The sequence below is a fragment of the Kluyvera sp. 142486 genome, assembly GCF_046569695.1.
Classification (GTDB): domain Bacteria; phylum Pseudomonadota; class Gammaproteobacteria; order Enterobacterales; family Enterobacteriaceae; genus Kluyvera.
Genome location: NZ_JBKHUI010000003.1, coordinates 109,192 through 224,534, shown reverse-complemented (window position 1 = coordinate 224,534; position 115,343 = coordinate 109,192). Strand labels below are relative to the sequence as shown.

General features: G+C 56.2%; 101 protein-coding genes and 1 pseudogene (1 of these 102 running past the window's edge). 69 read left to right on the top strand and 33 right to left on the bottom strand.

Annotated features, from left to right (window positions below):
* From dppA to ACLGE8_RS05135, 8 genes are all read left to right on the top strand, one after another.
* Positions 1-164, top strand: partial view of a dipeptide ABC transporter periplasmic-binding protein DppA gene (gene dppA / locus ACLGE8_RS05170; RefSeq protein WP_410996958.1) — the end only. The gene continues 1,444 nt to the left of window position 1, outside the view; only the last 164 of its 1,608 coding nucleotides appear in the window; its start codon lies off the left edge, out of view; the stop codon is at positions 162-164.
* 160 nt (positions 165-324) lie between these two features.
* Positions 325-1,344 carry a dipeptide ABC transporter permease DppB gene (gene dppB / locus ACLGE8_RS05165; protein WP_368299656.1) on the top strand — a complete coding sequence of 340 codons (1,020 nt, stop codon included), beginning with the start codon at positions 325-327 and terminating at the stop codon, positions 1,342-1,344.
* A 9-nt stretch (positions 1,345-1,353) separates the two neighbouring features.
* Entirely contained in the window at positions 1,354-2,247 is an 894-nt protein-coding gene (dppC, locus tag ACLGE8_RS05160) for a dipeptide ABC transporter permease DppC (RefSeq protein WP_185667423.1), read from the top strand.
* 10 nt (positions 2,248-2,257) lie between these two features.
* Positions 2,258-3,241, top strand: coding sequence for a dipeptide ABC transporter ATP-binding protein (gene dppD / locus ACLGE8_RS05155; protein ID WP_185667422.1), 984 nt, complete (start codon positions 2,258-2,260; stop codon positions 3,239-3,241).
* Positions 3,238-4,248 carry a dipeptide ABC transporter ATP-binding subunit DppF gene (gene dppF / locus ACLGE8_RS05150; RefSeq protein WP_410996955.1) on the top strand — a complete coding sequence of 337 codons (1,011 nt, stop codon included), beginning with the start codon at positions 3,238-3,240 and terminating at the stop codon, positions 4,246-4,248. The genes dppD and dppF overlap by 4 nt, the downstream gene beginning before the upstream one ends.
* 409 nt (positions 4,249-4,657) lie before the next feature.
* Positions 4,658-4,765, top strand: a complete 108-nt coding sequence (locus tag ACLGE8_RS05145; RefSeq protein ID WP_410996953.1) for a type I toxin-antitoxin system toxin Ldr family protein — start codon at positions 4,658-4,660, stop codon at positions 4,763-4,765.
* A gap of 417 nt (positions 4,766-5,182) precedes the next feature.
* Positions 5,183-5,290: a type I toxin-antitoxin system toxin Ldr family protein gene (locus ACLGE8_RS05140; protein ID WP_410996953.1), complete on the top strand. Its 108-nt coding sequence runs from the start codon at positions 5,183-5,185 to the stop codon at positions 5,288-5,290.
* Between the two features lie 404 nt (positions 5,291-5,694).
* Entirely contained in the window at positions 5,695-5,802 is a 108-nt protein-coding gene (locus ACLGE8_RS05135; RefSeq protein WP_410996953.1) for a type I toxin-antitoxin system toxin Ldr family protein, read from the top strand.
* An 86-nt stretch (positions 5,803-5,888) separates the two neighbouring features.
* Here ACLGE8_RS05135 and bcsG read toward each other — a convergent pair whose 3' ends face one another.
* The 3 genes from bcsG to bcsE are packed head-to-tail and all read right to left on the bottom strand — an operon-like array spanning position 5,889 to position 9,308.
* Entirely contained in the window at positions 5,889-7,562 is a 1,674-nt protein-coding gene (bcsG, locus tag ACLGE8_RS05130; protein WP_410996951.1) for a cellulose biosynthesis protein BcsG, read from the bottom strand.
* Entirely contained in the window at positions 7,555-7,752 is a 198-nt protein-coding gene (gene bcsF, locus ACLGE8_RS05125) for a cellulose biosynthesis protein BcsF (RefSeq protein ID WP_185667419.1), read from the bottom strand. Before bcsF ends, bcsG begins: the two co-directional genes overlap by 8 nt.
* Positions 7,749-9,308 carry a cellulose biosynthesis protein BcsE gene (gene bcsE / locus ACLGE8_RS05120; RefSeq protein WP_410996949.1) on the bottom strand — a complete coding sequence of 520 codons (1,560 nt, stop codon included), beginning with the start codon at positions 9,306-9,308 and terminating at the stop codon, positions 7,749-7,751. Before bcsE ends, bcsF begins: the two co-directional genes overlap by 4 nt.
* A 300-nt stretch (positions 9,309-9,608) precedes the next feature.
* Here bcsE and bcsR point away from each other — a divergent pair, with 300 nt between their 5' ends.
* The 9 genes from bcsR (at position 9,609) to ACLGE8_RS05075 (ending at position 25,269) form a co-directional block, all read left to right on the top strand.
* Positions 9,609-9,809, top strand: a complete 201-nt coding sequence (gene bcsR / locus ACLGE8_RS05115) for a cellulose biosynthesis protein BcsR (protein ID WP_185667417.1) — start codon at positions 9,609-9,611, stop codon at positions 9,807-9,809.
* 10 nt (positions 9,810-9,819) lie between these two features.
* Positions 9,820-10,572: a cellulose biosynthesis protein BcsQ gene (gene bcsQ / locus ACLGE8_RS05110; protein ID WP_410996947.1), complete on the top strand. Its 753-nt coding sequence runs from the start codon at positions 9,820-9,822 to the stop codon at positions 10,570-10,572.
* Positions 10,569-13,187 (top strand): UDP-forming cellulose synthase catalytic subunit, encoded by a 2,619-nt coding sequence (gene bcsA, locus ACLGE8_RS05105; protein ID WP_410996945.1) that lies wholly within the window; start codon positions 10,569-10,571, stop codon positions 13,185-13,187. Before bcsQ ends, bcsA begins: the two co-directional genes overlap by 4 nt.
* A 13-nt stretch (positions 13,188-13,200) precedes the next feature.
* Entirely contained in the window at positions 13,201-15,516 is a 2,316-nt protein-coding gene (bcsB, locus tag ACLGE8_RS05100; protein ID WP_410996943.1) for a cellulose biosynthesis cyclic di-GMP-binding regulatory protein BcsB, read from the top strand.
* A gap of 6 nt (positions 15,517-15,522) precedes the next feature.
* Positions 15,523-16,620: a cellulose synthase complex periplasmic endoglucanase BcsZ gene (bcsZ, locus tag ACLGE8_RS05095; RefSeq protein ID WP_410996941.1), complete on the top strand. Its 1,098-nt coding sequence runs from the start codon at positions 15,523-15,525 to the stop codon at positions 16,618-16,620.
* Positions 16,602-19,910 (top strand): cellulose synthase complex outer membrane protein BcsC, encoded by a 3,309-nt coding sequence (gene bcsC, locus ACLGE8_RS05090; RefSeq protein ID WP_410996939.1) that lies wholly within the window; start codon positions 16,602-16,604, stop codon positions 19,908-19,910. The genes bcsZ and bcsC overlap by 19 nt, the downstream gene beginning before the upstream one ends.
* A 148-nt stretch (positions 19,911-20,058) precedes the next feature.
* Positions 20,059-22,074: a biofilm formation regulator HmsP gene (hmsP, locus tag ACLGE8_RS05085; RefSeq protein WP_410996937.1), complete on the top strand. Its 2,016-nt coding sequence runs from the start codon at positions 20,059-20,061 to the stop codon at positions 22,072-22,074.
* A 145-nt stretch (positions 22,075-22,219) separates the two neighbouring features.
* Positions 22,220-23,506: a dicarboxylate/amino acid:cation symporter gene (locus ACLGE8_RS05080; protein WP_410996935.1), complete on the top strand. Its 1,287-nt coding sequence runs from the start codon at positions 22,220-22,222 to the stop codon at positions 23,504-23,506.
* Between the two features lie 272 nt (positions 23,507-23,778).
* The gene (locus tag ACLGE8_RS05075; RefSeq protein ID WP_410996933.1) at positions 23,779-25,269 is read left to right on the top strand and encodes a M16 family metallopeptidase; all 1,491 of its coding nucleotides are present in this window, start codon (positions 23,779-23,781) and stop codon (positions 25,267-25,269) included.
* A 176-nt stretch (positions 25,270-25,445) separates the two neighbouring features.
* Here ACLGE8_RS05075 and ACLGE8_RS05070 read toward each other — a convergent pair whose 3' ends face one another.
* Positions 25,446-26,375, bottom strand: coding sequence for a sugar kinase (locus ACLGE8_RS05070; RefSeq protein ID WP_035893927.1), 930 nt, complete (start codon positions 26,373-26,375; stop codon positions 25,446-25,448).
* Between the two features lie 227 nt (positions 26,376-26,602).
* Between ACLGE8_RS05070 and pdeH the strand changes: the two genes are divergently transcribed.
* Positions 26,603-27,373: a cyclic-guanylate-specific phosphodiesterase gene (pdeH, locus tag ACLGE8_RS05065; protein WP_410996931.1), complete on the top strand. Its 771-nt coding sequence runs from the start codon at positions 26,603-26,605 to the stop codon at positions 27,371-27,373.
* 76 nt (positions 27,374-27,449) lie between these two features.
* The gene (locus tag ACLGE8_RS05060; RefSeq protein ID WP_410996929.1) at positions 27,450-29,510 is read left to right on the top strand and encodes an AsmA family protein; all 2,061 of its coding nucleotides are present in this window, start codon (positions 27,450-27,452) and stop codon (positions 29,508-29,510) included.
* A 64-nt stretch (positions 29,511-29,574) separates the two neighbouring features.
* On the opposite strand, the gene ACLGE8_RS05055 is transcribed toward ACLGE8_RS05060, so the two are convergent.
* The 3 genes from ACLGE8_RS05055 to ACLGE8_RS05045 form a co-directional block, all read right to left on the bottom strand.
* On the bottom strand, positions 29,575-30,891 hold the full coding sequence (locus tag ACLGE8_RS05055) for an MFS transporter (protein WP_410996927.1): 1,317 nt from the start codon (positions 30,889-30,891) through the stop codon (positions 29,575-29,577).
* A gap of 263 nt (positions 30,892-31,154) precedes the next feature.
* Complete coding sequence (gene yhjD / locus ACLGE8_RS05050) at positions 31,155-32,117, bottom strand: inner membrane protein YhjD (RefSeq protein ID WP_410996925.1); 963 nt, start codon at positions 32,115-32,117, stop codon at positions 31,155-31,157.
* Positions 32,118-32,291: 174 nt separating this feature from the next.
* Positions 32,292-33,191 carry a LysR family transcriptional regulator gene (locus tag ACLGE8_RS05045; RefSeq protein WP_410996923.1) on the bottom strand — a complete coding sequence of 300 codons (900 nt, stop codon included), beginning with the start codon at positions 33,189-33,191 and terminating at the stop codon, positions 32,292-32,294.
* A gap of 119 nt (positions 33,192-33,310) precedes the next feature.
* Here ACLGE8_RS05045 and ACLGE8_RS05040 point away from each other — a divergent pair, with 119 nt between their 5' ends.
* On the top strand, positions 33,311-34,069 hold the full coding sequence (locus ACLGE8_RS05040; protein WP_410996921.1) for an SDR family NAD(P)-dependent oxidoreductase: 759 nt from the start codon (positions 33,311-33,313) through the stop codon (positions 34,067-34,069).
* A gap of 358 nt (positions 34,070-34,427) precedes the next feature.
* Positions 34,428-35,054: a LuxR C-terminal-related transcriptional regulator gene (locus ACLGE8_RS05035; RefSeq protein ID WP_410996919.1), complete on the top strand. Its 627-nt coding sequence runs from the start codon at positions 34,428-34,430 to the stop codon at positions 35,052-35,054.
* Here the strand turns inward: ACLGE8_RS05035 and ACLGE8_RS05030 are convergent.
* Together ACLGE8_RS05030 and ACLGE8_RS05025 are read right to left on the bottom strand one after the other, a co-directional pair.
* The gene (locus ACLGE8_RS05030; RefSeq protein WP_410996917.1) at positions 35,031-35,471 is read right to left on the bottom strand and encodes a lysozyme; all 441 of its coding nucleotides are present in this window, start codon (positions 35,469-35,471) and stop codon (positions 35,031-35,033) included. The genes ACLGE8_RS05035 and ACLGE8_RS05030 overlap by 24 nt on opposite strands.
* 53 nt (positions 35,472-35,524) lie before the next feature.
* Positions 35,525-36,070, bottom strand: coding sequence for a GNAT family N-acetyltransferase (locus tag ACLGE8_RS05025; RefSeq protein ID WP_410996915.1), 546 nt, complete (start codon positions 36,068-36,070; stop codon positions 35,525-35,527).
* A 136-nt stretch (positions 36,071-36,206) separates the two neighbouring features.
* Between ACLGE8_RS05025 and ACLGE8_RS05020 the strand changes: the two genes are divergently transcribed.
* Positions 36,207-37,799 (top strand): STY4199 family HEPN domain-containing protein, encoded by a 1,593-nt coding sequence (locus tag ACLGE8_RS05020; RefSeq protein WP_410996913.1) that lies wholly within the window; start codon positions 36,207-36,209, stop codon positions 37,797-37,799.
* A 51-nt stretch (positions 37,800-37,850) separates the two neighbouring features.
* On the opposite strand, the gene ACLGE8_RS05015 is transcribed toward ACLGE8_RS05020, so the two are convergent.
* The 5 genes from ACLGE8_RS05015 to ACLGE8_RS04995 form a co-directional block, all read right to left on the bottom strand.
* Entirely contained in the window at positions 37,851-38,738 is an 888-nt protein-coding gene (locus ACLGE8_RS05015; protein WP_410996911.1) for a bestrophin family protein, read from the bottom strand.
* A 3-nt stretch (positions 38,739-38,741) separates the two neighbouring features.
* Positions 38,742-39,161: a hypothetical protein gene (locus tag ACLGE8_RS05010; protein ID WP_410996909.1), complete on the bottom strand. Its 420-nt coding sequence runs from the start codon at positions 39,159-39,161 to the stop codon at positions 38,742-38,744.
* Between the two features lie 56 nt (positions 39,162-39,217).
* Complete coding sequence (locus ACLGE8_RS05005; RefSeq protein ID WP_410996907.1) at positions 39,218-40,105, bottom strand: LysR family transcriptional regulator; 888 nt, start codon at positions 40,103-40,105, stop codon at positions 39,218-39,220.
* 374 nt (positions 40,106-40,479) lie between these two features.
* Positions 40,480-41,568 (bottom strand): YncE family protein, encoded by a 1,089-nt coding sequence (locus tag ACLGE8_RS05000; RefSeq protein ID WP_410996905.1) that lies wholly within the window; start codon positions 41,566-41,568, stop codon positions 40,480-40,482.
* Between the two features lie 170 nt (positions 41,569-41,738).
* Positions 41,739-42,683, bottom strand: coding sequence for a LysR family transcriptional regulator (locus tag ACLGE8_RS04995; RefSeq protein ID WP_410996903.1), 945 nt, complete (start codon positions 42,681-42,683; stop codon positions 41,739-41,741).
* 118 nt (positions 42,684-42,801) lie between these two features.
* Here ACLGE8_RS04995 and ACLGE8_RS04990 point away from each other — a divergent pair, with 118 nt between their 5' ends.
* Positions 42,802-43,542 (top strand): MipA/OmpV family protein, encoded by a 741-nt coding sequence (locus tag ACLGE8_RS04990; protein WP_410996901.1) that lies wholly within the window; start codon positions 42,802-42,804, stop codon positions 43,540-43,542.
* Positions 43,543-43,666: 124 nt separating this feature from the next.
* Here the strand turns inward: ACLGE8_RS04990 and gorA are convergent, their stop codons facing one another.
* Together gorA and ACLGE8_RS04980 are read right to left on the bottom strand one after the other, a co-directional pair.
* Positions 43,667-45,019: a glutathione-disulfide reductase gene (gene gorA / locus ACLGE8_RS04985; RefSeq protein WP_410996899.1), complete on the bottom strand. Its 1,353-nt coding sequence runs from the start codon at positions 45,017-45,019 to the stop codon at positions 43,667-43,669.
* A gap of 104 nt (positions 45,020-45,123) precedes the next feature.
* Positions 45,124-45,966 (bottom strand): 23S rRNA (adenine(2030)-N(6))-methyltransferase RlmJ, encoded by an 843-nt coding sequence (locus ACLGE8_RS04980; protein ID WP_333495517.1) that lies wholly within the window; start codon positions 45,964-45,966, stop codon positions 45,124-45,126.
* A gap of 193 nt (positions 45,967-46,159) precedes the next feature.
* Here ACLGE8_RS04980 and ACLGE8_RS04975 point away from each other — a divergent pair, with 193 nt between their 5' ends.
* The gene (locus ACLGE8_RS04975) at positions 46,160-47,431 is read left to right on the top strand and encodes an acid phosphatase (RefSeq protein ID WP_410996897.1); all 1,272 of its coding nucleotides are present in this window, start codon (positions 46,160-46,162) and stop codon (positions 47,429-47,431) included.
* Here ACLGE8_RS04975 and ACLGE8_RS04970 read toward each other — a convergent pair whose 3' ends face one another.
* Entirely contained in the window at positions 47,432-48,325 is an 894-nt protein-coding gene (locus tag ACLGE8_RS04970) for a LysR family transcriptional regulator (RefSeq protein WP_410996894.1), read from the bottom strand. It abuts the gene before it with no gap.
* A gap of 185 nt (positions 48,326-48,510) precedes the next feature.
* On the opposite strand from ACLGE8_RS04970, the gene ACLGE8_RS04965 reads away from it, so the two are divergent.
* The 3 genes from ACLGE8_RS04965 to rsmJ all read left to right on the top strand — a co-directional run bounded on the left by ACLGE8_RS04965 (position 48,511) and on the right by rsmJ (position 52,014).
* Positions 48,511-49,125: a LysE family translocator gene (locus ACLGE8_RS04965; protein WP_410996892.1), complete on the top strand. Its 615-nt coding sequence runs from the start codon at positions 48,511-48,513 to the stop codon at positions 49,123-49,125.
* Positions 49,126-49,210: 85 nt separating this feature from the next.
* A complete protein-coding gene (gene prlC / locus ACLGE8_RS04960) occupies positions 49,211-51,253 on the top strand; it encodes an oligopeptidase A (protein WP_410996890.1) in 2,043 nt (680 codons plus the stop codon).
* Positions 51,254-51,261: 8 nt separating this feature from the next.
* Positions 51,262-52,014, top strand: a complete 753-nt coding sequence (gene rsmJ, locus ACLGE8_RS04955; RefSeq protein WP_410996888.1) for a 16S rRNA (guanine(1516)-N(2))-methyltransferase RsmJ — start codon at positions 51,262-51,264, stop codon at positions 52,012-52,014.
* A gap of 123 nt (positions 52,015-52,137) precedes the next feature.
* On the opposite strand, the gene ACLGE8_RS04950 is transcribed toward rsmJ, so the two are convergent.
* Positions 52,138-53,337, bottom strand: coding sequence for an NAD(P)/FAD-dependent oxidoreductase (locus ACLGE8_RS04950; RefSeq protein WP_410996886.1), 1,200 nt, complete (start codon positions 53,335-53,337; stop codon positions 52,138-52,140).
* A gap of 233 nt (positions 53,338-53,570) precedes the next feature.
* On the opposite strand from ACLGE8_RS04950, the gene ACLGE8_RS04945 reads away from it, so the two are divergent.
* On the top strand, positions 53,571-54,077 hold the full coding sequence (locus tag ACLGE8_RS04945; RefSeq protein WP_185667386.1) for an RrF2 family transcriptional regulator: 507 nt from the start codon (positions 53,571-53,573) through the stop codon (positions 54,075-54,077).
* A gap of 86 nt (positions 54,078-54,163) precedes the next feature.
* Here ACLGE8_RS04945 and uspA read toward each other — a convergent pair whose 3' ends face one another.
* On the bottom strand, positions 54,164-54,601 hold the full coding sequence (gene uspA / locus ACLGE8_RS04940) for a universal stress protein UspA (protein ID WP_035894835.1): 438 nt from the start codon (positions 54,599-54,601) through the stop codon (positions 54,164-54,166).
* Positions 54,602-54,983: 382 nt separating this feature from the next.
* Between uspA and uspB the strand changes: the two genes are divergently transcribed.
* Positions 54,984-55,319, top strand: a complete 336-nt coding sequence (gene uspB, locus ACLGE8_RS04935) for a universal stress protein UspB (protein WP_185667385.1) — start codon at positions 54,984-54,986, stop codon at positions 55,317-55,319.
* Positions 55,320-55,373: 54 nt separating this feature from the next.
* On the opposite strand, the gene pitA is transcribed toward uspB, so the two are convergent.
* Positions 55,374-56,861 carry an inorganic phosphate transporter PitA gene (gene pitA, locus ACLGE8_RS04930; protein ID WP_185667384.1) on the bottom strand — a complete coding sequence of 496 codons (1,488 nt, stop codon included), beginning with the start codon at positions 56,859-56,861 and terminating at the stop codon, positions 55,374-55,376.
* 230 nt (positions 56,862-57,091) lie between these two features.
* Between pitA and ACLGE8_RS04925 the strand changes: the two genes are divergently transcribed.
* Complete coding sequence (locus ACLGE8_RS04925) at positions 57,092-58,282, top strand: NAD(P)/FAD-dependent oxidoreductase (protein ID WP_410996883.1); 1,191 nt, start codon at positions 57,092-57,094, stop codon at positions 58,280-58,282.
* Positions 58,283-58,286: 4 nt separating this feature from the next.
* Here ACLGE8_RS04925 and ACLGE8_RS04920 read toward each other — a convergent pair whose 3' ends face one another.
* Positions 58,287-59,150 (bottom strand): LysR family transcriptional regulator, encoded by an 864-nt coding sequence (locus ACLGE8_RS04920; RefSeq protein WP_410996881.1) that lies wholly within the window; start codon positions 59,148-59,150, stop codon positions 58,287-58,289.
* 99 nt (positions 59,151-59,249) lie between these two features.
* Between ACLGE8_RS04920 and ACLGE8_RS04915 the strand changes: the two genes are divergently transcribed.
* From ACLGE8_RS04915 to ACLGE8_RS04875, 9 genes are all read left to right on the top strand, one after another.
* Positions 59,250-59,756, top strand: coding sequence for a phenolic acid decarboxylase (locus ACLGE8_RS04915; RefSeq protein ID WP_410996879.1), 507 nt, complete (start codon positions 59,250-59,252; stop codon positions 59,754-59,756).
* A 381-nt stretch (positions 59,757-60,137) separates the two neighbouring features.
* Entirely contained in the window at positions 60,138-61,277 is a 1,140-nt protein-coding gene (arnB, locus tag ACLGE8_RS04910) for a UDP-4-amino-4-deoxy-L-arabinose aminotransferase (RefSeq protein ID WP_410996877.1), read from the top strand.
* A 1-nt stretch (position 61,278) separates the two neighbouring features.
* Positions 61,279-62,259 (top strand): undecaprenyl-phosphate 4-deoxy-4-formamido-L-arabinose transferase, encoded by a 981-nt coding sequence (arnC, locus tag ACLGE8_RS04905; RefSeq protein WP_185667379.1) that lies wholly within the window; start codon positions 61,279-61,281, stop codon positions 62,257-62,259.
* Positions 62,259-64,244 (top strand): bifunctional UDP-4-amino-4-deoxy-L-arabinose formyltransferase/UDP-glucuronic acid oxidase ArnA, encoded by a 1,986-nt coding sequence (gene arnA / locus ACLGE8_RS04900; protein WP_410996874.1) that lies wholly within the window; start codon positions 62,259-62,261, stop codon positions 64,242-64,244. The genes arnC and arnA overlap by 1 nt, the downstream gene beginning before the upstream one ends.
* Positions 64,241-65,143 (top strand): 4-deoxy-4-formamido-L-arabinose-phosphoundecaprenol deformylase, encoded by a 903-nt coding sequence (gene arnD, locus ACLGE8_RS04895; RefSeq protein WP_333495531.1) that lies wholly within the window; start codon positions 64,241-64,243, stop codon positions 65,141-65,143. Before arnA ends, arnD begins: the two co-directional genes overlap by 4 nt.
* Complete coding sequence (gene arnT, locus ACLGE8_RS04890) at positions 65,140-66,795, top strand: lipid IV(A) 4-amino-4-deoxy-L-arabinosyltransferase (RefSeq protein ID WP_410996872.1); 1,656 nt, start codon at positions 65,140-65,142, stop codon at positions 66,793-66,795. The genes arnD and arnT overlap by 4 nt, the downstream gene beginning before the upstream one ends.
* A complete protein-coding gene (gene arnE / locus ACLGE8_RS04885) occupies positions 66,792-67,130 on the top strand; it encodes a 4-amino-4-deoxy-L-arabinose-phosphoundecaprenol flippase subunit ArnE (protein ID WP_410996870.1) in 339 nt (112 codons plus the stop codon). The genes arnT and arnE overlap by 4 nt, the downstream gene beginning before the upstream one ends.
* Positions 67,130-67,519: a 4-amino-4-deoxy-L-arabinose-phosphoundecaprenol flippase subunit ArnF gene (arnF, locus tag ACLGE8_RS04880; RefSeq protein ID WP_410996868.1), complete on the top strand. Its 390-nt coding sequence runs from the start codon at positions 67,130-67,132 to the stop codon at positions 67,517-67,519. The genes arnE and arnF overlap by 1 nt, the downstream gene beginning before the upstream one ends.
* 181 nt (positions 67,520-67,700) lie before the next feature.
* On the top strand, positions 67,701-68,891 hold the full coding sequence (locus ACLGE8_RS04875) for an MFS transporter (protein WP_410996866.1): 1,191 nt from the start codon (positions 67,701-67,703) through the stop codon (positions 68,889-68,891).
* Between the two features lie 33 nt (positions 68,892-68,924).
* Here the strand turns inward: ACLGE8_RS04875 and ACLGE8_RS04870 are convergent, their stop codons facing one another.
* A complete protein-coding gene (locus ACLGE8_RS04870; RefSeq protein WP_185667372.1) occupies positions 68,925-69,482 on the bottom strand; it encodes a DcrB family lipoprotein in 558 nt (185 codons plus the stop codon).
* A 72-nt stretch (positions 69,483-69,554) separates the two neighbouring features.
* On the bottom strand, positions 69,555-70,220 hold the full coding sequence (locus ACLGE8_RS04865; RefSeq protein ID WP_123650899.1) for a 7-cyano-7-deazaguanine/7-aminomethyl-7-deazaguanine transporter: 666 nt from the start codon (positions 70,218-70,220) through the stop codon (positions 69,555-69,557).
* Between the two features lie 182 nt (positions 70,221-70,402).
* On the opposite strand from ACLGE8_RS04865, the gene tusA reads away from it, so the two are divergent.
* The gene (tusA, locus tag ACLGE8_RS04860) at positions 70,403-70,648 is read left to right on the top strand and encodes a sulfurtransferase TusA (RefSeq protein ID WP_333495536.1); all 246 of its coding nucleotides are present in this window, start codon (positions 70,403-70,405) and stop codon (positions 70,646-70,648) included.
* A 236-nt stretch (positions 70,649-70,884) separates the two neighbouring features.
* Here tusA and zntA read toward each other — a convergent pair whose 3' ends face one another.
* Together zntA and ACLGE8_RS04850 are read right to left on the bottom strand one after the other, a co-directional pair.
* On the bottom strand, positions 70,885-73,095 hold the full coding sequence (zntA, locus tag ACLGE8_RS04855; RefSeq protein ID WP_410996863.1) for a Zn(II)/Cd(II)/Pb(II) translocating P-type ATPase ZntA: 2,211 nt from the start codon (positions 73,093-73,095) through the stop codon (positions 70,885-70,887).
* Positions 73,096-73,173: 78 nt separating this feature from the next.
* On the bottom strand, positions 73,174-73,800 hold the full coding sequence (locus ACLGE8_RS04850; RefSeq protein ID WP_410996861.1) for a lysoplasmalogenase: 627 nt from the start codon (positions 73,798-73,800) through the stop codon (positions 73,174-73,176).
* A 140-nt stretch (positions 73,801-73,940) separates the two neighbouring features.
* Here ACLGE8_RS04850 and ACLGE8_RS04845 point away from each other — a divergent pair, with 140 nt between their 5' ends.
* The gene (locus tag ACLGE8_RS04845; protein ID WP_410996859.1) at positions 73,941-74,300 is read left to right on the top strand and encodes a DUF2500 domain-containing protein; all 360 of its coding nucleotides are present in this window, start codon (positions 73,941-73,943) and stop codon (positions 74,298-74,300) included.
* Between the two features lie 35 nt (positions 74,301-74,335).
* Here the strand turns inward: ACLGE8_RS04845 and ACLGE8_RS04840 are convergent, their stop codons facing one another.
* Both ACLGE8_RS04840 and rsmD read right to left on the bottom strand, forming a co-directional pair.
* Positions 74,336-74,614 (bottom strand): DUF1145 family protein, encoded by a 279-nt coding sequence (locus ACLGE8_RS04840; RefSeq protein WP_410996857.1) that lies wholly within the window; start codon positions 74,612-74,614, stop codon positions 74,336-74,338.
* On the bottom strand, positions 74,604-75,200 hold the full coding sequence (rsmD, locus tag ACLGE8_RS04835; RefSeq protein WP_410996855.1) for a 16S rRNA (guanine(966)-N(2))-methyltransferase: 597 nt from the start codon (positions 75,198-75,200) through the stop codon (positions 74,604-74,606). Before rsmD ends, ACLGE8_RS04840 begins: the two co-directional genes overlap by 11 nt.
* A gap of 178 nt (positions 75,201-75,378) precedes the next feature.
* Here rsmD and ftsY point away from each other — a divergent pair, with 178 nt between their 5' ends.
* The 5 genes from ftsY (at position 75,379) to livJ (ending at position 81,298) form a co-directional block, all read left to right on the top strand.
* Positions 75,379-76,959, top strand: coding sequence for a signal recognition particle-docking protein FtsY (gene ftsY, locus ACLGE8_RS04830; protein ID WP_410996853.1), 1,581 nt, complete (start codon positions 75,379-75,381; stop codon positions 76,957-76,959).
* 2 nt (positions 76,960-76,961) lie between these two features.
* Positions 76,962-77,630 (top strand): cell division ATP-binding protein FtsE, encoded by a 669-nt coding sequence (gene ftsE, locus ACLGE8_RS04825; RefSeq protein WP_410996851.1) that lies wholly within the window; start codon positions 76,962-76,964, stop codon positions 77,628-77,630.
* Positions 77,623-78,681, top strand: a complete 1,059-nt coding sequence (ftsX, locus tag ACLGE8_RS04820) for a permease-like cell division protein FtsX (RefSeq protein WP_410996849.1) — start codon at positions 77,623-77,625, stop codon at positions 78,679-78,681. Before ftsE ends, ftsX begins: the two co-directional genes overlap by 8 nt.
* Positions 78,682-78,938: 257 nt before the next feature.
* Positions 78,939-79,793, top strand: a complete 855-nt coding sequence (gene rpoH / locus ACLGE8_RS04815) for an RNA polymerase sigma factor RpoH (RefSeq protein WP_064541362.1) — start codon at positions 78,939-78,941, stop codon at positions 79,791-79,793.
* Between the two features lie 401 nt (positions 79,794-80,194).
* A complete protein-coding gene (gene livJ / locus ACLGE8_RS04810; RefSeq protein WP_185667360.1) occupies positions 80,195-81,298 on the top strand; it encodes a branched chain amino acid ABC transporter substrate-binding protein LivJ in 1,104 nt (367 codons plus the stop codon).
* A 143-nt stretch (positions 81,299-81,441) separates the two neighbouring features.
* Here the strand turns inward: livJ and panM are convergent, their stop codons facing one another.
* The gene (gene panM, locus ACLGE8_RS04805; protein WP_410996847.1) at positions 81,442-81,825 is read right to left on the bottom strand and encodes an aspartate 1-decarboxylase autocleavage activator PanM; all 384 of its coding nucleotides are present in this window, start codon (positions 81,823-81,825) and stop codon (positions 81,442-81,444) included.
* Between the two features lie 444 nt (positions 81,826-82,269).
* On the opposite strand from panM, the gene livK reads away from it, so the two are divergent.
* From livK to ugpQ, 10 genes are all read left to right on the top strand, one after another.
* Complete coding sequence (gene livK / locus ACLGE8_RS04800; protein ID WP_410996845.1) at positions 82,270-83,379, top strand: high-affinity branched-chain amino acid ABC transporter substrate-binding protein LivK; 1,110 nt, start codon at positions 82,270-82,272, stop codon at positions 83,377-83,379.
* 55 nt (positions 83,380-83,434) lie between these two features.
* Complete coding sequence (livH, locus tag ACLGE8_RS04795) at positions 83,435-84,361, top strand: high-affinity branched-chain amino acid ABC transporter permease LivH (RefSeq protein WP_035892178.1); 927 nt, start codon at positions 83,435-83,437, stop codon at positions 84,359-84,361.
* Positions 84,358-85,638 (top strand): branched chain amino acid ABC transporter permease LivM, encoded by a 1,281-nt coding sequence (gene livM, locus ACLGE8_RS04790; RefSeq protein WP_410996843.1) that lies wholly within the window; start codon positions 84,358-84,360, stop codon positions 85,636-85,638. The genes livH and livM overlap by 4 nt, the downstream gene beginning before the upstream one ends.
* Positions 85,635-86,402, top strand: a complete 768-nt coding sequence (livG, locus tag ACLGE8_RS04785) for a high-affinity branched-chain amino acid ABC transporter ATP-binding protein LivG (protein ID WP_220440225.1) — start codon at positions 85,635-85,637, stop codon at positions 86,400-86,402. Before livM ends, livG begins: the two co-directional genes overlap by 4 nt.
* A gap of 1 nt (position 86,403) precedes the next feature.
* Positions 86,404-87,117, top strand: a complete 714-nt coding sequence (gene livF / locus ACLGE8_RS04780; protein WP_410996841.1) for a high-affinity branched-chain amino acid ABC transporter ATP-binding protein LivF — start codon at positions 86,404-86,406, stop codon at positions 87,115-87,117.
* Between the two features lie 286 nt (positions 87,118-87,403).
* Entirely contained in the window at positions 87,404-88,720 is a 1,317-nt protein-coding gene (ugpB, locus tag ACLGE8_RS04775; RefSeq protein ID WP_410996839.1) for a sn-glycerol-3-phosphate ABC transporter substrate-binding protein UgpB, read from the top strand.
* 151 nt (positions 88,721-88,871) lie between these two features.
* A complete protein-coding gene (gene ugpA / locus ACLGE8_RS04770) occupies positions 88,872-89,759 on the top strand; it encodes a sn-glycerol-3-phosphate ABC transporter permease UgpA (RefSeq protein ID WP_035892166.1) in 888 nt (295 codons plus the stop codon).
* Positions 89,756-90,601, top strand: coding sequence for a sn-glycerol-3-phosphate ABC transporter permease UgpE (gene ugpE, locus ACLGE8_RS04765; RefSeq protein ID WP_410996837.1), 846 nt, complete (start codon positions 89,756-89,758; stop codon positions 90,599-90,601). Before ugpA ends, ugpE begins: the two co-directional genes overlap by 4 nt.
* Positions 90,602-90,603: 2 nt before the next feature.
* A complete protein-coding gene (locus tag ACLGE8_RS04760) occupies positions 90,604-91,674 on the top strand; it encodes a sn-glycerol-3-phosphate import ATP-binding protein UgpC (protein ID WP_123650888.1) in 1,071 nt (356 codons plus the stop codon).
* Positions 91,671-92,411, top strand: coding sequence for a glycerophosphodiester phosphodiesterase (gene ugpQ / locus ACLGE8_RS04755; RefSeq protein WP_410996835.1), 741 nt, complete (start codon positions 91,671-91,673; stop codon positions 92,409-92,411). The genes ACLGE8_RS04760 and ugpQ overlap by 4 nt, the downstream gene beginning before the upstream one ends.
* 8 nt (positions 92,412-92,419) lie before the next feature.
* On the opposite strand, the pseudogene ACLGE8_RS04750 reads toward ugpQ, so the two are convergent.
* A pseudogene (locus ACLGE8_RS04750) lies at positions 92,420-92,725 on the bottom strand (DUF2756 family protein); the annotation flags it as partial.
* Positions 92,726-92,847: 122 nt separating this feature from the next.
* Between ACLGE8_RS04750 and ggt the strand changes: the two are divergent.
* A complete protein-coding gene (gene ggt, locus ACLGE8_RS04745) occupies positions 92,848-94,590 on the top strand; it encodes a gamma-glutamyltransferase (RefSeq protein WP_410997123.1) in 1,743 nt (580 codons plus the stop codon).
* A gap of 118 nt (positions 94,591-94,708) precedes the next feature.
* On the opposite strand, the gene yhhY is transcribed toward ggt, so the two are convergent.
* Complete coding sequence (yhhY, locus tag ACLGE8_RS04740) at positions 94,709-95,200, bottom strand: N-acetyltransferase (RefSeq protein WP_410996833.1); 492 nt, start codon at positions 95,198-95,200, stop codon at positions 94,709-94,711.
* 197 nt (positions 95,201-95,397) lie between these two features.
* A complete protein-coding gene (locus tag ACLGE8_RS04735) occupies positions 95,398-96,069 on the bottom strand; it encodes a bactofilin family protein (protein ID WP_410996831.1) in 672 nt (223 codons plus the stop codon).
* Positions 96,070-96,328: 259 nt separating this feature from the next.
* Here ACLGE8_RS04735 and ACLGE8_RS04730 point away from each other — a divergent pair, with 259 nt between their 5' ends.
* From ACLGE8_RS04730 to gntU, 5 genes are all read left to right on the top strand, one after another.
* Positions 96,329-97,366, top strand: a complete 1,038-nt coding sequence (locus ACLGE8_RS04730; RefSeq protein WP_410996829.1) for an oxidoreductase — start codon at positions 96,329-96,331, stop codon at positions 97,364-97,366.
* A 121-nt stretch (positions 97,367-97,487) separates the two neighbouring features.
* A complete protein-coding gene (locus ACLGE8_RS04725) occupies positions 97,488-98,183 on the top strand; it encodes a pirin family protein (RefSeq protein WP_035892157.1) in 696 nt (231 codons plus the stop codon).
* A 102-nt stretch (positions 98,184-98,285) separates the two neighbouring features.
* On the top strand, positions 98,286-99,281 hold the full coding sequence (gntR, locus tag ACLGE8_RS04720) for a gluconate operon transcriptional repressor GntR (protein WP_410996827.1): 996 nt from the start codon (positions 98,286-98,288) through the stop codon (positions 99,279-99,281).
* A 160-nt stretch (positions 99,282-99,441) separates the two neighbouring features.
* A complete protein-coding gene (gene gntK / locus ACLGE8_RS04715; RefSeq protein ID WP_410996825.1) occupies positions 99,442-99,975 on the top strand; it encodes a gluconokinase in 534 nt (177 codons plus the stop codon).
* Positions 99,972-101,312: a gluconate transporter gene (gntU, locus tag ACLGE8_RS04710; RefSeq protein WP_410996823.1), complete on the top strand. Its 1,341-nt coding sequence runs from the start codon at positions 99,972-99,974 to the stop codon at positions 101,310-101,312. Before gntK ends, gntU begins: the two co-directional genes overlap by 4 nt.
* A 124-nt stretch (positions 101,313-101,436) precedes the next feature.
* Here the strand turns inward: gntU and ACLGE8_RS04705 are convergent, their stop codons facing one another.
* Complete coding sequence (locus ACLGE8_RS04705) at positions 101,437-102,030, bottom strand: YhgN family NAAT transporter (protein WP_035892151.1); 594 nt, start codon at positions 102,028-102,030, stop codon at positions 101,437-101,439.
* Between the two features lie 234 nt (positions 102,031-102,264).
* Between ACLGE8_RS04705 and asd the strand changes: the two genes are divergently transcribed.
* The 6 genes from asd to glgP all read left to right on the top strand — a co-directional run bounded on the left by asd (position 102,265) and on the right by glgP (position 113,064).
* Complete coding sequence (asd, locus tag ACLGE8_RS04700; RefSeq protein ID WP_410996821.1) at positions 102,265-103,371, top strand: aspartate-semialdehyde dehydrogenase; 1,107 nt, start codon at positions 102,265-102,267, stop codon at positions 103,369-103,371.
* Positions 103,372-103,623: 252 nt separating this feature from the next.
* A complete protein-coding gene (glgB, locus tag ACLGE8_RS04695) occupies positions 103,624-105,810 on the top strand; it encodes a 1,4-alpha-glucan branching enzyme (RefSeq protein ID WP_410996820.1) in 2,187 nt (728 codons plus the stop codon).
* Positions 105,811-105,812: 2 nt separating this feature from the next.
* Positions 105,813-107,789, top strand: coding sequence for a glycogen debranching protein GlgX (gene glgX / locus ACLGE8_RS04690; protein ID WP_410996819.1), 1,977 nt, complete (start codon positions 105,813-105,815; stop codon positions 107,787-107,789).
* Between the two features lie 81 nt (positions 107,790-107,870).
* Positions 107,871-109,166 carry a glucose-1-phosphate adenylyltransferase gene (gene glgC, locus ACLGE8_RS04685; protein WP_410996818.1) on the top strand — a complete coding sequence of 432 codons (1,296 nt, stop codon included), beginning with the start codon at positions 107,871-107,873 and terminating at the stop codon, positions 109,164-109,166.
* A complete protein-coding gene (glgA, locus tag ACLGE8_RS04680) occupies positions 109,166-110,599 on the top strand; it encodes a glycogen synthase GlgA (RefSeq protein ID WP_410996817.1) in 1,434 nt (477 codons plus the stop codon). The genes glgC and glgA overlap by 1 nt, the downstream gene beginning before the upstream one ends.
* 17 nt (positions 110,600-110,616) lie before the next feature.
* Positions 110,617-113,064, top strand: a complete 2,448-nt coding sequence (gene glgP, locus ACLGE8_RS04675; RefSeq protein ID WP_410996816.1) for a glycogen phosphorylase — start codon at positions 110,617-110,619, stop codon at positions 113,062-113,064.
* A 155-nt stretch (positions 113,065-113,219) separates the two neighbouring features.
* On the opposite strand, the gene glpD is transcribed toward glgP, so the two are convergent.
* The gene (gene glpD, locus ACLGE8_RS04670; RefSeq protein WP_410996815.1) at positions 113,220-114,728 is read right to left on the bottom strand and encodes a glycerol-3-phosphate dehydrogenase; all 1,509 of its coding nucleotides are present in this window, start codon (positions 114,726-114,728) and stop codon (positions 113,220-113,222) included.
* 201 nt (positions 114,729-114,929) lie between these two features.
* On the opposite strand from glpD, the gene glpE reads away from it, so the two are divergent.
* The gene (gene glpE, locus ACLGE8_RS04665; RefSeq protein ID WP_185667338.1) at positions 114,930-115,259 is read left to right on the top strand and encodes a thiosulfate sulfurtransferase GlpE; all 330 of its coding nucleotides are present in this window, start codon (positions 114,930-114,932) and stop codon (positions 115,257-115,259) included.
* The last annotated feature ends 84 nt before the right edge of the window (positions 115,260-115,343 follow it).

Here is a 115,343-nt window from a genome sequence, read left to right as displayed (position 1 = left end):
AACGCGTTGAGCTGTACAAACAGGCTCAGGTGGTAATGCACGATCAGGCTCCAGCGCTGATCATCGCTCACTCCACCGTATACGAGCCGGTGCGTAAAGAAGTCAAAGGCTATGTGGTTGACCCGTTAGGTAAACACCACTTCGACAACGTATCTATCGAATAATAAAGACGATGCCTTAACCGGCAGCGCAACGCTTCCTGCCCCCCTTGGGGTGGGAAGCTGCGCCGTATCTGCGCCTCTTGCGTTTAATAAAGGCGGCAGATTTGTGAGCAATACAGACGACCTGTGACCAGGCGGGACGTCATTAGAGAGAATCAGGGTTATGTTGCAGTTCATCCTCAAACGATTGGGTCTGGTGATCCCGACGTTTATCGGTATCACCCTCCTCACGTTTGCCTTCGTGCATATGATCCCCGGCGATCCGGTGATGATTATGGCGGGCGAGCGTGGTATTTCCCCTGAGCGCCATGCCCAGCTTCTGGCCGAACTCGGCCTGGATAAGCCAATGTGGCAACAGTACCTCCACTATATCTGGGGCGTACTGCACGGTGACTTAGGCATTTCATTGAAAAGCCGACTCCCGGTGTGGGACGAGTTCGTGCCGCGTTTTAAAGCGACGCTGGAGCTCGGTATCTGCGCCATGATTTTCGCCATCGCCGTGGGAATCCCGGTAGGCGTACTGGCCGCTGTTAAGCGCGGTTCCATCTTCGATCATACCGCCGTTGGCCTGGCGCTGACCGGCTACTCCATGCCGATTTTCTGGTGGGGCATGATGCTGATTATGCTGGTGTCGGTGCACTGGAACCTGACGCCGGTCTCCGGACGCGTCAGTGACATGGTGTTCCTTGACGATTCCAACCCGCTGACCGGCTTTATGTTGATTGATACTGCCATCTGGGGCGATCCGGGCAACTTTATCGATGCGCTGGCGCATATGGTTCTGCCCGCTATCGTGCTCGGCACTATTCCGCTGGCGGTTATCGTGCGTATGACCCGCTCCTCTATGCTGGAAGTACTGGGTGAAGATTATATCCGTACCGCGCGCGCCAAGGGCTTAACCCGTATGCGCGTCATCATCGTTCACGCTCTGCGTAACGCCATGCTGCCGGTGGTGACCGTTATCGGCCTGCAGGTCGGTACGCTGCTGGCAGGTGCGATTCTGACGGAAACCATCTTCTCCTGGCCGGGCCTGGGACGCTGGCTGATTGACGCGCTGCAACGCCGTGACTATCCGGTAGTGCAGGGTGGGGTGCTGCTGGTGGCGACGATGATTATCCTCGTCAACCTGCTGGTAGACCTGCTGTACGGCGTGGTGAACCCGCGCATTCGTCATAAGAAGTAAGGGGCCATCATGTCACAAGTTACTGAGAATAAAGCACCGGTGCCGATGACCCCGTTCCAGGAATTCTGGCACTACTTTAAGCGCAATAAAGGCGCGGTTGTCGGCCTGGTTTACGTGGTTATCGTGCTGTTTATTGCTATCTTCGCCAACTGGATTGCGCCGTATAACCCGGCCGATCAGTTCCGCGATACGCTGCTCGCGCCACCGGCGTGGCAGGAAGGTGGCACCTGGGCGCATCTGTTTGGTACCGATGATGTGGGTCGCGATGTGCTGTCCCGTCTGATGTACGGTGCGCGCCTGTCGCTGCTGGTCGGCTGTCTGGTCGTAGTGCTGTCGCTGGTGATGGGCATTGTGCTGGGGCTGGTTGCCGGTTACTTCGGCGGCCTGGTCGATAACATCATCATGCGCGTCGTCGACATCATGCTGGCGTTGCCAAGCCTGCTGCTGGCGCTGGTACTGGTGGCTATCTTCGGCCCGTCGATTGGTAACGCCGCGCTGGCGCTGACCTTCGTCGCCCTGCCGCACTATGTCCGTTTAACCCGTGCCGCCGTACTGGTGGAGGTGAACCGCGACTACGTGACCGCTTCCCGCGTGGCGGGTGCCGGGGCGATGCGTCAGATGTTCGTCAACATTTTCCCAAACTGCCTTGCGCCGCTGATTGTTCAGGCATCGCTCGGTTTCTCTAACGCCATTCTCGATATGGCTGCCCTCGGCTTCCTGGGGATGGGCGCACAGCCGCCTACGCCGGAGTGGGGCACCATGCTCTCTGACGTGCTGCAGTTCGCCCAAAGCGCCTGGTGGGTGGTGACCTTCCCAGGGCTGGCGATCCTGCTGACGGTACTGGCGTTTAACCTGATGGGTGACGGTCTGCGTGACGCGCTCGATCCCAAACTGAAGCAGTAAGGGGACCGAGATGGCGTTATTAAATGTAGATAAATTATCGGTGCACTTCGGCGACGAAGGCACACCGTTCAAAGCCGTAGACCGCGTGAGCTACAGCGTAAATCAGGGCGAGGTTGTCGGCATTGTCGGCGAATCCGGTTCGGGCAAATCCGTAAGCTCGCTGGCGATTATGGGGCTGATTGATTATCCCGGCCGCGTGATGGCCGAAAGCCTGCTGTTTAACGGTCAGGATCTGAAGCGCATTTCCGAGAAAGAGCGTCGCAATCTGGTAGGCGCCGAAGTGGCGATGATCTTCCAGGACCCGATGACCAGCCTCAACCCGTGCTATACCGTCGGCTTCCAGATTATGGAAGCGATTAAGGTGCACCAGGGCGGCAACAAGAGCACGCGTCGTCAGCGGGCCATCGACCTGTTAAATCAGGTGGGTATCCCTGACCCGGCCTCGCGTCTGGACGTGTATCCGCACCAGCTTTCCGGTGGGATGAGCCAGCGCGTGATGATTGCCATGGCGATTGCCTGTCGTCCGAAGCTGCTGATTGCCGATGAACCAACTACCGCGCTGGATGTGACCATTCAGGCGCAGATCATCGAACTGCTGCTGGAGCTTCAGCAGAAAGAGAACATGGCGCTGATCCTGATCACTCACGATCTGGCGCTGGTGGCCGAAGCCGCGCACAAAATCATCGTGATGTACGCCGGTCAGGTGGTTGAGACGGGCGCTGCGGGCGATATCTTCCGCGCCCCGCGTCATCCTTATACTCAAGCGCTGCTGCGCGCGCTGCCGGAGTTTGCTCAGGATAAAGCGCGCCTGGCATCGCTGCCGGGCGTGGTCCCGGGCAAATACGACCGCCCGAACGGCTGCCTGCTGAACCCGCGTTGCCCGTATGCGACGGATAAATGCCGCAGCGTAGAGCCTGAGCTGAATACCGTTGACGGTGCTCGCCAGTCGAAATGTCACTACCCACTCGATGATGCCGGGAGGCCCACACTATGAGTACGCACGAGGCCACCTCGCAGCAGCCGCTGCTGCAGGCAATTGACCTGAAAAAACACTACCCGGTGAAGAAGGGGATGTTTGCCCCGGAACGCCTGGTGAAAGCGCTGGACGGCGTGTCATTTACCCTCGAGCGCGGCAAAACGCTGGCGGTGGTCGGGGAATCCGGTTGCGGTAAATCGACGCTGGGTCGTCTGCTGACGATGATCGAAACGCCGAGCGGTGGCGAGCTTTATTATCAGGGGCAGGATCTGCTTAAGCACGACCCGCACGCGCAGAAACTGCGTCGGCAGAAGATCCAGATTGTGTTCCAGAACCCGTACGGCTCGCTGAACCCACGTAAAAAAGTGGGACAGATTCTGGAAGAGCCGCTGCTGATTAACACTTCGCTCAGCAAAGAGCAGCGCCGTGAAAAGGCGCTGGCGATGATGGCGAAAGTGGGCCTGAAAACCGAGCACTATGACCGCTATCCGCATATGTTCTCCGGCGGCCAGCGTCAGCGTATTGCTATCGCCCGTGGTCTGATGCTTGATCCGGACGTAGTGATTGCCGACGAACCGGTCTCTGCGCTCGACGTTTCCGTGCGCGCGCAGGTGCTGAACCTGATGATGGATTTGCAGCAGGAGCTGGGGCTCTCTTACGTTTTTATCTCCCACGACCTGTCAGTCGTAGAGCACATTGCTGATGAAGTGATGGTGATGTACCTGGGCCGCTGCGTAGAGAAGGGGACAAAGGACCAGATCTTCAACAACCCGCGTCACCCGTACACTCAAGCGCTGCTCTCCGCGACGCCGCGACTGAATCCAGACGATCGCCGCGAGCGCATCAAGCTGACCGGCGAGCTGCCAAGCCCGCTGAATCCACCGCCGGGCTGCGCCTTCAACGCCCGCTGCCGCCGCCGCTTTGGCCAGTGCACCCAGCTGCAACCACAGCTGAAAGAGTATGGCGGTCAGTTGGTCGCGTGCTTCGCGGTTGACCAGGATGAGAATCCAGAGAAAACCGTGTAATCGGATCCTCATCAGCTATAACAGAGCCGCAGAGATAAAACCCTGCGGCTTTTTTGTATTTGTAGCCTGGGCAAGGCGTTTACGCTGCCCCCGGGACTGCTCGGAGCTTATCTCGGCATCAATTCCCGGCGTCGCTGCGCTCGGCCGGGCTACGCGCAGGTCGGGCGCTATTCTGAAAATGGGGTTGTTACGGCGAGTTGAGGGGCTGATTGCAGTAGTATCGTCGCCAAGCCGGGTTTCCGGTGAGGCGCAATGTTGCGGGGGCTTGATCCCCGGTGGCACGAGTTGCTGGAAAGAGAAAACCCCCGCACGTTGTTTGGTATAAACCAGCAACATAACGGGGGCTATCACTTGCCTGAACAACAAGAGAATAGCCGCGAACTGTTGCTATTGCAACCAAGGCGGCTACATGACGCTCGCAGAGCTTGGCATGCTTTTCTGGCACGATCTGGCAGCTCCGATTGCGGTGGGAATTATCACCAGCGCCATTCTGAGCAGCTGGCATAACCGGAAATAATGCTGGCTGAGGGGCGTCTGTCCGCCGCAGTGGCAGCATGCGCCCGAACCAGGCCGCAGGGGTAAAACCCTGCGGCCTTTTTCGTATTGGTAGCCCGGGCAAGGCGTTTACGCCGCCCCCGGGACTGCTCGGAGCTTATCTCGGCATCGATTCCCGGCGTCGCTTAGGTCGGGCGCTATTCTGAAAATGGGGTTGTTACGGCGAGTTGAGAGGCTGATTGCAGTAGTATCGTCGCCAAGCCGGGTTTTCCGGTGAGGCGCAATGTTGCGGGGGCTTGATCCCCGGCGGCATAAGTTGCTGGAAAGAGAAAACCCCCGCACGTTGTTTGGTATAAACCAGCAACATAACGGGGGCCATTCTTTGACTCGCAAACAAAGGATAGCCGCGAACTGTTGCTATTGCAACCAAGGCGGCTACATGACGCTCGCAGAGCTTGGCATGCTTTTCTGGCACGATCTGGCAGCTCCGATTGCGGTGGGAATTATCACCAGCGCCATTCTGAGCAGCTGGCATAACCGGAAATAACGCTGGCTGAGGGGTGTCTGTCCGCCGCAGTGGCAGCATGCGCCCGAACCGGGCCGCAGGGGTAAAACCCTGCGGCCTTTTTCGTATTGGTAGTCCGGGCAAGGCGTTTACGCCGACCCCCGGAGTCGCTGCGCTCGGCCGGGCTACGCTCAGGTCGGGCGCTATTCTGAAAATAGAGTTGTTACGGCGAGTTGAGGGGCTGATTGCAGTAGTATCGTCGCCAAGCCGGGTTTCCCGGTGAGGCGCAATGTTGCGGGGGCTTGATCCCCGGTGGCACGAGTTGCTGGAAAGAGAAAACCCCCGCACGTTGTTTGGTATAAACCAGCAACATAACGGGGGCTATCACTTGACCAGACATCAAGAGAATAGCCGCGAACTGTTGCTATTGCAACCAAGGCGGCTACATGACTCTCGCAGAGCTTGGCATGCTTTTCTGGCACGATCTGGCAGCTCCGATTGCGGTGGGAATTATCACCAGCGCTATTCTGAGCAGCTGGCATAACCGGAAATAACGCTGGCTGAGGGGCGTCTGTCCGCCGCAGTGGCAGCATGCGCCCGAACCGGGCCGCAGGGGTAAAACCCTGCGGCCTTTTTCGTTTTACTGTGGGTACGGCACCCAGGAACCACCGTTCAGGCGAACGTAGGGTTTGCCCTGGTACTGAACGACCACGGCGTTGGAGTTTTCCGACACCGCGGCGGTCTGCGGCAGGTTGCCGGTGAAGGCCGACCAGTCGACGCTATCTTCGGTAAAGATTTTGCCGTCTACCGCCCGGGCAACCAGTTCGGAAATCGCCAGGTAACTGCTTGGCTGATTGATATCAATAGCGGCGCCCTGATGCGGTGCTTTCATGCCAAAGAATTTGATCGCGGCCGGTACGTGGGTAATCGATGGGCTTGGGATATCGCGCAGACCGGAGACCTGCATTTTATCGCCCTGCAGCGCCGCGCCATGCTCCGGCACTACCACAACCATCACTCGACGACCAGACTTCTCAAGTTCGGTAAAGAAAGCATCCAGCTCATCAAACAGCTTCTGCGCACGGGTCTTGTAGTCCGCCGTTTTGCTCTGTCCCTGGAAGTGGTTACCGTCGTGCAGCGGCAGGATGTTATAGAAGGTTGCCGAGCGACCACCTGCAGGCATATCTGGCGACTGCAGCCAGCGGTCGAGCACCGCCAGGTCGTCATACACCGGGGAACCATCGAAAGAGAGCAGGTTAACCGGCAGCTTGCTTTGATCCATCAGCGGGCTCTGCATGCCGCCGTTCTCACGCACTTCTTTGAGGAAATCGCCGAACACGCCGTTATGGTCAAGCATCAGGTGCTGCGTGAAACCGAGTTTTGCAAGATTATCAAACAGGTAGCACTGGTTACCCGCTGGCTGATACAGATTGGTATGTGAAGGTTGACCGCAGCTTGCGCGCAGCAGACGAATCGCTGCCGGGCCGCTGTATGAGGTCGCGGAGTTGAAATTGCTAAAGCGAATATCAAAGTGTGACCACAGCGGATGCTGCATCAGACCCGCCGCTTCGATGTCGGAGTTAGCCAGCGAGCAGATGTTGATAACCAGCAGGTCAAACGGCTGCGCATCTTCCGGCAATTGAGCCGGGAAGGTGGTCGTGCGCTTGCTTTCCGACGCGTAGAAGCTGTTTAACCAGGCGTTCAGGTTATCTGACGTTGGCGCAGCGGTTTGTGCGGGAAGATCGCCGCTTGCCGTCGCGCTGCCTGCCGCGGCGGCGGGTGCTGAGGAGGTTGTGGCGGCGGTAGCGTTGGTTGCCTGCCCGGCAGACCACAGATTAATGGACGGGAGCAGCGGGCCGACGTTAATCCATACCATCGCGGCGACCACAAAAACGGTAATGCGGATCCACTGATTTAAGAACAGCCAGGCGACCACGAGCACGAAGAAGGCGCCGACCATCTGCCAGTTAATAAAGCGGGTGACGAGATCCCAGATGTAATCCGCGCTAAAGTCCGCAATCTGCGAGCCCTGACTCATAATGCTCTCCGGTCCCGGCAGCCAGGTATCGTGCCAGAACAGCGCAAAGCCGAGCGGGATGGCAATCCAGTGGCGCCAGCGGTGCAGTCGGTTGTTTGGCAATGGGAAGAGCAGGAATGCCATGAACACCAGGTTCATCATGGGATGGAAATTGAGGTATCCCGCCCAAAGCAAGCCGAATTTGACCAGGAAATAGAGGTTCCAGCCAGAAAGCCCCCGCCAGTAGTGCCAAAGCGGAGAAGGAGTAACGGTGGCGTTTTTCGTCGAATTAGTCATTTTTTGATTTTGCCCTGACGGCCTGATCCCGGCGTATCACGCCGACGGGTTTAACAAAGCGCGGTTTTAGAAACATCAGACGGAACGCATTCTCAATGCGGCGCTGGTGATGACGCGCCAGATATCCCAGCGGGAAAAAGATCAGCGCGCAGAGAATCACGAGTTGAATAATATCGCTTATCGACATCATGACGATGTTCCTTCGGTATCCGTAGACAGGCGGCACGGCTCGGGATAACGGCGCCAGCTGTTATCTTCATAGGTCGCATTAATCACGTTTTTCGGCTTCGGTGAGATACGCAACGGCTGCGTCCACAGCTCTGGCTTCACGCTACGCATATCAATCAACTCGGCGGAAATCTGTTTATCTTCAAACCACATCATGCGGTTAGAGAAAATATCCCCGGTTGGCAGGGGGAAAATATGGTTGAGCGCTTTGTCGAGGTCGTTTACGCGGCAGAAGGGGAGGAACAGCACCAGACGACGATCGGCGATGGTCACAATATCGCCCATACGGTGCGGACGGCACAGCGTCAGCGCCTGCTCAACGCGTAACCCTGGCGTTGGCCTGAGCGCCACCATCACGCCTTTACTGTCCGCGGGCAGCAGCGTGTTGTTGATAACCTTTTGCACCGCATCGCAGAACACGTCCCATTTCTGGTAACCCTTCAGCTTCAGCGGTTCGGTGTTGGCGAGCAGAGTGGCTAAATCTTCCGGCACGTGACGGTTAAACTGCTGCGTCTGTACGCTTTCGATCAGGGTCAGGCTACGAGACAGCGGCGCGCTGGCGGAGATAACGATATTGGCCCCGCAGCTTAACAGCAGGCGCTCATCGGTGGCTCGCAGGCTAGGAGTTGTCTCTCGGACAATAAGTTTTAAAGCACTTCCGCGCTGTCGACGTAGAGTATGAATATATCGGGCAAGCTGCTCTACCTGGCTATTCTGGTTCAGCGAGAATATGACGGTTGCGGCCTGTGCGGTACGTGCGGCATTAAAAACAGCGTCATTGGTATCAAATAAAGTCCAGTGCTCTGAAAGTGCCGGTGCACCTTCGAGAATAATGATATTACTGAGCACTTCTTTTTCATCGCTGCGCGGCTGGACGTTCGCAACTTCGTCCTGCGCCAGGTGCCAGCCGTGGTCATTTTGTTTAATTAATAGCTGCTGGCGAGCGCTAACCCCTTTTTCATTTGACCAGTAAGATATATCCAGTAGTTGACTATCACCCTGGTAACGTAAACTTGCCAGGCCAGAAAGGGCACGATATTCACCGAGTAAAACGGAGGTTTGAGCGTCGGCATTGTTGCCTGGATTCAGTACCAGAAGCGTGCAGCCATAGTATTTAGCCCATTTTTGGGACTTGTTTACCCAATCATGAATTTTATCGGCAGGAATATTTTTCCAGGCGTTATGTGAGCATAACAGGATGACGAAATAATCGTTGGGTTCGAGCGTGCGCAGTAAATCGCGGCGCATAAAGTATAGACTATCTACGCTATCCTGCATGGTAAACAGTGACACTTTTTTGGGGCCGGAATTTCCCTTTAATTCTATAAGGTTATTGGGGTTTTCACCCATGCAAACCACCGCCACTTTTGCCGCATCTTGCTGCGCTGAAAGCGTCTGGTTTAGCAGGCTGACGGCATCCTCATGGCGATCGGTATTAACCCACCACACGCCGCCCGCAGGCATATGACTCACTTCATCCCACAGCGACTTGATACCAATAGAAAATATGGGGTTCATCGTGTCCCTCTTATCGACGATAATCCTGCGTATAAGTTTACTAGTGAAAACGTCAGAATAAACCTAATATTGAAATTAAATAGCATCAGATTTAGCATGTATACTCTGATTTAATAGCGTTATCGTCAGGCGATAAGTGAGCCAAACCCCTGAAACCTGCATAACTATGTGGTTGAAATGAGTAAAAGCAAAAATATTCATCTTCAATCAGAAGTATGACGAGTATAAACGAATTTCATGGAAAGGTTGCCCTTCGAATGATGGGGCACATTTGTACTTTGATTTCAGAGGGAGAAAAAAATGTCAGATAATGAACCGGTAACATCAGCTGATTCTCAACTTGGCTACACTTTTCAGAATGATTTTCTCGCACTGAGCCGGGCTTTCTCTCTACCCAATATAGATTACACTGATATTTCCCAGCGTGAAAAATTAGCTGCGGCGTTTAAACGCTGGCCGCTGCTGGCAGAGTTTGCAGAACAAAAAGCCGAACAAAAATAAGGAAGCCATAATGGCTATTCTGGGATTACAGGGCGTTCGCGGTGGCGTGGGTACGACGTCTATCACGGCGGCATTAGCGTGGTCATTACAGCTGCTCGGGGAGTCGGTGCTGGTCATCGATGCTGGCCCTGACAATATGCTGCGTCTGTCGTTTAACGATGAGATCGGGCGGCAGAGCGGCTGGGCGCGCGCGGCGTTAGACGGCCAGGATTGGCGTGACGCGGGATTACGTTACACTTCACTGATTGATGTGCTGCCGTTTGGTCACCTCCAGCCGGGTGAGCTACAAAACGCGGCGGCTTTGGGCGATACGCTATCGACCATTGCCGATATCGCCGAAACCTTAGAACGTGAAGGACGCTATCAGTGGATCCTGCTGGATCTCCCGCACGGCTTTTATCCCTGGACCGCACCGCTGGTCGAAGCCAGCCACTTTACGCTGACGATTCTGAAGCCGGACGCCAACTGCCACATTCGCCTGCATCAACAGCCGCTACCGTCTGATACCCACCTTTTGATCAACGGGTTACGCATGAGCAGCCCGCTGCAGGAAGACCTTTATCAGGTTTGGCTGCAAACCCAGCGTCGTCTTCTGCCGGTGGTGATACATCTGGATGAAGCGATGGCAGAAAGCCTGGCGAACAAGCAGCCGCTGGGCGAATACCGCCATGATTCCCTTGCCGCCGAAGAGATGATTACGCTCGCCAACTGGTGCCTGATGCACTACGCGGGGCGTCGCCCGGTCGCGGAGCGCGAAGCATGATTCGTCTCGGCAGCTGGATATTCGTCCCGCCGGTCTACGCTCGCCTGCGCGAGCGCTATCTTGGTTATCGAAAGGCGGGTTCGTCCTGGCTTTCCGCCACCCTGACCTGCCTGTGGGTGGGGCTGGCATGGCTCTTTCTGCCGTTGGAAAATGCCCGCTGGCAGGCGCTGACTGACCGTCACGACGAACTGTTCCCGCATATTAATTTCTCGCGACCACGTCCGTTGGACCCACTGCGCTTTGCGCTACAGGCGGTCTGGCTCATTGCGACCAAGCCTGCAGAACAACGCAGCGCTCGCCCCTGGCGACCGCTGGCAGCCATCGATCGTCTGCGCGAGCGCTACAACCGCTGGGCCGACGAACTGCCAGGCCGGATGAATGCGCAAACCGGCCATCTCGATGAGAAGAAAGAGTTGGCGCACCTGAATCCGAAGCTGCGCCGCCTGATCCTTGGCGTGGTGGTTACGCTGTCCTTAATTCTGGCGCTGGTCTGCATTACCCAGCCGTTTAATCCGCTCTCGCAGTTTATCTTCTTGATGCTGCTCTGGGGCGTGGCGCTGCTGGTGCGGCGCATTCCGGGGCGCTTCTCGGCGCTGATGCTGATTGTGCTGTCGCTGACGGTCTCCTGCCGCTACATCTGGTGGCGCTATACCTCAACGCTCAACTGGAATGACCCGGTCAGCCTGGTGTGTGGCCTGATCCTGCTGTTTGCCGAAACCTACGCCTGGATTGTGCTGGTGCTGGGTTACTTCCAGGTGGTCTGGCCGCTGAACCGTCATCCGGTGCCGCTGCCGAAGGACATGAACGAATGGCCTTCGGTCGATATCTTCGTACCGACCTATAACGAAGATTTGAACGTCGTCAAAAACACCGTTTACGCTTCGCTCGGTATCGACTGGCCAAAAGATAAGATTGAAATCTGGATCCTCGATGACGGCGGCCGCGAAGAGTTTAAGCAGTTCGCCAAAGACGTGGGCGTTCACTACGTGGCGCGTACCACGCATGAACATGCAAAAGCCGGGAACATCAACAACGCGCTGAAGTATGCCAAAGGCGAGTTTGTATCGATTTTCGACTGCGACCATGTGCCGACGCGCTCATTCCTGCAGATGACCATGGGTTGGTTCCTGAAGGATAAGAAGCTGGCGATGATGCAGACGCCGCACCACTTCTTTTCACCTGACCCGTTCGAACGTAACCTGGGCCGTTTCCGTAAAACGCCGAACGAAGGCACGCTGTTCTACGGGCTGGTGCAGGACGGTAATGACATGTGGGATGCGACCTTCTTCTGCGGTTCGTGCGCCGTGATCCGTCGTAAACCGCTGGATGAAATTGGCGGCATCGCCGTGGAAACCGTGACCGAAGATGCGCACACCTCGCTGCGTCTGCACCGTCGCGGCTACACCTCTGCCTACATGCGTTTGCCGCAGGCGGCGGGGCTGGCGACGGAGAGCCTGTCGGCGCATATCGGCCAGCGTATCCGCTGGGCGCGCGGCATGGTGCAGATCTTCCGCATGGATAACCCCTTGTTTGGTAAAGGGCTGAAGCTACCGCAGCGGCTGTGCTACCTCAACGCCATGTTCCACTTCCTGTCGGGCGTACCGCGGCTTATCTTCCTCACCGCGCCGCTGGCCTTCCTGCTGCTGCACGCCTACATCATCTACGCCCCGGCGCTGATGATCGCGCTGTTCGTGCTGCCGCATATGATTCACGCCAGCCTGACTAACTCAAAAATTCAGGGCAAATACCGCCACTCCTTCTGGAGTGAAATCTATGAAACGGTGCTTGCCTGGTACATCGCACCGCCGACGATGGTGGCGCTGTTTAACCCGCACAAAGGCAAATTCAACGTCACCGCCAAGGGTGGCCTGGTGGAAGAAGAGTACGTCGATTGGGTTATCTCCCGCCCATATATCTTCCTCGTGCTGCTGAACCTGGTGGGCGTGGCGTTTGGGATCTGGCGCTATATGTACGGCCCGGCGGATGAAACCCTCACCGTGTGGATAAGCCTGGTGTGGGTGTTCTATAACCTGATTATCCTCGGCGGCGCGGTCGCGGTGTCGGTGGAAAGTAAACAGGTGCGTCGTTCGCACCGCGTTGAAATCAAAATGCCGGGGGCTATCTCCCGTGAAGACGGACATCTCTTCTCCTGTACGGTACATGACTTCTCTGACGGCGGCGTGGGTATTCATATCAACGGCGACGCTCAGGTGCTGGAAGAGCAGAAGGTTAATCTGCTGCTCAAACGCGGCCAGCAGGAGTACGTCTTCCCAACCCAGGTTGTGCGCGTGCTGGGCAGTGAAGTGGGGCTCAAGCTGTTGCCGATGAGCACCCGTCAACATATCGATTTTGTGCAGTGTACGTTTGCGCGTGCGGATACGTGGGCGCTCTGGCAGGACAGCTTCCCGGAAGATAAACCGCTGGAAAGCCTGATGGATATCCTGAAGCTGGGGTTCCGTGGCTATCGCCACCTGGCCGAGTTCGCGCCACCGGTGGCAAAAGAGATTTTCCGGTCGCTCACCATGCTGGTGGCGTGGGTGGCTTCGTTCATTCCGCGCCGTCCAGAACGTGAGGCGGTAATCGAGCATCCGCTATCGGCTATGGCTCAACAATAATGATGATGAACCGATGAAAAGAAAACTTTCCTGGATTTGTGCAGTGGCGGTGGGCATGGGCAGTTTACTGCCGCTCACGACGCATTCAGAACCGACGACAGAGGTGGCGGTAGCGCCGACTGTTCAGGACAACGCCGCGGCGCCTGCTCCTGGCGACGCGGCAACCACGACGCCGGTGGTGGTGGAAGATGCGCCGTCGCGTGACGTGAAGCTTTCTTTTGCCCAGATTGCGCCGCCGCCGGGCAGCATGGTGCTGCGCGGATCTAACCCGGACGGCGGGATTGAGTTTGGCATGCGCAGCGACGAAGTGGTGTCGAAAGCGCTGCTGAACCTGACCTATACGCCGTCGCCGTCGTTGCTTCCAACGACCTCTCAGCTGAAGGTTTATCTTAATGATGAGCTGATGGGCGTACTGCCGGTCACCAAAGAGCAGTTGGGGAAAAAGGTCTCGACGCAGATCCCCATCGACCCGCTCTATATCACCGACTTTAACCGCGTGCGCCTTGAGTTTATCGGCCACTACCGAGACGTCTGCGAAAACCCGGCGAACACCACCGTCTGGCTGGACGTCGCTCGCAACAGCTCGCTGGATTTAACCTACCAGGCGCTGAAGGTGCGCAACGACCTGTCGCACTTCCCGGTGCCGTTCTTTGACGCTCGTGATAACCGCGCGCTGACCCTGCCTATCGTCTTTGCCGGTTCGCCGGATCTGAAGCAGCAGCAGGCCGCAGCGGTTGTGACCTCGTGGTTTGGCGCTAAGGCAGGCTGGCGCGGGCAGACCTTCCCGGTGATGTTTAATACGCTGCCGGATCGTAATGCCATCGTCTTTGCCACTAACGATCGTCGCCCGGACTTCCTGCGCGACCATCCGGCGGTGAAAGCGCCCACGATCGAAATGATCGACCATCCGAACAACCCGTATATGAAGCTGCTGGTGGTGTTTGGTCGTGACGATAACGACCTGCTGAAAGCGGCTCAGGGCATCGCAGCGGGCAACATTCTGTTCCGCGGCGATAGCGTGACCGTAGATGACGTGAAACCGCTGCAGGCTCGCGTACCGTACGACGCGCCAAACTGGGTGCGTACCGACCGTCCGGTGACCTTCGGCGAGCTGAAAACCTATGAACAGCAGCTACAGTCCACCGGGCTGGAACCGGCATCCATCAACCTGTCGCTGAACCTGCCGCCGGATCTCTACCTGATGCGCAGCACCGGCATCGACATGGATCTGAAATATCGCTACACCATGCCGCCGGTTAAAGACAGCTCGCGGATGGACATCAGCCTGAATGATCAGTTCCTGCAGTCGTTTAACCTCAACAGCACCCAGGATGTGAATAAGCTGATGCTGCGCCTGCCGGTACTGCAGGGCCTGCTGGACGGTAAAAACGATGTTAGCATTCCGGCGCTGCGTCTGGGCGCAATGAACCAGCTGCGCTTTGATTTCCAGTATATGAACCCGATGCCGGGCGGCTCGGTGGATAACTGCGTGACCTTCCAGCCGGTGCAGAACCATGTGGTGATTGGCGACGACTCGACCATCGACTTCTCGAACTACTATCACTTCCTGCCGATGCCGGATCTGCGCACCTTTGCCAATGCTGGCTTCCCGTTCACCCGCATGGCGGATCTCTCCGACACGGTTATCGTGATGCCAAAGCAGCCGTCTGAAGCGCAGGTGAGCACGCTGCTGAACGCCGTTGGCGTGATTGGCGGCCAGACTGGCCTGGCGGGGACGAAGATGACCATCGCTGATGATGGTAGCAAGATTCAGGACCAGGATGCTGACCTGTTGTTGATTGGCTCTATCCCGCAAAAACTGAAGGATGATAAACACATCGACCTGCTGGTGGATGCCACCCAGAGCTGGGTGAAAACGCCAATGCGCCATACTGACCTGCCGAGCATCTATGTTGATGAAGATGACCGTCAGGCTGGCATGCAGACCGGGATTACCTCTTCCGGCCCGATGGCTGCCATCGTCGGTTTCGAATCGCCGTACCACAAACAGCGCAGCGTCGTGGCGCTGCTCGCCGACAGCGCCAGCGGTTATGACCTGCTGAACAACGCGCTGAACGACAGCGGCAAACGCGCGGCGATGTTTGGCTCTGTATCGGTTATTCGTGAATCCGGCGTGAGCAGCCTGCGCGTGGGTGACATCTACTATGTCGGTCATCTGCCGTGGTTCGAACGCGTGTGGTTCGCGCTCTCTAACCATCCGGTTCTGCTGGCTATCTTTGCCGCCATCAGCATCGTGCTGCTGGCCTGGGTGCTGTGGCGTCTACTGCGTATCATCAGCCGTCGTCGTCTGAACCCGGAAGACGAGTAAGCCGCGATGAAGATGCTTCGCTGGATCGTACTGCTGTGCGCCCTGGGCGGTCAGGCGCAGGCCGCCTGTAGCTGGCCTGCCTGGGAGCAGTTCAAGCAGGATTACGTCAGCGCACAAGGGCGCGTTATCGATCCTAGCGATGCGCGCAAAATTACCACCTCAGAGGGGCAAAGCTACGCGCTGTTCTTTGCCCTCGCCGCGAACGATCGTCAGACCTTCGCAAACCTGCTGGGCTGGACGCAAAACAACCTCGCGCAGGGCTCGCTGCGTGAGCATCTTCCCGCCTGGCTATGGGGCAAAAAGGGCGATGACGAGTGGACGGTGCTGGACAGCAACTCTGCCTCTGATTCGGATGTCTGGATTGCCTGGACGCTGCTGGAAGCCGGTCGCCTGTGGAAAAATGACGATTACACGGCAACGGGTAAAGCGCTGCTGGCGAAAATTGCCGAGGGTGAAACAGTAAAAGTTCCCGGTCTGGGGCTGATGCTGTTGCCCGGTCGCGTTGGCTTTGCGGAAGAGACGCGCTGGCGCTTCAATCCAAGCTATCTCCCACCGCAGGTGGCGCAGTATTTCAGCCAATTTGGCGCGCCGTGGACCACCCTTCGTGATACCAACCTGAAGTTGCTGCTTGATACCGCGCCGAAAGGTTTCTCGCCGGACTGGGTGAGCTACGACAAAAAACAGGGCTGGCTGCTGAAAGAGGCCAGCGTGGTGGGCAGCTACGATGCCATTCGCGTCTATTTATGGGTGGGCATGATGCACGACGCCGACCCGCAAAAAGCGCGTCTGCTTAAACGCTTTAACGCGATGGCGGCACAGACCGTGAAGCAGGGCGTTCCCCCGGAAAAAGTGGCGATTGCCACCGGGGCGGTGACCGGCGATGGCCCGGTCGGTTTTTCAGCTTCGCTGATTCCATTCCTACAAAATCGCGACGCGCAGGCCGTTTTGCGCCAGCGTGTGGCCGATCATTTTCCCAGCGCGGATGCTTATTACAATTATGTTCTGACCCTCTTTGGTCAGGGCTGGGATCAACACCGTTTTCGCTTCAGCGCCCGCGGCGAATTACTACCTGACTGGGGCCAGGAATGCGCAAGTTCACACTAAGTTTAATCACCCTCTCTCTGGGCCTGACGCTGGTACAGCCAGGCTATGCGGACACCTCGGCAGAAGAACAGCTGCTCAACCAGGTGCGCCTTGGAGAAGCCAGCAAACGGGATGATTTGGTGCAGCAATCGCTGTACCGGCTGGAGCTGATTAACCCTAACAATCCACAGGTGCTGGCGGCGCGTCTGCGCTATCTGCTGCGCCAGGGCGATACTGCCGGGGCGCAAAAGCAACTGCAAAAGCTGGCGCAGGTGGCGCCGAATTCTACCGAATATAACGCCTCTCGCATTGAGATTGGCCTGAACACCGACGCTGGGCGTCAGGCGCTGCAACAGGCGCGACTGCTGGCGACTACCGGGCACGTCCCGGAAGCGCTGGCCGATTATGAAAAAGCGTTTAACGGCCCGCCGCCGGACGGCGACTACGCGGTAGAGTACTGGACCGCGGTCGCGAAAATCCCGGCCCGCCGCGATGAGGCGCTCAAACACCTGCAAACCCTCAACAAGCAGAACCCCGGCAACGTGGGCTTGCAGATGACGCTCGCCAATATGCTGCTCGCGGCCAACCAGCGCGATGACGCGTTCAACGTGCTGGAACAAATGGCGAAATCGTCAGGCGGACGCGGCCCGGCGGGCGATCTGTGGTTTAACGCTATCAAAGATCAGCCGGCAAGCCCTTCCAGCGTGCAGGCGCTGCAGCGTTATCTGACCATTTTCAACAGCGGTGAATCGGCGGACAGCGCCCGTGCGATGCTGGCAGACCAGCAAAAACAGATGGCGGACCCGGTTCTGCGAGCCAAAGCGGTAGAACAGGAGAAAGTGGCGCAGGCCGCCGACAACACGCCGCAAACCTGGCAGCTCTACTGGCCGCTGATCCGTAAAGGCGACGCGGCGCTGAAGGCCAACAATCTGGCGCAGGCGGAGAGCTTCTACCAGCAAGCGCGCAAGCTTGATGCCACCGACAGCTATGCGGTGTTGGGGCTCGGCGATGTGGCGATGGCGCGTAAAGATAGCGCCTCGGCAGAGCGTTTCTATCAACAGGCGCTGCGTCTTGACCGCGGCAACAGCAGCGCGGTGCGCGGGCTGGCCAATATCTACCGCGCCGAGTCGCCGGAGAAAGCCACCGCCTTTATCAACTCGCTTTCAGCCAGCCAGCGACGCAGCATTGACGATATTGAACGTAGCCTGACCAATGACCGACTTTCCCAGCAGGCCGAAGCGCTGGAAAATAAAGGAAACTGGGCGCAGGCGGCGGAAATTCAGCGCCGTCGATTGGCGCTGTCGCCGGATGACGTGTGGATAACCTACCGCCTCTCTCGTGACCTGGTGAGCGCCGGCCAGCGCATAGAGGCCGACAACCTGATGCTCAATCTGGCACGCAAAAAGCCGACCGATGCCGACCAGGTTTACGCCAACGGCCTCTATCTTTCCGGTAACGGTCAGGACCAGGCGGCGCTGACGCACCTGGCCGCACTGCCGACAGCGCAGTGGACCGATAATATTCGCGAACTGGACCAGCGCCTGCGCAGCGATCAGCTAATTGCTCAGGCCAACCGCCTGCGTGATAGCGGCCAGGAAGCGCAGGCGATTGTGCTGCTGAAACAGCAGCCAGAATCCGCTCGAATTCATTCGACCCTCGCCGACTGGGCGCAGCAGCGGGGCGATAATGCCACGGCGCTGGCTGAATACAACGCCGTGCTGGCAAAAGACCCGCGTGATGAAGACGCCCATTTGGGCATGGCGGAAGTGTACGCCGCCGATGGCAACGCGCTGGCAGCCCGCCAGCAGCTGGCACAGTTGCCTGCCGAAGGCGAGCGTTCGCTCAATACTCAGCGGCGCATTGCGCTGGTCAGCGCCAAACTGGGTGATACCGCCGCGGCGCAGCAAATGATGACCGCCCTGATTCCTCAGGCTAAAGCCCAGCCACCGTCTATGGATACGGCGATGGTACTACGCGATGCCGCGCGCTATCAGGCGCAGGACGGCAACCCGAAACAGGCGCTGGAGACCTACAAAGATGCGATGGTCGCCACGCAGATTACTCCAACGCGCCCGGCGGATAACGACACCTTTACCCGTCTGACGCGTAACGACGAAAAAGACGACTGGCTCAAGCGCGGCGTGCGCAGCGACGCGGCGGATCTCTACCGTCAGCAGGACCTGAACGTCACGCTGCAGCATGACTTCTGGGGCTCCAGCGGTACGGGCGGTTATTCCGATCTGAAAGCCCATACCACCATGTTACAGGTGGATGCGCCGCTGGCCGATGGCCGCATGTTCTTCCGTTCTGATCTCGTGAATATGGATGCGGGGAGTTTCTCCACCGATAAAAATGACCAGTATAAGAAACAGTGGGGCACCTGTGATTTATCCGCTTGTAAGGGGTCAACGCACCAAAGCGACAGCGGCGCCAGCGTAGCCATTGGCTGGAAAAATGACACCTGGGACGCAGATATCGGCACCACCCCAATGGGCTTTAACGTGGTGGATGTGGTGGGTGGGCTGAGCTACAGCAGCGATGTCGGTCCGCTGGGCTATACGGTAAACGCGCATCGTCGTCCGATCTCTAGTTCGTTACTGGCATTTGGTGGACAGAAGGATAATGACAAGGATGCGCACACCGGTACGACCTGGGGTGGCGTACGCGCTAATGGCGGCGGTATTAGCCTGAGCTACGACAAAGGTGAAGCCAATGGCGTATGGGCTTCACTCGGCGGCGACCAACTATCGGGTAAAAACGTAGACGACAACTGGCGCGTTCGCTGGATGACGGGATATTACTACAAGGTTATTAACGAGAATAACCGCCGGGTGACAGTCGGGCTCAACAATATGATCTGGCACTACCAGAAGGATCTGAGCGGCTATACCCTCGGTCAGGGCGGCTATTACAGCCCGCAGGAATATGTGTCGTTTGCTGTGCCGGTTAACTGGCGTGAACGTACGGAAAACTGGTCATGGGAGCTGGGTGGTTCGGTCTCCTGGTCGCATTCGCGCACCAGTACAGAGCCGCGCTATCCGCTGATGAACCTGATTCCGCAAACCTGGAAGAAAAAAGCCCGCGAGGATGTTAACCATGGTGGCAGCAGTCAGGGCTTCGGTTACACCGCGCGGGCGATTATCGAACGGCGCGTGACGTCCAACTGGTTCGTGGGCGCAGGTGTCGATATCCAGCAGGCGAAGGATTACACCCCAAGCCATGCGTTGCTCTACGTTCGTTATTCCGCCGCCGGCTGGCAGGGCGACCTCGATATGCCGCCGCAGCCGCTCACACCATACGCAGACTGGTAATTTTACCGCTCCGAATATAGGTATTCGTCTTATATAACCCGGCACCCTGCCGGGTTATAATTATCGCGGCGGCGTCCGTTTTGACTTTGCCGCCAGCCTCGTTATTCTCAATGCCTGAGCAATACGTTCGTATTAGTGGAGAGCTCTTTTGCGCGTTAGCCGTTCCCTTACAATAAAACAAATGGCCATGGTTGCAGTTGTTACCATGTTGTTTTTATTTGTCTTTTGCTTCATTTTACTGTTCCACTTCGTACAGCAGGATCGCTATAACACTGGGGCACAATTAGAGAGCATCGCCCGCTCGGTACGTCAGCCGCTGTCGGCTGCCATCCTCAAAGCCGATATTCCCGAGGCAGAGGCCATTCTTGGACGCATTCAACCCGCCGGCATTGTCAGCCGGGCGGACGTCGTGCTGCCTAACCAGTTTCAGGCGCTACGCATGAGTTTTATTCCGGAACGCCCGGTTCCGGTCAATATCACGCGCATTTTTGAACTCCCGGTACAGATTTCACTGCCGCTCTATTCGCTGGAACGGCCTGCTAACCCGCAGCCGCTGGCCTATCTGGTGCTACAGGCAGACCCTTATCGTATGTATAAGTTCGTGATGAGCGCGCTGGCAACGATAGTGACCGCTTACTTTTTGCTCGTTTTAATGCTGACCGTCGCGCTGACCTGGTGCATCAACCGGCTGATTGTCAGGCCGCTGCGCAGCATTGCCTATGAAATTCACGACCTCCCGGGGGCGGATCGCATCGGGCATCAGCTCTCCCTGCCGCGCCTGCACCACGACGATGAAATTGGTACGCTGGTGCGCAGTTACAACCGCAATCAGCAGGCGTTACTACGTCAATATGACGAACTGAGCAATCAGTCGACCCGTTTCCCGGTCTCCGACCTGCCTAACAAAGCCTTCCTGTTAGGGCTGCTCGAACAGAGCCTGGTGCGCAAAACGCCGGTGGCGCTGCTGACTATCGCCTGCGAAACCCTGCAGGACACCGCGGGCGTGCTGAAAGAAGAGCAGCGTGAAATGCTGCTGCTGACGCTGGCAGAGAAGATTAAGCAGGTGATCTCGCCGCGCATGGTGCTGGCGCAGGTCAGCGGCTATGACTTCGCGATTCTGGCCTATGACGTCAAAGAGCCGTGGCATGCCATCACTTTAGGTCAGCAAGTACTCACTATCATCAATGAGCGTCTGCCGCTGCAGGGCATCCAGCTGCGCCCGAGCGCCAGCGTGGGTATTGCGATGTATAACGACGGATTAACGGCGGAGCAGTTCTATCGCCGCTCGCTCTCGGCGGCCTTCACCGCACGGCGGAAAGGAAAAAACCAGATTGAGTTTTTCGACCCGGAGCAGATGGTAAAAGCGCAAAAGCGCCTGACCGAAGAGAGCGATATCCTGACCGCGCTCGACAATGAGCAGTTCTCCGTCTGGCTCCAGCCGCAGGTGGAAACCAGCACCGGCAAAGTGTGCAGCGCGGAAGTGCTGCTGCGCCAGCGCCAGCCGGACGGTAGCTGGGCGCTGCCGAACGATCTGATCGACAGCATTGAATCCTGTGGCCTGATGGTGACCGTGGGGCACTGGGTGCTGGAAGAGTCATGCCGACAGCTGGCCGCCTGGCAGTCGCGTGGCATTATGCTGCCGCTGTCGGTGAACATCTCGGCGCTGCAGCTGCTGCATCACGATATGGTGTCGGATATGTTGGCGCTGCTCAACCGTTACCGCATTGCGCCGGGTACTCTGGTTCTGGAAGTGACCGAAAGCCGACGCATTGACGACCCGAAAGCCGCTGTCGCCATTTTACGGCCGCTGCGCAACGCCGGTGTGCGCATTGCGCTGGATGATTTTGGTATGGGTTATGCGGGGTTGCGCCAGCTACAGCATATGAAATCCGTGCCGGTGGATATTCTCAAGATCGACAAAATCTTTATCGACAGCCTGCCGGAAGACACCAGCATGGTGGCGGCCATCATCCAGCTTGGGCGCAGCCTGAACCTGAAAATGGTTGCTGAAGGTGTTGAAAATAAAGCGCAATATGCATGGCTGCGGGCGGCGAATGTCGATATTTTGCAGGGCTTCCTGTTTGCTCGTGCCGTCCCGATGGAGACCTTCGAGCAGGATTATCTCGGTAAGGAGAAATCACTACTGCCGGGAGATCAAAGTTAGCGATTGTGCGTGTCAGTTCAAAGTTTTAACAATTAAGTATCAAATTTACCCACAAATATTTCGATTATGTTTCTTGGATGTTATTTTGTGCCAACAGGTGAAAATAATCCCTACATTTCCTGTGGCTATAGCTCAAGGACATCCTATGAAAACCTCTTTCTTCAAAAGCCTTTATTTCCAGGTGCTGACGGCGATAGTGATCGGTGTACTACTCGGTCACTATTACCCGGAACTCGGCGCGCAGATGAAACCGCTTGGCGATGCCTTCGTCAAACTGATTAAAATGGTTATCGCGCCGGTTATCTTTTGTACGGTGGTGACCGGCATCGCCGGTATGGAAAGTATGAAAGCGGTGGGGCGTACCGGTGCCGTCGCGCTGCTCTACTTTGAAGTGGTCAGTACCCTCGCGCTGATTATCGGCCTGATTATTGTGAACGTGGTGCAGCCAGGCGCGGGGATGAACGTTGACCCAGCGACCCTGGATGCGAAAGCGGTGGCGATGTACGCCGAGCAGGCAAAAGATCAGGGCATTATCGCCTTCCTGATGGACATCATTCCTTCCAGCGTAATCGGTGCCTTTGCCAGCGGCAACATCCTGCAGGTGCTGCTGTTTGCGGTGATGTTCGGCTTTGCGTTGCACCGTCTGGGTAGCAAGGGTCAGCTGATTTTCAACGTTATTGAAAGCTTCTCGCAGGTTATCTTCGGCATCATCAACATGATCATGCGCCTGGCGCCGATTGGGGCGTTCGGGGCGATGGCCTTTACTATCGGTAAATACGGCGTGGGTACGCTGGTGCAGTTGGGTCAGCTTATTATCTGCTTCTACATAACCTGTATTCTGTTTGTCGTGGTGGTATTGGGTACGATTGCGCGTGCGACCGGGTTCAGCATTTTCAAATTTATCCGCTATATCCGCGAAGAGCTGCTGATTGTGCTGGGTACTTCCTCTTCCGAATCTGCGCTGCCGCGTATGCTCGACAAGATGGAAAAGCTGGGCTGCCGGAAGTCGGTGGTAGGGCTGGTTATCCCGACCGGCTACTCGTTTAACCTCGACGGCACCTCTATTTATCTGACGATGGCGGCGGTGTTTATCGCTCAGGCGACCAACAGCCATATGGATATCTTCCATCAGGTGACGCTGCTGGTGGTGCTGCTGCTCTCCTCGAAAGGGGCCGCAGGCGTAACCGGTAGTGGCTTTATCGTACTGGCGGCAACCATCTCTGCGGTGGGGCATCTGCCGGTTGCCGGCCTGGCGCTGATTCTGGGTATCGACCGCTTTATGTCGGAAGCGCGTGCGCTGACTAACCTTATCGGTAACGGCGTGGCGACCATTGTTGTGGCGAAACGCGTGAAACAGCTGGACGCGAAACAGCTCGACGATGTGCTCAATAACCGTCCGACGGCGCAAAAACCGCACGAATTATCCTCTTAATATCCCCACTTAAGCCCGTACTCCCTTGCTGGAGTGCGGGCTCCTGCGCATAATTAGGCGGCGTCATTATTTAGCTATGTTAGTTTATGGCTGCCGTAGATTTTATTTTCCTTAGCCATGTGACGTTTTTGCGATTGTGTGGTCTAACTGACGTATTTACTTCATTATTTTAGGCAATCGCCCGCGGCGGTTGTCTTTTATACCCACCGAGCCCGCGCACGTGCTGCCCGAACTCTGGTGGGGATAACCAGGAACGTTCATCAGGGGTTCACATGCAGGGCACAACAATTCGACTTTTAGCCGGTGGTTTGCTGATGATGGCAGCAGCCAGCTATGTGCAGGCAGAAGCGCTCCAGCCGGACCCGGCCTGGCAACAAGGCACGTTGTCTAATGGCTTTCAGTGGCAAGTGCTTGCCACTCCGCAGCGCCCGAGCGACCGTGTAGAAATCCGGCTCTCGATTGATATTGGTTCACTGAACGAAAGCGCCCAGCAAACGGGTTATAGCCACCTTATTCCTCGGATCGCCCTGACTCAGAACGGCGGTCTACAAACGATGCAGGCTCGCTCCATGTGGCAGCAGAGCATTGACCCGAAGCGCCCGCTGCCGCCGGCGATTGTCTCTTATGACTACACCCGCATTAACCTGAGCCTGCCGAACAACCGCAGCGACCTGCAGAAAGAGGCGCTGAACTGGCTGGCGACCTCGATTGGCAAACTGAGCATTACGCCGGATACCGTCAGCTACGCGCTGGGCGTGCAGGATATGGTGGCAACCTGGCCGCAGGATACCAAAGAGGGCTGGTGGCGCTATCGTCTGAAGGGTTCCACCATGCTGGGCCACGACCCTGCTGAGCCGCTGAAGCTGCCGGTGGATGCTAAACACGTCGCCGAGTTCTATCAGAAATGGTACACCCCGGATGCGATGACGCTGATTATCGTCGGCAATGTCGATAGCCGCGCCACCATTGAGCAAATCAGCAAAACCTTCGGTGGGCTGAAGGGGAAACGTGAAACGCCAGCGGCGGTACCAACGCTGTCGCCACTTCCCCCGGAAACGGTAAGCATTATGACCAACGCGGTGCGCCAGGATCGTCTCTCTATTATGTGGGACACGCCGTGGCAGCCGATTCGCGAGTCTGCGGCGCTGCAACGCTACTGGCGCGCCGACCTGGCGCGTGAAGCGCTGTTCTGGCATATCCAGCAGAAGCTGAGCCGCACCAACATGAAAGATATCGGCCTGGGCTTTGACTGCCGGGTGCTGTATCTGCGCGCCCAGTGCGGCATCAATCTGGAATCACCGGGCGAAAAGCTGGAAAGCAACCTGGGGCTGGTTGCCCGCGAGCTGGCGGCTATTCGTGAAAAGGGGCTGCCGGAAGATGAATTTGATTCGCTGATTGCGCAGAAGAAGCTGGAGCTGCAAAAGCTGTTCGCCACCTACGCGCGGATGGATACCGACATGCTGATTAGCCAGCGCATGCGTTCGTTGCAAAACCAGGTGGTGGATATCGCGCCGGAACAGTATCAGAAACTGCGCCAGAGCTTCCTCGAGTCGCTGACGCCGGACATGCTCAACCAGGATCTGCGCCAGCAGCTTTCGCAGGATATGGCGCTCGTCCTTCAGCAGCCAACCGGTGAGCCGGAGTTCAATATGAAGGATCTGCAGGAGGTGTGGGGCAAGATTATGCTGGCACCTACGGCGGACGCCGCGACCGCGACGGAAGAGAGTCACCAGGATGTGACGGACATTCCACCGGCGCAGTAGCGGGGTTCTCCCCCTCACCCTAACCCTCTCCTCATAGGGGAGAGGGAACCGCTTGGTTTTCTCCCTCGCCCCTATGGGGAGAGGGTCGGGGTGAGGGGGGGGAAACCCAGCATCTAACGTACAGACGAAAAAAAACCTCTCCCAACCGGAAGAGGTTTTTTTATACCCGCGAAACCTTATGCAGGCATCGCGTCGCGTGGAATAATCGCCCCACGATGCTGAATTACGGTGCTTGCCGTCTGGTGACCGCGCTTCGCCGCTGCTGCCGCATCGCCGCCGGTTAAGCGGACGGACAGGTAGCCTGCGCTGAAGGAGTCACCCGCTGCGGTAGTATCCACCACTTTCTCTTTTGGCAGCTTAACTGCCGGCACGTCAACCAACGCTTCACCGGTAATCGCTACCAGGCAAGAGTCTGCGCCGCGCTTCACGACCACTTCACTCACGCCAGCGGCCTGAGTGCGAGCGATAACCTCTTCAACCGGCTTCTCGCCCCACAGCGCGTCTTCATCGTCCAGCGTCAGGAAAGCAATGTCGGTGCACTGCAGCATCTGCTGATAAACCTGCTGCGTTTCTTCTTTGCTGGCCCACAGGCGCGGGCGGTAGTTGTTGTCAAAGATGACTTTACCGCCGTTCGCGCGGCACTGTTTCAGCAGCGCAATCAGCTTCTCACGGCTGGCCGGGCTGAGGATAGCGAGGCTAATGCCGCTCAGGTAGAGGTAGTCAAAGCCTGCCAGCTGTTCGCAGATGGCGGCAGACTGCTCGCTCTCCAGCCAGAACTTGGCGGCGGCTTCGTTACGCCAGTAGTAGAACGTACGCTCGCCGGTCTCATCGGTTTCGATGTAATACAGGCCAGGCATACGGTCGCTCATGCGTTGAATCAGGTCGGTTTTGACGTTCTCCGCCTGCCAGGCGTCCATCATCTGCTGGCTGAAGGTGTCAGTACCGAGTGCGGTGACGTAATTGACGCTGAGTTCAGCAGGAGAGACCTGGCGAGCAATATAGACGGACGTGTTTAAGGTGTCGCCGCCAAAGCCGCGGTTAACTTGTGCGCCCTTCTCGGACAGCTCAATCATGCATTCGCCAATCACGGCAATTTTTTTGGACATAGTCATCAACCTGATTCGGTAAATTTTTCGTAGTGTGCGCTGTGGCTATTCGTTGGTCAACTATATTAAAACAACGTTCCATTATTTTTTTTGAGCTAGCGCGTGTTACGGCCGATTTATCCTCTTTAGTGAAAATAAAATGGCGCAAACTGGACATAAAGTTCTCACCTGCCACGCCGATAACTTTATCACTAGACCCTCTGACCCTCTCTTCACAGGAAGCTTAAATGACGTTAAAGCAGGTGAACCAGCGGGCGAGAGTACCCGATGCGGAGCTGGAAAGCCTACAGCAGCTGCGTTACTGGCAAGAGTGTGAGCGTGTCTATACTTTCCAGCCTATCTACACTATTCAGGGCCGCTTGATGGCGATTGAAGTGTTAACGGTAGTGACCCATCCCTCACAACCACAAAAACGTATTGCCCCGGATCGTTACTTCGCTGCGGTTTCTATCGGCCAGCGCATCCATGTCATCAAAGAACAGGTGACGATGCTGGCAAAAAGAAAGCAATTCTTTGAGCAGAATAAGGTGCTGGCATCGGTTAACGTCGATGCGCCGACGCTGCTGGAAATGCGCCAGGACCGGATCCTGAAGACGATGATTGAAGCCCTGCCCTGGCTGCGCTTTGAACTGGTGGAGCATATGGCGTTGCCGCAAGACTCCACGGTGGCTTCACTGTGTGAATTTGGCCCGCTATGGTTGGATGATTTCGGCACCGGGATGGCCAATTTCTCCGCGCTCAATGAGGTACGCTACGATTACATTAAAGTGGCTCGCGACCTGTTCATTATGCTGCGCAAAACCCCTGAGGGGCGCAAACTGTTTATCCTGCTGATTGAGCTGATGAACCGCTATTGTGAAGGCGTTATTGTTGAAGGAGTTGAAACGCTGGAGGAGTGGCGCGAAATACAGCGTTCACCGGCCCATGCGGCGCAGGGCTATTTCCTCTCTCGCCCGGTGCCGTTCACCCACCTCGAAAAGGTGTTTTTGATACTTTGAATCAGGCTGCTTCCGGTAAATCTACCCATCTGGACTATCTTTAGGACAGACAAGGGAAGAAGTGAGGAAGCAGAATATGACCAAAGCAGGCAAAATTACCGCCTCTGTTGTAGGGACTTTCTTGTTGTTGATCGTCGTACTTATCGTACTGATTGCGACATTTGACTGGAACCGCCTTAAACCGACCATCAACCAGAAAGTCTCTGCGGAACTCAACCGTCCTTTTGCCATTCGCGGTGATTTAGGCGTGGTATGGGAACGCCAGAAGCAGGAAACCGGCTGGCGAAGCTGGGTGCCGTGGCCGCATGTGCACGCGGAAGACATTATTCTTGGCAACCCCCCTGATATCCCTGAAGTCACGATGGTGCATCTTCCCCGTGTGGAAGCAACCCTCGCACCGCTGGCACTGCTGACCAAAACGGTCTGGCTGCCGTGGATAAAGCTGGTGAAGCCCGATGCACGGTTGATTCGCTTATCGGAAAAAAACAATAACTGGACATTTAATCTCGCTGGGGATGAAGCAAAAGATCCCGGCGCCAAGCCCTCAGAGTGGTCTTTCCGCCTGGATAATATCCTTTTCGATCAGGGGCGAATCGCCATTGATGACAGCGTCAGCAAGGCGGATATCGAGATCTTCGTCGATCCGTTAGGTAAGCCGCTGCCGTTTAGTGAAGTGACGGGAAACAAAGATAAAAATGATAAATCCAGCGTTGAGGATTACGTTTTTGGCCTGAAGGCGAAAGGCCGCTATCACGATGAACCGCTCACAGGGACGGGGAAAATCGGGGGGATGCTGGCGCTGCGTGGCGCAGACTCGCCGTTTCCGGTTCAGGCCGACTTTCGTTCCGGTAATACTCGGGTGGCGTTCGTTGGCGTGGTGAACGACCCGATGAAGATGGGGGGCGTTGACCTGCAATTGAAATTCTCCGGTGATTCGTTGGCAGATCTGTACGACCTCACCGGCGTATTGCTGCCGGATACGCCACCTTTTGAAACCGACGGTCGATTGGTCGCGAAGATCGATACTAACAAATCATCAGTCTTTAATTATCGTGGGTTCAACGGTCGAATTGGTGATAGCGATATTCACGGCTCGCTCACATACACCACCGGTAAGCCGCGTCCAAAACTGGAGGGGGAGCTGGAGTCTCGTCAGCTGCGGCTGGTGGATTTAGGCCCGTTGATTGGCGTTGATTCCGGCAAAGGCGCGGAACAGTCGAAGCGATCAGAGCAGAAAAAGGGCGAGAAAAGCGTTCAGCCAGTGGGTAAAGTCCTGCCTTATGACCGCTTTGAAACCGATAAATGGAACGCCATGGATGCCGACGTGCGATTCAAGGGGGGGCGCATTGAGCACGGGAGTAGCCTGCCGATTAGCGATCTTTCCACTCACATCATCCTGGAAAATGCCGATCTGCGCCTGCAACCGTTGAAGTTTGGTCTGGCGGGCGGCGGTATTAACGCCAACATCCACCTGGAAGGTGATAAAAAACCGATGCAGGGGAGAGCAGATATCCAGGCCCGGCGCCTGAAGCTAAAAGAGCTGATGCCGGACGTTGAACTGATGCAGAAAACGCTTGGTGAGATGAACGGTGATGCCGAGTTTCGCGGCACTGGCAACTCCGTAGCGGCACTGCTCGGCAACAGCAACGGTAACCTGAAGCTGCTGATGAATGATGGCTTAATCAGTCGTAACCTGATGGAAATTGTTGGGCTGAACGTCGGTAACTATATTGTCGGGCAGATTTTTGGCGACGATGAAGTCCGAGTGAACTGCGCGGCGGCCAATCTCGACATCGTTAACGGCGTGGCGCGTCCGCAGATTTTTGCCTTCGATACTGAAAATGCGCTGATCAACATTACCGGCACGGCGAGCTTCGCCTCTGAGCAACTTGATTTAACTATCGATCCGGAAAGTAAGGGGATCCGCATTTTTACTCTGCGTTCGCCGCTGTACGTGCGAGGTACTTTCAAGAATCCACAGGCTGGGGTGAAGGTGGGGCCGCTTATTGCTCGTGGGGCCGTCGCCGCTGCGCTGGCAACGCTCGTTACGCCAGCTGCCGCGCTGTTAGCGCTGATTTCACCTTCCGAACAAGATACGAATCAATGCCGGACAATATTGTCCCAGATGAAGAAGTAAGCGGGGAAATCAGCGGAGAGTGTAGGCTGGATAAGGCGCAATAGCGCCTTATCCAGTAAAACCATCACAGTGACTGATGGCGCGTCTCATGAGTTAACAGCAGCGCAATCAGCGTCAGCGCCGCCATGGCAGCCAGATAGACACCCACGTAGAACAACCCATAGCTACTCTGCAACCACGCCGCGATATACGGCGCAACGGATGCACCCAGAATCGATGACACGTTGTAGGAGAACGATGCCCCGGTATAGCGCACTTCCGTTGGGAAGAGCTCCGGCAGCAGCGCGCCCATTGGGCCAAAGGTCAGACCCATCAGGCTCAGGCCAACCAGCAGATACAGCATAATCAGCGCCGGGTTACCGGAGCCCAGCAGCGGCTGGAAGAAGAACAGTGCGAAGATGATAATCAGGCTGGTTATCACAATCATGCTTGGGCGACGACCGAAACGGTCCGCCAGCAGGCCAGCAATCGGCACCATCACACCAAACCCAATCACCGCCAGCATCAGCATCCACAGCACTTCGTTACGCGGCAGCCCTAAGCCGTTCGGCGCCGCAGCGGTGCTGTAGGTCATTGAGTAGACGGTCATGATATAGAACAGCGTATAGGTCGCCAGCATGATGAAGGTGCCGAGCACCGTCACGCGGACGTGCTTGCTGAGCAGAGTGCCCATCGGCACTTTCACCTGTTTATTCGCGGCAGCAACTTTGGCGAACACCGGCGTTTCGTGCAGCGAGACGCGCACGTACAGGCCGATAATCACCAGCACCGCAGAGAAGATAAATGGAACGCGCCAGCCCCAGGTCATGAACTGCTCGTCGGTCAGCAGCCAGGAGAGCAGCAGGAAGGTGCCGTTAGCGAAGAAGAAGCCAATCGGTGCGCCCAGCTGTGGGAAGGAACCGTACAGCGCGCGTTTGCGTGGCGGGGCGTTTTCCGTCGCCAGCAGCGCCGCTCCACCCCATTCACCGCCAAGGCCGAGACCCTGACCAAAACGCGCCAGCGCCAGCAGGACTGGAGCCATAATGCCGATGGAGGCATAGCTCGGCAGCAGGCCAATAACCACGGTGGAGATCCCCATGGTCAGCAGCGAAGCGACCAGCGTGACCTTGCGCCCGACGCGGTCACCGAAGTGGCCGAAGAGCGCGGAACCAATAGGACGAGCGACGAAGGCGATAGCGAACGTTGCCAGCGATTGCAGCGTTGCCGCCGTCGGATCGCCCTGTGGGAAGAAGATATGCGGGAACACGATGACCGCGGCGGTGGCGTAAATATAGAAGTCGAAGAACTCAATGGCGGTGCCGATGAGTGAGGCCACGACGACCTTATTACGCGAGTTAACCGGAGCGGAAGCCTGTTCGTTATCGAGTGTTGTGCTGGTCATAGTCTTTTCTAATATGTATAGCGAACGAAAGGCCATATTAGACATAGCAAAAGCGACATTTCAATCTGTAACAGAATTGTAAAGTGGCGCAAAGAGGGGCAAAAAGTGGATAATTTTTATACCAGTAAATTATAAAACATGAAATGCTTCACAATTTTCGTGAATTAGATGATAAAACTAGTTTTTGGTTAAATAAAAGTTACAGGCTGGATTTATATGCTAATTCGGTGGGTTGGGCTGAAATTTTCAGCCCAACAGGGCGGTTAGCGGTGGGTTTTTCCCGGCATTCTTGGGTCGTCCTTGTACTCTGCCGTGGCAATCCATGCGGCGCAGAACAGCGTCAGGCGCGCGAAGAAGTAGAAGAACGCCATCAGGCCGAGCACGGAACCAAACGCGGCGCCGGAAGGGGATTTCACCAGCGTCGGCAGCGTCCAGGTCATGATGATTTTGATCACTTCAAAGCCGATAGCGGCGATAAAGGTACCGCGGATCAGCGCCTTTTTACGTGGGCGGTGGCGGGGCAGTCGCCAGAAAATCCAGAAGAACAGCAGGTAGTTGGCGAAAATTGAAATCGCCAGGCCTATCAACCGCCAGGCGGGCTTCAGCCACTCAATGCTGTCGAGATACAGCGCCGAGATAATCAGCTGCTGTGCCGACCCGGCTACTGACGTAATGGAAAGGGTGACAATCAGCGCAATCAGCAGGCCAATCAGCGACACGAAGTCGCGCAGATATTTAATCCAGATGGCTTCCTGATCCTGCGGCGTGCGCTCCCAGACGTCGCGAGACTGGGCGCGAATAGCTTCGCGCAGGTTGCCCATCCAGTTGATACCGGAGTAGAGGGCGATACACAGACCGACGAGGCCAACGGTGGTACGTTGCTGGACGGCGGTGTTGATGGTGCTTTTGAGCGTGGCGGCGAGCGTTGGGTCGCTGACGTTGGCCAGGATCTTATTGAAGATGTCCTGCAACAGCGTCGGGTGCGAGGCAAGAATAAAGCCGGCAGCGGCGAACGACACCATCAGGATGGGGATCATCGATAAGAATGAAAAGTAGGTAATCGCCGCGCCAAACTGATTTCCCAGCCGATCGTTAAAACGCTCGGCGGCGCGAATCAGGTGGGCGATGATCGGCTGACGCTGAATCTTCTGCGCCGTGGTGGTGACGCTGTCCAGCGCCTTGCTAGCCTTTTGCTGTAGACGTTTATCGTTGTTTTCCGACGTCATCAGGGAGATTTTCCTTTTTATTGCTTTTACTTAAGTATAGAGGGTTCCTCGGAGTCGGTGCGTTGCACCTCGTCTGGATCGCCTGATGGCGCTACGCTTATCAGGCCTACAACGGATTATCGCTGTTTTGTAGGCCGGATAAGGCGTTTACGCCGCCATCCGGCAAGGGCGGGATCAATCCACATACCCCTGCAACACCCCGGTTAACCACTCCATAAACAGATGCACCCGTCGCGAAAGATTTCGGCGGTGCGGATAAATCAGCGATACCGGCATCGGCTCCGCTCGGTACTGCGGGAGTATTTCAACCAGCTCGCCGCTGTGCAGCGCTTCGCGCACGCCGACGCGCGGCACCTGAATAATCCCCAGTCCTGCCAGGCAGGCGGCATGGTAGGTTTCGGTGCTGTTCACCGTCAGCACTCCGCCGGTTTTGACCCACTGGGTGCCGTTATCTTTGGCGACTTCAAACCCCTGCGGGCGCACGCCGAGATTGGCGGCGTAGTGCACCAGCGCATGGTTGCTGAGGTCGTCCAGCGACTCCGGGTAACCAAAGCGCGACAGGTAGTCAGGGCTGGCACAGTTGATGATGGTCAGTTTGCCGAGCGGCCGGGCAATCAACCCAGAGTCTTTCAGCGACCCTACGCGCACCACGCAGTCAAATCCTTCGCGAATCACATCGACTAAGCGATCGCTGCTGCTGAGCTCAAGCTCAATACCGGGATAGTGCTGCAAAAAGGCGGGTAGTTTGGGGATCACCACCTTGCGCGCGATACCCACTGGCATATCCACACGTAGCCGCCCGCTCACGCTGCTGGGGTCGCTCTGAAACATGCTGTCCAGTTCGTCGAGGTTACTCAGCAAATCTTTAGCACGCTCGTAGTAGACCATCCCATCCTGAGTCAGCAGCACTCGTCGAGTGGTGCGGTGCAGCAGGCGGCAGCCCAGATGGTTTTCCAGCGCCTGAATTTGTCGCGATACGCTACCTTTAGGAAGGCCAAGGGTATCCGCCGCGCGGGAAAAACTCTCCAGTTCGGCAACGCGGATGAACAGTTGCATTGCGTGAATTTTATCCATCAGCATGCCCTATTGTTGTTCTGAATGAGACAGTGAAGCGTAATCAGGGATATTTATTGTTCTTTTATCACCTAATAAGCTTGTTCTCAACGAACACACCCACTGAAATGAGGTTTCCCATGACTCAACGTATTGCGTTAGTGACCGGCGGTAGCCGCGGACTCGGTAAAAATGCGGTGCTGAAGCTGGCCGCGCAGGGAACGGATATTATCTTCACCTACAACAGTCAGCGTGACGCCGCACTGGAAGTTGTGGCCGAAATTGAGCAAAAAGGGGCGAAAGCCGTGGCAGTGCAGCTGAACGTCAGCGATGTCGCTAGCTTTGCGGACTTCACTCAGCAGGTGAAGACCCAGCTGCATCAGGTCTGGGGTCGCGAGACGTTTGATTATTTAGTGAACAACGCCGGGATCGGCCTGTATGCCTCCTTTGCTGAGACCTCCGAGGCCTTATTTGATGAGCTGATGAATATCCATTTCAAGGGACCATTCTTCCTGACTCAGGCGCTGCTGCCGCTGATGGAAAACGGTGGGCGCATCCTCAACGTCTCGACCGGGCTGGCGCGTTTTGCGCTGCCGGGCTATGCCGCCTACGCCTCAATGAAAGGGGCGATGGAAGTGCTGACCCGCTATCAGGCCAAAGAGCTGGGCGCGCGTGGGATTTCGGTCAACAGCATTGCGCCAGGGGCGATTGAAACCGACTTTGGCGGCGGCCGGGTTCGCGATAACGACGACCTGAACAAATACGTGGCGTCGCAAACCGCACTGGGCCGAGTTGGGCTGCCGGATGACATTGGTGACGCGATTGCCGCGCTGCTGAGCGATAACCTGCGCTGGATGACCGCGCAGCGCATTGAAGTCTCGGGCGGCATGTTCCTGTAAGTCTGCGATAACGCCTTGGCTTTGCAAAGGCGTTATTTACCTATCGTGCGAAAAATAGTCTTAATCAGGAATTATTATTCCCTTTACTTCCGCTCATCCCCGCAATAACCTACATTTCCATTTAATTAATATTATCTTAGCGACACGCTTATCTAATCCATTTCTTAATTAAAGTGTGATGGCATATGTGAATGCGTAATGGTGATGTGACGGTTGTAAGCATTCATAATTATAATGTTTAGATCGTCGAATATCTACGTAAAATGACCCAGGCCAAACGGCGAGTTCTTATTTCGGGTTGTGGGGATTACTCTGCACGCCATTAGAGTTCGTTTTATTTTAATATGGGGAATCCATTATGCAGGTAGTGATGTTTGACAGGCAGTCAATATTTATTCATGGAATGAAAATCAGCTTACAGGAACATATTCCAGGAATTGATATTTCTGCTGTTAGTCAGGCCGATGACCTGTGGCGGCAGCTGTTACAGCATCCGGATGCGCTGTTGATTCTTGACGGCGGCCTTGATCACGGCTTCTGCCAGTGGTTGTTGCAGGAAAAGCACCAGCAGTTTCCGGAGTCAAAGGGCATTATCATTGTGAATGATTATAACCGCGCCTGGCTGAACGATATGATGGCCTATAACCTTCAGGCGATTATCCCTCGGGATGCCAGCGTCGAGATATTTGTACAGACGATAAAAAGCGTCATGCGCGGCCTGATTTGCCTGCCGGGCGATTGGCGGATGGAATATGAACAGGAAAAACAGGGGTTAGATAATCTGAGTCAGCGTCAGCGTGAGATATTATTGCTGCTGGCCAATGGTGAATCGAATAAGGAAATTAGCCGAACGCTGAATATTAGCGCCGGTACTGTAAAAGCACACCTTGAATCACTGTATCGCCGCCTGGGTGTTAAAAATCGCACGCAGGCCGCTATGCTGATGAATAATCGGGAAGCTTCAGCGCATATCGCCACGGAATAACGCCGCTTCAGCCTGGCGCTGTGTCGCCAGGCTGGTCTGTGACGAACCTTGTTGCTGCCAGAGCGCCAGCGCATCCGCCATATGACCCTGGTTCATCTCATGCACGATAGCTGACCGCTGCACGGCTTCCGGCCCCAGGCTGAAGGCCAGCGACATCAGGGCATCGGACTGATGCTGGTTTAACGGCACCTGCATGCAGCGGTGCAGCACCTGGTGATAATAATCCACGTCCTGCTGAAACAATTGCTCGGCCTGAGTGATCGTTATCGGCCCATCAAAACGTTCCTGGTCGCGAATCAAATGCCCGTAGCCTACGATCCACAGCCCATCGGCGTCCTGATACTTTTCCAGCGACAGCCCCTGATACTGCTTAATTAGTTCTAGCCCCAGCAGGCTCGGCGTAGCGATATTTAACATCTTTGGCCCTCATTAAATGGAATGAGGAGTGTAAAAGAGTCGCCTGAACGGGACTATTGGCCGGATGTCTGTGACGTATCAAACTCATGACTCAGTAAGCCGAAAAGCCAGTCGTTTTGCCACTGTCCGCCCAGGAAGTAGCTTTCGCGCAGCTCGCCTTCCAGTATAAAGCCCTGCTTTTCCAGCGTACGTCGGGAGGCGATATTACCCGCGGTAACCGTCGCCGTCAGCCGCCGTACACCGCCATGCTGGAAGGCGTAGTCACAGACCGCGCGCAGTGACTCGCTGCCATACCCTTTTCCCTGCGCCTGTGGGGAAAACAAAAAACCAACCTCGGCACAGTCACTATCACGATGGATATAGCCGGTGATCCCCAGCGGCGTTTGTGCAGCGTCGCGTACCACCATGCACAGCCAGTGTTCGGCCCCCGGCGTCCAGGGATGCAGGCGTGCATCGAAGGCTGCCCGAATCTCCTCTTCGCTCCGGCTATCTGCCACATAGCGCATTACCTGCGGGTGCTGCTGCAAGGCGAGGAAAAAGGGCCAGTCACTTTCGGTAATCAGGGTGCAGCTTAAACGTTCGGTGGTGAGCGCGATCATAATTTCTCATTCTGATAGGTGGCGCGGGACTGTTAATTTGCCTGAATTGCTCTATGGTGTAACGACAAAAATAACAAAACAGTAACATATTAATCCTAAGGCTAAAAAACCTTGCTGTTGATTAAGGAATGGGAAAATGTCGACGTTATCGCGACAGGTTGGCCAGCAGTATGAGCATTGCCTGAGCGTGATTCGCCAGGCCTCGATGGAGATCCTCACGCTGCTTAAACTGCGCGTGACGGAGGGCAAAGATCCCCGTTGGTTTCTGGAACAGCTCGATCAGGCGCGATTGAACCTTGGCGGCTGGGGCGCGGTGGCCCAGCGGCTTAACATTAACGACAGCCAACTGAGCGAATTTATGCTCCAGCTGCGGCATCTTCAGCAGGGGATTCCCTCTTACGAACATGGGCAGACGGCCACCGAAAATCAGCTGATTGCGGCCGAGCGCTTCGTGGTCACGCTGGAGCAAATAAAGCAGCAGCAGTCGCTGCTGATGTTTACTACCGGCTACGCCAGCGATGCAGAACAACTGCAAGAGCAGGCTGAGCGACAAATTCGCACGATCCATCTTACGCTACGCGGGCTGGTGATGCAGGTCTGGCCGGATATTCCGCATCTTCATCAGTATCTTAGCGTTCAGTTTGGTGCTCACGAGGTGATGCGCTGGCGTTCGCGAAGCCCGACGGAAAACGTGCTTGATGGCATGACGTTTAGCGAACTGGCGCTGTTGATTGTCGATAAAAAGGCATTCTCTCGTTACTACTCTTCGCTTTTTAACCATGCCGCATTGCTGACCTTCCTTGCCGAACAACGCCTGACGCTGCATACCTTTCTCGAAGACGTTCGCCGGATGCGTAATAAGGTGCTGGCGCATCATCCGCTGACGGAGGTTGAGTGCCAGTTGTTAGATCTCTATACCGAACAGATCACCACGCCGGTACAGCACGCCTATGAGCAAGGGCGTACGCGCGTAAATCCCGCTAGCCTGATGGCAGCAGATGGCAGTGAAATTCAGCGTTACTGGACGCTTGCACAGGAGTATGCGCATGCCTGGGGCGTTGATGGAAAGCCCATTGCTGACAACATTGAACGGCTTTCTCATAAGGCGCGTGAACGCTCTGATACACGTGAGCGAATTGCCGCAGCCGTCCTGTGGGGAGCGGTTGCTGTGACGGTGCTGGGGATGGCGCTTGGCGGTATCAGCCTGCTGACTTCCGAGCCGACGCGGCGGCCGTACGTCGAGCCGTCACTGCCGCTTTCCGTGGTGGAAGCGGAGAGTACTCCCGCAGCCTCTCCTCGCGATCTGCTGGCCCGACGTGGGATCTTGTGGGATCGCAATGCGCTGCGGGCGGCTATCGATCGTAATGATCTTGAGGTGACGACGCTGTTTTTACGCGGCGGAATGACCTGGCAGCTCGCCTGGACGGACTCGGCGATGGCGGCCCGGCACGAAGAGGTGCTAAACCTGCTGCTGCGCTACCACCTGCAAATGGATGAGCTAAAACCCTGCCGACGGTTTATCAATACGCTCACGCTTGAAATGTCGCGCGGCGCTCAGCTCAGCGCGATACGAAAATCTTATCTACAGACGTTTTGTACCACTCCCGCCGTGGTGGCGCGCCAGCGTCTGGCGGTGGATAACGCTCAGCAGCGCACTAAAACGACGGGCGATGCTGAAAGTAAAAAATGGCTGGCTATTCAGAAATCGGTCTACGATGTGATTCGCTAGCGTTTTGCGTCCTATCGTCCCCTCTCCCTCGTGGGGAGAGGGGAACGAACCTCAAAGCAGCCGGTAGTTCGCGTCCGGCAACAGTTTTGTTGGTATCAGGCTGTCCTTCATCATCTCCCGCAGGTCTATCTCAATCGCATTACAAATCGCGTTCAGCGGCAGGTCGTTATCCTCGGTACCGAATGGGTCTTCCAGTTCGGTCGCGATAGCGTCAAGTGCCAGCAGCGCGTAGGTGGTGAAGATAGAAAACAGCAGGGTCATAAAGCCAAAATCATGAATCAGCAGCAGCGGATATACGGCGCAAAAAATCCCCACCGTCCGGTGCAGCAGCAGCGAGTAGGCATAGGGAATCGGCGTGTTGCTGATGCGCTCGCAGCCTCCCTGAATGGTACTCATCTGATTCAGATAGTGGTTAAAGTTGCGGTACACAAACTCATTTGGACGATGCTGGTAAAGCCACTGCCCGATATTTTGCAGCAGGGCGTTACAAGGGGTAGTGAGATGCTGATAGTCCAGCGCGCGCGAAACCGGCACCGGCCCATGACGCAGCTTGGCTTTTAACGTTGCGCAATAGGTAACAATCAGGTCCAGCACCACCATTTTTTCTTCTGGGCTCGCCTTGGTGGTATTGATGACCTCGCGCATCAGCGACCGGCTCACGATAAGCAGATCGCCCCACAGTTTGCGCGCTTCCCAGTAGCGCAGCCAGGCCGTGTTGTTGCGAAAGCCGATAAACACCGATATCGAAATCGAGATACCGATAAAGTAAAACGAACTCTCCTTGGCGATGATGCCGTGCAGATTTAAGAGCGGCAGCACATACAGATAGACGATATTCAGCATGATAAAGAAACAGAGCTGAGGAGAGATTTTTCTCATGATGGAACCGCGCCATGAGAATAATTTCCGCAGCCAGGTTTGCTCCGGCCTGACGATCATGGTTTACGCCTTCTCTGGGGACAGCGCTAAAATAGAGTCGTAAACCACCTGCAGGCGCTCCAGGTAATGGACAAACACGCTGGCTTTGTCATTAAGGGAAATGTGGCGGTCCAGGTTACCCTGCATGTCGATACAGGCGGATGGAAGTTCAATGCGGCCAAGTTCGGCGGATTCCACGTCGAAATGGATCTCGATTTCGCCAAAAAGGCGTGTGCGAATAATATTGATGTAGACGCCATCGAAAACGCACACGCAGAGACGGCCTTTTTCGCTCGGCTGAATATAGTGATGATACTGCCGCCCGGTCGTGGTGATTTGCGTGATAAGCTCCATGGAATAGATATTCCAGTATTTATCCATTTTATTTTTCTGATTAAAAATGAGCAGCGATTTTTCTTCTGGCGAAATAGTACAAATAGTCATTATCTTAACTTATCGAGATGAGTGGTTGGAAAAATAGTTAATATCGCCACGAGAAACTACATGGCATTTTGTATCACGTTATACTGGGTCACAAAGTTGATATAGTCGCGAAGCACCGCAGGGTTATGCGTTTTGCTCTGGTAGATCATCCAGAGATCTATTTTCTGAACATCCCATTGCGGTAATAGCGTCACCAGTTGGGTGTTTTGCAAATATGGCTTAACAATATATTCGGGTAAAATTGCTACCCCGGTTCCCTGCAGCGTTTGCTGCAAAATGTAGGTCAGATTGTCGCTGGTATGGCGCAACGGCATCGTGAGTTCATAAGATGCATCGTGCTGGAACAGGGCAATGCTTTTCCAGGTCTGGTGCGTAATCAGTTCACAGGATTGCAGCGCTTCAGGGTGCTGAATATCGTGCGCGGCCTGATACTGCGGCGTACAGACGATAAAACGGTTAAACGTCCCGAGGAAGCGGCCAATACAGGTGTCATCAGAAGGCTTACCGATACGGTACGCCACGTCAAACTCACTGCCAACGTTGCCATAGAAAGAGTCTGCGGTAATTAGCTGTAGCTCAATATTGGCATGCGTTTGCAGAAACTGATGGTGCACGGCGGGTAAAATACTCGCCATAAATCCCGGCGGGGCAATAATCTTCAGTTTCCCGCCGGTCTGATTATGCAGCGCCTGTACCGTTTTATCGCCGCGTACGCTGGCATCCACCACTTCATGGCAGTAGGCCAGGTAGCGCTCACCGTCGGCGGTCAGCGATATTTTTCGCGTCGTGCGATTCAGTAATCTGACGTTGAGATACTCCTCAAGAGCACTAATTCGCTGGCTGATACGCGACTTTGTCATACCCAGTTCAGCGGCGGTTTTGGTAAACGAACCGTTTTCTACGAGAAGCGCAAAAAGCGCCATATCCTGAACGTGCTTGAGCATAACTTAACCTTAATGTACGACAGCGCGAAATTATACGGAGGGGGCATGACGCTGTATATACCGGATTGTTTAATAAAAAAGACCGAATTGTTTAATTAATTGCACTCACAAAATAACATACTTCAGATATGATCGGCATAGCAATAATCATCAATAATAAAGTATTAACTGAATGCCCATAATGGGTTATAAAAATAATCAATGATGATTATTTTAGTGGGTTATTATCCTGGCGGTGATGGCCGGGTAAAAAAGCGGTATAAAAGAAAGCGAATAATAAACACATGTTTCTAAAGCGTAAATAATGTAGGCCGGGTGAGCGAAACGCCATCCAGCACGATGTTGCACCGTGCTGGATGGACCCGTAGGCCAGACTAGTTCAGCGCGATACGCGCTACGCTATCCGGCCCCTTCGTCGAGTAGTCTTTATTAAAGTCTTGCTTCAGCGTGACGTACAGCGTGTTGCCATCATCGGAGAGCAGCAGGCTGTTTGGGTGAGTGGTGAAGTCCCAGCTCTGCTTCACGGCATAGCTAGTGGCATCCAGGCGCAGCACCTTCTTCGACTCACGCTGGCTGATGAAAATCTCATTGCGCTTCGCGTCAAACTTGATCCCCAGCGCGTCGCCCTCAATGCGTTTAATGACCTTACCGGTGTGCTCATCAAACACCAGCGTGGTTTTGGCTTTCGAATCGTCAGTAACGAACAGACGTCCGGTTTTTGGGTCTTCCGCCATATTCAGCAGCAGGTACTCTTTGCCATCGCCCGGCGTCCAGCGCTGCTCAATCTTATAGCTTTGCGGGTTGATAACCAGCACTTCGCCAGCGCCATTGGTGGCATAAATACGCTTCGTTACCGGTGAGTAGATGATGCCGGTAACCCATTTGCCCGCGTTATCAATACGCGCCTTCTGGGTCATGGTTTTGGCATCTACCACCGAGATAAAGCCCGGATCGGCGACACGGCCGATAAACAGCAGGCCGTTATGGAACAACACTTCACGTGCGCCCGCCGGGTTGCCGTCTTTGCCTTTTCCATCCAGCGTCAGGCGCTGCAGTACCTTACCGCTTTTAGCTTCTACTTTTGACACGCCACCATCCAGCGAGTTGGTGACGTAAAACGTTTTGCCATCGTCATCGACCGCCGTACCAAAGTTTTTCAGGTCGGTATGGGTGGTCCCCGTGACGGCAAGGGTGGTGGGGTCGAGGCGGTAAATCACGCCGCCGTTGACATCTTTAAAGCTCTGCGCGCTGGCAACAAACAGCGATTTCTCGCCGGAGAACAGCGCCATTTCGTACAGACCATCGCCCAGCTCATGCTGAGTGACGGAAGCGGCTGTTTTCAGCGCGGCGGCGCTTTCGGCAGGCTGCGCATTTTCGGCGAGGGCGGGCAGTGCAGGAAGGGTAAAAGCGGCGACAAGCGCGGCGCAGAGCGCCGTTTTACGCGGGCTGAATAACGATACCATTCGAAACTCCATCATGGGATAAACGGTTCCCGACCGTGGTAGAGCGACGGTGGGATCTTTTAATAAGAATGAGAATAATTATTATTTATCACAAATAAGTCGTTTCGACGACCGCCATTTTTCGGCGGCGTAGATGTAGAGGGTTCTTGAACCGCCTTAAAACGAGCGGTTTATCCCTGTCGTGGCAGCGCCACCTGACGACGAAGCTCCTCCAGAACCTCATCCAGAATAAACTGCACTCGCCACGGCTGGTATTCACGTTTGCGGTAGATAGCCACCAGATCGAGCCACCATTCGTACTGTTCGGCGAAGCAGGGGGCGAGTACCCCGGATTGAATATCGGCCTGTACGCTACTTTTCGGCGCAAAAACAATCCCAAGCCCGTTGCGCGCCAGTTCCAGCGCCGACTGCGTGTTATCACAGATATAGTTGCCGGTGACGCGAAAGTCGCGAATCTCCTGGCTTCCGGCGAGGCTAAAGCGCCAGATATTGGCGTCATTAATCAGCATCGAATCCATCAGAATGCAGGAGTGCTTGTCGAGGTCGTCCGGCGAGGTGATTGGGTGTTCCATCAGATACTGGGTGCTGGCGTAGGCGCTGACCGCATATTTCGCGATAAAACTCGCCACTAAGGATTCATTTTTTGGCTGAACGCAGGAAATTAAAATGTCGCAATCATCGGGGAATTCGGAACCTTCATAAAATGATTTTCGTTCCAGATTGAACGTTTTCAAATATAAGCTGATATTGCCGATATCTTTTATGGTATTTACCACGTTACGTGCCAGGTAGGCGTTAATCATTGTCGGTGAGTAAATTGTGACGCGGCCATTTTTCTCATGCTTATAGTCAGCCACGAAATTATTAAGCTGGTTTTCTTTTTCCAACAGATCGTTAACGTAGGGAAGCAGCGACTCACCAAAGCGGGTCAGCGTGAGCTTACGTGAGGTGCGCTCAAAGATTTTAAGCCCCACTTTTGCTTCAACATCAGAGAGGTAGCGGCTGACGTTGGCCTGCGCCATGCCCAGCACGGTGGCGGCGTGGCTGATATTTTCGCTGGCGGCCACCACCGATATTATTTTTAATTCCTGAGGCTTAATCTGAAGTTTCTTCATTGCCCGGCTCTATATATAAATTGATATAGATCTATATAAATATTGCGATTGCATCAATATTAATACGAACATTATCATATTTGGCATCAGGATATTATATTAGGTTGGAACAACGGGAATGTCAATTAAGCGTAATGTTGCGCTACTTTTATCGCTATCTTTTATTTCAGGTGCATCATCGGCGGCGCTATCAGTTGGGGCGGGGGCGGTATTTAATGAGTCTATTTATCGCGGATATAATGAAACTACTCACGCGGTGCCTATCGTTAATTATGAAGGTGATTCGTTTTATATTCGTCAGACCACGCTAGGCTACGCATTATTTAAAAATAAGCGCGATGAAGTCAGCCTGACGGCTTCCTGGCTGCCGCTGACCTTCGATCCGTCGGATAATGACGACAGCGCCATGAAGCAACTGGATAAGCGCAATAGCACCGCAATGGCTGGTGCGGCGTGGTATCACCATGAAAAGTGGGGCAGTCTGAAGGTTTCGGCGGCGGCGGATATTCTGGATAACAGCAACGGCTGGGTCGGCGAACTCTCCTATTTCCGCGTGCTGCCGATGGGCAGGATGGCGATTATCCCTGTGCTGGGGGTGTATTACTATGACGATAGCTTCAACCGGTATTACTACGGTGTGTCGGGTGCGGAGTCTCGTCGCAGTGGCTTAGCGCAATGGTCGCCGGGCAGCAGCTGGATGCCGTACGTTGGGTTGACGATGAAATACCCGCTGACCAACAACCTGATGCTGACGGCAAACGCGAGCTATAGCGTGCTGCCGGATGAGATTAAAAATAGCCCGATGGTCGATCGTGATGGGAGTTTTATCGTGCTGACTGGGGTGAGTTGGCGGTTTTAGACGGCGGTGCAGTCCCGGCGGCGCTTCGCTTGGCCGGGCTACATTGTTTCGTGCCAAACCACGGGAAACGTCCATAAAAAAAGCCAGACATCCGTCTGGCTTTTTGTCGTTCAGGCAATGCGGCTTAGCGCATGGTGACAAACTCTTCCGCCGCCGTAGGGTGAATCGCCACGGTGTTGTCGAAGTCCTTCTTGGTTGCGCCCATTTTCAGCGCCACGGCGAAGCCTTGCAGGATTTCATCCATGCCGAAGCCAATACCGTGGATACCGACGATCTTCTCTTCCGGGCCAACGCACACCAGCTTCATACGGCACGGCTGGCGGTGCGAGGTTACGGCGGTATACATCGCGGTGAAGGAGGATTTATAGACCTTCACGGCATCGTCGCCATACTGCTCGCGCGCCTGCGGCTCGGTTAAGCCTACGGTGCCGATTGGCGGGTGGCTGAAGACCACGGTCGGGATATTGCTGTAGTCCAGATGCTCATCCGGTTTGTTGTTAAACAGACGCTCGGAGAGACGACGACCTGCGGCCACCGCCACCGGAGTCAGCTCTACCGCACCGGTGTTATCGCCTACGGCATAAATGCCCGGAACGTTGGTATTCTGGAACTTATCAACGACGATGTAGCCTTTATCGTTGGTTTTCACGCCCGTAGCCGCCAGATTGAAGTTATCGTTCGCCGGTTCGCGACCAATCGCCCAAATCAGGCAGTCGACGGTCTGGCTGCGGCCATCTTCCAGCGCCAGAGTCAGGCTGCCATCGGCATTCTTGACCACGGCTTTTGGAATGGCGTTGGTGTGCAGCTGCGGGCCTTCGGCGTTCATCACCTCAAGGAGTGTCTCGACGATTAACGGGTCGAAGCTGCGCAGCGGCGCGTGTTTACGCACGAACAGGTGGGTTTCAGAACCCAGACCGTTGATAACACCCGCCAGTTCCACGGCGATATAGCCTGCGCCCACCACGGCAACGCGCTTCGGCAGCGCCGGCAGCTCGAAGAAACCGTCGGAGTCGATACCGTATTCCACGCCTGGAATATTCGGGTGGCTTGGACGGCCGCCTGTCGCGATCAGGATATGATCGGCGGTGATCGTCTCGCCGTTCACTTCGATGGTTTTAGCGTCAACAAAGCGTGCAAAGCCTTTGATTACGTCAACCTTGTTCTTACCCAGTACGTTATCGTAAGAGGTATGAATACGGTCGATATAGGCAGTGCGGCTGGCAACCAGCTTGTCCCAATCGAAGTTGTTGATGGTGGTGTCGAAACCGTAATCCGGGCCATACATATGAATCGCTTCGCGGATCTGCGCGGCATGCCACATCACTTTTTTCGGCACGCAGCCGACGTTCACGCAGGTACCGCCGAGATCTTTGGCTTCGATTAACGCGCACTTCTGGCCATACATGGCTGCGCGGTTAATGGAGGCGATACCGCCGCTGCCGCCGCCAATGGCGATGTAGTCATAATGTTTGGTCATGGCCGCTCCTGAATGTTCAATGTTGAGCGGGTGAGCATCGTGCTACCCGCCAAAATACTCGCGATTGTATACCTGAAACTGATAGGTTCCACCGATGCCTGCGATTACTCCGGCACGATCCAGTTTACCAGCGTGTGCCCGGTACCTGCTGGAACCAGCTTGCTGTGCAGCCACGGCAGCACGTTGTTCATCTGCGCTTCCAGCTTCCACGGCGGGTTAATCACAATCATGCCGGAGGCAGTCATACCGCGCTGATCGCTGTCCGGGCGTACCGCCAGCTCAATTTGCAGAATTTTGCGGATGCCGGTCTCTTCGAGGTCACGGATCATGCGCTTGATTTGCTGGCGCAGCACCACTGGATACCACAGGGCATAGGTGCCGGTGGCAAAACGCTTGTAGCCATCGTTGATACCGCTTACCACTGCCTGGTAGTCGGTTTTAATTTCGTACGGCGGGTCGATAAGGATCAGGCCGCGACGAGAAACCGGCGGCAGCTTGGCTTTCAGCTGCTGGTAGCCGTCGGCACGGTCAACGCGGGCGCGGTTATCTTTCTGGAATTCAGAGCGCAGCAGCGGGAAGTCGCTTGGATGCAGCTCGGTCATCTGCAGGCTGTCCTGCTCGCGCAGCAGCTGGCGGGCAATCAGTGGGGAGCCTGGGTAGTAGCGCAGCTGGTCGGTGCGGTTGAAGTGTTTGACCACCGAGATATACGGCACCAGCTCTTCCGGCAGGTCGTCCTGCTGCCAGATGCGGGCAATCCCTTCCAGGTATTCCCCGGTTTTTTCGGCGTGCTCGCCACTCAGCTGATAGCGGCCTGCCCCGGCGTGGGTGTCCAGATAGAGAAACGGCTTCTCTTTCTCTTTCAGCGATTCAATGATCAGACTCTGAACGGTGTGTTTTAAAACGTCGGCGTGGTTGCCTGCGTGAAAGCTGTGGCGATAACTGAGCATGGGTGCGGATATTCCGGGAATTAAACAAGATAGCTGACAGTTTACCGCAGATCCGGGCAGATTACCGCTGTGGCGCGGTGTCGTTTCTATTTGTGGCAATAATGTTGCAAAACATGAACGTGTCATAAAAACGTCAAGTCACGGGTTTAGCGTCAACGGCAGGCAAGGTAATTGTTTGAATAAAAGGAAAATAATGAAACTGCAAATCACACTGCTGGCCGCCGCGATGGCGCTGGCAATGCCGGTACTGGCAAAAGACGTTTCTGTGAATCAGGCGGCAGCTATCGCCACCACCGTTACCCCAACGGCGGTCAGCCCGGCGTTTGATGCGCTGGAAGGGCAATCGCTGACGGCGCTGCGTACGGCGCTGAAAGGGGATGCGTCGACGCTCACCCGCGATCAGCTGGAAAAAGCGAAACAGAACAAAACGCAGGCCGATAAAGCCTGGCTCAAGGCCAGCGGCTATGACTTCCAGACTAAAGCTAATCAGCAGGCCGGTATCGAGCTGCTCTCGGCGTTTAGCACTCTGCCGGAGACGGTGGTGAAGCAGAACCTGGCAACGGTGACCGATATTAACCGTGATGCAACCCAAACCGCTCGCCACCAGGCGCTGGCGGATGCGGAAGGTATCAACCACCTCTACTTCCTGAGCGATGCGATGGGGCCACGTTTGGGCAAAGCGTTTATCGCGGCCTACGACAAAGATGAACTCAGCAAAGCCGCAGCGCTGATTAAAGCCTCCGAGGTGAGCACCAGCGCGGCGAAAAAACACTTTAATAACCCGCGCCCGTTCCTGATTCAGGGTAACACCATTCACCTGGTACCGGACGACGTGGTGATTAAAGATAACCATCCGTATACCGCCGACGGCGGCTCGTTCCCAAGCGGACACACCAATACCGGCTACACCGACGCGCTGCTGATGGCGGAGATGATCCCGGAGCGTTTTGACGCGCTGGTCACTCGCGGTGCGCGCTATGGCTACTCGCGTATCGTGCTCGGCGTGCACTACCCGCTGGATGTGATGGGCTCCCGCATGGTGGCGCAGCGTAATGTCGCCCACTACCTGAACGACGCGAAGTACCGCACGCTGTTTAACGAAGCTCGCGACCAGCTACGTGCGGCGCTGGAGAAAGAGTGCGGCACGACGCTTGCCGAGTGTGCGAAAACGGCGGGGAAAGATGACCCGTACCGCGACCCGGCGATGCGTGACTTCTACCGTTTCACCATGACCTACGACCTGCCGCAGCAGAAGGGTGAAAAACAGAGCATCACGGTGCCGCAGGGCGCTGAAGTGCTGCTGGAAGCGGCGCTGCCGAACCTCTCAGCTGCACAGCGTCGTGCGTTGATGGTGAAAAGCGCGCTGCCGGCGGGCTATCCGCTTTCAGGCACCACCGCTGACCAGCAGTTCTGGCAGCGTCTGAACCTGCCTGCCGCCTATGAAATGGCGAAAAAACCGCACTGATTAGCGCAGCATATTGAGAGAAGGCGGTACCGGCTGCGGTATCGCCTTTTTTAAATGCTCATGTAGCTTTTCAATCGCCTGCGATTGCGCCGAACCCTGCGGCCACACCAGCCAGTAACCATCCCCGGTGGCGACGGCGTCGTTAAACGGCAGCGTCAGCAGCCCGCTGGCGAGCGCTTCCTGGCTCAACAGTAAATCGCCCATGGCGACCCCATGCCCGCCAATCGCCGCCAGATAGCCCTGCTCAAGGGTATCGAACACCTTACCGCGTGCGGTATTCAGCGTCGGGAATTGCCCGGTCCGTTTTAGCCAGCGCCGCCAGTCACGGCGATCCGGGGAGGGGTGAATCAGCTCGCGGCGTTCGAGATTTTCCCTGGCCTGCGCAGTGAGTTGGGGGGCACAGATAGGCACCAGCCACTCTTCAAACAGCAGCTGGCTTTGCGTTCCGGGGCCAAATTGGCCGTTGCCCAGTAAAATTGCGCAGTCGTAGGGTTCACGGCTGAAATCGACCGTATCGGTATCCATCCACACGCTGGAGAGGGCAATTTGCGGTGAAGTCAGCGGCGAAAGCGCGGCCAGCAGCCAGCGCATGGTCAGCGTCGACGGCGCTTTTAGGCGAAGTTCGCGGCGACGACGGCCAAACGCCTCGCAGGCCCGCTCCAGACTTTGAAAGCCCTCACCGAGTTGTGCCGCCAGCGTTTGCCCGGCGTCAGTCACGGTGACTCGCGGCCCGTGGCGCTGAAAGAGCGCGCAGTCGAACCATTGCTCCAGGGTGCGAACATGACGACTTACCGCGCCGGGCGTGACGTTGAGTCGTTCAGCGGCTTTGCTGAAAGAACCTAAGCGAACAGCGGCTTCAAAAGCACGCAGGGCGTATAGCGGCGGTAGCGACATGGTGATTTTCTATTGTGAGTTTTACTCACATTGAAGCGTAGTTTTTTCCGTTTTTCAACGCGCGTGTCCCACCCAATAATGGGCATCACGTTGTAGGTCGGATAAGCGTAGCGCCATCCGGCATGCCGCCGCCGAACGTCGGATGGCGGCGTAAACGTCTTATCCGATCTCCCTAAGGAAAAACCATGAATCTGACGTTACTTGCCGCCTATATGCTGGCGGTATTACTGCTGCTGGCAACCCCCGGCCCGGTGGTGGCGCTGGTCACGGGAACCGCCGCGCGTGAGGGCAGCCGCCGGGCGTTTATCACGTTGATAGGGACCAACGCTGCGTCGCTGGTGCTGATTGTGCTGGCAACCTTGATGCTGCTCGGCGTGGTGGCGTTGTCGCCGGTCATGCTGTCACTGCTGGGGATAGCGGGTTCGCTCTATATCGGCTGGAGCGCCATCAGCAGCTTGATGCACAAGGCGCAGGAGGCGCAGATTACCCCCGCGCGCGGCGGCCTGCTGAAGGGCTTTCTGATGGGTATTTCAAACCCGAAGGACATTCTCTTTTTCGTCGCCTTCTTCCCGCAGTTTATTGCCGTCACGCAGGACTTCACGCTGAGCATGCTGACGCTCTCGCTGGTGTGGGTAGTGTTTGATATTACCGTTCTGTCGCTCTATATCCTGACGGTTCAGCGCCTGCTGTCGGGAAAGTATGCGCTTCGCCTCGAACGCCTCTCCGCGCTGTTTTTACTGGCGGTTGCGCTGTTCGGTATTGTTTACAACGTCGGTGAAATGAGTGCCCACTATCATTGAAATTCCCCCAACTATCCCCCATTCTAGATCTATCGCTAAAGCGCCGCTGAGCGCTTCATTTCTTTCTTAGACCAGGACTGCGCATATGACCAATCCATTACTGACCCCCTTCGACCTACCGCCGTTTTCCCAGATTCAGCCCGAACATGTTGTCCCTGCCGTGACCAAAGCACTGAACGACTGTCGTGAGAATGTGGAACGCGTAGTGGCGCAGGGCGGGCCGTATAGCTGGGAAAACCTCTGCCAGCCGCTGGCGGAAGTGGACGACGTGCTGGGGCGTATCTTCTCGCCGGTGAGCCACCTGAACTCGGTGCAGAACAGCCCGGAACTGCGTGAAGCCTATGAGCAGACGCTGCCGCTGCTGTCGGAATACAGCACCTGGGTCGGTCAAAACGAAGGGCTGTACAACGCCTACCGCGACCTGCGCGATGGCGATAACTACGCCACGCTGAACACCGCGCAGAAAAAAGCGGTCGATAACGCGCTGCGTGATTTTGAATTGTCCGGTATCGGCCTGCCGAAAGAGAAGCAGCAGCGCTACGGCGAAATTGCGACCCGTCTGTCCGAGCTTGGCAACCAGTACAGCAACAACGTGCTCGATGCCACCATGGGCTGGAGCAAGCTGGTTACTGATGAATCTGAACTCTCCGGCATGCCGGAAAGTGCGCTGGCCGCGGCGAAAGCGCAGGCTGAAGCCAAAGAGCAGGAAGGCTACCTGCTGACCCTGGATATCCCGAGCTACCTGCCGGTGATGACCTACTGCGACAACCAGGCGCTTCGCGAAGAGCTGTATCGCGCCTACTCCACTCGCGCCTCCGACCAGGGGCCGAACGCCGGTAAGTGGGACAACACCCCGGTAATGGAAGAGATTCTGGCGCTGCGCCACGAGCTGGCTCAACTGCTGGGCTTTGAAAGCTACGCCTTTAAATCGCTCGCCACTAAAATGGCGGAAAACCCACAGCAGGTGCTCGACTTCCTGACGGATCTCGCTAAGCGCGCCCGTCCTCAGGGTGAGAAAGAGCTGGCTCAGCTGCGCGCCTTCGCCAAAGCTGAATTCGGCGTCGACGAGCTGCAGCCGTGGGATATTGCCTACTACAGCGAAAAACAGAAACAGCATCTCTATAGCATCAGCGATGAGCAGCTGCGCCCGTACTTCCCGGAAAACAAAGCCGTTAACGGCCTGTTCGAAGTGGTTAAGCGCATTTACGGCATCACCGCTAAAGAGCGTACCGACGTTGATGTCTGGAACCCGGAAGTGCGCTTCTTCGAGCTGTATGACGAAAGCAACGAACTGCGCGGCAGCTTCTACCTCGACCTGTACGCCCGTGAACACAAGCGCGGCGGGGCGTGGATGGACGACTGCGTCGGCCAGATGCGTAAACTTGACGGCACGCTGCAAAAGCCGGTCGCCTACCTGACCTGTAACTTTAACCGCCCGGTGAACGGCAAACCGGCGCTGTTTACTCATGACGAAGTGATCACCCTGTTCCATGAGTTCGGTCACGGCCTGCACCACATGCTGACGCGCATCGAAACTGCCGGTGTTTCCGGTATCAGCGGGGTGCCGTGGGATGCGGTCGAGCTGCCGAGCCAGTTTATGGAAAACTGGTGCTGGGAGCCGGAAGCGCTGGCGTTTATCTCCGGCCACTTTGAAACCGGCGAACCGCTGCCGAAGGAACTGCTGGATAAAATGCTGGCGGCGAAAAACTACCAGGCGGCGCTGTTTATCCTGCGTCAGCTGGAGTTCGGTCTGTTCGACTTCCGCCTGCATGCGCAGTACAACCCGCAGCAGGGCGCGAAAGTGCTCGAGACGCTGGCCGAAATCAAGAAACAGGTTGCCGTGGTTCCAGGCCCAACCTGGGGCCGCTTCCCGCATGCTTTCAGCCACATCTTTGCCGGTGGCTACGCGGCAGGCTACTACAGCTACCTGTGGGCCGATGTGCTGGCGGCAGATGCCTTCTCTCGCTTTGAGGAAGAGGGGATCTTCAACCGTCAGACCGGACAGTCGTTCCTCGACAACATCCTGACCCGCGGCGGTTCTGAAGAGCCAATGGCGCTGTTCAAACGCTTCCGTGGCCGTGAACCTCAGCTGGACGCGATGCTTGAGCATTACGGGATCAAAGGCTGATTGTTGTCGTGAAAATCTGCTTACTTGATGAAACGGGCGCCGGAGACGGCGCCTTATCTGTTCTTGCCGCCCGCTGGGGGCTGGAGCAGGACGACGACAACCTGATGGCGCTGGTGATGACACCGGAGCATCTGGAGCTGCGTAAACGCGATGAGCCAAAGCTTGGCGGCATCTTCGTGGATTTTGTCGGCGGGGCGATGGCGCACCGACGCAAATTCGGCGGCGGTCGCGGTGAGGCGGTGGCGAAAGCCGTGGGCGTGAAAGGCGGTTATCTGCCGGACGTGGTGGATGCGACGGCGGGGCTGGGACGCGATGCGTTCGTGCTGGCTTCCGTTGGTTGCCGCGTGCGGATGCTGGAGCGTAACCCGGTGGTGGCGGCGCTGCTCGATGACGGCCTGGCTCGCGGTTACGTCGACCCGGAAATCGGCCCGTGGCTGCAAGAACGGCTACAGCTGATTCATGCGTCCAGCCTGACGGCGTTAACCGATATCAGCCCGCGCCCGCAGGTGGTGTACCTTGATCCGATGTTCCCGCATAAGCAGAAAAGCGCGCTGGTGAAAAAGGAGATGCGCGTGTTTCAGTCGCTGGTGGGGCCGGATTTGGATGCGGATGGTCTGCTGGAACCGGCGCGTCAGTTGGCAACCAAACGCGTAGTAGTGAAACGCCCGGATTACGCACCGCCGTTGGCGGACGTGGCGACGCCGAACGCGGTGGTCACCAAAGGACATCGATTTGATATTTATGCGGGTACGGCGGAGTAATTTTCCCCCTCATCCTAACCCTCTCCCCAGGGGGAGAGGGGACCGACCGTGCGGTTTGCACCCTTTGCTTTTCTCCCTCGCCCCTTTGGGGAGAGGGCCGGGGTGAGAGGAGCTTGCACAATCTTAAACAAACGGTGCCAGCGGGTCTGCAATCTCAAACGCCACAGCACGATCCGCTTTCGGCGGGTAAATCAGCTCGCTGACAATCGACACTTTCAGCTTCTTCGCCTCTTCGCGCTTGAGCTTTACCTGCTGATCCCAGCCTTCGCTATAAACCGCACCCCATGCGCCCAGATCCAGACAGGTGACGTACATCTCCTGACGGTACGGCAGAGGAGCGACTTCCAGAACGCTTGCCGCGGCGTTGTTCCCGGCGAATTTGCCTAGCAGAATGGCGTGCTGGCAGGTCATCAGCGCATGGTTGCCTTTATCATCGGTTGCGGCGTAAGCCACATCGCCGGTGGCGTAGATATCGTCATGGCCCAGCACCTGCAGGTTGCCGTTCACGTGCAGACGACCCTGACGGTCGCGCGGCGCATCAATCTGCGCGGTCAGCCCATTGGCCTGAACGCCGACGGTCCAGATAACGGTCTGTGAGGCGATGACCTGCCCATCTTTCAGCGTGACGCCAGATGCATCCACGCTCTCCACTTCCGCGTTCACCAGCCATTCCACGCCCAGCTCGGCAGAGGCTTCGATAATCACGTCGCGTAACTCTTTGCTCCAGCGGCCGCCCGGCTGTGCACCGCGCTCAACTACGACAACTCTGGTCTTAGCATCTTGACCCAGGATTTCACGCAGACGGCCCGGAAGCTCCAGCGCCATCTCAATCCCGGTGAAGCCGCCGCCGCACACCACCACGGTGTTGCGCGCGTCGCTCTCAGGCTGCCCGGCCAGATCTTTCAGATGCTGCTCCAGCACCGTCGCGCTTTCCAGCTGGTCGAGGTCGAACGCGTGCTCAGCGGCTCCGGCAACGATATCGCGGTTAACGTGGCTACCGCTGGCAAGTACCAGACGGTCGTAGCAACGCAGACGCACTTCGCCGTTCTCGTCTTTCCAGCTCACCTCTTTCGAGGTCGGAAGGATCTGCTCAACGGTACCGCGCAGGAAGTTCACGCCAGTAACGTCGAACAGCGGCATCAGTGGGGAAACCAGCGTCTGAACGTGGCTTTCATAAAAACGCGGACGAACGCGCAGCTCTGGCTGTGGCGCAATCACCGTAATATCAACGTCCTGCTGGTGTTTGTCTGCCAGACGCGCGGCGCTCAACGCTGCCCACATACCGGCAAAACCGGCACCGACGATCAGAATTTGTTTACGCATTAGGTTTGTCTCACTGTTCACTACGATTAATTGACTCGGATTTTATTGGTCGTAGTTAAGGATTGCAACGTGATTCGCTTCAGCAAACGTACCAGAAGACGTATTTTGATATTATCTATTTGATATTTAATTAATTAAATTTTTACGTGTTCAGTATTTATGCTTGCTATCTGGAATGCATCAGATGAAAAAGCTACAATAACTCAGATTCATTTTGGCTGAGATAAGAGCGCATGGCATTCTACAGTTCTGGGGTTGAGTACGGCATACATAGTCTGATGTGCATGGTGGACGGCAAAGGCGACGCCCGCGATATGAGCGTGCGCGAAATTGCTGAACTGCAAAGCGTGCCCTATGACTATCTGGCCAAAATCTTTACTCGCCTGTCGAAGGCCGGGCTGGTGCGCAGCATCGAAGGGAAGGGCGGCGGTTTTCAGCTGGCGAAACCGGCTGAGGACATTACGGTGCTGGACGTGGTCAACGCGATTGATGGCGATAAGCGTATTTTTGAGTGCCGGGAAATTCGTCAGCGTCTGGCGGTGTTTGATGAGCAGCCGCCGGAGTGGGCCTGCGAAGGTATCTGTGGCGTGCGTTCGGTGATGGACATGGCGCAGCAGCGGATGGAAGAGGCGTTAGGCCAGCATACGATTCTGGACCTGGCGCGCAAGATGTATCGCAAAGCGCCGGATACTTTTGTGGTGGAAGTGCAAGAGTGGATTGCCGGGCGAAAAAACGCTTGAACTAAGTAGCCCGGCCGAACGCAATGACGCCGGGGAAAACCCCGGAGTCGGCGCTGGCGCGCCTCGTCCGGGCTACCGACTGCGTGTTACTCTTCTTCGTCGTCGCGCAGCGGAACAATCAGCATATCAACGTGAACGGTGTTGATAAGCTGACGAGCAGAAGACATCAGTTTGCTCCAGAAGTCCTGGTGGTGACCGCAGACAACCAGGTCCATATCGTATTTCTTGATAGCATCAACCAGCACCTGCCCCAGGTCGCCGCTGCCGCTCAGGGTTTCGGTGATTGGATAGCCCGCGCCGGTGGAGAGCTCGCTCAGCGCGTGGTGGGTCTCTTCGGAGATACGTTTTTGCATATCGCCCAGATTGACATCAATTAGCCCGGTGTAGAGATCGGAATAGTTCACGTCAACGTGAATCAGAGAGACTTTCGCATTGTAAGGGCGAGCCATTGATACCGCTTTCTCCACCAGAACTTTGCTCTCTGGTGAAAGGTCGACGGCGATAAGAATGTGTTTGTAAGCCATAGTGTTACTCCTTCCATAAAGTTGTCGATGACTGTTGGACCAGACAGCCCATGCGCTGTCCCTTGCCCGCGTCCTGCGTGCTATCTGCGCGGGGTTTGCCCTTAAAGACCTAATTGTAGAAGATATTTCTACCTTATAGCGGCCTTGGGGCGCCGTCAATGCATCCGGTTCGCCAATTAGTTAAACAAATTTTTCATTCTTACGTATTGATAACGATTAACCTTGTGGTAAAAAATTTAACTGATCTTCTACACTATTTAATGAGCCGATCGAATAAATAAACGTGATCGGAATCGCACTCTTTTACTGAGGTGTTGGTGGGAAATTGGGGAGCGGTATGCCCTGGGGGGTATCTCTGAGGGCTGGTCGCCGGGGAGGAGTTATGATCAGCACGATTGCGCTGTTTTGGGCCCTGTGTGTCGTTTGTGTGGTGAATATGGCACGTTACTTCTCGTCACTACGTGCGCTATTGGTGGTACTACGAGGTTGCGATCCCTTGCTCTATCAGTATGTCGATGGCGGTGGCTTTTTCACCTCCCACGGCCAGCCGGGCAAGCAGATGCGCCTGGTCTGGTACATTTACGGGCAGCGTTACCTCGACCATCACGACGATGAATTTATTCGTCGCTGCGAGCGCGTTCGCCGTCAGTTTATTTTGACCAGTTCGCTGTGTGGATTGGTGGTCATCAGCTTAATTGCTTTGATGATTTGGCACTAAGTAAAAAAACGGGCCAGTTTCCTGACCCGTTTTTATGTTTTTATCGCCGCTGACTTAGATAAGCTTCAGCGAGATCCAGTACAGCACGCCGGACAGAATGATAGAGGCCGGCAGGGTGAAGACCCAGGCCATCAGGATGTTGGTCACGGTTTTACGCTGTAACCCGCCGCCATCAACCAGCATGGTACCCGCCACGGAAGAGGAGAGTACGTGCGTCGTGGAGACCGGCATCCCGGTATAGCTTGCCAGACCGATGGACACCGCAGAGGTCATCTGTGCGGACATCCCCTGAGCGTAGGTCATGCCTTTCTTACCGATTTTTTCACCGATAGTGGTGGCAACGCGACGCCAGCCGATCATGGTACCAATGCCCAGCGCCAGTGCGACCGCCATAATAATCCAGATTGGCGCGTACTCAATGGTGCTCAGCATGTCGGTTTTCAGCTTCTTCAACAGACGTTGATCGTCGGCATTCACTTCCGGCATCTTGGCCACTTTATCGGTGGTATCAGAGATGCAAAGCATGATGCGACGAAGTTGACCGCGCTGCTCTACCGAGAGTTTATCGTAGCTCTCGATTCCCGACAGCATCGCCTTAGTACGCTCAAGCGCGTTCATGGTGTTAGCCGGGTGGCAGTGGAACTCAGTGGCTTCCAGTGCTGCTGGGGTTAACGGGTCAGCGCTGTTCTGTACTTTCAGCAGCAGTTCAGGGCGCTGCTGGAAGAAGGTTTCAACGTTGTTGACCGCATCGCGGGTACGGGTGATTTCGTAGCCGGAAGCGTTCATGTTAACCACGAAGCCTGCCGGAGCAACGCCAATCAGTACCAGCATCACCAGACCAATGCCTTTCTGACCGTCGTTCGCACCGTGGGAGAATGCCACGCCAATTGCGGAGAGGATCAGAGCAATACGGGTCCAGAACGGCGGCTTTTTCTTGCCGTCTTTCTTTTCACGTTCAGCAGGAGTCAGGTGGATGCGGGCACGTTTTTTGGTACCGCTCCAGAAACGACGCAGCAGGAAAATCAGACCGCCAGCAAAGACCAGACCCACAATTGGCGACACGATCAACGAGGCGAAAATGTTAATCACTTTCGGGATGTTGAGTGCATCAACCACGGACGTTCCGGTCATCATCGCATTGGTTAAACCAATACCGATAATGGCACCGATAAGCGTGTGGGAGCTGGACGCAGGCAGACCAAAATACCAGGTGCCGAGGTTCCAGATAATAGCCGCCAGCAGCATGGAAAAGACCATGGCGAGGCCGTGAGCGGAGCCCATATTGAGCAACAGATCCGTCGGCAGCATATGCACGATGGCATAAGCTACACTCAGGCCGCCCAACAGAACGCCGAAGAAGTTAAATATCGCGGCCATCGCCACAGCAAGCTGCGAACGCATAGCACGGGTATAAATTACGGTAGCCACTGCGTTAGCCGTATCATGGAAGCCGTTAATCGCTTCGTAGAAAAGAACAAACAACAGTGCCAGTACTAACAACAGCCCGGTATGTAAATCCAGACCAGCAAACAAATGTAACATAGGACGTTACGCCATTTTGAGGACATGAACGCGCGGCATTATCAGGGACATTGGCGGCGCGGGCAAAGTGAAATCTCTATTTTTTTTGATATTTGTCCATACTATTTTAAAGGTCAGAAAGAATTATTTATTTTGTATCAATCAGATAAGTCGGGTTTGTTGATATTTCACTGGTACGACTTCGGTGAAAAATTTACAATTCCCGACAATACCTAAGTTGAGGATAGTGCGTGGAAAGGTTTGATGCCATTGTAGTAGGTGCCGGAGCGGCAGGAATGTTTTGTGCCGCCATGGCTGGGCAGGCTGGGCGCCGCGTTTTGCTGTTAGATAACGGTAAAAAACCGGGGCGTAAAATCCTCATGTCCGGCGGCGGTCGCTGCAATTTTACTAACCTTTATGTCGAACCCGCGGCATATCTGAGTCAAAACCCGCATTTCTGCAAATCTGCACTGGCGCGCTATACCCAATGGGACTTTATCGACATGGTCGGCAAGCACGGTATTGCCTGGCATGAAAAGACCCTCGGGCAGCTTTTCTGCGATGACTCCGCCGATCAAATCGTGGCGATGCTGGTTGCCGAGTGCGAAAAGGGCAACGTGACCACGCGCCTGCGAAGTGAAATCCTGAGCGTCACCCGTAATGACGAGGGCTACACGCTTCAACTTAACGGTGATGAAGTGTCGGCCGATAAGCTGGTGATTGCCAGCGGCGGCCTGTCGATGCCGGGCCTTGGGGCAACGCCTTTCGGCTATAAGGTTGCCGAGCAGTTTGGCCTGAAGGTGCTGCCAACCCGCGCAGGTCTGGTGCCGTTTACGCTGCACAAGCCGATGCTCGAACCGCTGCAGGTGCTTTCCGGCGTGTCAGTGCCGTCGGTCATCACCGCGCAGGACGGCACGGTATTCCGCGAAAGTCTGCTTTTCACCCACCGTGGCCTCTCTGGCCCCGCAGTGTTGCAAATCTCAAGCTATTGGCAGGCGGGCGAGTTCGTGAGCATTAATTTACTGCCGGATATCGATCTGGCGGACTTCCTCGACGTCCAGCGCGCCGAACATCCGAATCAGAGCCTGAAAAACACGCTGGCGATGCAGTTACCGAAACGGTTGGTTGAATGCCTGCAACAGCTTGGGCAAATTCCTGACGTCACCCTTAAACAGCTGAACGTTCGCGAACAGCAAACGTTGGTCGATACCCTGACCGACTGGCGCGTACAGCCAAACGGCACCGAAGGCTATCGCACGGCGGAAGTGACGCTGGGCGGCGTTGACACCAACGAACTCTCTTCACGCACCATGGAAGCGAAGAAAGCGCCGGGGCTCTACTTTATCGGCGAAGTGATGGACGTGACCGGCTGGCTGGGCGGCTATAACTTCCAGTGGGCATGGTCCAGCGCCTGGGCGTGTGCGCAGGCGCTGGCGGAATAAGCGATTAATTCTGCTGGCTAAAGAGCCGCAGCAGCATCTCCACCTGTTCGTCGAGCGGGGCTAAATCCCGTTTGACGATCAGATGCAGCGGCGTGGCGCGCCGCACGCCGTGGCTGAGCGGCAGCGTTTTTAAAATCCCTTGCGCCAGTTCGTTCTGAATTCTCTCCTCCGGCAGCCAGCCGTATCCCACCTGATACATCACCGCGTCAATCGCCGCATCAATGGTTGAAAAGGTCCACGCGTCGCGCTCGGTCTGCCCGTCGCTGTTGTTATCGGCAATACGGATCAACGGCCAGGCGCGTAGCTGTTCATCGCTGAGTGGGCCTTCGCTCTGGAAGAGGGGATGGTCGCGATGGGCGACGGCGACAAAATCGATATTCATCAGCCATTCGCCGCGCCCGGTGATGTCCTGACGGCGAGTCAGCACCATCACGTCCGCTTCGGCCTGAACCACATCGTTGCCGCTGGCGTTCTCCAGCACTTCGGTTAAGCGCACCTGGGTTTGCGGATAGCGCTGCTGGAACTGACGCAAAATGGCGAACAGCCGCTCGCGCGGGAAAATACTGTCGACCACCAAATCCAGCCGGGTGCGCATGCCTTCACGCAGTGTGGCGGCGCGCGTCTCTACCCAGGCAAAGGCCTTGAGTAGCGGTTTGACCTGCGTGAGCAGCAGCTCACCGGCCGGGGTTAACACCGCACGGCGGCCTTCCGGGGCAAGTAGCGCCACGCCAAGTCTTTCCTGTAATAGCGCCAGGTTGTAGCTCACTGACGACTGGCTGCGGTGAGTCTCTTCAGCCGCTTTTGCAAAGCTGCCCAGCTCCACCACCTTCTCCAGCAGTGCCCATTGTTCCAGCGTCGTTTTATGCATAATTGATTTAAAAAGCAGATGAGTTTCATTGAAACATAGCGTTATTCATTTACTTTTTAAAGCAATAAGATCTCTGCATCGACACGAGGAGATTTAATCATGAGCAACTTTGATAAACACGATTTGAGCGGTTTCGTTGGCAAACATCTGGTCTATACCTATGACAACGGCTGGAACTACGAGATTTACGTTAAAAACGACAACACCCTTGATTATCGTATTCACAGCGGCATCGTGGCGAATCGTTGGGTGAAAGACCAGCAGGCGTACATTGTCCGCGTAGGTGAAAACATCTACAAAATTTCCTGGACTGAGCCTACCGGCACCGACGTGAGCCTGATTGCGAATCTGGGCGACAAACTGTTCCACGGCACCATCTTCTTCCCACGTTGGGTGATGAACAACCCGGAAAAAACCGTCTGCTTCCAGAATGATCACATTCCGCTGATGAATAGCTACCGTGATGCGGGCCCGGCGTACCCAACGGAAGTGATTGATGAATTCGCGACAATTACCTTCGTTCACGACTGTGGGGCCAATAACGACAGCGTAATTAACTGCGCCGCTAGCGAATTACCAAAAGATTTCCCTGCTAATTTGCGCTAGGTTTACCACCGATATACATATTATTTATTACACTAATATTCAACGAACATTAAAACGGTCATAAATAAAGACTTTGTTTAGAATACGTTGAATTATGTGAACCAAAGCCCAGTTGCAATGCAAACTGGGCTTTTTTTTACAAAAATTCAGTGAGAACAATGACCTTCATAAAGTATTGATTTTGTTTATTAATCATTTATTGTGCGAATGCGTATTTCTTTCTTAATCTTATCCTAAGATAACACTGATACTTTTACTGCAATTCAATGTTGTAGGTTTAATTATCACATCTATCTATTCCTGATTTTAACAACATCGCGATAGCACCGTTTTATTCACGAATCAGGCGTACACATTTGTGTTATAGGGTAAGGAACATTCATGAGTGATTTTCTGCCGTTTTCACGTCCCTCTATGGGCGAGGCGGAGTTCGCAGCGCTGAAAGAGGTGCTGCAATCCGGTTGGATCACCACCGGGCCAAAAAACCAGGCGCTGGAAGAGGCGTTTTGCGCCCTGACGGGCAACCGTTTTTCGATTGCCGTGAGCTCCGCGACCGGTGGTATGCACGTTACGCTGATGGCCCTCGGTATTGGTCCTGGCGATGAAGTCATCACCCCTTCGCAAACCTGGGTTTCTACCCTCAATATGATCGTGCTGCTGGGCGCTACGCCGGTGATGATCGATGTCGATCGTGACAATCTGATGATTACCCCTGAGGCGGTCGAAGCGGCGATTACCCCGCGTACTAAAGCCATTATTCCCGTGCATTATGCTGGCGCGCCTGCGGATATCGACGGGCTGCGCGCCGTGGCTGAACGCCACGGTATTCCGCTGATTGAAGATGCGGCGCATGCGGCGGGTACCTATTACAAAGGCCACCATGTTGGCTGGCAGGGAACGGCGATTTTCTCCTTCCACGCCATCAAGAACATGACCAGCGCCGAGGGCGGGCTGATTGTCACTGATGACGAACAGCTGGCAAACCGCATTCGCAGCCTCAAATTCCACGGTCTTGGCGTTGATGCCTACGATCGCCAGACCCATGGCCGCGCGCCGCAGGCGGAAGTGATTAGCCCCGGATTTAAGTACAACCTGGCCGATATCAACGCCGCGCTGGCGCTGGTTCAACTGGGCAAGCTGGGTCAGGCCAATCAGCGTCGTCACGATATCGCGCAGCGCTACGTGCAGGAACTGGCGGATACGCCTTTCCAGCCGTTGGCTGTGCCGAGCTGGCCGCACCTGCACGCCTGGCACCTGTTTATTATTCGCGTGGACGAACAGCGTTGCGGTATCAGCCGCGATGCGCTGATGGAACAGCTCAAGGCGCAGGGCATTGGCACCGGGCTGCACTTCCGTGCGGCGCATACGCAGAAATATTACCGCGAACGCTTCCCGGAACTCTCCCTGCCGAATACCGAATGGAACAGCGCGCGTATCTGTTCATTACCTCTTTTCCCGGATATGACCGATGACGACACCACCCGTGTCATTACGGCGCTCCACCAGTTAGCAGGCTGCTGATATGTTTGAGTACCCATTAGTTAAGAAAGTCTCCGTCGTGATCCCGGTTTACAACGAGCAGGATAGCCTGCCGGAGTTAATCCGCCGTACCGACGCGGCCTGCGCGACCCTGAATCGTGACTATGAAATTCTGCTGGTTGATGACGGCAGCAGCGACGACTCCGCACGCATGCTGGTTGAAGCGGCAGAAGCCCCGGAAAGCCACATCGTGGCGGTGCTGCTGAACCGTAACTACGGTCAACACTCGGCGATCATGGCGGGCTTTAGCCACGTTACCGGCGACCTGATCATTACTCTTGATGCTGACCTGCAAAACCCGCCGGAGGAGATCCCGCGGCTGGTCGAAAAAGCGGACGAAGGCTATGACGTGGTCGGCACCGTGCGCCAGAATCGTCAGGACAGCATCTTCCGTAAAACCGCCTCGAAGATGATTAACCGTCTGATCCAACGGACCACCGGTAAAGCGATGGGCGACTACGGCTGCATGCTGCGCGCCTATCGCCGCCACATCATCGACGCGATGCTCAACTGCCACGAACGCAGCACCTTTATCCCGATTCTGGCGAATACCTTTGCTCGCCGCGCCGTGGAGATCCCGGTGATGCACGCCGAGCGCGAGTTCGGTGACTCGAAATACAGCTTTATGCGCCTGATCAACCTGATGTACGACCTGGTGACCTGTTTAACCACCACGCCGCTGCGTCTTCTGAGCGTGGTCGGCAGCGTCATCGCCGTGCTCGGATTTGCCTTCTCCATTCTGTTAGTGGTGCTGCGCCTGGCGCTGGGCCCGGAATGGGCGGGGGACGGCGTGTTCATGCTGTTCGCCATTCTGTTCATGTTTATCGGGGCTCAGTTTATCGGCATGGGCCTGCTCGGGGAGTATATCGGCCGCATCTACAACGACGTGCGCGCCCGTCCTCGTTACTTTATTCAACGTGTTGTTCGCCAGGAAAATCTGGAATCTGAAGAGGAAAATCGTTAATGAAAGCTGTTGTATTTGCCTATCACGACATGGGTTGCACCGGTATTCAGGCACTGCTGGACGCCGGATACGACATTGAGGCGATCTTCACTCACCCGGATAACGCCGGTGAAAACAACTTCTTTGGCTCCGTTGCCCGTTTGGCAGCCGAGCAGGGCATTACCGTCTATGCGCCGGAAGATGTGAACCACCCGCTGTGGGTTGACCGTATTCGTGCGATGGCGCCGGACGTGATTTTCTCCTTCTACTATCGCAACCTGTTGAGCGACGAAATCCTCAATCTGGCACCAAAAGGCGCCTTCAACCTGCACGGCTCGCTGCTGCCTAAATACCGTGGCCGCGCGCCGCTGAACTGGGTGCTGGTCAACGGTGAGAAAGAGACCGGCGTGACCCTGCACCGCATGACCCACCGTGCTGATGCGGGCGACATTGTGGCGCAGCAGACCGTCGCTATTGCCGATTCTGACGTAGCGCTGTCGCTGCACCGTAAGCTGTGCGCGGCTTCCCAGACGCTGCTGGGCGACGCGCTGCCAAAAATTCGCAGCGGCCAGACGCAGGAACGTGCGCAGGACGAGACTCAGGCAACCTACGTGGGTCGTCGTACCCCGGATGACGGTCGTCTGACCTGGGAAAAACCGGCGCAGGAACTGCACAACCTGGTGCGTGCGGTGAGCGATCCGTGGCCGGGCGCGTTTGGCTATGTCGGCACCAATAAATTTATCGTCTGGAAATCCCGCGTGCGTACCGATATGGCCGCCGCGATGCCGGGTACCGTGCTGTCCGTGGCTCCGCTGGTGGTTGCCTGCGGTGAAGGCGCGCTGGAAATCGTTACCGGTCAGAGCGCTAACGGCGTTTACATGCAGGGCACTCAGCTGGCGCCAGCAATGGGCCTGGTAGCCGGTGCGCTGCTCTCCAGCCGTCCGTTTGTGGCGGTGAAGCGTCGTACCCGCGTGCTGATTCTGGGCGTGAACGGCTTTATCGGTAACCACCTGACTGAGCGCCTGCTTGAGGACGACAACTACGAGATTTACGGCCTGGATATTGGCTCTGACGCCATCAGCCGCTTCCTCGACTGCCCGCGTTTCCACTTTGTGGAAGGCGACATCAGCATCCACTCCGAGTGGATCGAATACCACATTAAGAAATGCGACGTGGTGCTGCCGCTGGTGGCGATTGCGACCCCTATCGAATACACCCGTAACCCGCTGCGCGTGTTCGAGCTGGACTTCGAAGAGAACCTGAAGATTATTCGTGACTGCGTGAAGTACAACAAGCGCATCATCTTCCCGTCGACTTCCGAAGTGTACGGCATGTGCACCGACGCAAACTTCGACGAAGACACCTCCAACCTGGTGGTGGGGCCAATCAGCAAACAGCGCTGGATCTACTCGGTTTCCAAACAGCTGCTGGACCGCGTGATTTGGGCCTACGGCGACAAAACCGGCCTCAAATTTACCCTGTTCCGTCCGTTTAACTGGATGGGCCCACGTCTGGACAACCTGAACGCCGCGCGTATCGGCAGCTCGCGCGCGATCACCCAGCTGATTCTTAACCTGGTGGAAGGGTCGCCGATCAAACTGATCGAAGGCGGCAAGCAGAAACGCTGCTTCACCGATATCAGCGACGGTATCGAAGCGCTGTTCCGCATTATCGAAAACAAAGATGGCCGCTGCGATGGGCAGATCATCAACATCGGTAACCCGGACAACGAAGCGAGCATCAAAGAGCTGGCGGAAATGCTGCTCGACTGCTTCGAACGTCACCCGCTGCGCGACCGCTTCCCGCCGTTTGCTGGCTTCCGTGAAGTGGAAAGCAGCGACTACTATGGTAAAGGCTATCAGGATGTAGAACACCGTAAGCCGAGCATCCGTAACGCCAAACGTTGCCTTGACTGGCATCCGACGGTAGAAATGCAGCAGACCGTTGAAGAGACGCTGGACTTCTTCCTGCGCACGGTTGAACTGACGGATGAAAAATCATCATGAAAAAAGTAGGTTTGCGCGTTGATGTGGACACCTTTCGCGGTACTCGCGAGGGCGTACCACGGCTGATGGCGGTGCTCAAAAAGCACCGCGTACAGGCCAGTTTTTTCTTCAGCGTCGGGCCGGATAACATGGGGCGCCACCTGTGGCGCCTGGTAAAACCGAAGTTCTTGTGGAAGATGCTGCGCTCGCGCGCGGCATCGCTGTATGGCTGGGATATTCTCCTCGCCGGCACGGCCTGGCCTGGACGACGTATCGGTGCGGCGAACGCGGAGATTATCCGTAGCGTTGCGCAGGTGCATGAAGTCGGGCTACATGCCTGGGATCATCACCGCTGGCAGCAGTGGAGCGGCGTATGGAAAGAGCAGCAGCTGGTGGAAGAGATTGGGCGCGGCTTGCGTGAGCTGGAGTCTATTCTCGGCCGTCCGGTCTCCTGCTCTGCGGTGGCGGGCTGGCGCGCGGATCAGCGCGTGGTGAAGGCCAAAGAGTCGTTTGATTTTCACTACAACAGCGACTGTCGTGGCACGCAGCCGTTTCTTCCACAGCTGGCTAATGGGGAGACGGCTACCGTGCAGATCCCCGTTACCTTGCCAACCTGGGATGAAGCCGTCGGCACCGTGGTCAGCGCTGAAGGCTATAACCGCTGGCTGCTGGAGCAGATCCGCAAAGATACCGGTACGCCGGTTTATACCATTCATGCAGAGGTTGAAGGCGGTGTGTGCGCCGAACAGTTCGATTATCTGCTGACCCTGGCGGCGCAACAGGAAATTCTGTTTTGCCCGCTGAGCCAGCTTCTTCCGGATGACTTCCGTCAGCTCCCGGTTGGAAAGGTGGTACGGGGAGAATTGGCTGGCCGTGAAGGCTGGCTTGGTTGCCAACAACTCTTGAGCCCCGATGTATGAAATCCCTTCGCTACGGTATTTCGTTAGTTGCATTGTTCGTTCTTTACTACCTTCTGCCCCTCAACTTCCGGTTGCTGTGGCAGCCGGATGAAACCCGCTACGCCGAGATCAGCCGTGAAATGCTGGCCACCGGCGATTGGGTTGTGCCGCATTTCCTCGGCCTGCGTTATTTTGAAAAGCCGATTGCGGGCTACTGGATCAACAGCATTGGTCAGTGGCTGTTTGGGCATAACAACTTTGGCGTGCGCTTTGGCTCGGTGTTCTCTATCACCGTGTCTGCGCTGCTGGTGGCCTGGCTTGCCTGGCGTATCTGGCGCGACAAGAAAGTGGCGATATTCTCCGGCGTTATCTTCCTGACGGCTTTCCTGGTCTACGGTATCGGCACCTATGCGGTACTCGACCCGATGATCACCCTGTGGATGACGCTGGCGATGTTCAGCTTCTGGCTGGCGGCGTCGGCGAAAACCACCGGTGAACGCTTCTGGGGCTACGTGCTGCTTGGTATCGCCTGCGGCATGGGGGTGATGACCAAAGGGTTCCTGGCGCTAGCGGTGCCGGTTATCGGCGTGCTGCCGTGGGTTATCGCCCAGAAACGCTGGCGGGAAGTCCTTATCTGGGGCTGGCTGTCGGTGCTGGTGTGCGTGCTTACCGTGCTGCCGTGGGGGCTGGCGATTGCGCAGCGTGAAGGCGATTTCTGGCGCTACTTCTTCTGGGTCGAACATATTCAGCGTTTTGCGCAGAGCGATGCTCAGCATAAAGCGCCGTTCTGGTACTATCTGCCGTTCCTGATTGCCGGGAGTCTGCCGTGGCTGGCGCTGCTGCCGGGCGCGTTGAAGCTTGGCTGGCGCGATCGTCAAGGGCAGGGCAGCGCATTCTATCTGCTGGGTTGGATAGTGATGCCGTTCCTGTTTTTCAGCATCGCAAAAGGCAAGCTGCCGACCTATATTCTGCCGTGCTTTGGGCCGCTGGCGATGCTGATGGCGCGCTATGCGGTGGATGCGGCAAAAGTGGGCGCGAAAGCGCTGCGGATTAACGGCATCATCAACATCGCCTTCGGCGTGGTTGGTTTGGTGGCGGTGGTTGTCGTGTCGCCGTGGGGGCCGATGAAGCACCCGGTGTGGATGCAGATTGAGCTGTATAAGTGCGTGCTGGCGGCGGTGGCGTTCTTTGTCTGGGCGCTGATGGGCTGGTTGTCTATCAAGTCGACTACGCCGCGCTGGACGCTGGCGGCGCTCTGCCCGATGGGGTTAGCGCTGCTGGTGGGCTTTGCGATTCCTGACCGCGTGACCGACAGTAAACAGCCGCAGTTCCTGGTGGATATTGTGAGCGAGTCGCTGACGCCGAGCCGCTACGTGCTGAGCAATAACGTCGGTATCGCCGCAGGGCTTGCCTGGGAACTGAACCGCAGCGACGTCATCCTGTATTCACAGACGGGCGAGCTGAAATACGGTCTTTCCTATCCGGATGCTAAAGGGCGCTTTATCTCCAGCGAAGATTTCCCGCAGTGGCTGGAAGCGCATCGTCAGGAGGGGCCAATCTCTCTGGTACTGCAGCTGCAGCGCAATACCAGAGTGGTGGATTTGCCGTTGCCAAAACCGGATGAGGTGTATGTGATGGGTCGTACCGCGTTTATTCAGTACCGTCCGCAATGATCACCTGGGCCTGCCTGCTGCTCGCCAGCTTTTTGAGCTGTGTCGGGCAGCTATGCCAGAAACAGGCTACGCGCCCGGCACCCGCCGGGCAGCGTGGGCGCCATCTGCTGACCTGGCTTGGGCTCGCGCTGGCGATGCTTGGGCTGGGGATGCTGTTGTGGCTGCTGGTGTTGCAGCAAATCCCGGTTAGCGTGGCCTACCCGATGCTGAGCCTGAACTTTGTCTGGGTGACGCTGGCGGCGCGCACTATCTGGCATGAGCCGGTCAGTCGTCGTCACTGGGCGGGCGTAGGGCTGATTATTGTCGGCATTATGTTGCTAGGGAGCAGCGCCTGATGGGGCTTATCTGGGCATTAATGAGCGTTGGGCTGGTAAGCGCCGCCCAGCTGACGCTGCGGGTGGCGATGACCACGCTGCCACCGGCGGAGCAGCCGCTGGCGTTCCTGTTGCACCTGCTGCATTTCGGCGACGGCACGCTGGCGCTTTTCCTCGGCCTGTGCGGCTACGTCGCGTCGATGGCCTGCTGGTTCTTCGCCCTTAAGCGCCTGCCGTTGGCAAAAGCCTATGCGCTGCTTAGCCTGAGCTATATGGTGGTGTGGTGCGCCGCCATCTGGCTGCCGGGCTGGCACGAACCCTTCTCCTGGCGTGGTCTGCTGGGCGTAGTAGTCATTATCTCGGGCGTTATCACCATCTTCTGGCCAAATAAACCTCCCCATACCCCGTAGGCCGGATAAGGCAACGCCGCCATCCGGCAATCTGCGCCGTTCCGCCTGATGGCGCTTCGCTTATCAGGCCTACAATCTGTAGCCCGGCCAAGCGCAGCGCCGCCGGGAATAGCGCCGAGCCGCCTCCGGGCTACAAAATGTGCAATAATGCCTTTTTTGTCGCATCTATAAGGGATTATCTATGCCAGCAGCTGACGCCGAGGAATCGCTTAGCGGCCTGCGCCTCAACCTGCGTATTGTCTCCATCGTTATCTTTAACTTCGCCAGTTACCTCACCATTGGCCTGCCATTGGCGGTGCTGCCCGGCTATGTCCACGACGTGATGGGGTTCAGCGCCTTCTGGGCGGGGCTGGTGATAAGCCTGCAATACTTCGCCACCCTGCTTAGTCGCCCGCACGCCGGGCGCTATGCCGACCTGCTGGGGCCAAAACGGATTGTGGTGATGGGGCTGTGCGGCTGCTTTCTTAGCGGGTTGAGCTATCTGCTGGCGGCAACGGGCAGCGACTGGCCGCTGCTCAGTCTGGTGCTGTTGTGCCTGGGACGCGTGATCCTCGGCATCGGCCAAAGCTTTGCCGGTACCGGATCTACGCTCTGGGGCGTGGGCGTCGTGGGTTCGCCGCATATTGGCCGGGTCATCTCATGGAACGGGATTGTCACTTACGGCGCGATGGCGATGGGTGCGCCGCTCGGTGTGGTGTGTTACCGCTACGTTGGGCTGGAGGGGCTGGCATTGGCGATTATGGCCGTGGCCGCCGTCGCCATTCTGTGCGCGCTGCCGCGTGCGGAAGTGAAAGCCAAAAAGGGCAAGCCGATGTCTTTTCGCGCGGTGCTAGGGCGCGTCTGGCCTTACGGAATGGCGCTGGCACTGGCCTCCGCGGGCTTTGGGGTGATCGCCACCTTCATTACCCTGTTTTATGACGCGAAAGGCTGGGACGGCGCGGCGTTCGCGCTCACGCTGTTTAGCTGCGCATTCGTAGGGACGCGTCTGCTATTCCCGAACGGTATCAACCGCCTGGGTGGGCTGAACGTGGCGATGATCTGCTTCTCGGTGGAGATTGTCGGCCTGCTGCTGGTGGGTGTGGCTGATACGCCGACGATGGCGAAAATCGGCACCTTCTTCGCAGGGGCGGGGTTCTCGCTGGTGTTCCCGGCGCTGGGCGTGGTGGCGGTGAAAGCCGTGCCGCAGCAGAATCAGGGCTCTGCGCTGGCAACCTATACCGTGTTTATGGATCTATCGCTGGGTATTACCGGGCCGCTGGCAGGATTGATGATGGCGTGGATGGGCATTTCGACGATTTACATTGCCGCCGCGGGGCTGGTGGCGGTAGCGCTGCTGCTGGGGTGGCGGCTAAAAAAACGGCCTCTGGCGTAAGCACGCGAGAGGCCGTTTATCGGTCAGCCAAACTTAGTTGATGACCAGCGTATTGATGATTTTCTCAGCGTCAGACTGCGCCTGCTGCTGGTTGTCCGCTGGCAGCGTGATCTGCATGGTCAGCAGCTTGCCATCGATTTTACCCAGTACGACGGAAGAGTACGCGGTCTGCCCTTTAGCAGAGATGATGCTGTCGAGCTGCTGCAGCGTGTGGCCCTTCACGTCGATAGATTTATTGGTCACCACCTGCAGCTGCGGGTCGCGGCTGCGCTGCTGATCTTCAAGACGTTTTGCCAACACCGCTAAATCTTCGGTGGTGTCGTCGCCAACGATGACGATGACCGCTTTCATGCCGGTGGCGTCAGAGTAGACGTGCATGTTGTTGCTCTGGGTGCCCAGCTTACCGCTCTGGTCGGTCATCCCGGCCGGCAGCGTAAAGTTCAGCTTACCGTCTAACAGATTGATTGCCTGACCTGCGGCATCGCTTGCGGCTGCAGAACCTTGTGCAGGGGTGCTGGTGTCGCTGTTGTCACAGGCCGCAAGGCCCATTACCAGCAGGCCAATACCAGCATATTTCACCAATTTGCGCATTGACATCTTCCTTTCGATAAATAGCCATAACGGCTCATCTGCGTATCTTATCACAACCCGTGTAATGAACCCTTAACCAGGCTGCATTGCTGACAAATCAGATTTATCTGCCAGCCTTTTCAATAGCATATTCAGCAGCACGCCGTACATCGGCAGGAAGAAAACAATGCTGATCAGCACTTTAAAGCAGTAGTCCACGAGGGCAATTTCTACCCAGTGCGTCGCCATAAACGGGTCGGTGCTGCGCCAGAAGGCGATAAAGAAGAATGCCAGGGTATCGCTGATGTTGCCGAACAGCGTGGAGGCCGTCGGTGCAAGCCACCAGTGGCGGCTTTGACGCAGGCGGTTGAACACGTGCACGTCAAGGATCTGCCCCAGGGCATAGGCCATAAAGCTGGCGGCGGCGATACGGGCCACGAACAGGTTAAAGTGCGCCAGCGCACCGAAGCCCTGCCATTCGCCCATATAGAACAGCGACGAAATCACGTAGGAGATCATCAGCGCCGGGGCCATCACCGCGAAAACGATACGGCGAGCCAGCGGTGCGCCAAAGATCCGCACGGTCAGGTCGGTTGCGAGGAAAATAAACGGAAAGCTAAACGCGCCCCAGGTGGTGTGGAAGCCGAAAATAGAGACCGGCAGCTGCACCAGATAGTTACTGGAGGTGATCACCAGCAGGTGAAATAGCGATAGCCAAACCAGCGCATGACGGCGCTGTAAGGAGGTAAAGGGAGTCATATTGTACCTTTTTAGTGGTTGGGGTGAGGGAACCCAATAAGTCTGCAAACCCATTGCAGGGGCGGAATGATACTGCTTTCCTGTTTCATTGCAATGGTTGTTTTTCGCGCAATCGTTAACCTGGTTGCGTTGAGGCTGGGTCAGCGTAAACTAAGCGCGTTTTTTCTGACGATGAGATGCTCATGACCGATTTGTTTTCCAGCCCCGACCACACCTTAGACGCGCAAGGGCTGCGCTGCCCGGAACCGGTAATGATGGTGCGTAAAACCGTGCGGACGATGCCGGTGGGGGAAACGCTGCTGATTATTGCCGACGATCCCGCCACCACGCGTGATATCCCTGGCTTTTGCCGCTTTATGGAACATGAGCTGATTGCTCAGCAGACCGAGTCAGTGCCGTATCAGTATTTGCTGCGTAAGAGCCATTAATCGACACCACACCCTGTAGCCCGGCCAAGCGCAGCTCCGCCGGGAATGCACCGAACCAACCCGGGGTCGGCGTAAACGCCTCGCCCGGGCTATATGTCCCGTAGCCCGGCCAAGCGTAGCGCCGCCGGGAGTGCACCGAGCCAACCTGGGGTCGGCGTACACGCCTCGCCCGGACTACATGTCCCGTAGCCCGGCCAAGCGCAGCGCCGCCGGGGAAAGGCACCGAACCAACCCCATTACGCGCTAAACTTCCCGCGAAGTAACCGCAGCGCGTTCAGCGTCACCAGCACCGTCGCACCGGTATCTGCCAGCACCGCCAACCACAATCCGGTCATGCCGAGCAGCGTGGTGATAAGGAAAATCCCTTTCAGCCCCAGCGCAATGGCGATGTTTTGTCGAACGTTAGCGTGGGTGGCGCGAGCCAGGCGAATCATCTGCACCAGCCCGGTCAGGCGGTTATGCGTCAGCGCCGCATCGGCGGTTTCCAGCGCCACGTCGGTACCGCTGCCCATCGCGATGCCCATCGCCGCCGCTTTCATCGCCGGAGCGTCGTTGATCCCATCACCCACCATCGCCAGCGGCCCCTGAGCGTTCAGCGCCGTCACTTCACTGACCTTATCGGCAGGCAGCAGGTTCGCGCGATAGGCCATCCCTAACTCATCGGCAATGGCGGCGGCGGCACGTGGGTTATCCCCGGTCAGAATGATGCCCTGAATGCCTAATTCACGCAGGCCATCGACCGCCTGACGCGCCTCCTGGCGCACGGTGTCTCGCAGCGCGACAATTCCCAGCAGGGTATCGTCTCGAGTGACGAGCACCACGGTGTTGCCCTGGCTTTCCAGCCGTTGGATCTCAGCCTGATGATCCGGCGTCGGGAACTTGCCCGCCGCGCAGATAACAATGCGCAGCCCATCGACGTTGGCTTCAATACCGGAACCGACGAGCGTACGCTGCTCAACAGCCTGTGGAATGGTCAGCTCACGCTGCTGCGCCTCGCGCACCACGGCCTGCGCCAGCGGGTGGGTAGAACCCTGTTCCACCGCAGCAGCCAGCGCTAGCAGATTTTCTTCGCTCAGTTCGGCGGTTGGGATAATCGTTGTCACCTGCGGTTTGCCGAGCGTCAGGGTGCCGGTTTTATCAAAGGCTATCTGGGTGATGCGACCCAACTGCTCCAGCGCCGCACCGCCTTTAATCAGCGCGCCGTGACGCGCAGCGGTGGCAAGGCCTGAGGTAATGGCTGCTGGAGTCGAGATAACCAGCGCACACGGGCAGCCAATCAGCAGCAGCGTCAGCCCTTTGTAGATCCACTCCTCCCATGAAGCGGCAAACAGCAGCGGCGGCACCAGCGTCACCAGCAGCGCGACGGCCATAATCGCCGGGGTATAGATGCGGCTGAAACGGTCGATAAAGCGCTCGATAGGCGCGCGACGTTCCTCGGCCTCTTCAATCAGACGCAGAATACGGTCGATGGCGCTGTCGCCAGGTTTTGAAATAACGCTCAGCTGTACCAGGCGGTCGGCGCTGGTGGCCCCTGCCGGGACGCTCTCGCCCGCGCTGCGTTCCACCGGAATGGACTCGCCGGTTAACGCGCTCTCATCAAAGCTGGCGAACGGGGTGATGAGCTTCCCGTCGGCAGGCAAGCGCCCACCGGCGACCACTTCAATGACGTCGCCCGGCTGGAGATCCTTCTGCGCCACGGTTTCACGCTGGCCGTCACGCACGCGCACGGCGGTGTCTGGCTTCAGCGCCATCAGCGCGCTCACGCCCTGGCGCGCGCGGTTTGCGGCCCAGCCTTCCAGCCTTTCACCGATTAAGAACAGCAGCAGCACCATCGCCGCTTCCGCCGTCGCACCGATAAACAGCGCACCGATGGCCGCGACGCTCATTAGTGTTTCAATGGCGAACCAACTGCCGCTTTTCATCAGGCGCAGCGCCTGGCGAGCGATAGGGTAAAGGCCGACCAGCGTGGTGGCGATAAACGCCAGGTTACCCAGCGGATGGTTGAACTGCTCCAGCCCCCAGCTAATGGCCATCATCACGGCAAGCGCGATAAGTGGCAGGTTCTCCCGCCAGCGCGGGGTGTTCTCTTCCGCCTTTGGTTCGCTGTCGCTACGCAGCGAATAGCCTGCGGCGCTCACCGCTTTCTCCACCTGAGCGCGGATGTCGTCATCGGCATCAACCAGCAGCTTTTCGGTGGCGAACAGCACTTTAACCTGCTTCACGCCAGCGACCTGGCTTACCGCCGTTTCGACTTTACGGGCGCAGGCGGCGCAGTCCATGCCGTTGACGACCCAGCTGTAACGGGCGTCCAGCGTTGGCTCTACCATAGGTTCAGCCGTTGCGCATTGGCTTTCGCAGGAGCAGTCGTCCTGCGACTGTGGCGCAGGCGCGAGCTTAAAGGATGAAAATTGGGGGGCTTTATTGTGACGAGTCTCTGGAGTCGACATCGTATCCTCCGATTAATGATCGTTGCTTCATTAAGCGCAGCATACACTCTGGAGTCGACTCCAGAGTCAAGCAGGAAATTACAGGTAAAGCGCGCGAACGATAAAGAAGTGCCCGGCAAAGTAGCAGGCGGCGTAAATCGCCGTATCCGCGCGGAAGCGGCAGCGATATTTACTCACCAGCCAGATAATGTTACCCAGCAGTAGTAAACCTGCGCCGAAGAAGCCGGAGAGCGCGGTATCCGTTGGGCGCATAAACCACAGTTCGCCCGCGACCCAGACCATCATCAGCGTCATCGCGATAAAGGCCAGCACCGGCAGACGCATCTCTTCAAGCCGCGTCCAGATAACCGCCAGCCAGATTACGCCAATTACCAGCAGCACCACCGGCAGCGGCCAGAAGAAGGTGAAGGTCAGCTGTCCAGCAAACCAGATGGTATACAGCAGATGTGACAGGAAAAACGCGCCGACGGCATACAGCATGCGCTGGCGCGGCAGCAGCGTGAGGGCATCGCCGACCAACGAGGCGCACAGGCCCGCTAGTACCAGGTAGCTGATGGCGTTAAACATCGGCGCCTGCCAGGCGAGAAACAGGAGCAAAATTAAGGTGATAGGTTTGAACGCCCAGCGCTGCCAGGCGGGCCCACGGTAGGCGGCATCCACGTAGAGCCAGCCTGAGAAGAATACTGCGATAAACGACCAAAGCATAATAAGTCCCTGTATCTGTTATCTTAATGGGTACTGTACTGCCAGTCTTGAATGTCCAGTGTAGTAGCCGCAGCCGCCAGATGACAATGGCAGACTGCGCCGTTTACTATGATTTGCGTAAATTCTTAAGAGAACCTGAAATGAGCAAGATGCCGCTTTTCTTCATCGTCGTTGTCGCCATTATCGTCGTGGCCGCGTCGTTCCGCTTCGTCCAGCAGCGTCGGGAAAAAATGGATAACGATGCCGCCCCGCTGATGCAAAAGCGGGTGGTGGTGACGAACAAGCGCGAAAAGGTGCTGAACGATCGCCGTTCGCGTCAGCAGACGGTGGCGCCAGCCGGTAGCGACATGCGTTATGACGTCAGCTTTAAGCCGGAACAGGGCGGGCTGGAGGTGAGTTTCCGCGTCGAGGCCGAGCAGTATCATCAGCTGACGGTGGGGGACAAGGGGACGCTGAGTTATAAAGGCTCGCGCTTTGTCGACTTTAAGGCTGAACCGTAAAATAGGGCCTGGCGGTGAGCCAGGCCGGGAAATCTTTACTTCTTCTTCAAGCTCGCGCCAATTTTTTTCTGCCACACCAGCAGTTCAAACACGCCGAACAGGAAGATTCGCACTTTCTCGCCGCGACTCATCTGCGGGCCATCTTTCGGCATTGTCGACTGCAGCAGCGCCATCTGCATCCCGTGCATCAGCACCATAAAGATCAGCGCGACGTTAACGAAGATATTCAGCGGGCGGGGGAACGGGTGAACCAGGTTCAGCAACAGAAACGCCCATACGCACAGCATCAGCGCGCGTCCAAGATTAATCAGCATCACTTTCTCCCTGCACTTCACGATGATAGAGACGATAGGCAACCTGACCGGCGATTTTTTCCCGATACAGATCCCAGCTTACAGGCACTGGCGGCAGGCCGTTTTCGACTTCGCTTTCGACGTAGATCTGTGCGTTATCGGCCAGCCAACCGTTGGTTTCCAGTAAGTTTAATGTCTCTTCCAGTAGTCCTTTACGGAATGGCGGATCGACAAAAATAATATCATGCGGCGTGCCGCTCTGAGCGAGGAATGCGAGAGTGTTCGTATTCACCACTTTGCCCTGCGCGGCGTTCAGCGTGGCGAGGTTCTTTTGCAGCTGTTGGGCTACCGAACGCTCCATCTCCAGCAGCGTTGCGCTGGCGGCATAGCGGGAGAGCGCTTCCAGCCCTAACGCCCCGCTTCCGGCGAAGCAGTCCAGGCAGCGGGCATCTACCATTGAGGGTGCCAGCCAGTTGAATAGGGTCTCACGCACGCGATCGGTGGTGGGCCTGAGGCCTGGGCTATCAGGAACGGGGAGTTTACGGCCGCGCCACTGCCCGCCAATAATGCGGATCTGGCCCATGCCGCCGGAAGTTGGTTTTTTCATTTGCTTGCTCTGGTCGCTCTTTCGGCCTGCTATTCTAGCTTCCTGCCCTGCCGGGTGAAAGCGGTGAAGCCAGGGAAGTTAAGTGGTAGACTAACCGACTAATTTCATCATTATTTTAGCCTTCGCGTCGATTATGGCGAAGTGGCGCCATCAAAAACAGCGGGGAGAGTGGTTGCAAATGGCAAAAGAAAAAAAACGTGGCTTTTTTTCCTGGCTGGGCTTTGGGCAGAAAGAACAGGAACAGGTAGTTGAATCAGAAGAGAAAATTGAAGAGCAGCCGGTAGCGGAAATGCCGTCTGTTGAGCCTGAAAAGGTAGTCGAAGAAGCGCTGGCACCTGCTGAAGAAACCGCTGAACCACATACCCTCGCGGAAAGCGAAGCGTTTGCCGAGGAAGTGGTTGAAGTTACTGAACAGGTTGCTGAACGCGAAATCACACAGACCGAAGCGGTTGAAGAAATTCAGCCAGAAGTCGTCGAAGCCGTTGAACCGGTTGCCGAAGCACAGCCAGAAGTGGTTGAAGCCGTTGAGCCGGTTATTGAAGCACAGCCAGAAGTGGTTGAAGCCGTTGAACCGGTTGTTGAAGCACAGCCAGAAGCGGTTGAAACCGTTGAGCCGGTAGCTGAAGTACAGCCGGAAGTGGTTGAAGTCGCTGAGCCGGTAGCTGAAATACAGCCGGAAGTGGTTGAAGAGAGTGAACCAGAGGCCGTTGACGAGCTAACCGACGAAGAACTGGAAGCGCAGGCGCTTGCCGTCGAGTCGGAAAACGAAGCGGTGGAAGAAGAAGCGGCCGTTGAAGAATCGGCGGACGACGCGCAGCAGGAGCAGGAAAAACCAACCAAAGAAGGTTTCTTTGCGCGCCTGAAACGTAGCCTGTTAAAAACCAAAGAAAACCTCGGTTCCGGATTTATCAGTCTATTCCGCGGCAAGAAAATCGACGACGATCTGTTTGAAGAGCTGGAAGAGCAGCTGCTGATTGCCGACGTTGGCGTGGAAACCACCCGTAAGATCATCAATAGCCTGACCGAAACCGCCAGCCGTAAACAGCTGCGCGATGCTGAAGCGCTGTACGGTTTGTTGAAAGATGAAATGGGTGAAATCCTCGCAAAAGTGGATGAACCGCTTAATATTGAAGGCAAAATACCGTTCGTTATTTTGATGGTCGGCGTGAACGGCGTGGGTAAAACCACTACCATCGGCAAGCTGGCGCGTCAGTTTGAGCAGCAGGGCAAAACGGTGATGCTGGCGGCGGGCGATACCTTCCGTGCCGCGGCGGTTGAGCAGCTGCAGGTCTGGGGCCAGCGCAACAATATTCCGGTTATCGCGCAGCACACCGGCGCGGATTCCGCCTCGGTCATTTTCGATGCCATCCAGGCGGCGAAAGCGCGTAACGTTGATGTACTGATTGCTGATACCGCAGGGCGCTTGCAGAATAAATCGCACCTGATGGAGGAGCTGAAGAAAATTGTTCGCGTGATGAAAAAGCTCGACGTCGACGCGCCGCATGAAGTCATGCTGACCATCGACGCCAGCACCGGGCAGAACGCCATCAGCCAGGCCAAACTGTTCCACGAGGCCGTTGGTCTGACCGGCATCACGTTGACTAAACTCGACGGTACCGCCAAGGGTGGGGTGATATTCTCCGTGGCGGATCAGTTCGGCATTCCGATTCGCTATATCGGCGTCGGTGAACGTATTGAGGACTTACGTCCGTTTAAAGCGGGCGATTTTATTGAGGCACTTTTTGCCCGAGAGGATTAATCATGATTCGCTTTGAACACGTCAGCAAAGCCTATCTCGGCGGGAGACAAGCGCTGCAGGGAGTCACATTCCATATGCAGCCAGGCGAGATGGCATTTCTGACCGGTCACTCCGGCGCGGGTAAAAGTACCCTGCTGAAGCTTATCTGTGGGATCGAGCGGCCGAGTGCAGGGAAAATTTACTTCGGCGGGCATGACATCAGCCGCCTGAAGAGTCGTGAGGTGCCGTTCTTACGTCGCCAGATCGGCATGATTTTCCAGGATCACCATCTGCTGATGGACAGAACCGTGTTTGATAACGTGGCGATCCCGCTGATCATCGCGGGTGCCAGCGCCGACGATATTCGTCGTCGCGTCTCGGCGGCGTTGGACAAAGTCGGCCTGCTTGATAAAGCGAGAAACTTCCCGATCCAGCTCTCTGGCGGTGAACAGCAGCGCGTGGGCATTGCCCGTGCGGTGGTGAATAAGCCTGCGGTACTGCTGGCAGATGAACCGACGGGTAACCTGGACAACGCGCTGTCGGAAGGCATTTTGCGACTGTTCGAAGAGTTTAACCGCGTTGGGGTAACGGTGCTGATGGCGACGCACGACATTGGGCTTATCTCCAGCCGTTCTTACCGCATGCTGACGCTGAGCGACGGTCATTTGCATGGAGGCCTGACAGGTGAATAAGCGCGACGCTATCAACCAAATCCGCCAGTTCGGCGGGCGACTCGACCGCTTGCGTAAATCGGTCTCCTCATCAGGTGACGGCGGGCGCAATGCGCCGAAGCGCAACAAACCGGCACCAAAACCGAACTCGCGTAAAACCAACGTGTTCAACGAGCAAGTGCGCTATGCCTGGCAGGGCGCGCTGCAGGATCTGAAAAGCAAACCGCTGGCGACCTTCCTGACGGTGATGGTGATAGCCATCTCCCTGACGCTGCCAAGCGTCTGTTACATGGTCTATAAGAACGTCAACACGGCGGCTTCTCAGTACTACCCATCTCCGCAGATCACCGTCTATCTGGAGAAAACGCTGGATGATGATGCGGCGGCGAAAGTGGTGGGGCAACTGCAGGCCGAGCAGGGCGTGGACAAGGTGAACTACCTCTCCCGCGACGAAGCGCTGGGTGAATTCCGCAACTGGTCTGGCTTTGGCGGCGCGCTGGATATGCTGGAAGAGAACCCGCTGCCTGCGGTGGCGGTCGTTATCCCGAAAATCGACTTCCAGACCACCGATGCGCTGAACACGCTGCGTGACCGCGTGGCGCAGATTCAGGGCGTCAACGAAGTGCGCATGGATGACAGCTGGTTTGCTCGTCTGGCTTCCATTACCGGGCTGGTGGGCCGCGTGTCGGCGATGATCGGCGTGCTGATGGTGGCGGCGGTGTTCCTCGTCATCGGTAACAGCGTGCGTCTGAGCATCTTTGCGCGCCGCGACACTATCAACGTGCAGAAGCTGATTGGGGCAACGGACGGGTTTATCCTGCGCCCGTTCCTTTACGGCGGTGCGCTGCTGGGCTTCTCCGGCGCATTCCTGTCGCTGATTCTGTCGGAAATTTTGGTGATGCGACTGTCGTCGGCGGTCACCGAAGTGGCGCGTGTCTTCGGTACCCAGTTTGAGCTGAGCGGCCTGTCGTTTGACGAGTGTCTGCTGTTGCTGCTGGTGAGCTCGATGATCGGTTGGGTGGCAGCCTGGCTTGCCACGGTACAACATTTACGCCACTTTACTCCCGATTAAAAAAGTTCTGTTATACTCTTCCCCTGCGACGACTTCCGTCCGCAGGGGATGCGTTTTAAACCCCATCTTTCTGCCCTCGCGGCCTATCGCGTGTCACATTTTGTGCGTAATTTATTCACACTGTTGCATTGAACTTGTGGATAAACTCACTGTCTGATAAAAGAGCGGATGATATTCTCGTTGCTCATAGAGCCTGGCATGTTTGTTGCCTTCGGGGACAAGCCGCCGCCAGTATGAAGTGAATTGAGAGGATTTGAATGACCAAAGAAATGCAAAATTTAGCGTTAGCCCCTGTTGGTAACCTGGAATCTTATATCCGGGCTGCGAACGCATGGCCGATGTTGACGGCTGATGAAGAAAAGGCGCTTGCTGAACGGCTGCATTACCAGGGCGATCTGGAAGCAGCTAAAACGCTGATCCTGTCTCACCTGCGCTTTGTTGTTCATATTGCTCGTAATTACTCGGGCTATGGCCTGCCGCAGGCGGACTTGATTCAGGAAGGCAATATCGGCCTGATGAAAGCCGTACGTCGTTTTAACCCAGAAGTGGGCGTACGTCTGGTCTCCTTTGCGGTGCATTGGATCAAAGCGGAAATTCACGAATACGTACTGCGTAACTGGCGTATCGTTAAAGTCGCGACCACCAAAGCGCAGCGTAAGCTGTTCTTCAACCTGCGTAAAACCAAGCAGCGTCTGGGCTGGTTCAATCAGGATGAAGTGGAAATGGTTGCCCGTGAACTGGGCGTTTCCAGCAAAGACGTTCGCGAGATGGAATCCCGTATGGCGGCGCAGGACATGGCGTTTGATATGTCCTCAGACGACGAGTCTGAAAGCCACTCGGTTGCTCCGGTGCTCTATCTGCAGGATAAATCGTCCAACTTTGCCGACGGCATCGAAGACGATAACTGGGAAGAGCAGGCAGCGAATAAGCTGACCGACGCAATGCAGGGCCTGGACGAACGTAGCCAGGACATCATTCGCGCCCGCTGGCTGGACGAAGACAACAAGTCCACGCTGCAGGAACTGGCCGACCGTTACGGCGTATCCGCCGAACGTGTACGTCAGCTTGAAAAGAACGCGATGAAAAAACTGCGTGCGGCTATCGAAGCCTGATAACGTCAGTTAACGCGTGACCCCGATAACCCCTGGATGCCCATCCGGGGGTTTTGTTTTTCTGTCCTCCGCCATCACCGCTACTGGGCTGTGGTGCGTATGGTAACGCAATCCGCTTCTTGTACCCCGGGCACTTGAGTACTTCCCGGCGGCGCTGCACCCAACACCCAAGCCACTCCGATGAGTGGCTTTTTTTTGTCATTTTTGCGTTACAAATCCGTCAAATTTAACGTTTCAATTCCACAAAAATGGGGTATGTTTTAGCAGAGTATGCTGAAAAAGCACAGGCGGCATCCCTTAATATTAATATCTTATACTTAGTCTACGGCTGATATAAGAATAATGTGCTAAATAACAACATCACAACAAATGCAACAACCATAACAATGGGGAACCTCAGGATGAAAATGAAGGGTAAAGCGTTACTGGCAGGATGTATTGCGCTGGCATTCAGCAATATGGCATTAGCAGAAAATATTAAAGTTGCTGTTGTTGGCGCGATGTCCGGCCCGGTTGCGCAGTACGGTGACCAGGAGTTCAGCGGTGCGACTCAGGCGGTTGCCGACATTAACGCCAAGGGCGGTATCAAGGGCAATAAGCTGGAAATCGTAAAATATGATGACGCCTGTGACCCGAAACAAGCGGTTGCGGTAGCGAACAAAGTGGTGAATGACGGGATCAAATACGTTATCGGTCACCTCTGCTCCTCCTCTACACAGCCTGCGTCTGATATCTATGAAGATGAAGGTATTCTGATGATCACCCCGGCGGCAACGGCTCCTGAGCTGACCGCGCGTGGTTATAAGCTGATTCTGCGTACCACCGGTCTGGACTCTGACCAGGGCCCAACCGCGGCAAAATATATCCTCGAGAAAGTGAAGCCACAGCGCATCGCGGTGGTTCACGATAAGCAGCAGTACGGTGAAGGTCTGGCCCGTGCGGTGCAGGATGGCCTGAAGAAAGGTGGCGCGAACGTGGTCTTCTTCGACGGTATCACCGCCGGTGAGAAAGACTTCTCCACCCTGGTGGCGCGTCTGAAGAAAGAGAACATCGACTTCGTCTACTTCGGCGGCTATCACCCGGAAATGGGGCAGATCCTGCGTCAGGCGCGTGCTGCTGGCCTGAAAACTCAGTTCATGGGGCCGGAAGGCGTGGCGAACGTGTCACTGTCTAACATCGCGGGTGATTCTGCGGAAGGCCTGCTGGTGACTAAGCCTAAGAACTACGACCAGGTTCCGGCGAACAAACCAATCGTAGATGCGATCAAAGCGAAGAAAGAAGATCCAAGCGGTGCGTTCGTGTGGACTACCTACGCGGCGCTGCAGTCTCTGCAGGCAGGTCTGAACCACTCTGACGATCCGGCTGAGATCGCGAAATACCTGAAAGCCAATACCGTGGATACCGTTATGGGTCCGCTGTCGTGGGATGAGAAAGGTGACCTGAAGGGCTTCGAATTCGGCATCTTTAACTGGCACGCTAACGGTACGGCGACCGACGCGAAGTAAGAGATTATTGCGCGACGGAGCCGCATAAAATGTAGGCCGGATAAGGCGTATGCCGCCATCCGGCAATGTGTGCAGCGCTGCCTGATGGCGCTGCGCTTATCAGGCCTACACGAGATGTAGCCCGGCCGACGCCGGGTTCGGCACTATCCTCGAACCCAGCCCTCAGCATGCACCGTAAAGCCCATCGCTTTGGCAAATGCGGCCGTTTCCAGGCTCTCTTCCGCGCCGGCTTTGCTCAGCGTCCAGCGGCTGACCTGCGGGTTATCGTGCATCACCTCTTCGACCAGATACTGCCCCACGCCGCGGCGGCGGGTGACTTCGCGTACGCACAGATCGTTAAGCGTCCCCTGGCTACCGTTGAGTGTCACCTTTACCGCTGCCAGCAGGCGTTCGTTAAAACGGGCGGCATACAGGCGATGGTTCTCATCAAGGTGCTGTTCGTTGGGGGTCTGAGCGGGCCAGATCTTACCGAGGCAGATGCGGTCCTGATCGCTAAAGGTGTCTAAACGAATGATGGTCAGCTTCATGGGCAGTTTGCTCAAATCTCGAAAATGGTGGCCAGTGTACTCAATTTATTCTGCCGGACGCTTTCTCTTTTTTGGCTTGTTCAGTAGGGGATTAATTTTTCGATATCCATGCAGACAGTTTGAAACATCATGGATCGAAAAATAGTCAGAACTTTAACCTAAAAACCAGCGTTTTATTCGGCTTAATGTATCGTTATTTTATGCTGTTATATGGGCTTTTTTTTGTTTATCTATGGCGAAAATCAGAATATTATCTTTTCTTAATAGACTGAAAAATAGAGAATTTAGTCTGTTTTTAGCCAAAAAGCTGCGCTAACTCATTAAAGATAATGGCAAAAGTAGCGTTGTATATTAAAAGTACAGAATGCTTTTTAACCACCACACAACAAAATATATGCACGCCACGACGTGTAAATACGACATCACGAATGGGGATCCCGAAGTATGAAAAGGAATACAAAAACAGTAATCGCAGGGATGATCGCGCTGGCTATGTCTCACGCGGCGATGGCAGATGATATTAAGGTAGCGGTTGTCGGTGCGATGTCCGGCCCGGTTGCCCAGTGGGGCGATATGGAATTCAACGGCGCGCGCCAGGCCATTAAAGACATCAATGCCAAAGGCGGCATTAAAGGTGACAAGCTGGTCGGCGTTGAGTACGACGATGCCTGTGACCCGAAACAAGCGGTGGCGGTCGCGAACAAAATCGTTAACGACGGCATCAAATACGTGATTGGCCACCTCTGCTCCTCCTCCACGCAGCCTGCGTCTGACATCTATGAAGACGAAGGCATTCTGATGATCTCTCCGGGCGCAACCAACCCTGAGCTGACTCAGCGTGGCTATCACTACATCATGCGTACCGCCGGTCTGGACTCCTCACAGGGCCCAACTGCGGCGAACTACATCCTGAATAAAGTGAAGCCACAGCGCATCGCTATCATTCACGACAAGCAGCAGTACGGCGAAGGCCTGGCGCGTTCCGTGCAGGACGGGCTGAAAGCGGGCAAAGCCAATATCGTCTTCTTCGACGGAATTACCGCCGGTGAAAAAGATTTCTCCGCGCTGATTGCTCGCCTGCAAAAAGAGAACATCGACTTCGTTTACTACGGTGGCTACTACCCGGAAATGGGTCAGATGCTGCGCCAGGCACGCGCGGTTGGCCTGAAAACGCAGTTTATGGGGCCTGAAGGCGTGGGTAATGCTTCACTGTCGAACATTGCGGGTAACGCAGCGGAAGGCATGCTGGTGACCATGCCAAAACGCTATGACCAGGATCCGGCAAACAGCGCTATCGTCGATGCCCTGAAAGCGCAGAAGAAAGATCCAACCGGTCCGTACGTCTGGATCACCTACGCTGCCGTGCAGTCACTGGCGACCGCCATGGAGCGTACCGGTAGCGATGACCCGCAGGCGCTGATTAAAGACTTAAAAGCAAACGGTGCGAAAACCGTGATTGGGCCGCTGAGCTGGGATGACAAAGGCGATCTTAAAGGATTTGAATTTGGGGTCTTCCAGTGGCATGCCGACGGCTCATCCACCGTGGCGAAGTAACCTTCATTATTCCCCTGGCGGGCGTAGACCCGCAGGGGTAGCAAAAGGCTAATTTATGTCAGAGCAGGTTCTCTATTTTGTGCAGCAGATGTTTAACGGCGTTACGCTGGGAAGCACCTATGCACTGATCGCCATCGGTTACACCATGGTGTACGGGATTATCGGTATGATCAACTTCGCCCACGGCGAGGTGTACATGATCGGTAGTTATGTCTCCTTTATGATTATCGCCGCATTAATGATGATGGGCATCGACACCGGCTGGCTTCTGGTGGCGGCTGGATTCATCGGGGCGATTGTGATTGCCAGCGCCTACGGCTGGAGCATTGAACGCGTGGCCTACCGCCCGGTGCGTAGCTCCAAGCGTCTGATTGCGCTGATCTCCGCCATCGGGATGTCCATCTTCCTGCAGAACTACGTCAGTCTGACCGAAGGCTCGCGCGATATCGCACTGCCGAGCCTGTTTAACGGTCAGTGGATTGTCGGCAGCAGCGAAAACTTCTCCGCGTCCATCACTACCATGCAGCTGGTTATCTGGATTGTGACCTTCGTTGCCATGCTGGCGCTGACGCTGTTTATTCGCTACTCCCGCATGGGCCGCGCCTGTCGCGCCTGTGCGGAAGACCTGAAAATGGCGAGCCTGCTCGGCATTAACACCGACCGCGTGATTGCCCTGACGTTTGTCATTGGCGCGGCGATGGCGGCGGTGGCGGGCGTGCTGCTGGGGCAGTTCTACGGCGTTATCAACCCGTATATCGGCTTTATGGCCGGGATGAAGGCCTTCACCGCAGCGGTTCTCGGCGGTATCGGCAGCATTCCAGGGGCGATGATTGGCGGGCTGATCCTCGGTATCGCGGAAGCGCTCTCCTCTGCTTATCTGAGCACCGAATATAAAGACGTTGTGTCGTTCGCGCTGCTGATCGTGGTGCTGCTGGTGATGCCGACCGGTATCCTGGGCCGCCCGGAGGTAGAGAAAGTATGAAACCGATGCAATTTGCGATGGCGCTGCTGTCGGCGGCGATGTTCTTTGTCCTGGCTGGCGTCTTTATGGGCGTTCAGCTGCAGCTCGACGGTACCAAACTGGTGGTGGGCAGCGCGGCGGATATCCGCTGGCAGTGGATCTTTATCGGCACCGCGGTGGTCTTTTTCTTCCAGATGCTGCGCCCATTATTCCAGAAGGGGCTGAAAAGCGTCTCCGGGCCGAAGTTTATTCTGCCTGCCATTGACGGCTCGACGGTTAAACAGAAGCTGTTCCTGGTGGCGCTGCTGGTGATCGCCGTAGCGTGGCCGTTTATGGTTTCACGTGGCACGGTCGATATCGCCACCCTGACCATGATTTACATCATCCTTGGCCTTGGCTTGAACGTGGTGGTGGGGCTTTCCGGCCTGCTGGTGCTCGGTTACGGCGGCTTCTATGCCATCGGTGCTTACACCTTCGCGCTGCTGAACCACTACTACGGTCTTGGCTTCTGGACCTGTCTGCCAATCGCAGGTCTGGTCTCGGCGGCGGCGGGCTTCCTGCTGGGCTTCCCGGTACTGCGCCTGCGCGGTGACTATCTGGCAATTGTGACCTTAGGCTTCGGCGAAATCGTCCGTATCCTGCTGCTCAACAACACCGAAGTGACCGGCGGGCCGAACGGCATCAGCCAGATCCCGAAACCGACCTTCTTCGGCCTGGAGTTCAGTCGTAGCGCCCGCGAAGGTGGCTGGGATACCTTTAGCAACTTCTTTAACGTTAAGTATGACCCGTCCGACCGCGTTATCTTCCTTTATCTGGTGGCGCTGCTGCTGGTGGTGTTGAGCCTGTTTGTCATCAACCGCCTGCTGCGTATGCCGCTGGGCCGCGCGTGGGAAGCGCTGCGTGAAGATGAAATTGCCTGTCGCTCGCTGGGCCTGAGCCCAACGCGCATCAAGCTGACAGCCTTTACCATCAGCGCCGCGTTTGCCGGTTTTGCCGGTACGCTGTTTGCTGCGCGTCAGGGTTTTGTCAGCCCGGAATCCTTTACCTTTGCCGAGTCGGCCTTCGTGCTGGCGATTGTGGTACTGGGTGGGATGGGCTCGCAGTTTGCGGTTATTCTCGCCGCCGTCCTGCTGGTGGTGTCGCGCGAGCTGATGCGTGACTTCAACGAATACAGCATGCTGATGCTGGGTGGTTTGATGGTTCTGATGATGATCTGGCGTCCGCAGGGGCTTCTGCCGATGACCCGTCCGCAGCTCAAGCTGAAAAACGGGAAAACGAAAGAAGGAGAGCAGGCATGAGTCAGCCATTATTATCCGTTAACGGCCTGATGATGCGTTTTGGCGGCCTGCTGGCGGTCAACAACGTGGCGCTGGAGCTGCATCCTCAGGAAATTGTCTCCCTGATTGGCCCGAACGGCGCGGGGAAAACCACGGTCTTTAACTGCCTGACCGGCTTCTATAAGCCGACCGGCGGCACCATTATGCTGCGTGACCAGCACCTGGAAGGGTTGCCGGGTCAGGAGATTGCCCGTATGGGCGTGGTGCGAACCTTCCAGCACGTGCGTCTGTTCCGCGAAATGACGGTGATTGAAAACCTGCTGGTGGCACAGCATCAGCAGTTGAAGACCGGGGTCTTCTCCGGCCTGCTGAAAACCCCGTCGTTCAAGCGTGCGCAGAGCGAAGCGCTGGACCGCGCCGCGACCTGGCTTGAGCGTATCGGTCTGTTAGAGCACGCTAACCGTCAGGCCAGTAACCTGGCCTACGGTGACCAGCGTCGTCTGGAGATTGCTCGCTGCATGGTGACGCAGCCGGAAATCCTGATGCTCGACGAACCGGCGGCGGGCCTTAACCCGAAAGAGACCAAAGAGCTGGACGAACTGATTGCCGAGCTGCGTAACCATCACAACACCACTATCCTGCTGATTGAGCACGATATGAAGCTGGTGATGGGCATTTCCGATCGCATCTACGTGGTGAATCAGGGAACGCCGCTGGCGAACGGTACGCCGGAAGAGATCCGCAACAACCCGGACGTGATCCGCGCTTATCTGGGTGAGGCATAAAATGGATAAAGTGATGTTATCGTTTGATAAAGTCAGCGCCCACTACGGCAAGATTCAGGCGCTGCACGACGTCAGCCTGCATATCAATCAGGGCGAAATCGTTACCCTGATTGGCGCCAACGGCGCGGGTAAAACCACGCTGCTCGGCACCCTGTGCGCCGACCCGCGCGCCACCAGCGGGCGTATTGTCTTTGATGATAAGGACATTACCGACTGGCAGACGGCGAAAATCATGCGTGAAGCGGTAGCGATTGTCCCGGAAGGGCGTCGCGTCTTCTCGCGCATGACGGTGGAAGAGAACCTTGCGATGGGCGGCTTCTTCGCCGACCGCGATCAGTTCCAGGAGCGCATCAAGTGGGTGTATGACCTATTCCCACGCCTGCTTGAGCGTCGAATTCAGCGTGCGGGCACGATGTCCGGCGGTGAGCAGCAGATGCTGGCAATTGGCCGTGCATTGATGAGCCAGCCGCGCCTGCTGCTGCTTGATGAGCCTTCTCTGGGGCTGGCCCCGATTATCATTCAGCAGATCTTCGACACTATCGAGCAACTGCGTAAGCAGGGCATGACCATCTTCCTCGTCGAGCAGAACGCCAACCAGGCGCTGAAGCTTGCCGACCGCGGCTACGTGCTGGAAAACGGTCACGTGGTGCTGGAAGACACCGGTGATGCGCTGTTGGCGAACGAAGCGGTGCGCAGCGCGTATCTCGGCGGTTAATTTACAGCAACAATGCCGGATGGCGGCGTAAACGCCTTATCCGGCCTACCGTTACCCGTAGGCCGGATAAGATGCGTTCGCATCGCCATCCGGCGTTTCCCTATACGTGTCATAGCTCCCACTTTCCCTTCTTAGAACCGTCACCGCCTTGCCATCCCTTTGTCGCCTTACTATCTTTTTTTTGTAATAAAAAAGTTATTTTTCTGTCATTCGAGCATGTCATGTTACCCCCGCGAACATAAAACGCGTGATATCGCGCATCCCGGCACAAAAAGAGAGATAACCGATGATATCGTTACGACATACAGCTTTAGGATTGGCAATGAGTCTGGCATTCGCAGGTCAGGCTATGGCGGTGACCACTATTCCGTTCTGGCATTCAATGGAAGGTGAGCTGGGTAAAGAGGTTGACTCTCTGGCGCAGCGCTTTAACGCCGCCAACCCGGATTACAAAATCCAGCCGGTGTACAAAGGCAACTACGAGCAGAGCCTGAGCGCCGGTATCGCCGCGTTCCGTACCGGCAACGCCCCGGCAATTCTGCAGGTGTACGAAGTGGGTACCGCCACCATGATGGCGTCAAAAGCGATTAAGCCGGTGTACCAGGTATTTGATGATGCCGGTATCAAGTTCGATGAATCTCAGTTTGTGCCGACGGTTTCCGGTTACTACACCGACTCCAAAACCGGGCACCTGCTGTCCCAACCGTTTAACAGCTCCACTCCGGTGCTGTACTACAACAAAGACGCCTTCAAGAAAGCCGGTTTAGACCCGAACCAGCCGCCGAAAACCTGGCAGGATCTGGCGGCCTATACCGCGAAGCTGAAAGCAGCCGGTATGAAGTGCGGCTACGCCAGCGGCTGGCAGGGTTGGATCCAGATTGAAAACTTCAGCGCCTGGCACGGCCTGCCGGTTGCGACCAAAAACAACGGCTTTGACGGTACCGACGCTGTGCTGGAGTTCAACAAGCCAGAGCAGGTGAAACACATCGCGCTGCTGGAAGAGTTGAACAAGAAGGGTGATTTCAGCTACTTCGGCCGTAAAGATGAGTCCACCGAGAAGTTCTACAACGGCGACTGCGCCATTACCACCGCCTCTTCTGGCTCGCTGGCGGATATCCGTCAGTACGCTAAATTCAACTACGGCGTGGGCATGATGCCTTACGATGCTGACGTGAAAAGCGCGCCGCAGAACGCCATCATCGGCGGGGCGAGCCTGTGGGTGATGCAGGGTAAAGACAAAGAAACCTACACCGGCGTCGCGAAATTCCTCGAGTTCCTGACGAAGCCTGAAATTGCTGCCGAATGGCACCAGAAAACCGGCTACCTGCCAATCACAACCGCCGCGTACGATCTGACTCGTCAGCAGGGCTTCTATGACAAGAACCCAGGTGCCGACATCGCCACGCGTCAGATGCTGAACAAGCCACCGTTGCCGTTCACTAAAGGGCTGCGTCTGGGCAATATGCCGCAGATTCGTACCATTGTGGATGAAGAACTGGAAAGCGTCTGGACCGGTAAGAAAACGCCTCAGCAGGCGCTGGACTCTGCGGTAGAGCGCGGGAATCAGCTGCTGCGTCGCTTCGAGCAATCGACCAAGTCTTAATCATTGACTAATCCCTCACCCTAACCCTCTCCCCATAGGGGAGAGGGGACCGTTCGGCACCGTCTGGTATAGAGTGAACCGAGCGGTATTTTCTCCCTCGCCCCTTTGGGGAGAGGGCCGGGGTGAGGGGAAACCAACTCAGAGTTTAACTATGTCATCATCCCGTCCGGTGTTTAAATCGCGCTGGCTGCCTTACGCATTGGTCGCCCCGCAGCTGATTATCACCGTTATCTTCTTTATCTGGCCCGCCGGCGAAGCGCTGTGGTATTCACTGCAAAGCGTTGACCCGTTTGGTCTCTCCAGCCAGTTCGTTGGCCTGGATAACTTCGTCACGCTGTTCCACGACAGCTACTATCTCGACTCCTTCTGGACGACGATCAAGTTCAGCGGCCTGGTGACGATAAGCGGCCTGCTGGTCTCGCTGTTCTTCGCCGCGCTGGTGGACTATGTGGTGCGCGGCAGCCGTCTTTACCAGACGCTGATGCTGCTGCCTTACGCCGTCGCGCCTGCCGTTGCCGCCGTACTGTGGATCTTCCTGTTTAACCCAGGACGCGGGCTGATTACCCACTTCCTCGGCGAGTTCGGCTACGACTGGAACCACGCGCAGAATAGCGGTCAGGCCATGTTCCTGGTGGTCTTCGCCTCGGTCTGGAAGCAGATAAGCTACAACTTCCTGTTCTTCTTTGCCGCGCTGCAATCTATTCCGCGCTCGCTGGTCGAGGCCGCCGCTATCGATGGCGCAGGCCCGATTCGCCGCTTCTTCAAGCTGGCGCTGCCGCTGATCGCACCGGTGAGCTTCTTCCTGCTGGTGGTTAACCTGGTGTACGCCTTCTTCGACACCTTCCCGGTGATCGACGCCGCGACGGCGGGCGGCCCGGTGCAGGCCACCACCACGCTGATTTATAAGATTTACCGTGAAGGATTTGCCGGGCTGGATCTTTCGGCCTCTGCGGCGCAGTCGGTGGTGCTGATGTTCCTCGTCATCATCCTGACCGTGGTGCAGTTCCGCTACGTGGAAAGTAAGGTGCGCTACCAATGATTGAGAACCGTCGCGGGCTGACGATATTCAGCCACACCATGCTGATCCTCGGGATTATCGTGATCCTGTTTCCGCTGTACGTCGCTTTTACGGCGGCGACGCTGGATAACAAAGCGGTGTTCGAAACGCCGATGACGCTGATTCCTGGCAGCCATCTGTTCGAGAATATGAAGGCGATTTGGGTCAACGGCGTCGGGGTGAATAGCGCGCCGTTCTGGCTGATGATGCTCAACAGCTTCATCATGGCCTTCGCCATTACCGTCGGCAAAATTGCGGTGTCGATGCTTTCCGCCTTCGCCATCGTCTGGTTCCGTTTTCCGCTGCGTAACCTGTTCTTCTGGATGATCTTTATCACCCTGATGCTGCCGGTGGAAGTGCGTATCTTCCCGACGGTTGAGGTCATTGCCAACCTGAAGATGCTCGACAGCTACGCCGGTTTGACGCTGCCGCTGATGGCGTCGGCGACCGCCACCTTCCTGTTCCGCCAGTTCTTTATGACCCTGCCGGACGAGCTGATTGAAGCGGCGCGTATCGACGGCGCTTCGCCGATGCGCTTTTTCCGCGACATCGTGCTGCCGCTGTCGAAAACCAACCTCGCGGCGCTGTTCGTCATCACCTTTATCTACGGCTGGAACCAGTATCTCTGGCCGCTGCTGATTATTACCGACGTGAACCTCGGCACCGCCGTGGCGGGCATCAAAGGGATGATCGCTACCGGTGAAGGCACCACGCAGTGGAACCAGGTGATGGCGGCGATGCTGCTCACCCTTATTCCCCCCGTTGTTATCGTTTTAGCCATGCAGCGTGCCTTTGTGCGCGGCCTGGTCGATAGTGAGAAATAAAAATGGCTGGTTTAAAACTACAGGCAGTAACCAAAAGCTGGGACGGTAAAACCCAGGTCATTCAACCGTTGACGCTGGATGTGGCAGACGGGGAATTTATTGTAATGGTCGGCCCGTCGGGCTGCGGAAAATCAACGCTGCTGCGCATGGTGGCGGGGCTTGAACGCGTGACCAGCGGCGACATCTGGATTGACCGCAAGCGCGTCACCGAAATGGAACCGAAGGATCGCGGCATTGCGATGGTGTTCCAGAACTATGCGCTCTACCCGCACATGAGCGTGGAAGAGAACATGGCCTGGGGGCTGAAAATTCGCGGCATGGGCAAAGCGCACATTGCCGAAAAAGTACAGGAAGCGGCGCGTATTCTTGAACTGGATGGCCTGCTGAAGCGCCGCCCGCGCGAGCTTTCCGGCGGCCAGCGCCAGCGCGTGGCGATGGGGCGCGCTATCGTGCGTGACCCGGCGGTGTTCCTGTTCGACGAACCGCTCTCCAACCTCGACGCCAAGCTGCGCGTGCAGATGCGCCTTGAGCTGCAACAGCTGCATCGTCGTCTGAAAACCACTTCTCTCTACGTCACCCACGATCAGGTCGAAGCGATGACCCTCGCCCAGCGAGTGATGGTGATGAACAAAGGCATTGCCGAGCAGATTGGCACGCCGGTGGAAGTGTATGAGAAACCGGCCAGCCGCTTTGTGGCGAGCTTTATCGGCAGCCCGGCGATGAACCTGCTGGACGGCCAGATTGATGAGTCCGGCTCGCGCTTTGTGCTGGAAAACGGCATGCAGCTGCCGCTGCCCGCTTCTCAACGTGAATATGCCGGTCGCCGCATGACGCTGGGTATCCGCCCGGAACATATTGCGCTAAGCTCGCAGGCCGAAGGCGGCGTGCCGCTGGTGATGGATACGCTGGAAATCCTCGGCGCTGACAACCTGGCCCATGGCCGCTTTGGTGAACAGAAAATGGTGGTGCGCCTACCGCACCAACAGCGTCCGCCCGCGGGCACCACGCTGTGGCTGCATCTGCCGGACGATCATTTGCACCTCTTTGAAGGTGAGACAGGATTACGCGTATGAGCAATTGGCCTTATCCCCACATCGTCGCCCACCGTGGCGGCGGTAAGTTAGCGCCGGAAAACACCCTGGCGGCGATTGACGTTGGCGCACGCTACGGTCATACCATGATTGAGTTTGATGCCAAGCTGTCGAAAGACGGGCAGATTTTCCTGCTGCATGACGACAACCTCGAACGCACCAGCAACGGCTGGGGCGTAGCGGGTGAACTGAGCTGGCAGGATCTGCTGCGCGTGGATGCCGGAAGCTGGTTTAACAGCAGCTTTAAGGACGAACCGCTGCCGCTGCTGTCGCAGGTGGCTGAACGCTGCCGCCAGCACGGCATGATGGCGAATATCGAAATTAAACCGACCACCGGCAGCGGGCCGTTGACCGGCAAAGTAGTGGCGCTGGCTGCCCGCGAACTGTGGGCCGATATGACCCCACCGCTGCTGTCGTCGTTTGAAATTGATGCGCTGGAAGCCGCCCAGCTTGCCGTACCGGAACTACCACGCGGTTTACTGCTGGATGAGTGGCGGGACGACTGGCGTGAACTGACGACGCGTCTGGGCTGCGTCTCGATTCACCTCAACCATCGTCTGCTGGATGAAGCGCGGGTCGATGCGTTGCGTGACGCGGGGCTGCGGATTCTGGTCTATACCGTGAATAACCCCCAGCGCGCCGCCGAGCTGCTGCGCTGGGGTGTGGACTGCATCTGTACCGATGCGATTGATATCATCGGCCCAGACTTCCAGCCTTAATACTGCTTCAGCATGCCGCCGTTGCTATTGGGCAGCGGTTGCTGCTGATTTAGCATGCCCGGCTGCGACTGCTGAACGCGCTGCTGGTTGGCGTTCAGCTGGTTTTGCAGATGCTGCTGTTGCTGCTGCGTCTGCACCTTGCGCTGCTGGTTCAGCATGCTGGATTGCTGCTGCTGTTGATTGAGCATACGGGTCTGCATTCGCTGCTGGCTTGGGATCTCATAGCCCGGCTTATTCGGGTTGTTGTCGACGTTCAGCGGCGCGGCCAGCGCGGTGAACGGCAGCAGTGCCGCCAGAATCAGTAATCGTTTCATCGTCTTTCCTCCGTGTAGGGGATCGCTTAAGTTTACTCCTTTCCCATCGTAACGAGGATTATTTCAGCATTATGAACCAGGCTTAGTGGGGAACTCACCGTACGCTCTGGAGAATGATGATGATAATAATACCGACGTTTTTACGCCGGGTAGCCCTTGCTGCTCTGCTGTCAGGAAGCTGTTTTAGCGCGATTTCTGCTCCTCCACCGCCGCCGGTTTCTTACGGCGTTGAGGAGGATGTATTCCATCCCGTACGTGCCCAGCATGGTATGGTGGCTTCGGTTGATGCTACCGCCACGCGCGTGGGCGTTGAGATTCTGCGGCAGGGTGGTAACGCCGTGGATGCGGCAGTCGCCGTGGGCTATGCGCTAGCGGTCACACACCCGCAGGCGGGGAATATCGGTGGCGGCGGGTTTATGATGCTGCGGACCAAAGACGGCAAAACCACGGCGATTGATTTCCGTGAGATGGCCCCTGAGCAGGCGACCCGCGACATGTTCCTTGATGACCAGGGCAATCCAGACAGTAAAAAATCACTGACCTCGCATCTGGCTTCCGGCACGCCGGGCACGGTGGCGGGCTTCTCGCTGGCGCTGGAGAAGTACGGCACGATGCCGCTCAATAAAGTGATTCACCCGGCGATTAAGCTCGCCAAAGATGGCTTTGTGGTCAACGACGCGCTGGCCGACGATCTTAAAACCTATGGCAGTGAAGTGCTGCCGAATCACGCCAACAGTAAAGCTATTTTCTGGAAAGACGGCGAGCCACTGAAAAAAGGCGACAAGCTGGTGCAGGCTAATCTGGCGAAAAGCCTGGAGCTGATTGCCGAAAACGGACCTGATGCCTTCTATAAAGGGGCGATTGCCGACCAGATTGCCGAAGAGATGCATAAAAACGGCGGCCTGATGAGCAAAGCGGATCTGGCAAACTATAAAGCGGTTGAGCGTACGCCGATTAGCGGCGAGTACCGCGGCTACGAAGTCTTTTCAATGCCGCCGCCGTCTTCCGGCGGAATTCATATCGTGCAGATCCTCAACATCCTCGAAAACTTCGACCTGCACAAATACGGCTTCGGCAGCGCCGATGCGATGCAGTTGATGGCGGAGGCTGAAAAGCACGCCTACGCCGACCGTTCTGAATACCTCGGCGACCCGGACTTCGTGAAGGTGCCATGGCAGGCGCTGACCAACAAAGCCTACGCCAAATCTATTGCTGATCAGATTGATATCAACAAGGCCAAACCGTCCAGCCAGATTAAGCCGGGCAAACTGGCACCGTACGAAAGCAACCAGACCACGCATTTCTCGGTAGTGGATAAAGATGGTAACGCGGTGGCGGTGACCTACACGCTCAACACCACCTTTGGTACCGGTATCGTAGCGGGTAATACCGGCATTCTGATGAATAACGAAATGGATGACTTCTCCGCCAAACCGGGCGTGCCGAACGTCTACGGGCTGGTGGGCGGCGATGCCAACGCGGTTGGGCCGAAGAAACGTCCGCTGTCGTCGATGTCGCCAACCATTGTGGTGAAAGACGGGAAAACGTGGCTGGTGACCGGTAGCCCTGGGGGCAGCCGGATTATCACCACGGTGCTACAGATGGTGGTCAACTCCATCGACTTCGGTATGAACGTGGCAGAAGCCACCAACGCACCGCGCTTCCACCATCAGTGGCTGCCGGACGAGCTGCGGGTTGAGAAAGGGTTTAGCCCGGATACGCTGAAGCTGCTGGAAGCGAAGGGGCAGAAGGTGGCGGTGAAAGAGGCGATGGGCAGCACGCAGAGCATTATGGTGGACCCGGACGGGACGCTCTATGGGGCGTCAGACCCGCGCTCGCCGGATGATTTGACGGCGGGGTACTAGTTTACCCTCACCCCGACCCTCTCCCTGAAAGGGAGAGGGAGAAAGGCAGGCTAGATTACTGATTTACAAGCAGCACCATAGGATCCCCTCTCCCTTTGGGAGAGGGTTAGGGTGAGGGCTACCCCTTCACCCGCGCCATAAAATACGCATCCACATATTCCCCATTGCGCAGCCCATATTTCCGGCCCGTGCCTTCAATCTCAAACCCATGTTTCTGGTAAACCGCCACCGCCGGTGCGTTATCGACAAACACCGTCAGTTCGATGCGGTCGACGCGCAGCCAGTTGTCGCACATATCAATCATGGTACGCATCAGCGCGCTGGCGACGCCGTGGTTCTGCCAGCGAGCGTCGACACAAATACCGAAATCGGCGACGTGGCTGCGGCGAGGACGCTGGGCAACGGCGATGCACAGGTGCCCAACCACCTGCTTATCGATGCAGGCGACGAGCTGTTTGATGCCGGGCTGGTCGGCTAGCCGCTCTTGCCACATATGACTGGAAGGATGAGGGACCTGTAGCGTGTTGTGATACACCTCCGGCTGGGCGTGGATCTGACGGATTGCGTCGTAATCTTCAGGTTCAGCGTGGCGAATCACGATGTCACTCATTCTCTTTTCCTTTGTGGTTTAAAAGTCCCTTTTAACATCATTGATTTTGAAATGTGCGTCAATTGGCTTTTTTTGCAAAAAACGTTGGACAAGTGCGAATGAGAATGATTATTATTGTCCTGCATTCAGGGCGTCCTTGCGGAGAACCTGAAAGCACGACATTGCTCACATTGCTTCCAGTATTACTTTAGCCAGCTTTAAGCTGGCTTTTTTTTGTCATTTTTTTCTGCAGATTTGGCCGTGTCTCCAGAGGCTGCTGGCTGCGGGGCCAAACTGTACGTATTATTTTTCTTCGTCTCTGCGGGCAGGATCTCAGCCTGGCCGGAGAATTTACCGCCTTTTTTAATCGCCAGCGTGTGATAGGCGATAGTGCCGACGACATGGCCGTTTTCGGCGATCTCCAACGACTGGCTGCTACATTGCCCCACCACGCTACCGTCGATAATCAGTTCGCGGCAGTTGATGTTGCCCTCGACCAGGCCGCCATGAATGATTTTTATCAGCCCCTCTGCGGCCTCGATGTTGCCCTTCAGTGAACCGTAAATATAGACATGCCCGTTTGAGGCGATGTTGCCCTCAAAGCATACGTTGCTGGCGACCACCGTTGCGTCCTGCTTTTTGGCGCCGATCGGTTCTTTTTCTTCGCCAGGGAGCGACGTGGGTGAGGTGACAGGGGAAACGTCTGCAGATTTATTCTTTTTAAACATGTGATTGGCCTGATTAAGTTTGATATGGGTGATGAAAGAGGAGAGGGTGCACGCGCCGGATAAATACGCCAACGAGGGGACGTTGAAGAACCAGGCTATCAGGGCGAGCAGCCAGAAAATAATGGCGCAATTGACGGCAAGAAATTCTCTTCCTATGAGCAATTCGTGGCAACTCCGTTAGCGGGATACGGGCGTGAAAGATTCCTTTGTTTCACTGGCACCCTTATCCAGAATTTGCCCGGCACGGTCAACGATTCAGGATCTTTTTCGGAATTTAACTTGTTATTTTTGCAGAATTTATTGGTGAATCTTATAGGCGGGCTATAACGTATTATTTCGAGCTATTTTTAGCCGCGTGGGGGATTTATTTCGTTGCAAGGTGCGCTATGGTGTTCGGCAAACATTTCAAAAGGACTGAACCATGACCCTACACTGCGCCTTTATTGGCTTTGGCAAAAGCGCCACCCGCTACCACCTTCCTTATGTCCTCGAACGTAAAGCCGACTGGCAGGTCGCCCATATCTATCGCCGCAGCCCGAAGCCGGACGAGCAGGCGCCGCAATACGCGCATATTCACTTTACTAGCGAGCTGGATGACATTCTGAACGACCCGCAGGTGAAGCTGGTGGTGGTCTGTACTCACGCCGATAGCCACTTCGAGTACGCGAAAAAGGCGCTGGAAGCGGGCAAAAACGTGCTGGTGGAAAAGCCGTTCACCCCAACGCTTGCCGAAGCGAAAACGCTGTTTGCGCTGGCGAAAAGCAAGGGGCTGACGGTGTCACCGTATCAGAACCGCCGTTTTGACTCCTGCTTCCTGACCGCCAAAAAAGCGATTGAGAGCGGCAAGCTGGGTGAGATTGTGGAAGTGGAAAGCCACTTTGATTACTACCGCCCGGAATCGCCAACTCAGCCGGGCCGCCCGCAGGATGGCGCATTTTATGGCCTGGGCGTGCATACCATGGACCAGATTATCTCGCTGTTCGGCCGCCCGGATCACGCCTCCTATGACATCCGCAGCCTGCGTAACCCGGCTAACCCGGATGACACCTTTGAAGCGCAGCTTTACTACGGCAACCTGAAAGCGATCGTCAAAACCAGCCATCTGGTGAAAATCGATTACCCGAAATTTATCGTTCACGGCACCAAAGGGTCGTTTGTGAAATACGGTATCGACCAGCAGGAAACCAGCCTGAAAGCGGGCATTATGCCGGGCGATGCCAACTTTGCGGCGGACGATTCGGTCGCTTATCTGGAGTACGTTAACGAGGCCGGAGAGACGGTGAAAGAGCAGTGGCAGGCGGAGCGCGGTGACTACGGTCGCGTATACGATGCGCTGTACCAGACGCTGACAAACGGCATGCCGAATTTCGTCAAGGAAACTGAGGCTCTCACCAATATGGAACTGCTCGAACGCGCCTTTGAACAGCCAGCGCCTGCCACCATAAGCCTCGCCAAATAAGCCTCTCTGGCTCCTCTGTTCTTGTTCATATTTTTTGAACAGAGGAGTCAATTTTCACCCACTATCATCCTGACCGGTTTACGTCCAAACTTGTTTCATCGAAAACATGAGGGGGTAAAAAATGATTTTCTTACGCAAAGCAAATGAACGTGGTCATGCGAATCATGGTTGGCTGGATTCCTGGCATACCTTCTCGTTTGCCGATTACTACGATCCGAATTACATGGGCTTCTCGGCACTGCGCGTGATTAACGATGACGTGATTGACGCCGGCCAGGGCTTCGGTACTCACCCGCACAAAGACATGGAAATCCTGACCTATGTTCTGGAAGGCGCCGTTGAGCACCAGGACAGCATGGGTAACAAAGAGCAGGTTCCGGCGGGCGAGTTCCAGATTATGAGTGCGGGTACCGGTATTCGTCACTCTGAGTACAACCCGAGCGCCACCGATAAGCTGCACCTGTATCAAATCTGGATCATTCCAGAAAAAACCGGCATCACGCCGCGTTACGAACAGCGCCGTTTCGACGCCCTGCAGGGCAAACAGCTGGTGCTGTCACCGGATGCCCGTGAAGGCTCGCTGAAGGTGTATCAGGATATGGAACTGTACCGTTGGGCGCTGGCGAAAGGCGAACAGTCGGTGCACCAGATTGCCGCTGACCGCCGCGTGTGGATTCAGGTGGTGAAAGGCGAAGTGAGCATCAACGGCACCAAAGCCACCACCAGCGATGGCCTGGCGATTTGGGACGAGCAGGCAATTTCCGTTCACGCGGATAGCGAAAGTGAAATTTTACTCTTCGATCTGCCGCCAGTTTGATCCGGCTTAAATAAATCGCGCAACCTCCCTAATCTTGCGGGGAGGTTGCGCCATCTCCGTGGTAAACTTCAGCAATATTTCACCTTTGCTTACCTCCGGACGATGAAAAAGAAAAGACCCGTACTTCAGGATGTTGCCGATCGCGTTGGCGTAACCAAAATGACGGTTAGCCGTTTTCTCCGTAACCCGGAACAGGTTTCCGTGGCGTTACGTGGAAAAATTGCGGCGGCTCTTGATGATTTGGGTTATATCCCCAACCGGGCGCCCGATATTCTCTCCAACGCCACCAGCCGCGCTATTGGCGTGCTGCTGCCATCGTTAACCAACCAGGTTTTTGCTGAAGTGCTGCGCGGCGTAGAAAGCGTCACTGACGCCCATGGCTATCAGACCATGCTGGCGCACTACGGCTATAAACCGGAAATGGAGCAGGAACGCCTGGAGTCGATGCTCTCCTGGAACATTGACGGTCTGATTCTCACCGAACGTACCCACACTCCTCGCACCTTGAAGATGATTGAAGTCGCCGGAATTCCGGTGGTGGAGCTGATGGACAGCCAGTCACCGTGCCTCGACATTGCCGTGGGCTTTGATAACTTCGAAGCGGCGCGCCAGATGACGGCGGCGATTATTGCCCGCGGCCATCGCCACATCGCCTATTTAGGCGCACGTCTCGACGAACGTACTATCATCAAACAGAAGGGCTACGAGCAGGCGATGCTCGACGCGGGTCTGATCCCGTACAGCGTGATGGTAGAGCAGTCGTCCTCTTATACTTCCGGCATTGAACTGATGCGCCAGGCGCGACGCGAGTTCTCCAACCTGGACGGTATTTTCTGTACCAACGATGACCTGGCGGTCGGCGCGGCGTTTGAGTGCCAGCGCCTTGGGCTGAGAATTCCTGACGACATCGCGATTGCCGGTTTCCACGGCCACGACATCGGCCAGGTGATGGAGCCGCTTCTTGCCAGCGTGCTGACCCCGCGCGAACGCATGGGGCGCATCGGTGCAGAGCGTCTGCTGGCGCGCATTCGCGGTGAAGTGGTTACGCCAAAAATGTTAGATTTAGGTTTCACTTTGTCACCGGGCGGATCTATTTAGCCCTAACAAGTTTGAACTAGATCACACATATTCACTTAGAATTCACTTCCGGCACGAATGGTTATTGCTTATCCACTTGCCCGGCAGGACAATGTTACCGATAACTGTTACCCGTAACAATTTCCCAAATCTAATTGCCAGTGCCCAACAGGAGGACGCCTTGAGCACGACTAACCACGATCACCATGTCTATGTACTGATGGGCGTATCCGGCAGCGGTAAATCCGCCGTCGCCAGCGAAGTCGCACACCGTCTGAACGCCGCGTTCCTTGACGGCGACTTCCTGCACCCACGCAGCAATATCGTCAAAATGTCCTCCGGCGAACCGCTGAATGACGACGATCGCAAACCGTGGCTGCAGGCGCTGAACGACGCTGCTTTCGCGATGCAGCGCACCAACAAAGTCTCGCTGATTGTCTGCTCTGCGCTGAAAAAAGCGTACCGTGACATCCTGCGTGAAGGTAACCCGAACCTCTCCTTCGTCTACCTGAAAGGGGACTTCGAAGTGATTGAGAGCCGCCTGAAGGCGCGTAAAGGTCACTTCTTCAAAACTCAAATGCTGGTCACTCAGTTCGAAACCCTGCAAGAGCCAGGCGCTGAAGAACACGACGTACTGGTGGTTGATATCGATCAGCCGCTGGAAGGCGTTATCGACAGCACGATTGACGTGATCAACAAAGGCCGTGCCGCGTGACAACTTTAACGCTCGTTTTAACCGCAGTCGGCTCCGTTCTGCTGCTGCTGTTTTTAGTCATGAAGGCGCGTATGCACGCCTTCCTGGCTTTGATGGTGGTTTCTATTGGTGCAGGGCTTTTCTCCGGTATGCCGTTGATTAAAATCGCGGAAACCATGGAGAAAGGGATGGGCGGTACGCTGGGATTCCTGGCTATCGTGGTCGCGCTGGGCGCGATGTTTGGCAAGATTCTGCATGAAACTGGCGCGGTCGATCAGATTGCCGTCAAAATGCTGAAGTCGTTCGGCCATAGCCGCGCGCACTACGCGATTGGTATTGCCGGTCTTATCTGCGCGCTGCCGCTGTTCTTTGAAGTGGCGATCGTGCTGCTGATTAGCGTGGCGTTTTCAATGGCGCGCCACACCGGGACTAACCTGGTGAAGCTGGTGATTCCTTTGTTCGCCGGCGTTGCTGCCGCTGCGGCGTTCCTGCTGCCGGGGCCTGCGCCGATGCTGCTGGCCTCCCAGATGCACGCTGACTTTGGCTGGATGATTCTGATTGGCCTGTGTGCGGCGATCCCGGGGATGATTATTGCCGGCCCGCTGTGGGGCAACTTTATCAGCCGCTACGTTGAGCTGAACATTCCTGATGACATCACCGAGCCGCACCTTGGCGAAGGCAAAATGCCGTCCTTCGGCTTTAGCCTGGCGCTGATTCTGCTGCCGCTGGTGCTGGTGGGTCTGAAAACCATCGCCGCGCGTTTTGTGCCGGTGGGGTCGGAAACCTACGAATGGTTCGAGTTCATCGGTCACCCGTTCACTGCGATCCTGATTGCCTGCCTGGTGGCTATCTATGGTCTGGCGTTCCGTCAGGGCATGGAAAAAGACAAGGTGATGGCGATTTGCGGCGCGGCGCTGCAGCCTGCGGGGATTATCCTGCTGGTGATCGGTGCCGGTGGCGTGTTCAAACAGGTGCTGGTGGATTCCGGCGTTGGCCCGGCGTTGGGCGAAGCCCTGACCGGGATGGGCCTGCCGATTGCGCTGACCTGCTTCATCCTGGCTGCGGCGGTACGTATCATTCAGGGTTCCGCAACGGTTGCGTGTTTGACCGCGGTTGGCCTGGTGATGCCGGTGATTGAACAGCTGCACTACAGCGGCGCACAGCTGGCGGCGCTCTCTATCTGTATCGGCGGAGGTTCTATCGTGGTGAGCCACGTGAACGACGCGGGCTTCTGGCTGTTCGGTAAATTTACCGGCGCCACCGAAGCGCAGACGCTGAAAACCTGGACCATGATGGAAACCATCCTGGGAACGGTCGGCGCCATTATCGGTATGATTGCGTTTACGCTGTTAAGTTAATGCACCACCCGTTGTAGGCCTGATAAGCGTAGCGCCATCAGGCTGTCCGGCGCATATTGCCGGATGGCGGCGTAAACGCCTTATCCGGCCTACAGGCGGTCTTTGGCCGGGCAATTGCCCGGTTTTATCCCTTCATCCACATCCGAATACCGTCCAGGAACATCTGGGTCGCCATCATCACCAGAATCAATCCCATCAGACGCTCCAGCGCGTTCACCCCTTTCTCACCGAGCAGGCGCAGGAACAGCGACGACTGCAGCAAAATCACCACCGTACCGCCCCAGGCGATCAGCAGCGCAATCACCAGATGCGACAAATTATTCGGATACTGGTGTGAAAGCAGCATTAAGGTCGCCAACAGCGTTGGCCCAGCCACTAATGGAATAGCGAGCGGCACAATAAAGGGCTCTTCACCTGCCGGTAACCCCGAACTATTGCCGGTGGCGCTCGGGAAAATCATCTTGATGGCAATCAGGAATAAAATGATGCCGCCGGAGATGGAAACCGTCTCCGCGCGCAGGTTTAAAAACGCCAGAATCTTCTCGCCAGCGAAGAGAAAAATCAGCATGAGTAGAAGTGCGATTAAAAGCTCACGTATCATGATCGCCTTGCGGCGCTTGGGTTCCGTGTGTTTTAGCACCGACATAAAAATGGGCAAATTTCCCAGTGGATCCATAATCAGGATCAATAAAACTGCGGCGGAAAAGATTTCACTCATCACTCAAATTCCCTGATAATTGTTGCGGACTTTCTGCTCTACGCATCACTCTGACCGCGTACTGTGGTAAGAGTAAATGCGTCCCCTTTGGATGGGGGGATAAGTTGCACTTCTGATTGCTACGCAATCATTGATTAATTTTGCTTGCGACTTTAGCTGCTTTTTGTAATGTGAGGGGATGCCTTGAGGCTCTTGTTCACATTTACAGCACATATATCTGCAGGAAAACACGCTATGAAAAATGTTGGTTTTATCGGTTGGCGCGGAATGGTCGGCTCTGTACTCATGCAACGCATGGTAGAAGAGCGCGATTTTGACGCCATTCGCCCGGTCTTCTTCTCCACTTCCCAGTTAGGGCAAGCTGCGCCAAGCTTCGGCGGCAGCACCGGTGGTCTGCTTCAGGATGCTTTCGATCTTGAAGCGCTGAAGGCGCTCGACATTATTGTCACCTGTCAGGGCGGCGATTATACCAACGAAATCTATCCTAAGCTGCGTGAAAGCGGTTGGCAGGGTTACTGGATTGACGCGGCCTCTTCGCTGCGCATGGAAAATGATGCCATCATCATTCTCGACCCGGTAAACCAGCAGGTGATTACCGACGGTCTGAACAACGGCATCAAAACCTTCGTTGGCGGTAACTGCACCGTTAGCCTGATGCTGATGTCTCTTGGCGGCCTGTTTGCCAACGACCTGGTAGAGTGGGCCTCTGTGGCAACCTATCAAGCGGCTTCCGGCGGCGGCGCGCGCCATATGCGCGAACTGCTGACCCAGATGGGCCAATTGCATCATCACGTCGCCAATGAACTGGCTGACCCGGCTTCCGCTATCCTCGAGATCGAACGCAAGGTCACCACCCTGACCCGCAGCGGCGATCTGGCAGTGGATAACTTCGGCGTTCCGCTAGCGGGCAGCCTGATTCCGTGGATCGACAAACAGCTCGATAACGGCCAGAGCCGCGAAGAGTGGAAAGGCCAGGCGGAGACCAACAAAATCCTCGCCACCTCTTCCGTGATCCCGGTTGACGGCCTCTGCGTGCGCGTCGGCGCGCTGCGCTGCCACAGCCAGGCATTCACTCTGAAATTGAAAAAAGATATTTCCATAAGTTCTGTGGAGGAATTACTGGCCGCGCACAACCCGTGGGCGAAAGTGATTCCTAACGACCGTGAAATTACCATGCGTGAACTGACGCCTGCGGCGGTCACCGGTACGCTGACCACGCCAGTGGGGCGTTTGCGCAAACTGAACATGGGGCCGGAGTATCTGTCAGCGTTCACCGTTGGCGACCAGCTTCTGTGGGGCGCAGCGGAGCCGCTGCGTCGTATGCTACGCCAGTTGGCGTAAACATTTGTTAATCGATGAGGGGTGGCGAACCACCCCTTTTTTTTGCGTAATACAAGGAGTAAACGCAGTAATGTTAATTTTTCTCTCAGGAGTCAGGTAAAGCGTTGACTATGCTTTAATCAAGGTCTGTTGCCTTGACTGAAGGTTGGACGGAGCCGAGAGAGCACACAACTTTGTGCTGCACCGTTCAGGTCACAAAATGTCGCCATTTACAGTGGATTGAGGCGATACAAAAACTAAGGATGATGAAGCATGTCCGATCGTGTTGATAGAGACGTGATTAATGCGTTGATCGCAGGCCATTTTGCAGACCCCTTTTCCGTATTGGGTATGCACCGAACGGAAGCGGGACTGGAAGTCCGTGCACTGTTACCCGACGCGACCGATGTTTGGGTGATTGAACCTAAAACCGGGCGTAAAGTCGGCAAGCTGGATTGCGTGGACTCACGTGGTTTCTTTTGTGGCGTTCTGCCGCGTCGTAAAAATTTCTTCCGTTATCAGTTGGCTGTCGTCTGGCATGGCCAACAGAACCTCATTGACGATCCTTACCGTTTTGGCCCATTGCTCCAGGAGTTGGACGTATGGCTGCTGTCTGAAGGTACCCACCTACGCCCCTACGAAAAGCTGGGCGCGCATGCGGATACCATGGACGGCGTTACCGGTACGCGCTTTGCCGTCTGGGCGCCTAACGCCCGCCGCGTGTCGGTAGTTGGTCAGTTCAACCACTGGGACGGTCGCCGTCATCCGATGCGTCTGCGTCAGGAAACGGGGATCTGGGAGCTGTTCATTCCGGGTGCGCACAACGGTCAGCTGTATAAATTCGAGATGATCGATGCCCGCGGCGCGCTGCGGATTAAAGCCGACCCCTATGCGTTCGAAGCCCAAATGCGTCCGGAAACGGCCTCGCTGATTTGTGGCTTACCGCCGAAGGTTGAGCAGAGCGAAGCCCGTAAAAAGGCCAACCAGTTTGATGCCCCTATCTCTATCTACGAGGTGCATCTGGGCTCCTGGCGTCGTCATACCGACAACAACTACTGGCTGAGCTACCGCGAGCTGGCAGAGCAGCTGGTCCCCTACGCCAAATGGATGGGCTTCACCCACCTGGAACTGCTGCCGGTCAACGAACATCCGTTTGACGGAAGCTGGGGCTATCAGCCAACCGGGTTGTACGCGCCGACCCGCCGTTTCGGTACTCGCGAAGATTTCCGCTACTTTATCAATGCCGCACACGCCGCCGGCCTGAACGTGATCCTCGACTGGGTGCCTGGGCACTTCCCGTCTGATGATTTCGCGCTGGCCGAGTTCGACGGCACCAACCTGTATGAGCATAGCGACCCGCGCGAAGGCTACCATCAGGACTGGAATACCCTGATTTACAACTATGGCCGCCGTGAAGTGAGCAACTTCCTGACCGGCAACGCCCTGTACTGGGTAGAACGCTTCGGCATTGATGCGTTGCGCGTCGATGCGGTGGCGTCAATGATTTACCGCGACTACAGTCGTAAAGAGGGCGAATGGATCCCGAACGAGTTCGGCGGCCGCGAAAACCTCGAAGCGATTGAGTTCCTGCGTCAGACCAACCGCGTGTTGGGCGAGCAGGTTCCCGGTGCGGTGAGCATGGCGGAAGAGTCGACCGACTTTGCCGGCGTCTCCCGTCCGTCCGATATGGGCGGCCTGGGCTTCTGGTTTAAGTGGAATCTGGGCTGGATGCACGACACCCTGGATTACATGAAGCTCGACCCGGTTCACCGTCAGTACCATCACGACAAAATGACCTTCGGCATGCTCTACAACTACACGGAAAACTTCGTGTTGCCGTTGTCGCATGACGAAGTGGTTCACGGTAAGAAATCCATCCTGGACCGTATGCCGGGCGACGCGTGGCAGAAGTTTGCCAATCTGCGCGCCTACTACGGCTGGATGTTCGCTTTCCCGGGCAAGAAGCTGCTGTTTATGGGTAATGAGTTTGCTCAGGGCCGCGAATGGAACTTTGACGGCAGCCTCGATTGGCATCTGCTGGAAGGCGACGACAACTGGCATAACGGGGTACAGCGCCTGGTGCGTGACCTCAACCATACCTATCGTCACCACAAAGCGATGCACGAGCTGGACTTTGACCCGTACGGTTTTGAGTGGCTGGTGGTTGATGACCACGCCCGTTCAGTGTTCGCCTTTGTCCGTCGTGACAAAGCGGGTAACGAAGTGATTGTGGTCAGCAACTTTACGCCGGTACCGCGCCACGATTACCGCTTCGGCATTAATCAGCCGGGCCGCTGGCGCGAAGTGCTCAACACCGACTCCGCCCATTACCACGGCAGCAACGCCGGGAACGGCGGGCTGGTGCAGAGCGAGGCGATTGAAAGCCATGGCCGTGCGCAGTCATTGAGTCTGACGCTGCCGCCGTTGTCGACCATCTGGTTAGTTCGGGAAGGGGATTAAACATGAGCCAACTCGCAGCAGGGAAGCCCGCGCCGCTCGGCGCAAGCTATGACGGTGAGGGCGTTAACTTTACGCTCTTCTCGGCACATGCGGAGCGGGTCGAACTGTGCGTGTTTGACGCCCAGGGTACGGAGACACGCTATGACTTACCCGCGCGCAGCGGCGACGTCTGGCATGGCTATATGCCCCATGCGCGTCCTGGCTTACGTTACGGCTACCGGGTGCATGGCCCGTGGAACCCGCAGCAGGGACACCGGTTTAACCCGGCAAAGCTGCTGCTGGACCCATGCTGCTTCAGCGCCGAAGGTGAACCGGACGACAATCCGCATTTTCACGGTGGTTACGACGAGCCGGACCACCGCGACACCGCGGCGATGGCGCCGAAATCGGTGGTTGTCGACCTGACCTACGACTGGCAAGACGATACTGCCCCGCGCACCGCGTGGGGCAAAACGGTCATCTACGAAGCGCACGTCAAAGGGCTGACTTACCGCCACCCTGGGCTGCCGGAATCGATTCGCGGCACCTATAAGGCGCTCGGTCACCCGGTGATGATTGCCTACCTCAAGCGGCTTGGTATTACCGCGCTGGAGCTGATGCCGGTGGCGCATTTTGGCAACGAGCAGCGGCTGCAACGCATGGGGCTGAGGAACTATTGGGGTTACAACCCACTGGCGATGTTTGCGCTGTCTCCGCGTTACGCCAGCGCGCCTGAGCATGCGCTGGATGAGTTTCGCGATGCGGTAAAAGCGCTGCACAAAGCCGGTATTGAAGTGATCCTTGATGTGGTGTTGAACCACAGCGCCGAGCTGGATCTGCATTGCCAGACCTTCTCGCTGCGGGGGATCGATAACCGTAGCTATTATTGGTTACGGGAAGATGGCGATTATCACAACTGGACGGGCTGCGGTAACACCCTGAATCTCAGCCACCCTGGCGTCGTGGAATATGCGCGTCAGTGCCTGCGTTTTTGGGTTGATGTCTGCCACGTTGACGGTTTTCGTTTTGATTTAGCGTCGGTGATGGGCCGTACGCCGGGCTATCGACAGGATGCGCCGTTGTTCAACGCGCTTCATGACGACCCGGTGCTCTCCGCGGTGAAGCTGATTGCCGAACCGTGGGACATCGGTGAAGGCGGCTATCAGGTGGGGAATTTTCCGCCAGCCTTCAGCGAGTGGAACGACCATTTCCGGGATGCCATGCGTCGCTTCTGGCTTGAAGAGTCGCTGTCGCTGGGGGATTTCGCCCAGCGCTTCGCCGCTTCTAGCGACGTGTACGCGCATCAGGAACGTCGCCCTCGTGCGACGATAAACCTGGTGACCGCCCACGATGGGTTCACCCTGCGCGACTGTGTCAGCTTTAACGGCAAGCACAACGACGCCAACGGTGAAGAGAATCGTGACGGCACCAGCAATAACCATAGCAATAATCATGGTATCGAAGGATTGGAAGCAAACCTGGAAGTAATGGCACGTCGGCAGAAGAGCGTTCAGGCGCTGCTGACAACGCTGCTGTTATCGCAGGGAACGCCAATGTTGCTGGCCGGTGATGAACACGGTCACAGCCAGCAAGGTAACAACAATGCCTACTGTCAGGACAATACGTTGACCTGGCTCGATTGGGAAAACGCAGATGACGCGCTGACGAACTTTACCGCCGCCCTGATTCACCTGCGCCAGCAGATCCCCGCATTGACGGACGACCGCTGGTGGCAGGAGGGAGATGGCAACGTCCAGTGGCTCAATCAGGATGCGCAACCGCTGTCTGCCGAGGAGTGGCAGCACGGCGCGCGCCGGATGCAGATTCTGCTTTCCGATCGTTGGCTCATTACGCTCAATGCGACGCAAGACGCGACAAACTTGACGTTACCCGAGGGGGAATGGCGCGCCGTTCCTCCCTTCACCGACGCTGGCACGTCGGTTGTCGTGGCTGTCTGGCATGGGCCCGCGCACGGAGTGTGCGTATTTCAAAGGTCATAGTCTCTGAATTACCCGGAACCCCGCGCTATCGCGCGAGGACACCTCATAACCCGGAAGGACGAGCAACAAAAGGAGTTAATCATGGTTAGGCTAGAAAAAAACGATCCCTTAATGCTGGCTCGCCAGTTGCCTATCAAATCCGTCGCCCTGATTCTGGCCGGCGGCCGCGGAACGCGACTCAAGGATCTGACCAACAAGCGGGCCAAACCCGCAGTACACTTTGGCGGTAAATTCCGCATCATCGACTTTGCGTTATCCAACTGCCTGAACTCCGGGATTCGCCGTATTGGCGTTATCACCCAGTACCAGTCCCACACGCTGGTACAGCACATCCAGCGCGGATGGTCCTTCTTCAGTGAACAGATGAACGAATTTGTGGATCTGCTGCCCGCTCAGCAGCGGATGCACGGTGAAAACTGGTATCGCGGTACCGCCGATGCGGTCACCCAGAACCTCGACATTATTCGCCGCTACAAGGCGGAGTACGTGGTTATCCTCGCCGGTGACCACATCTACAAACAAGACTACTCGCGCATGCTTATCGACCACGTCGAAAAGGGCGCGCGCTGCACCGTGGCGTGCATTCCGGTGCCCATTGAAGAGGCAACGGCGTTCGGCGTGATGGCGGTTGACGAAAACGACAAGATTATCGAATTCGTGGAAAAACCGGCGAACCCACCGGCCATGCCCGGCGACCCAACCAAATCGCTGGCGAGCATGGGTATCTATGTCTTTGATGCCGATTATCTTTATGAGCTGCTGGAGCGCGACGACGTTAACGAAAACTCCAGCCACGACTTCGGCAAAGATTTAATTCCGTTAATTACCAAAGCTGGCGCGGCTTATGCACATCCATTCCCGCTGTCCTGCGTGCAGTCTGACCCGGATGCAGAACCATACTGGCGCGATGTGGGTACGCTCGAAGCTTACTGGAAAGCGAACCTTGACCTGGCGTCGGTGACGCCTGAGCTGGATATGTACGACCAGAACTGGCCTATCCGCACGCATATGGAATCCCTGCCTCCGGCGAAGTTCGTTCAGGACCGCTCCGGCAGCCACGGCATGACCCTGAACTCACTGGTTTCCGGCGGCTGTATTATTTCCGGTTCCGTGGTGGTGCAGTCGGTGCTGTTCCCGCGCGTGCGCGTGAACTCATTCTGTAACATTGATTCGGCAGTCTTACTGCCAGATGTCTGGGTGGGTCGTTCCTCACGCCTGCGTCGCTGCGTTGTCGACAGGGCTTGTGTGATCCCGGAAGGGATGGTGATCGGTGAAGATGCGGAAGAGGATGCACGCCGCTTTTACCGCTCGGAAGAAGGGATCGTGCTAGTGACGCGCGAAATGCTGCGTCAGCTTGGCTACAAACAGGAGCGATAATGCAGGTCTTACATGTTTGTTCTGAGATGTTCCCGTTATTAAAAACGGGCGGTCTGGCGGATGTGATTGGCGCGCTGCCGGCGGCACAGATTGCCGAAGGAACCGATGCACGCGTGCTGTTACCTGCATTCCCGGATATCCGTCGCGGTATCCCGGATGCCAAAGTGGTTAGCCGTCGCGATACCTTTGCCGGGCGCATGACGCTGCTGTTTGGACATTATAACGGCGTGGGTATCTACCTGATTGATGCGCCGCATCTCTATGACCGTCCGGGGAGCCCGTATCACGACACCAATCTGAATGCTTACCCGGATAACGTGAAGCGCTTTGCGCTGCTGGGCTGGGTGGGCAGTGAAATGGCCTGCGGTCTGGACCCGTTCTGGCGTCCCGACGTGGTGCACGCTCACGACTGGCATGCGGGCCTGGCTCCGGCCTATCTGGCGGCGCGCGGCCGCCCGGCGAAGTCGGTGTTTACCGTTCACAACCTGGCCTATCAGGGGCTGTTCTACGGTCACCATATGGCAGAGATCCAACTGCCCGCTGATTTCTTCAACATGCATGGCCTGGAGTTCCACGGACAGATTTCGTTCCTGAAAGCCGGGCTTTACTACGCCGACCACATTACGGCAGTGAGCCCGACCTACGCGCGGGAAATCACCGAGCCGCAGTTTGCCTACGGAATGGAAGGGCTGCTGCGCCAGCGTCATCGAGAAGGGCGTCTGTCGGGGATACTTAACGGCGTTGATGACAACGTCTGGAGCCCGGAAAAAGATATGCTGCTGCCGGCAAGCTACAGCCGCGACACGCTGGAGCGGAAGGCGGAAAACAAACGCCAGCTGCAAACCGCCATGGGGCTGAAGGTCGATGACTCCGCGCCGCTGTTTGCGGTGGTCAGCCGCCTGACCAGCCAGAAAGGGCTGGATCTGGTGCTGGAAGCGCTGCCGGGCCTGCTGGAGCAGGGCGGCCAACTGGCGCTGCTCGGCGCGGGTGACCCGGTACTGCAGGAAGGTTTTCTCGCCGCCGCCGCGGAGCATCCGGGGCAGGTGGGGGTACAGATTGGCTATCATGAAGCGTTCTCGCACCGCATTATCGGCGGCGCGGACGTGATTCTGGTGCCGAGCCGCTTTGAACCGTGCGGCTTAACGCAGCTTTATGGTCTGAAGTACGGCACGCTGCCGCTGGTTCGCCGTACCGGCGGCCTGGCCGACACCGTCGCGGATAGCTCGCTTGAGAACCTCGCCGATGGCATCGCCAGCGGCTTTGTGTTCGAAGACAGCAACGCCTGGTCGCTGCTCCGCGCTATCCGCCGTGCTTTCGTTTTATGGTCTCGTCCATCGCTCTGGCGCTATGTGCAACGCCAGGCGATGAACATGGATTTTAGCTGGCAGGTTGCTGCGCACTCTTATCGTGAGCTTTACCAACGCCTGATCTAACTACGGGGATCTGAGTTATGAATGCACCTTTTTCGTATGCATCACCGACCCTCAGCGTTGAGGCACTGAAGCACTCTATTGCCTATAAGCTGATGTTCACCATCGGGAAAGATCCCGCTATTGCTAACAAACACGAATGGTTGAACGCCACGCTGTTCGCCGTTCGCGATCGTCTGGTTGAGCGCTGGCTGCGCTCCAACCGTGCGCAGCTTTCCCAGGAAACGCGCCAGGTTTACTACCTGTCGATGGAGTTTTTGATTGGCCGCACGCTTTCCAATGCGCTGTTGTCGTTAGGGCTGTATGACGACGTGAAAAACGCGCTGGAAGGAATGGGGTTAGACCTGGAAGAGCTTATCGACGAAGAGAATGACCCAGGGCTTGGTAACGGCGGCTTAGGCCGTCTGGCAGCCTGCTTCCTCGACTCGCTGGCGACTCTGGCGCTGCCGGGTCGCGGCTACGGCATTCGCTACGACTATGGCATGTTCAAACAGAACATCGTCGACGGCCGTCAGAAAGAGTCGCCGGACTACTGGCTGGAATACGGTAACCCATGGGAGTTCCCGCGCCATAACACGCGCTATAAGGTGCGCTTCGGCGGCCGCGTGCAGATGGAAGGTAAAACCAGCCATTGGCTGGAGACAGAAGAGATTCTGGCGGTGGCTTACGACCAGATTATCCCTGGCTACGACACCGACGCAACCAACACGCTGCGCCTGTGGAACGCCCAGGCCAGTAGCGAAATCAACCTCGGTAAGTTTAACCAGGGCGACTACTTCGCGGCGGTGGAAGATAAAAACCACTCCGAAAACGTCTCCCGCGTGCTCTACCCGGATGACTCCACCTATTCCGGTCGCGAACTGCGTCTGCGCCAGGAGTACTTCCTGGTCTCGGCGACGGTGCAGGACATTTTAAGCCGCCATTACATGTTGCATAAAACTTATGCCAACCTGGCGGATAAAATTGCCATCCACCTCAACGACACCCATCCTGTGCTGTCGATTCCTGAGCTGATGCGCCTGCTGATTGATGAGCACAAGTTCAGCTGGGAAGCGGCGTTTGAGGTGGCCTGTCAGGTCTTCTCCTACACCAACCACACGCTGATGAGCGAAGCGCTGGAAACCTGGCCGGTCGACATGCTGGGCAAAATCCTGCCGCGCCATCTGCAGATAATCTTCGAGATTAACGACTACTTCCTGAAGACCCTGCAGGAGCAGTACCCGAACGATACCGGGCTGCTGAGCCGCACGTCGATCATCGACGAGTCCAACGGTCGCCGCGTGCGTATGGCATGGCTGGCGGTGGTAGTGAGCAAGAAGGTCAACGGCGTTTCTGAGCTGCACTCGAACCTGATGGTGCAGTCGCTGTTTGCCGACTTCGCGGCCATCTTCCCGATGCGCTTTACCAACGTGACCAACGGCGTGACCCCACGTCGCTGGCTGGCGCTGGCGAACCCGGCGCTCTCCGACGTGCTGGATGAGAATATTGGCCAGACCTGGCGTTCTGACCTGAGCCAGCTGAAAGAGCTGGAACAGCATATCGACTATCCGAAGGTGAATCAGGCGGTGCATCACGCCAAGCTGGAGAACAAAAAGCGTCTTGCCGTCTTTATCGCCCAGAACCTGAATGTGGTGGTGAACCCGAACGCGCTGTTCGACGTGCAGATTAAGCGTATTCACGAGTACAAACGTCAACTGATGAACGTGCTGCACGTGATCACCCGCTACAACCGCATCAAGGCCGATCCGAATGCGAAGTGGGTGCCTCGCGTAAACATCTTCGCCGGGAAAGCGGCTTCCGCCTACTACATGGCGAAGCACATTATTCACCTGATCAACGATGTGGCGAATGTGATCAACAACGATCCGCAGATTGGCGACAAGCTGAAAGTGGTCTTTATCCCGAACTACAGCGTGAGCCTGGCGCAGATGATTATTCCGGCGGCGGATCTTTCCGAGCAGATCTCGCTGGCGGGCACCGAGGCGTCTGGCACCAGTAACATGAAGTTCGCGCTCAACGGGGCGCTGACTATCGGTACGCTGGACGGGGCCAACGTTGAGATGCAGGAGCACGTCGGGGCAGAAAACTTCTTTATCTTCGGCAACACCGCTGAAGAGGTGGAAGCGCTGCGTCGTAAGGGCTACAGCCCGCGCGACTACTACGAGCAGGATGAAGAACTGCATCAGGTGCTGACGCAAATCGGCAGCGGCGTGTTCAGCCCGAGTGAACCGGGACGCTACCGTGACCTGGTGGATTCACTGATTAACTTCGGTGATCACTACCAGGTGCTGGCGGACTTCCGCAGCTACGTAGACTGTCAGGATAAGGTCGATGAACTGTATCGTGAGCCAGAGCAGTGGACCACTAAAGCGATGCTCAATATCGCCAACATGGGCTACTTCTCGTCGGACCGCACGATTCAGGAGTATGCGGAGAATATCTGGCATATTGAGCCGGTGAGGCTGTAACAACGACAAAAGCAAAACGGGGCCGATTGGCCCCGTTTTATTTCCCGGTATCACTTCATTCGGCCGGCCTACGTTCGTGCGGTTTTATTCCCGGATGGCGCTGCTACGTTTTCGTGCCTTTGTAGCCCGGCCAAGCGAAGCGCCGCCGGGGAGGCTCACGACGCTAACGACATCTCAGGCTTTCCCAGCGTTTTCACCAACCATTCGCTGATGCGCGACTGCTGCTCGGCGTTCAGCCATATCCCCTGTTTGGTCCGACGCCAGATAGCATCGTCCAAACGGCGCACCCACTCGTGCTCGACCAGATAGCGCAGTTCGGCTTCGTAAAACTCGTGGCCGAAATCTTCACCCAGCCCGGCAATATCCTTCGCATCGCCAATAATCAGCTCGCTGTTGCTGCCATAGGTGCGGGCAAAGTGGCGCGCCAGCGACTCGGTAATAAACGGATAGCGACGGCGCAGTTTAGCCGCGTAGTCATCGCGGTCGTTGCCAATCTCACCGCCGGGCAGCACCGCGCCTTTGGTCCACGCCGGGCCGATGCCGCTGTAATACGGCGCCAGTTTCTCCAGCGCATGCTCGGCGAGCTTGCGGTAGGTGGTGAGCTTGCCGCCAAAGACCGACAGCAGCGGCGCTTTACCGTGGTCGTCGTGAATATCCAGCGTGTAGTCGCGGGTGATGGCCTGCGGTGAATCAGACTCGTCATCACACAGCGGGCGCACACCGGAGTAGGTCCAGACGATATCTTCACGAGCGAGCTGTTTTTTAAAGTGGCCGTTGTAGACCTTCAGCAGATAGTTGATTTCGCTCTCGTCGATCTCGACATTTTTCGGATCGCCGTGGTACTCCACGTCGGTGGTGCCGATTATCGAGAATTCATCCATCCACGGGATCACAAAGACAATACGCTTATCTTCGTTTTGCAGAATGTAGGCCTGCTTCTGGGTGTGTACGCGCGGCACCACGATGTGGCTGCCTTTAATCAGGCGGATACCGTACGGTGACGGCAGATGCATACCGTCGTCGAAGAACTGTTTTACCCACGGGCCGGTGGCGTTCACCAGGCCGCGAGCCTGCCAGCGGGATTTCTCACCGCTGTCGATATCTTCCGCTTCGACGATCCACAGGCCGTTTTCACGTTTTGCTGAGATGGCGCGGGTGCGGGTACGGACTTCACCACCTTTCTTCACCACCATTTGTGCGTTGGCTAACACCAGGCGGGCGTCGTCCACCCAGCAGTCGGAATATTCGAAACCGCGCACGATTTCTGGCTTCAGCACCGATTCTGCGCCAAAACGCAAACCGCTCGAAGCAGGCAGGCTGGTGCGTTTGCCCAGATGATCGTACATAAACAGACCGGTGCGAATCATCCACGCCGGGCGCAGATGTGGGCGATGGGGCAGACGGAAGCGCATCGAAATCGCAATATGCGGGGCCATTTTCAGCAGCACTTCACGCTCGGCCAGCGCTTCGCTCACCAGACGGAATTCATAGTGTTCAAGGTAGCGCAGACCGCCGTGGATCAGTTTTGAGCTGGCGCTGGAAGTGGCGCAGGCCAGGTCTCTGGCTTCCAGCATCAGTACGGATAACCCACGTCCTGCCGCGTCTGCCGCAATGCCTGCACCGTTAATGCCGCCACCTATCACAATCAGATCTTTGGTTTCCATTATTGCTACCTCTGGGACTTTCGTTATAGCTCACTTATGTTCGTTATCGCTCATAATAGCAAGTAAACGCGCTTTTGGTAACATTGAAAAAACATTTTAGAGTGATGTGCATAACATATTGGCGTTTACGTACCGTGAAGACGTACACTTGGCGGTAAAATGTCGTCAGCAAGACACCTGCCATAACGATAAGAGAGCACCATGGATCAGTTTGAATGTATTAACGTAGAACAGGCGCACCAGAAGCTGCAGCAGAGCGCTGCCGTGCTGGTGGATATTCGCGACCCACAAAGCTTTGCCATGGGCCACACCCCTGGCGCCTTTCATCTGACCAACGACACGCTGGGCGCGTTTATGCGCGATAACGATTTTGAAACTCCGGTGCTGGTGATGTGCTATCACGGCAACAGCAGCAAAGGTGCGGCCCAGTACCTGCTACAGCAGGGCTACGACCAGGTGTACAGCGTCGACGGCGGCTTTGACGCCTGGCATCGTCACTTCCCGGCTGAAGTGGTACACGCCGGTTTCTAAGACCGCGTTGGTTTTTCCCTTCCAGATGCCGCCTCTCGTCAGGCGGCCTTTACGCGCCGCTGCAACGCATCCGTAAGGGTTTGG

What these genes read in the sequence shown, in the direction of transcription:
- ACLGE8_RS05005 (WP_410996907.1), bottom strand. Translation starts at nt 40,105, where the DNA reads ATGCTCAAGCACGTTCAGGATATGGCGCTTTTTGCGCTTCTCGTAGAA.
- ACLGE8_RS05080 (WP_410996935.1), top strand. Translation starts at nt 22,220, where the DNA reads ATGAAAACCTCTTTCTTCAAAAGCCTTTATTTCCAGGTGCTGACGGCG.
- ugpB (WP_410996839.1), top strand. Translation starts at nt 87,404, where the DNA reads ATGATATCGTTACGACATACAGCTTTAGGATTGGCAATGAGTCTGGCA.
- arnD (WP_333495531.1), top strand. Translation starts at nt 64,241, where the DNA reads ATGAAAAAAGTAGGTTTGCGCGTTGATGTGGACACCTTTCGCGGTACT.
- ACLGE8_RS05030 (WP_410996917.1), bottom strand. Translation starts at nt 35,471, where the DNA reads ATGTTAAATATCGCTACGCCGAGCCTGCTGGGGCTAGAACTAATTAAG.
- bcsZ (WP_410996941.1), top strand. Translation starts at nt 15,523, where the DNA reads ATGAAGATGCTTCGCTGGATCGTACTGCTGTGCGCCCTGGGCGGTCAG.
- arnC (WP_185667379.1), top strand. Translation starts at nt 61,279, where the DNA reads ATGTTTGAGTACCCATTAGTTAAGAAAGTCTCCGTCGTGATCCCGGTT.
- ACLGE8_RS04920 (WP_410996881.1), bottom strand. Translation starts at nt 59,150, where the DNA reads ATGCATAAAACGACGCTGGAACAATGGGCACTGCTGGAGAAGGTGGTG.
- ACLGE8_RS04760 (WP_123650888.1), top strand. Translation starts at nt 90,604, where the DNA reads ATGGCTGGTTTAAAACTACAGGCAGTAACCAAAAGCTGGGACGGTAAA.
- ACLGE8_RS05055 (WP_410996927.1), bottom strand. Translation starts at nt 30,891, where the DNA reads ATGACCAGCACAACACTCGATAACGAACAGGCTTCCGCTCCGGTTAAC.
- ugpQ (WP_410996835.1), top strand. Translation starts at nt 91,671, where the DNA reads ATGAGCAATTGGCCTTATCCCCACATCGTCGCCCACCGTGGCGGCGGT.
- asd (WP_410996821.1), top strand. Translation starts at nt 102,265, where the DNA reads ATGAAAAATGTTGGTTTTATCGGTTGGCGCGGAATGGTCGGCTCTGTA.
- ACLGE8_RS04730 (WP_410996829.1), top strand. Translation starts at nt 96,329, where the DNA reads ATGACCCTACACTGCGCCTTTATTGGCTTTGGCAAAAGCGCCACCCGC.
- panM (WP_410996847.1), bottom strand. Translation starts at nt 81,825, where the DNA reads ATGAAGCTGACCATCATTCGTTTAGACACCTTTAGCGATCAGGACCGC.
- livM (WP_410996843.1), top strand. Translation starts at nt 84,358, where the DNA reads ATGAAACCGATGCAATTTGCGATGGCGCTGCTGTCGGCGGCGATGTTC.
- ACLGE8_RS05145 (WP_410996953.1), top strand. Translation starts at nt 4,658, where the DNA reads ATGACGCTCGCAGAGCTTGGCATGCTTTTCTGGCACGATCTGGCAGCT.
- ACLGE8_RS04865 (WP_123650899.1), bottom strand. Translation starts at nt 70,220, where the DNA reads ATGACTCCCTTTACCTCCTTACAGCGCCGTCATGCGCTGGTTTGGCTA.
- ACLGE8_RS04995 (WP_410996903.1), bottom strand. Translation starts at nt 42,683, where the DNA reads ATGAAGAAACTTCAGATTAAGCCTCAGGAATTAAAAATAATATCGGTG.
- gntR (WP_410996827.1), top strand. Translation starts at nt 98,286, where the DNA reads ATGAAAAAGAAAAGACCCGTACTTCAGGATGTTGCCGATCGCGTTGGC.
- prlC (WP_410996890.1), top strand. Translation starts at nt 49,211, where the DNA reads ATGACCAATCCATTACTGACCCCCTTCGACCTACCGCCGTTTTCCCAG.
- glpE (WP_185667338.1), top strand. Translation starts at nt 114,930, where the DNA reads ATGGATCAGTTTGAATGTATTAACGTAGAACAGGCGCACCAGAAGCTG.
- ACLGE8_RS04875 (WP_410996866.1), top strand. Translation starts at nt 67,701, where the DNA reads ATGCCAGCAGCTGACGCCGAGGAATCGCTTAGCGGCCTGCGCCTCAAC.
- arnF (WP_410996868.1), top strand. Translation starts at nt 67,130, where the DNA reads ATGGGGCTTATCTGGGCATTAATGAGCGTTGGGCTGGTAAGCGCCGCC.
- dppD (WP_185667422.1), top strand. Translation starts at nt 2,258, where the DNA reads ATGGCGTTATTAAATGTAGATAAATTATCGGTGCACTTCGGCGACGAA.
- dppF (WP_410996955.1), top strand. Translation starts at nt 3,238, where the DNA reads ATGAGTACGCACGAGGCCACCTCGCAGCAGCCGCTGCTGCAGGCAATT.
- arnA (WP_410996874.1), top strand. Translation starts at nt 62,259, where the DNA reads ATGAAAGCTGTTGTATTTGCCTATCACGACATGGGTTGCACCGGTATT.
- arnT (WP_410996872.1), top strand. Translation starts at nt 65,140, where the DNA reads ATGAAATCCCTTCGCTACGGTATTTCGTTAGTTGCATTGTTCGTTCTT.
- livJ (WP_185667360.1), top strand. Translation starts at nt 80,195, where the DNA reads ATGAAAATGAAGGGTAAAGCGTTACTGGCAGGATGTATTGCGCTGGCA.
- ACLGE8_RS04990 (WP_410996901.1), top strand. Translation starts at nt 42,802, where the DNA reads ATGTCAATTAAGCGTAATGTTGCGCTACTTTTATCGCTATCTTTTATT.
- ACLGE8_RS04945 (WP_185667386.1), top strand. Translation starts at nt 53,571, where the DNA reads ATGGCATTCTACAGTTCTGGGGTTGAGTACGGCATACATAGTCTGATG.
- ACLGE8_RS04950 (WP_410996886.1), bottom strand. Translation starts at nt 53,337, where the DNA reads ATGCGTAAACAAATTCTGATCGTCGGTGCCGGTTTTGCCGGTATGTGG.
- arnB (WP_410996877.1), top strand. Translation starts at nt 60,138, where the DNA reads ATGAGTGATTTTCTGCCGTTTTCACGTCCCTCTATGGGCGAGGCGGAG.
- ACLGE8_RS04845 (WP_410996859.1), top strand. Translation starts at nt 73,941, where the DNA reads ATGAGCAAGATGCCGCTTTTCTTCATCGTCGTTGTCGCCATTATCGTC.
- rsmD (WP_410996855.1), bottom strand. Translation starts at nt 75,200, where the DNA reads ATGAAAAAACCAACTTCCGGCGGCATGGGCCAGATCCGCATTATTGGC.
- ACLGE8_RS04970 (WP_410996894.1), bottom strand. Translation starts at nt 48,325, where the DNA reads ATGTCGCTACCGCCGCTATACGCCCTGCGTGCTTTTGAAGCCGCTGTT.
- ACLGE8_RS04965 (WP_410996892.1), top strand. Translation starts at nt 48,511, where the DNA reads ATGAATCTGACGTTACTTGCCGCCTATATGCTGGCGGTATTACTGCTG.
- ACLGE8_RS05000 (WP_410996905.1), bottom strand. Translation starts at nt 41,568, where the DNA reads ATGGTATCGTTATTCAGCCCGCGTAAAACGGCGCTCTGCGCCGCGCTT.
- bcsA (WP_410996945.1), top strand. Translation starts at nt 10,569, where the DNA reads ATGATTCGTCTCGGCAGCTGGATATTCGTCCCGCCGGTCTACGCTCGC.
- ACLGE8_RS05060 (WP_410996929.1), top strand. Translation starts at nt 27,450, where the DNA reads ATGACCAAAGCAGGCAAAATTACCGCCTCTGTTGTAGGGACTTTCTTG.
- bcsF (WP_185667419.1), bottom strand. Translation starts at nt 7,752, where the DNA reads ATGATGTCGATAAGCGATATTATTCAACTCGTGATTCTCTGCGCGCTG.
- ACLGE8_RS04975 (WP_410996897.1), top strand. Translation starts at nt 46,160, where the DNA reads ATGAAACTGCAAATCACACTGCTGGCCGCCGCGATGGCGCTGGCAATG.
- glgX (WP_410996819.1), top strand. Translation starts at nt 105,813, where the DNA reads ATGAGCCAACTCGCAGCAGGGAAGCCCGCGCCGCTCGGCGCAAGCTAT.
- ACLGE8_RS05135 (WP_410996953.1), top strand. Translation starts at nt 5,695, where the DNA reads ATGACTCTCGCAGAGCTTGGCATGCTTTTCTGGCACGATCTGGCAGCT.
- glgC (WP_410996818.1), top strand. Translation starts at nt 107,871, where the DNA reads ATGGTTAGGCTAGAAAAAAACGATCCCTTAATGCTGGCTCGCCAGTTG.
- uspB (WP_185667385.1), top strand. Translation starts at nt 54,984, where the DNA reads ATGATCAGCACGATTGCGCTGTTTTGGGCCCTGTGTGTCGTTTGTGTG.
- glgP (WP_410996816.1), top strand. Translation starts at nt 110,617, where the DNA reads ATGAATGCACCTTTTTCGTATGCATCACCGACCCTCAGCGTTGAGGCA.
- rpoH (WP_064541362.1), top strand. Translation starts at nt 78,939, where the DNA reads ATGACCAAAGAAATGCAAAATTTAGCGTTAGCCCCTGTTGGTAACCTG.
- pdeH (WP_410996931.1), top strand. Translation starts at nt 26,603, where the DNA reads ATGACGTTAAAGCAGGTGAACCAGCGGGCGAGAGTACCCGATGCGGAG.
- ACLGE8_RS04870 (WP_185667372.1), bottom strand. Translation starts at nt 69,482, where the DNA reads ATGCGCAAATTGGTGAAATATGCTGGTATTGGCCTGCTGGTAATGGGC.
- ACLGE8_RS05075 (WP_410996933.1), top strand. Translation starts at nt 23,779, where the DNA reads ATGCAGGGCACAACAATTCGACTTTTAGCCGGTGGTTTGCTGATGATG.
- livG (WP_220440225.1), top strand. Translation starts at nt 85,635, where the DNA reads ATGAGTCAGCCATTATTATCCGTTAACGGCCTGATGATGCGTTTTGGC.
- bcsR (WP_185667417.1), top strand. Translation starts at nt 9,609, where the DNA reads ATGTCAGATAATGAACCGGTAACATCAGCTGATTCTCAACTTGGCTAC.
- ftsE (WP_410996851.1), top strand. Translation starts at nt 76,962, where the DNA reads ATGATTCGCTTTGAACACGTCAGCAAAGCCTATCTCGGCGGGAGACAA.
- dppB (WP_368299656.1), top strand. Translation starts at nt 325, where the DNA reads ATGTTGCAGTTCATCCTCAAACGATTGGGTCTGGTGATCCCGACGTTT.
- ACLGE8_RS04850 (WP_410996861.1), bottom strand. Translation starts at nt 73,800, where the DNA reads ATGCTTTGGTCGTTTATCGCAGTATTCTTCTCAGGCTGGCTCTACGTG.
- yhhY (WP_410996833.1), bottom strand. Translation starts at nt 95,200, where the DNA reads ATGAGTGACATCGTGATTCGCCACGCTGAACCTGAAGATTACGACGCA.
- ACLGE8_RS05040 (WP_410996921.1), top strand. Translation starts at nt 33,311, where the DNA reads ATGACTCAACGTATTGCGTTAGTGACCGGCGGTAGCCGCGGACTCGGT.
- ftsY (WP_410996853.1), top strand. Translation starts at nt 75,379, where the DNA reads ATGGCAAAAGAAAAAAAACGTGGCTTTTTTTCCTGGCTGGGCTTTGGG.
- ACLGE8_RS05020 (WP_410996913.1), top strand. Translation starts at nt 36,207, where the DNA reads ATGTCGACGTTATCGCGACAGGTTGGCCAGCAGTATGAGCATTGCCTG.
- ugpE (WP_410996837.1), top strand. Translation starts at nt 89,756, where the DNA reads ATGATTGAGAACCGTCGCGGGCTGACGATATTCAGCCACACCATGCTG.
- pitA (WP_185667384.1), bottom strand. Translation starts at nt 56,861, where the DNA reads ATGTTACATTTGTTTGCTGGTCTGGATTTACATACCGGGCTGTTGTTA.
- bcsQ (WP_410996947.1), top strand. Translation starts at nt 9,820, where the DNA reads ATGGCTATTCTGGGATTACAGGGCGTTCGCGGTGGCGTGGGTACGACG.
- yhjD (WP_410996925.1), bottom strand. Translation starts at nt 32,117, where the DNA reads ATGACGTCGGAAAACAACGATAAACGTCTACAGCAAAAGGCTAGCAAG.
- bcsE (WP_410996949.1), bottom strand. Translation starts at nt 9,308, where the DNA reads ATGAACCCCATATTTTCTATTGGTATCAAGTCGCTGTGGGATGAAGTG.
- ugpA (WP_035892166.1), top strand. Translation starts at nt 88,872, where the DNA reads ATGTCATCATCCCGTCCGGTGTTTAAATCGCGCTGGCTGCCTTACGCA.
- ACLGE8_RS05140 (WP_410996953.1), top strand. Translation starts at nt 5,183, where the DNA reads ATGACGCTCGCAGAGCTTGGCATGCTTTTCTGGCACGATCTGGCAGCT.
- bcsC (WP_410996939.1), top strand. Translation starts at nt 16,602, where the DNA reads ATGCGCAAGTTCACACTAAGTTTAATCACCCTCTCTCTGGGCCTGACG.
- dppC (WP_185667423.1), top strand. Translation starts at nt 1,354, where the DNA reads ATGTCACAAGTTACTGAGAATAAAGCACCGGTGCCGATGACCCCGTTC.
- ACLGE8_RS04705 (WP_035892151.1), bottom strand. Translation starts at nt 102,030, where the DNA reads ATGAGTGAAATCTTTTCCGCCGCAGTTTTATTGATCCTGATTATGGAT.
- bcsB (WP_410996943.1), top strand. Translation starts at nt 13,201, where the DNA reads ATGAAAAGAAAACTTTCCTGGATTTGTGCAGTGGCGGTGGGCATGGGC.
- uspA (WP_035894835.1), bottom strand. Translation starts at nt 54,601, where the DNA reads ATGGCTTACAAACACATTCTTATCGCCGTCGACCTTTCACCAGAGAGC.
- gorA (WP_410996899.1), bottom strand. Translation starts at nt 45,019, where the DNA reads ATGACCAAACATTATGACTACATCGCCATTGGCGGCGGCAGCGGCGGT.
- bcsG (WP_410996951.1), bottom strand. Translation starts at nt 7,562, where the DNA reads ATGACTAATTCGACGAAAAACGCCACCGTTACTCCTTCTCCGCTTTGG.
- ACLGE8_RS05015 (WP_410996911.1), bottom strand. Translation starts at nt 38,738, where the DNA reads ATGATCGTCAGGCCGGAGCAAACCTGGCTGCGGAAATTATTCTCATGG.
- arnE (WP_410996870.1), top strand. Translation starts at nt 66,792, where the DNA reads ATGATCACCTGGGCCTGCCTGCTGCTCGCCAGCTTTTTGAGCTGTGTC.
- ACLGE8_RS05010 (WP_410996909.1), bottom strand. Translation starts at nt 39,161, where the DNA reads ATGACTATTTGTACTATTTCGCCAGAAGAAAAATCGCTGCTCATTTTT.
- livH (WP_035892178.1), top strand. Translation starts at nt 83,435, where the DNA reads ATGTCAGAGCAGGTTCTCTATTTTGTGCAGCAGATGTTTAACGGCGTT.
- ACLGE8_RS04915 (WP_410996879.1), top strand. Translation starts at nt 59,250, where the DNA reads ATGAGCAACTTTGATAAACACGATTTGAGCGGTTTCGTTGGCAAACAT.
- glgA (WP_410996817.1), top strand. Translation starts at nt 109,166, where the DNA reads ATGCAGGTCTTACATGTTTGTTCTGAGATGTTCCCGTTATTAAAAACG.
- ACLGE8_RS04840 (WP_410996857.1), bottom strand. Translation starts at nt 74,614, where the DNA reads ATGCTGATTAATCTTGGACGCGCGCTGATGCTGTGCGTATGGGCGTTT.
- zntA (WP_410996863.1), bottom strand. Translation starts at nt 73,095, where the DNA reads ATGTCGACTCCAGAGACTCGTCACAATAAAGCCCCCCAATTTTCATCC.
- livF (WP_410996841.1), top strand. Translation starts at nt 86,404, where the DNA reads ATGGATAAAGTGATGTTATCGTTTGATAAAGTCAGCGCCCACTACGGC.
- ACLGE8_RS04980 (WP_333495517.1), bottom strand. Translation starts at nt 45,966, where the DNA reads ATGCTCAGTTATCGCCACAGCTTTCACGCAGGCAACCACGCCGACGTT.
- ACLGE8_RS05025 (WP_410996915.1), bottom strand. Translation starts at nt 36,070, where the DNA reads ATGATCGCGCTCACCACCGAACGTTTAAGCTGCACCCTGATTACCGAA.
- ACLGE8_RS04725 (WP_035892157.1), top strand. Translation starts at nt 97,488, where the DNA reads ATGATTTTCTTACGCAAAGCAAATGAACGTGGTCATGCGAATCATGGT.
- ACLGE8_RS05070 (WP_035893927.1), bottom strand. Translation starts at nt 26,375, where the DNA reads ATGTCCAAAAAAATTGCCGTGATTGGCGAATGCATGATTGAGCTGTCC.
- tusA (WP_333495536.1), top strand. Translation starts at nt 70,403, where the DNA reads ATGACCGATTTGTTTTCCAGCCCCGACCACACCTTAGACGCGCAAGGG.
- glpD (WP_410996815.1), bottom strand. Translation starts at nt 114,728, where the DNA reads ATGGAAACCAAAGATCTGATTGTGATAGGTGGCGGCATTAACGGTGCA.
- livK (WP_410996845.1), top strand. Translation starts at nt 82,270, where the DNA reads ATGAAAAGGAATACAAAAACAGTAATCGCAGGGATGATCGCGCTGGCT.
- glgB (WP_410996820.1), top strand. Translation starts at nt 103,624, where the DNA reads ATGTCCGATCGTGTTGATAGAGACGTGATTAATGCGTTGATCGCAGGC.
- ACLGE8_RS05045 (WP_410996923.1), bottom strand. Translation starts at nt 33,191, where the DNA reads ATGGATAAAATTCACGCAATGCAACTGTTCATCCGCGTTGCCGAACTG.
- ACLGE8_RS05035 (WP_410996919.1), top strand. Translation starts at nt 34,428, where the DNA reads ATGCAGGTAGTGATGTTTGACAGGCAGTCAATATTTATTCATGGAATG.